The organism is Paraglaciecola arctica BSs20135, from assembly GCF_000314995.1.
GTDB classification, from domain to species: Bacteria; Pseudomonadota; Gammaproteobacteria; order Enterobacterales; family Alteromonadaceae; genus Paraglaciecola; species Paraglaciecola arctica.
Genome location: NZ_BAEO01000065.1, coordinates 57,672 through 173,014, shown reverse-complemented (window position 1 = coordinate 173,014; position 115,343 = coordinate 57,672). Strand labels below are relative to the sequence as shown.

Annotated in this window: 108 protein-coding genes and 1 pseudogene (2 of these 109 cut by a window edge); 59 read left to right on the top strand and 50 right to left on the bottom strand. The window is 39.7% G+C overall.

Annotated elements, in window-relative coordinates; translation table 11 throughout:
- Positions 1 to 434: the 3' portion of a M56 family metallopeptidase gene (locus tag GARC_RS23280; RefSeq protein WP_007625189.1), read on the top strand. 1,261 nt of this gene lie to the left of the window's left edge; only the last 434 of its 1,695 coding nucleotides appear in the window; its start codon lies beyond the left edge, outside the window; its stop codon occupies positions 432 to 434.
- 107 nt (positions 435 to 541) lie between these two features.
- Here GARC_RS23280 and GARC_RS23275 read toward each other — a convergent pair whose 3' ends face one another.
- Complete coding sequence (locus tag GARC_RS23275; protein WP_007625187.1) at positions 542 to 973, bottom strand: 3TM-type holin; 432 nt, start codon at positions 971 to 973, stop codon at positions 542 to 544.
- Positions 974 to 990: 17 nt separating this feature from the next.
- The gene (locus GARC_RS23270) at positions 991 to 2,367 is read right to left on the bottom strand and encodes an N-acetylmuramidase domain-containing protein (protein WP_007625186.1); all 1,377 of its coding nucleotides are present in this window, start codon (positions 2,365 to 2,367) and stop codon (positions 991 to 993) included.
- A gap of 250 nt (positions 2,368 to 2,617) precedes the next feature.
- Here GARC_RS23270 and nhaA point away from each other — a divergent pair, with 250 nt between their 5' ends.
- Positions 2,618 to 3,817 carry a Na+/H+ antiporter NhaA gene (gene nhaA, locus GARC_RS23265; RefSeq protein WP_007625185.1) on the top strand — a complete coding sequence of 400 codons (1,200 nt, stop codon included), beginning with the start codon at positions 2,618 to 2,620 and terminating at the stop codon, positions 3,815 to 3,817.
- A 56-nt stretch (positions 3,818 to 3,873) separates the two neighbouring features.
- Here the strand turns inward: nhaA and hutG are convergent, their stop codons facing one another.
- Both hutG and hutI read right to left on the bottom strand, forming a co-directional pair.
- Positions 3,874 to 4,827, bottom strand: a complete 954-nt coding sequence (gene hutG, locus GARC_RS23260) for a formimidoylglutamase (RefSeq protein WP_007625184.1) — start codon at positions 4,825 to 4,827, stop codon at positions 3,874 to 3,876.
- Positions 4,828 to 4,831: 4 nt separating this feature from the next.
- Positions 4,832 to 6,043, bottom strand: coding sequence for an imidazolonepropionase (hutI, locus tag GARC_RS23255; RefSeq protein WP_007625183.1), 1,212 nt, complete (start codon positions 6,041 to 6,043; stop codon positions 4,832 to 4,834).
- A 101-nt stretch (positions 6,044 to 6,144) separates the two neighbouring features.
- Between hutI and hutC the strand changes: the two genes are divergently transcribed.
- From hutC to hutH, 3 genes are read left to right on the top strand one after another with little or no spacing between them, the layout of a single operon-like run.
- Complete coding sequence (hutC, locus tag GARC_RS23250) at positions 6,145 to 6,876, top strand: histidine utilization repressor (protein WP_007625182.1); 732 nt, start codon at positions 6,145 to 6,147, stop codon at positions 6,874 to 6,876.
- 9 nt (positions 6,877 to 6,885) lie between these two features.
- On the top strand, positions 6,886 to 8,565 hold the full coding sequence (hutU, locus tag GARC_RS23245) for a urocanate hydratase (protein ID WP_007625180.1): 1,680 nt from the start codon (positions 6,886 to 6,888) through the stop codon (positions 8,563 to 8,565).
- On the top strand, positions 8,565 to 10,085 hold the full coding sequence (hutH, locus tag GARC_RS23240) for a histidine ammonia-lyase (protein ID WP_007625178.1): 1,521 nt from the start codon (positions 8,565 to 8,567) through the stop codon (positions 10,083 to 10,085). Before hutU ends, hutH begins: the two co-directional genes overlap by 1 nt.
- Positions 10,086 to 10,279: 194 nt before the next feature.
- Here hutH and GARC_RS23235 read toward each other — a convergent pair whose 3' ends face one another.
- Positions 10,280 to 11,872 carry a class I adenylate-forming enzyme family protein gene (locus GARC_RS23235; RefSeq protein WP_007625176.1) on the bottom strand — a complete coding sequence of 531 codons (1,593 nt, stop codon included), beginning with the start codon at positions 11,870 to 11,872 and terminating at the stop codon, positions 10,280 to 10,282.
- A gap of 559 nt (positions 11,873 to 12,431) precedes the next feature.
- On the opposite strand from GARC_RS23235, the gene GARC_RS23230 reads away from it, so the two are divergent.
- Positions 12,432 to 13,412: a transposase gene (locus tag GARC_RS23230; RefSeq protein WP_007625172.1), complete on the top strand. Its 981-nt coding sequence runs from the start codon at positions 12,432 to 12,434 to the stop codon at positions 13,410 to 13,412.
- Positions 13,413 to 13,637: 225 nt separating this feature from the next.
- On the opposite strand, the gene GARC_RS23225 is transcribed toward GARC_RS23230, so the two are convergent.
- Positions 13,638 to 14,237 carry a tyrosine-type recombinase/integrase gene (locus GARC_RS23225; protein WP_007625170.1) on the bottom strand — a complete coding sequence of 200 codons (600 nt, stop codon included), beginning with the start codon at positions 14,235 to 14,237 and terminating at the stop codon, positions 13,638 to 13,640.
- A gap of 201 nt (positions 14,238 to 14,438) precedes the next feature.
- Here GARC_RS23225 and GARC_RS23220 point away from each other — a divergent pair, with 201 nt between their 5' ends.
- From GARC_RS23220 to GARC_RS23190, 7 genes are all read left to right on the top strand, one after another.
- A complete protein-coding gene (locus tag GARC_RS23220) occupies positions 14,439 to 14,966 on the top strand; it encodes a hypothetical protein (RefSeq protein ID WP_039990380.1) in 528 nt (175 codons plus the stop codon).
- Positions 14,967 to 15,246: 280 nt separating this feature from the next.
- The gene (locus tag GARC_RS23215) at positions 15,247 to 15,606 is read left to right on the top strand and encodes a hypothetical protein (protein ID WP_039990378.1); all 360 of its coding nucleotides are present in this window, start codon (positions 15,247 to 15,249) and stop codon (positions 15,604 to 15,606) included.
- A gap of 4 nt (positions 15,607 to 15,610) precedes the next feature.
- Positions 15,611 to 16,174, top strand: a complete 564-nt coding sequence (locus GARC_RS23210) for a hypothetical protein (RefSeq protein WP_007625157.1) — start codon at positions 15,611 to 15,613, stop codon at positions 16,172 to 16,174.
- Between the two features lie 192 nt (positions 16,175 to 16,366).
- Positions 16,367 to 16,861: a helix-turn-helix transcriptional regulator gene (locus tag GARC_RS26115; RefSeq protein WP_007625155.1), complete on the top strand. Its 495-nt coding sequence runs from the start codon at positions 16,367 to 16,369 to the stop codon at positions 16,859 to 16,861.
- 88 nt (positions 16,862 to 16,949) lie between these two features.
- Positions 16,950 to 17,483 carry a GNAT family N-acetyltransferase gene (locus GARC_RS23200; RefSeq protein ID WP_081587613.1) on the top strand — a complete coding sequence of 178 codons (534 nt, stop codon included), beginning with the start codon at positions 16,950 to 16,952 and terminating at the stop codon, positions 17,481 to 17,483.
- 89 nt (positions 17,484 to 17,572) lie between these two features.
- A complete protein-coding gene (locus GARC_RS23195) occupies positions 17,573 to 18,181 on the top strand; it encodes a DUF6630 family protein (protein WP_007625150.1) in 609 nt (202 codons plus the stop codon).
- 99 nt (positions 18,182 to 18,280) lie between these two features.
- The gene (locus tag GARC_RS23190) at positions 18,281 to 18,730 is read left to right on the top strand and encodes a nuclear transport factor 2 family protein (RefSeq protein ID WP_007625142.1); all 450 of its coding nucleotides are present in this window, start codon (positions 18,281 to 18,283) and stop codon (positions 18,728 to 18,730) included.
- 57 nt (positions 18,731 to 18,787) lie between these two features.
- Here GARC_RS23190 and hslU read toward each other — a convergent pair whose 3' ends face one another.
- The 4 genes from hslU to priA form a co-directional block, all read right to left on the bottom strand.
- Positions 18,788 to 20,119 carry an HslU--HslV peptidase ATPase subunit gene (hslU, locus tag GARC_RS23185; RefSeq protein ID WP_007625140.1) on the bottom strand — a complete coding sequence of 444 codons (1,332 nt, stop codon included), beginning with the start codon at positions 20,117 to 20,119 and terminating at the stop codon, positions 18,788 to 18,790.
- A gap of 82 nt (positions 20,120 to 20,201) precedes the next feature.
- On the bottom strand, positions 20,202 to 20,726 hold the full coding sequence (gene hslV / locus GARC_RS23180) for an ATP-dependent protease subunit HslV (RefSeq protein ID WP_007625138.1): 525 nt from the start codon (positions 20,724 to 20,726) through the stop codon (positions 20,202 to 20,204).
- Between the two features lie 173 nt (positions 20,727 to 20,899).
- A complete protein-coding gene (locus GARC_RS23175; protein WP_007625136.1) occupies positions 20,900 to 21,439 on the bottom strand; it encodes an SPOR domain-containing protein in 540 nt (179 codons plus the stop codon).
- 87 nt (positions 21,440 to 21,526) lie between these two features.
- Entirely contained in the window at positions 21,527 to 23,707 is a 2,181-nt protein-coding gene (gene priA, locus GARC_RS23170) for a primosomal protein N' (protein ID WP_007625134.1), read from the bottom strand.
- A gap of 203 nt (positions 23,708 to 23,910) precedes the next feature.
- Here priA and rpmE point away from each other — a divergent pair, with 203 nt between their 5' ends.
- Together rpmE and GARC_RS23160 are read left to right on the top strand one after the other, a co-directional pair.
- On the top strand, positions 23,911 to 24,123 hold the full coding sequence (rpmE, locus tag GARC_RS23165; RefSeq protein WP_007625132.1) for a 50S ribosomal protein L31: 213 nt from the start codon (positions 23,911 to 23,913) through the stop codon (positions 24,121 to 24,123).
- 223 nt (positions 24,124 to 24,346) lie between these two features.
- Complete coding sequence (locus tag GARC_RS23160) at positions 24,347 to 26,425, top strand: EAL domain-containing protein (protein WP_007625130.1); 2,079 nt, start codon at positions 24,347 to 24,349, stop codon at positions 26,423 to 26,425.
- Here GARC_RS23160 and GARC_RS23155 read toward each other — a convergent pair.
- Positions 26,399 to 26,666, bottom strand: a pseudogene (locus tag GARC_RS23155) (hypothetical protein); the annotation flags it as partial. The gene GARC_RS23160 and the pseudogene GARC_RS23155 sit on opposite strands and share 27 nt — an antisense overlap.
- 417 nt (positions 26,667 to 27,083) lie before the next feature.
- Between GARC_RS23155 and GARC_RS23150 the strand changes: the two are divergent.
- Positions 27,084 to 28,331 carry a malic enzyme-like NAD(P)-binding protein gene (locus GARC_RS23150; protein WP_007625126.1) on the top strand — a complete coding sequence of 416 codons (1,248 nt, stop codon included), beginning with the start codon at positions 27,084 to 27,086 and terminating at the stop codon, positions 28,329 to 28,331.
- A 268-nt stretch (positions 28,332 to 28,599) separates the two neighbouring features.
- Positions 28,600 to 28,914, top strand: coding sequence for a DUF3718 domain-containing protein (locus GARC_RS23145; protein WP_007625118.1), 315 nt, complete (start codon positions 28,600 to 28,602; stop codon positions 28,912 to 28,914).
- 217 nt (positions 28,915 to 29,131) lie between these two features.
- Here GARC_RS23145 and GARC_RS23140 read toward each other — a convergent pair whose 3' ends face one another.
- Entirely contained in the window at positions 29,132 to 29,713 is a 582-nt protein-coding gene (locus GARC_RS23140) for a TetR/AcrR family transcriptional regulator (protein ID WP_007625117.1), read from the bottom strand.
- Positions 29,714 to 29,852: 139 nt separating this feature from the next.
- On the opposite strand from GARC_RS23140, the gene GARC_RS23135 reads away from it, so the two are divergent.
- Both GARC_RS23135 and GARC_RS23130 read left to right on the top strand, forming a co-directional pair.
- A complete protein-coding gene (locus tag GARC_RS23135; protein ID WP_007625116.1) occupies positions 29,853 to 31,262 on the top strand; it encodes a hypothetical protein in 1,410 nt (469 codons plus the stop codon).
- 10 nt (positions 31,263 to 31,272) lie between these two features.
- Positions 31,273 to 32,358, top strand: a complete 1,086-nt coding sequence (locus tag GARC_RS23130) for a DUF2855 family protein (RefSeq protein ID WP_007625115.1) — start codon at positions 31,273 to 31,275, stop codon at positions 32,356 to 32,358.
- A 20-nt stretch (positions 32,359 to 32,378) separates the two neighbouring features.
- On the opposite strand, the gene GARC_RS23125 is transcribed toward GARC_RS23130, so the two are convergent.
- The gene (locus GARC_RS23125; protein WP_007625113.1) at positions 32,379 to 32,999 is read right to left on the bottom strand and encodes a YigZ family protein; all 621 of its coding nucleotides are present in this window, start codon (positions 32,997 to 32,999) and stop codon (positions 32,379 to 32,381) included.
- A gap of 23 nt (positions 33,000 to 33,022) precedes the next feature.
- Positions 33,023 to 33,898, bottom strand: a complete 876-nt coding sequence (locus GARC_RS23120; RefSeq protein ID WP_007625107.1) for an EamA family transporter — start codon at positions 33,896 to 33,898, stop codon at positions 33,023 to 33,025.
- Between the two features lie 217 nt (positions 33,899 to 34,115).
- On the opposite strand from GARC_RS23120, the gene GARC_RS23115 reads away from it, so the two are divergent.
- Complete coding sequence (locus GARC_RS23115; protein WP_007625105.1) at positions 34,116 to 38,171, top strand: hypothetical protein; 4,056 nt, start codon at positions 34,116 to 34,118, stop codon at positions 38,169 to 38,171.
- 210 nt (positions 38,172 to 38,381) lie between these two features.
- Positions 38,382 to 41,366 (top strand): DUF3857 domain-containing transglutaminase family protein, encoded by a 2,985-nt coding sequence (locus tag GARC_RS23110; RefSeq protein WP_007625103.1) that lies wholly within the window; start codon positions 38,382 to 38,384, stop codon positions 41,364 to 41,366.
- Positions 41,367 to 41,413: 47 nt separating this feature from the next.
- Here the strand turns inward: GARC_RS23110 and GARC_RS23105 are convergent, their stop codons facing one another.
- Positions 41,414 to 42,097 carry an HAD family hydrolase gene (locus tag GARC_RS23105; protein WP_007625101.1) on the bottom strand — a complete coding sequence of 228 codons (684 nt, stop codon included), beginning with the start codon at positions 42,095 to 42,097 and terminating at the stop codon, positions 41,414 to 41,416.
- A gap of 390 nt (positions 42,098 to 42,487) precedes the next feature.
- Here GARC_RS23105 and GARC_RS23100 point away from each other — a divergent pair, with 390 nt between their 5' ends.
- The 5 genes from GARC_RS23100 (at position 42,488) to GARC_RS23080 (ending at position 48,051) form a co-directional block, all read left to right on the top strand.
- On the top strand, positions 42,488 to 43,432 hold the full coding sequence (locus GARC_RS23100) for a response regulator (RefSeq protein ID WP_007625099.1): 945 nt from the start codon (positions 42,488 to 42,490) through the stop codon (positions 43,430 to 43,432).
- A 293-nt stretch (positions 43,433 to 43,725) separates the two neighbouring features.
- The gene (locus GARC_RS23095) at positions 43,726 to 44,097 is read left to right on the top strand and encodes a hypothetical protein (RefSeq protein ID WP_007625095.1); all 372 of its coding nucleotides are present in this window, start codon (positions 43,726 to 43,728) and stop codon (positions 44,095 to 44,097) included.
- A gap of 99 nt (positions 44,098 to 44,196) precedes the next feature.
- Complete coding sequence (locus tag GARC_RS23090; RefSeq protein WP_007625094.1) at positions 44,197 to 46,203, top strand: TonB-dependent receptor plug domain-containing protein; 2,007 nt, start codon at positions 44,197 to 44,199, stop codon at positions 46,201 to 46,203.
- 260 nt (positions 46,204 to 46,463) lie between these two features.
- The gene (locus tag GARC_RS23085; protein WP_007625092.1) at positions 46,464 to 47,792 is read left to right on the top strand and encodes a type II toxin-antitoxin system HipA family toxin; all 1,329 of its coding nucleotides are present in this window, start codon (positions 46,464 to 46,466) and stop codon (positions 47,790 to 47,792) included.
- The gene (locus tag GARC_RS23080) at positions 47,785 to 48,051 is read left to right on the top strand and encodes a helix-turn-helix domain-containing protein (RefSeq protein WP_007625091.1); all 267 of its coding nucleotides are present in this window, start codon (positions 47,785 to 47,787) and stop codon (positions 48,049 to 48,051) included. The genes GARC_RS23085 and GARC_RS23080 overlap by 8 nt, the downstream gene beginning before the upstream one ends.
- Positions 48,052 to 48,398: 347 nt before the next feature.
- Here the strand turns inward: GARC_RS23080 and GARC_RS23075 are convergent, their stop codons facing one another.
- Positions 48,399 to 48,884: a winged helix-turn-helix transcriptional regulator gene (locus GARC_RS23075; protein ID WP_007625090.1), complete on the bottom strand. Its 486-nt coding sequence runs from the start codon at positions 48,882 to 48,884 to the stop codon at positions 48,399 to 48,401.
- A 137-nt stretch (positions 48,885 to 49,021) separates the two neighbouring features.
- Between GARC_RS23075 and GARC_RS23070 the strand changes: the two genes are divergently transcribed.
- Both GARC_RS23070 and GARC_RS23065 read left to right on the top strand, forming a co-directional pair.
- On the top strand, positions 49,022 to 50,278 hold the full coding sequence (locus tag GARC_RS23070) for a D-amino acid dehydrogenase (protein WP_007625089.1): 1,257 nt from the start codon (positions 49,022 to 49,024) through the stop codon (positions 50,276 to 50,278).
- 97 nt (positions 50,279 to 50,375) lie between these two features.
- Positions 50,376 to 50,606 carry a helix-turn-helix domain-containing protein gene (locus GARC_RS23065; protein WP_039990371.1) on the top strand — a complete coding sequence of 77 codons (231 nt, stop codon included), beginning with the start codon at positions 50,376 to 50,378 and terminating at the stop codon, positions 50,604 to 50,606.
- Between the two features lie 184 nt (positions 50,607 to 50,790).
- On the opposite strand, the gene GARC_RS23060 is transcribed toward GARC_RS23065, so the two are convergent.
- From GARC_RS23060 to GARC_RS27080, 4 genes are all read right to left on the bottom strand, one after another.
- Positions 50,791 to 51,189: a DUF6527 family protein gene (locus GARC_RS23060; protein WP_193363088.1), complete on the bottom strand. Its 399-nt coding sequence runs from the start codon at positions 51,187 to 51,189 to the stop codon at positions 50,791 to 50,793.
- Positions 51,173 to 52,354, bottom strand: coding sequence for a ThiF family adenylyltransferase (locus GARC_RS23055; protein ID WP_007625086.1), 1,182 nt, complete (start codon positions 52,352 to 52,354; stop codon positions 51,173 to 51,175). Before GARC_RS23055 ends, GARC_RS23060 begins: the two co-directional genes overlap by 17 nt.
- A complete protein-coding gene (locus GARC_RS23050) occupies positions 52,329 to 52,604 on the bottom strand; it encodes a multiubiquitin domain-containing protein (RefSeq protein ID WP_007625083.1) in 276 nt (91 codons plus the stop codon). Before GARC_RS23050 ends, GARC_RS23055 begins: the two co-directional genes overlap by 26 nt.
- A 381-nt stretch (positions 52,605 to 52,985) precedes the next feature.
- Complete coding sequence (locus GARC_RS27080; RefSeq protein ID WP_007625081.1) at positions 52,986 to 53,159, bottom strand: hypothetical protein; 174 nt, start codon at positions 53,157 to 53,159, stop codon at positions 52,986 to 52,988.
- A gap of 160 nt (positions 53,160 to 53,319) precedes the next feature.
- Here GARC_RS27080 and GARC_RS23045 point away from each other — a divergent pair, with 160 nt between their 5' ends.
- Positions 53,320 to 54,216, top strand: coding sequence for a WYL domain-containing transcriptional regulator (locus GARC_RS23045; protein WP_007625079.1), 897 nt, complete (start codon positions 53,320 to 53,322; stop codon positions 54,214 to 54,216).
- 43 nt (positions 54,217 to 54,259) lie between these two features.
- On the opposite strand, the gene GARC_RS23040 is transcribed toward GARC_RS23045, so the two are convergent.
- Positions 54,260 to 55,441, bottom strand: coding sequence for a BaiN/RdsA family NAD(P)/FAD-dependent oxidoreductase (locus tag GARC_RS23040; RefSeq protein ID WP_007625073.1), 1,182 nt, complete (start codon positions 55,439 to 55,441; stop codon positions 54,260 to 54,262).
- Between the two features lie 154 nt (positions 55,442 to 55,595).
- A complete protein-coding gene (locus GARC_RS23035; RefSeq protein WP_007625071.1) occupies positions 55,596 to 56,492 on the bottom strand; it encodes a LysR family transcriptional regulator in 897 nt (298 codons plus the stop codon).
- 131 nt (positions 56,493 to 56,623) lie between these two features.
- Here GARC_RS23035 and GARC_RS23030 point away from each other — a divergent pair, with 131 nt between their 5' ends.
- The gene (locus tag GARC_RS23030) at positions 56,624 to 57,805 is read left to right on the top strand and encodes an acyl-CoA dehydrogenase (RefSeq protein WP_007625068.1); all 1,182 of its coding nucleotides are present in this window, start codon (positions 56,624 to 56,626) and stop codon (positions 57,803 to 57,805) included.
- 586 nt (positions 57,806 to 58,391) lie between these two features.
- On the top strand, positions 58,392 to 58,898 hold the full coding sequence (locus GARC_RS23025; protein WP_226989295.1) for a cyclase family protein: 507 nt from the start codon (positions 58,392 to 58,394) through the stop codon (positions 58,896 to 58,898).
- Positions 58,899 to 58,913: 15 nt separating this feature from the next.
- On the opposite strand, the gene GARC_RS23020 is transcribed toward GARC_RS23025, so the two are convergent.
- From GARC_RS23020 to GARC_RS23005, 4 genes are read right to left on the bottom strand one after another with little or no spacing between them, the layout of a single operon-like run.
- The gene (locus GARC_RS23020) at positions 58,914 to 59,531 is read right to left on the bottom strand and encodes a response regulator transcription factor (protein WP_007625067.1); all 618 of its coding nucleotides are present in this window, start codon (positions 59,529 to 59,531) and stop codon (positions 58,914 to 58,916) included.
- Positions 59,528 to 60,685 (bottom strand): sensor histidine kinase, encoded by a 1,158-nt coding sequence (locus GARC_RS23015; protein WP_039990414.1) that lies wholly within the window; start codon positions 60,683 to 60,685, stop codon positions 59,528 to 59,530. Before GARC_RS23015 ends, GARC_RS23020 begins: the two co-directional genes overlap by 4 nt.
- 7 nt (positions 60,686 to 60,692) lie before the next feature.
- Positions 60,693 to 61,508, bottom strand: coding sequence for an ABC transporter permease (locus tag GARC_RS23010; protein WP_007625064.1), 816 nt, complete (start codon positions 61,506 to 61,508; stop codon positions 60,693 to 60,695).
- 2 nt (positions 61,509 to 61,510) lie between these two features.
- On the bottom strand, positions 61,511 to 62,434 hold the full coding sequence (locus GARC_RS23005) for an ABC transporter ATP-binding protein (protein WP_007625062.1): 924 nt from the start codon (positions 62,432 to 62,434) through the stop codon (positions 61,511 to 61,513).
- A gap of 208 nt (positions 62,435 to 62,642) precedes the next feature.
- On the opposite strand from GARC_RS23005, the gene GARC_RS23000 reads away from it, so the two are divergent.
- The 3 genes from GARC_RS23000 (at position 62,643) to GARC_RS26975 (ending at position 65,753) form a co-directional block, all read left to right on the top strand.
- Complete coding sequence (locus tag GARC_RS23000) at positions 62,643 to 63,569, top strand: alpha/beta fold hydrolase (protein ID WP_007625058.1); 927 nt, start codon at positions 62,643 to 62,645, stop codon at positions 63,567 to 63,569.
- Positions 63,566 to 64,726: an RNA polymerase sigma factor gene (locus GARC_RS22995; protein WP_007625055.1), complete on the top strand. Its 1,161-nt coding sequence runs from the start codon at positions 63,566 to 63,568 to the stop codon at positions 64,724 to 64,726. Before GARC_RS23000 ends, GARC_RS22995 begins: the two co-directional genes overlap by 4 nt.
- A gap of 199 nt (positions 64,727 to 64,925) precedes the next feature.
- Positions 64,926 to 65,753: a hypothetical protein gene (locus GARC_RS26975; protein ID WP_153811015.1), complete on the top strand. Its 828-nt coding sequence runs from the start codon at positions 64,926 to 64,928 to the stop codon at positions 65,751 to 65,753.
- Positions 65,754 to 65,862: 109 nt separating this feature from the next.
- Here GARC_RS26975 and GARC_RS22985 read toward each other — a convergent pair whose 3' ends face one another.
- From GARC_RS22985 to GARC_RS22975, 3 genes are read right to left on the bottom strand one after another with little or no spacing between them, the layout of a single operon-like run.
- The gene (locus GARC_RS22985; RefSeq protein WP_007625050.1) at positions 65,863 to 66,651 is read right to left on the bottom strand and encodes an RMD1 family protein; all 789 of its coding nucleotides are present in this window, start codon (positions 66,649 to 66,651) and stop codon (positions 65,863 to 65,865) included.
- Positions 66,652 to 66,654: 3 nt separating this feature from the next.
- Positions 66,655 to 67,809, bottom strand: a complete 1,155-nt coding sequence (locus GARC_RS22980) for a GNAT family N-acetyltransferase/peptidase C39 family protein (RefSeq protein ID WP_007625048.1) — start codon at positions 67,807 to 67,809, stop codon at positions 66,655 to 66,657.
- A gap of 2 nt (positions 67,810 to 67,811) precedes the next feature.
- Positions 67,812 to 69,257, bottom strand: coding sequence for a RimK family protein (locus GARC_RS22975; protein WP_007625047.1), 1,446 nt, complete (start codon positions 69,255 to 69,257; stop codon positions 67,812 to 67,814).
- Positions 69,258 to 69,501: 244 nt separating this feature from the next.
- On the opposite strand from GARC_RS22975, the gene GARC_RS22970 reads away from it, so the two are divergent.
- Complete coding sequence (locus GARC_RS22970; RefSeq protein WP_007625046.1) at positions 69,502 to 70,350, top strand: LysR family transcriptional regulator; 849 nt, start codon at positions 69,502 to 69,504, stop codon at positions 70,348 to 70,350.
- A gap of 22 nt (positions 70,351 to 70,372) precedes the next feature.
- On the opposite strand, the gene GARC_RS22965 is transcribed toward GARC_RS22970, so the two are convergent.
- The 4 genes from GARC_RS22965 to recG all read right to left on the bottom strand — a co-directional run bounded on the left by GARC_RS22965 (position 70,373) and on the right by recG (position 73,963).
- Positions 70,373 to 70,597 carry a hypothetical protein gene (locus GARC_RS22965; RefSeq protein ID WP_039990368.1) on the bottom strand — a complete coding sequence of 75 codons (225 nt, stop codon included), beginning with the start codon at positions 70,595 to 70,597 and terminating at the stop codon, positions 70,373 to 70,375.
- A gap of 23 nt (positions 70,598 to 70,620) precedes the next feature.
- Positions 70,621 to 70,794: a hypothetical protein gene (locus GARC_RS27075; RefSeq protein WP_007625043.1), complete on the bottom strand. Its 174-nt coding sequence runs from the start codon at positions 70,792 to 70,794 to the stop codon at positions 70,621 to 70,623.
- Between the two features lie 279 nt (positions 70,795 to 71,073).
- Complete coding sequence (locus tag GARC_RS22960; protein WP_007625042.1) at positions 71,074 to 71,895, bottom strand: class I SAM-dependent methyltransferase; 822 nt, start codon at positions 71,893 to 71,895, stop codon at positions 71,074 to 71,076.
- Positions 71,888 to 73,963, bottom strand: coding sequence for an ATP-dependent DNA helicase RecG (gene recG / locus GARC_RS22955; protein WP_007625041.1), 2,076 nt, complete (start codon positions 73,961 to 73,963; stop codon positions 71,888 to 71,890). The genes GARC_RS22960 and recG overlap by 8 nt, the downstream gene beginning before the upstream one ends.
- 213 nt (positions 73,964 to 74,176) lie before the next feature.
- Here recG and GARC_RS22950 point away from each other — a divergent pair, with 213 nt between their 5' ends.
- Positions 74,177 to 74,662, top strand: coding sequence for a nuclear transport factor 2 family protein (locus GARC_RS22950; RefSeq protein ID WP_007625038.1), 486 nt, complete (start codon positions 74,177 to 74,179; stop codon positions 74,660 to 74,662).
- Between the two features lie 63 nt (positions 74,663 to 74,725).
- On the opposite strand, the gene GARC_RS22945 is transcribed toward GARC_RS22950, so the two are convergent.
- From GARC_RS22945 to gmk, 6 genes are all read right to left on the bottom strand, one after another.
- Complete coding sequence (locus GARC_RS22945; RefSeq protein WP_007625037.1) at positions 74,726 to 75,364, bottom strand: peroxiredoxin-like family protein; 639 nt, start codon at positions 75,362 to 75,364, stop codon at positions 74,726 to 74,728.
- A gap of 125 nt (positions 75,365 to 75,489) precedes the next feature.
- Complete coding sequence (gene trmH / locus GARC_RS22940) at positions 75,490 to 76,182, bottom strand: tRNA (guanosine(18)-2'-O)-methyltransferase TrmH (protein ID WP_039990407.1); 693 nt, start codon at positions 76,180 to 76,182, stop codon at positions 75,490 to 75,492.
- Positions 76,183 to 76,230: 48 nt separating this feature from the next.
- Positions 76,231 to 76,617: a RidA family protein gene (locus tag GARC_RS22935; protein ID WP_007625032.1), complete on the bottom strand. Its 387-nt coding sequence runs from the start codon at positions 76,615 to 76,617 to the stop codon at positions 76,231 to 76,233.
- A 55-nt stretch (positions 76,618 to 76,672) separates the two neighbouring features.
- Positions 76,673 to 78,787, bottom strand: coding sequence for a bifunctional GTP diphosphokinase/guanosine-3',5'-bis pyrophosphate 3'-pyrophosphohydrolase (spoT, locus tag GARC_RS22930; RefSeq protein WP_007625031.1), 2,115 nt, complete (start codon positions 78,785 to 78,787; stop codon positions 76,673 to 76,675).
- Between the two features lie 107 nt (positions 78,788 to 78,894).
- Positions 78,895 to 79,167 (bottom strand): DNA-directed RNA polymerase subunit omega, encoded by a 273-nt coding sequence (rpoZ, locus tag GARC_RS22925; protein WP_007625029.1) that lies wholly within the window; start codon positions 79,165 to 79,167, stop codon positions 78,895 to 78,897.
- 93 nt (positions 79,168 to 79,260) lie between these two features.
- On the bottom strand, positions 79,261 to 79,905 hold the full coding sequence (gene gmk, locus GARC_RS22920) for a guanylate kinase (protein WP_007625028.1): 645 nt from the start codon (positions 79,903 to 79,905) through the stop codon (positions 79,261 to 79,263).
- A 146-nt stretch (positions 79,906 to 80,051) separates the two neighbouring features.
- Here gmk and cyaY point away from each other — a divergent pair, with 146 nt between their 5' ends.
- The 12 genes from cyaY to GARC_RS22860 all read left to right on the top strand — a co-directional run bounded on the left by cyaY (position 80,052) and on the right by GARC_RS22860 (position 90,200).
- Entirely contained in the window at positions 80,052 to 80,369 is a 318-nt protein-coding gene (cyaY, locus tag GARC_RS22915; RefSeq protein WP_007625026.1) for an iron donor protein CyaY, read from the top strand.
- A 27-nt stretch (positions 80,370 to 80,396) separates the two neighbouring features.
- Positions 80,397 to 81,068: an alpha/beta hydrolase gene (locus GARC_RS22910; RefSeq protein ID WP_007625024.1), complete on the top strand. Its 672-nt coding sequence runs from the start codon at positions 80,397 to 80,399 to the stop codon at positions 81,066 to 81,068.
- A 98-nt stretch (positions 81,069 to 81,166) separates the two neighbouring features.
- Positions 81,167 to 81,637 (top strand): YHS domain-containing (seleno)protein, encoded by a 471-nt coding sequence (locus GARC_RS22905; protein ID WP_007625022.1) that lies wholly within the window; start codon positions 81,167 to 81,169, stop codon positions 81,635 to 81,637.
- 101 nt (positions 81,638 to 81,738) lie between these two features.
- On the top strand, positions 81,739 to 82,137 hold the full coding sequence (locus GARC_RS22900; RefSeq protein ID WP_081587611.1) for a DUF2914 domain-containing protein: 399 nt from the start codon (positions 81,739 to 81,741) through the stop codon (positions 82,135 to 82,137).
- A 256-nt stretch (positions 82,138 to 82,393) separates the two neighbouring features.
- The gene (locus tag GARC_RS22895; RefSeq protein WP_153811014.1) at positions 82,394 to 83,068 is read left to right on the top strand and encodes a type 2 periplasmic-binding domain-containing protein; all 675 of its coding nucleotides are present in this window, start codon (positions 82,394 to 82,396) and stop codon (positions 83,066 to 83,068) included.
- Positions 83,065 to 83,535: a GNAT family N-acetyltransferase gene (locus tag GARC_RS22890; protein WP_007625015.1), complete on the top strand. Its 471-nt coding sequence runs from the start codon at positions 83,065 to 83,067 to the stop codon at positions 83,533 to 83,535. Before GARC_RS22895 ends, GARC_RS22890 begins: the two co-directional genes overlap by 4 nt.
- A 66-nt stretch (positions 83,536 to 83,601) precedes the next feature.
- The gene (gene hemC, locus GARC_RS22885) at positions 83,602 to 84,531 is read left to right on the top strand and encodes a hydroxymethylbilane synthase (RefSeq protein ID WP_007625014.1); all 930 of its coding nucleotides are present in this window, start codon (positions 83,602 to 83,604) and stop codon (positions 84,529 to 84,531) included.
- Positions 84,532 to 84,534: 3 nt separating this feature from the next.
- A complete protein-coding gene (locus GARC_RS22880) occupies positions 84,535 to 85,290 on the top strand; it encodes a uroporphyrinogen-III synthase (RefSeq protein WP_007625013.1) in 756 nt (251 codons plus the stop codon).
- Entirely contained in the window at positions 85,291 to 86,595 is a 1,305-nt protein-coding gene (locus GARC_RS22875) for a uroporphyrinogen-III C-methyltransferase (protein WP_007625009.1), read from the top strand. It begins immediately after the preceding gene.
- A 2-nt stretch (positions 86,596 to 86,597) separates the two neighbouring features.
- Complete coding sequence (locus GARC_RS22870) at positions 86,598 to 87,770, top strand: heme biosynthesis HemY N-terminal domain-containing protein (RefSeq protein ID WP_007625006.1); 1,173 nt, start codon at positions 86,598 to 86,600, stop codon at positions 87,768 to 87,770.
- 64 nt (positions 87,771 to 87,834) lie between these two features.
- Positions 87,835 to 88,866: an MBL fold metallo-hydrolase gene (locus tag GARC_RS22865; protein WP_007625004.1), complete on the top strand. Its 1,032-nt coding sequence runs from the start codon at positions 87,835 to 87,837 to the stop codon at positions 88,864 to 88,866.
- A gap of 152 nt (positions 88,867 to 89,018) precedes the next feature.
- The gene (locus GARC_RS22860; RefSeq protein ID WP_007625002.1) at positions 89,019 to 90,200 is read left to right on the top strand and encodes a LysM peptidoglycan-binding domain-containing protein; all 1,182 of its coding nucleotides are present in this window, start codon (positions 89,019 to 89,021) and stop codon (positions 90,198 to 90,200) included.
- On the opposite strand, the gene GARC_RS22855 is transcribed toward GARC_RS22860, so the two are convergent.
- Genes GARC_RS22855 through GARC_RS22845 form a run of 3 tightly spaced genes read right to left on the bottom strand, consistent with a single transcriptional unit; the run spans position 90,187 to position 94,444 of the window.
- The gene (locus tag GARC_RS22855) at positions 90,187 to 91,113 is read right to left on the bottom strand and encodes a tetratricopeptide repeat protein (protein WP_039990363.1); all 927 of its coding nucleotides are present in this window, start codon (positions 91,111 to 91,113) and stop codon (positions 90,187 to 90,189) included. The two genes, GARC_RS22860 and GARC_RS22855, sit on opposite strands and share 14 nt — an antisense overlap.
- On the bottom strand, positions 91,110 to 92,090 hold the full coding sequence (locus tag GARC_RS22850) for a polysaccharide deacetylase family protein (protein WP_007624999.1): 981 nt from the start codon (positions 92,088 to 92,090) through the stop codon (positions 91,110 to 91,112). Before GARC_RS22850 ends, GARC_RS22855 begins: the two co-directional genes overlap by 4 nt.
- Positions 92,087 to 94,444, bottom strand: a complete 2,358-nt coding sequence (locus GARC_RS22845; protein ID WP_161603944.1) for a serine/threonine-protein kinase — start codon at positions 94,442 to 94,444, stop codon at positions 92,087 to 92,089. The genes GARC_RS22850 and GARC_RS22845 overlap by 4 nt, the downstream gene beginning before the upstream one ends.
- Before the next feature lie 229 nt (positions 94,445 to 94,673).
- Here GARC_RS22845 and GARC_RS22840 point away from each other — a divergent pair, with 229 nt between their 5' ends.
- Positions 94,674 to 95,471: a PP2C family protein-serine/threonine phosphatase gene (locus GARC_RS22840; RefSeq protein WP_007624997.1), complete on the top strand. Its 798-nt coding sequence runs from the start codon at positions 94,674 to 94,676 to the stop codon at positions 95,469 to 95,471.
- Between the two features lie 25 nt (positions 95,472 to 95,496).
- Here the strand turns inward: GARC_RS22840 and tagF are convergent, their stop codons facing one another.
- The 8 genes from tagF to GARC_RS22800 form a co-directional block, all read right to left on the bottom strand.
- Entirely contained in the window at positions 95,497 to 96,183 is a 687-nt protein-coding gene (gene tagF, locus GARC_RS26110; protein ID WP_007624995.1) for a type VI secretion system-associated protein TagF, read from the bottom strand.
- Between the two features lie 9 nt (positions 96,184 to 96,192).
- Positions 96,193 to 99,630 carry a type VI secretion system membrane subunit TssM gene (gene tssM, locus GARC_RS22830; RefSeq protein ID WP_007624991.1) on the bottom strand — a complete coding sequence of 1,146 codons (3,438 nt, stop codon included), beginning with the start codon at positions 99,628 to 99,630 and terminating at the stop codon, positions 96,193 to 96,195.
- Positions 99,630 to 100,940, bottom strand: coding sequence for a type IVB secretion system protein IcmH/DotU (icmH, locus tag GARC_RS22825; RefSeq protein ID WP_007624988.1), 1,311 nt, complete (start codon positions 100,938 to 100,940; stop codon positions 99,630 to 99,632). The genes tssM and icmH overlap by 1 nt, the downstream gene beginning before the upstream one ends.
- Positions 100,941 to 100,942: 2 nt before the next feature.
- The gene (tssK, locus tag GARC_RS22820; protein WP_007624987.1) at positions 100,943 to 102,274 is read right to left on the bottom strand and encodes a type VI secretion system baseplate subunit TssK; all 1,332 of its coding nucleotides are present in this window, start codon (positions 102,272 to 102,274) and stop codon (positions 100,943 to 100,945) included.
- Between the two features lie 35 nt (positions 102,275 to 102,309).
- Complete coding sequence (gene tssJ / locus GARC_RS22815) at positions 102,310 to 102,780, bottom strand: type VI secretion system lipoprotein TssJ (RefSeq protein ID WP_007624986.1); 471 nt, start codon at positions 102,778 to 102,780, stop codon at positions 102,310 to 102,312.
- A complete protein-coding gene (gene tagH / locus GARC_RS22810; protein WP_007624985.1) occupies positions 102,774 to 104,348 on the bottom strand; it encodes a type VI secretion system-associated FHA domain protein TagH in 1,575 nt (524 codons plus the stop codon). The genes tssJ and tagH overlap by 7 nt, the downstream gene beginning before the upstream one ends.
- A 154-nt stretch (positions 104,349 to 104,502) precedes the next feature.
- Positions 104,503 to 104,892: a DUF4280 domain-containing protein gene (locus tag GARC_RS22805; protein ID WP_007624983.1), complete on the bottom strand. Its 390-nt coding sequence runs from the start codon at positions 104,890 to 104,892 to the stop codon at positions 104,503 to 104,505.
- Between the two features lie 69 nt (positions 104,893 to 104,961).
- Positions 104,962 to 106,977 carry a type VI secretion system Vgr family protein gene (locus GARC_RS22800; protein WP_007624981.1) on the bottom strand — a complete coding sequence of 672 codons (2,016 nt, stop codon included), beginning with the start codon at positions 106,975 to 106,977 and terminating at the stop codon, positions 104,962 to 104,964.
- Positions 106,978 to 107,389: 412 nt separating this feature from the next.
- On the opposite strand from GARC_RS22800, the gene GARC_RS22795 reads away from it, so the two are divergent.
- The 10 genes from GARC_RS22795 to tssH all read left to right on the top strand — a co-directional run.
- Complete coding sequence (locus GARC_RS22795) at positions 107,390 to 107,602, top strand: hypothetical protein (protein WP_007624980.1); 213 nt, start codon at positions 107,390 to 107,392, stop codon at positions 107,600 to 107,602.
- 14 nt (positions 107,603 to 107,616) lie between these two features.
- Positions 107,617 to 108,447, top strand: a complete 831-nt coding sequence (locus tag GARC_RS22790; protein ID WP_007624979.1) for a type VI secretion system protein TssA — start codon at positions 107,617 to 107,619, stop codon at positions 108,445 to 108,447.
- A gap of 92 nt (positions 108,448 to 108,539) precedes the next feature.
- The gene (tssB, locus tag GARC_RS22785) at positions 108,540 to 109,046 is read left to right on the top strand and encodes a type VI secretion system contractile sheath small subunit (protein ID WP_007624978.1); all 507 of its coding nucleotides are present in this window, start codon (positions 108,540 to 108,542) and stop codon (positions 109,044 to 109,046) included.
- A gap of 3 nt (positions 109,047 to 109,049) precedes the next feature.
- The gene (gene tssC, locus GARC_RS22780) at positions 109,050 to 110,543 is read left to right on the top strand and encodes a type VI secretion system contractile sheath large subunit (protein ID WP_007624977.1); all 1,494 of its coding nucleotides are present in this window, start codon (positions 109,050 to 109,052) and stop codon (positions 110,541 to 110,543) included.
- Positions 110,544 to 110,587: 44 nt separating this feature from the next.
- On the top strand, positions 110,588 to 111,070 hold the full coding sequence (locus GARC_RS22775) for an Hcp family type VI secretion system effector (RefSeq protein WP_007624967.1): 483 nt from the start codon (positions 110,588 to 110,590) through the stop codon (positions 111,068 to 111,070).
- 81 nt (positions 111,071 to 111,151) lie between these two features.
- Complete coding sequence (locus tag GARC_RS22770; protein WP_007624966.1) at positions 111,152 to 111,940, top strand: type VI secretion system accessory protein TagJ; 789 nt, start codon at positions 111,152 to 111,154, stop codon at positions 111,938 to 111,940.
- Positions 111,940 to 112,440, top strand: a complete 501-nt coding sequence (tssE, locus tag GARC_RS22765) for a type VI secretion system baseplate subunit TssE (protein WP_007624965.1) — start codon at positions 111,940 to 111,942, stop codon at positions 112,438 to 112,440. Before GARC_RS22770 ends, tssE begins: the two co-directional genes overlap by 1 nt.
- Positions 112,441 to 112,446: 6 nt before the next feature.
- Positions 112,447 to 114,318 carry a type VI secretion system baseplate subunit TssF gene (gene tssF / locus GARC_RS22760; RefSeq protein WP_007624964.1) on the top strand — a complete coding sequence of 624 codons (1,872 nt, stop codon included), beginning with the start codon at positions 112,447 to 112,449 and terminating at the stop codon, positions 114,316 to 114,318.
- Complete coding sequence (gene tssG, locus GARC_RS22755) at positions 114,282 to 115,298, top strand: type VI secretion system baseplate subunit TssG (RefSeq protein ID WP_007624963.1); 1,017 nt, start codon at positions 114,282 to 114,284, stop codon at positions 115,296 to 115,298. Before tssF ends, tssG begins: the two co-directional genes overlap by 37 nt.
- Positions 115,299 to 115,325: 27 nt before the next feature.
- Positions 115,326 to 115,343, top strand: the beginning of a protein-coding gene (tssH, locus tag GARC_RS22750; RefSeq protein WP_007624962.1) for a type VI secretion system ATPase TssH. 2,715 nt of this gene lie beyond the right edge of the window; only the first 18 of its 2,733 coding nucleotides appear in the window; its start codon is at positions 115,326 to 115,328; its stop codon lies off the right edge, out of view.

The following is a 115,343-nucleotide window of genomic DNA, read 5'->3' as shown; positions in this document are numbered from 1 at the left end:
TCCCAGATTCCTACGACGTTTTATTTCCAGAGACGCCTATTGAGAAAGCCTTATTTCTTAAACATCATGTAGCAACGGCTTATATCAAAATGGGTCAACCAGAAAAGGCACTCGATTTAATGGCTGATGTTATTCAACGTCAACCAAAACCTAAGTCAGGGTCGTTAAGCTTGATTGCTCAAGCTAATTTAGCTGCCGCTAATTATAATGAAGTGATTGCCGTAGCAGAACAAATCACTGAAAGTTCTGGAAATGAACGAGTAAAAATTTATGCTCTTAATCTTAAACGTTCAGCCTATTTAGCTATGAATAAAGAAGATAAAGCGAATGAAATGAATAATATATTAAAAGACACATATTCAGTCGAAGGAAGTGAGCCCAAGCTCATGGGATTTGCCTCTCCGCTACTTCCATATCTGACTGCAGTAAATTAAAGGATTGGTTATTTACGCTACCAAGCCCTTGTTATTTTTTAATGGAAGCGACTATTGTGATCTAGTTGTAGTAGCTATGTTTTGTAAAAGCCTATTTATGGCTAGGGTTAACCCCTAGCCATATCGTCGCCTTTTGTATCAGCTGGTCGAGCTTTTAAATACTGTTGAGTCATTTTTTCCGCAGAACGACCCGCTACATAACCACCCAAACCAATTTGTAATAGAGTCCATGCGTCACCTGCCAGCGGACTAGGTAACCAACCAAAGCTATCAAACACTACTAAAACTAAAAAAGTTAACATAGTGATAGGCCTCCAGTTGCGCTGCATCCATGACTGGCCTGTTGCTTCGGCGGTGATTATGGCGGTTTTACCCTCCAGTAGTTTGCTTTCGTAATCAATGACTTTGGCTAATAACTCGTTTTCTACCGCTTTGATTTGTGCCTGAAGTTTAAGTTTTTCTTCGTCGCTGGTGTGTATCTCATCGATTAACTTTACGGCTGGTTCAAAGATGTTACTGATAAAAGAAAAAACGTTCATATCCCCTCCTAGGAATTTTAGTGTTCTGAGTTAGGCATCATCTTTTTAAATGCCCCATAGTGTTTTTGTATTTTGTCGCCATATACTTTTTTCTGACCTTTACCGTTGTACATGCCAGCAAAATCTTCAAAAGCGAGATCTTTTAGGTACTGCAACATTCTCGGTGAGAAAAAATCGAAAAGGCCGTTAACTTGACCCTGAATACTGTCAGCAAAGGCATCAAACATTTCCACTACAGATTGGTAACCAATACGCTCAAAATGAAACCCCATAATTTGAGGGGCACCCATGCTGATAGATAACATTGCCGCGTTTTCATCTAACTGACGAGCAAATTCAAATATTTGCCATTCGTTTAATTGACGACCATGAAATGATAGCCATTCGCCACTGGGTTCCCTTCGCCATTCATGGCCTTGCCATACTTTGTTATTACTGTATCTAAAATGTTGGCGAAATTGTTGTGGGTTGTGTTTGCCCCAAAATTTCCAAAATTTGTGGTTTTCGAAACGAATGATCATACGGTCACTGTTGTTTTGTTCAAAACCTTTACCTGAGCTTTCTACGCAGAGCACAGCTAAAGCACAGGCCACATCAAGCTGCTTTTTATCGCTTAATTCAGTTAATAATGCGCCCCATCTGTTCCATGTTGCTGCGGCATTGCGTTGTTCATTGGTGCCGGTAACAGTTAAAATTGTAGTGGGGGTGAGACGGGATAATTCTTGACCCAATTCTACTATCGGAATACCGATGTCATCTTGATGATCTGCTAAAGCGATAGGGTCTAATTGTTCGTTGTTGGTCTTGGTTGGATCTATTGGTTTTAAATATTGACTGGCGACATAACCTCTATTGCCATTGAAACGAATTTGACTCCAACTTTGTTGTCTTCCTTCAACCCAAATTTTGCCATCAAAGTTAAGTTGACCAAATAAGCTGGCGTTAGAGTAGGGGGCTGAGCGAACATTCAAGAGGTCGGTGCTGACCTTGGCATAATATCCCTTTGATACGTAAACCAAATCGACATACTTTGCGGCAACATAAGCAGTCTCACCATTAAATTCTATTTCTAACCAGTCATTTAGAAAGGCTAGGGTTTTAATGGAGGCGCCACGACTGATTGTTGCTAAGTGTTTGGCGCTAGATGATGGGGCTTGGCGCACATTCAATCTGTTGATGTTTACTGTGCCAGTGAGTCTGGCCAAGTCGTTAACTGGTTTGAGGTAGTGGGCTGATACAAAGCCAAAGGTATCGTTGTAGTTAAGTTGTATCCAATTATCAAAAGGTCCATCACCCTTAACCACCATTCCCTCAGTGAGTTGCCCTAGAATGGCTCCACTGGAAGTGGGCATACTACGTACGTTGAGTAACGAAGTTGAAACAGCGCCTAACATTGACCTATTCCAAATAGATAGGGAGTAGAAAATGTGTCCAGCATGTCAGTTATCCTTTGACCAATGAATATTCTATTTATGTTTTTAAGAATTAGCAGATAATCTTAAAAATGCCATTAATATCACGTAGTATTGCTTGGTATTATCTATAAATAGTTTTGAACTCAAATACGGTTTCTAACGTATTAAAACTCAAGTTAATTTTCTACTTCATTCATTACTAGCGGCCACGTTAGTAAAAGGACCATCAATGCAAGAAAACCCTAGCGTCATCCAAAAGTTCTTTCAGCACGAAGCTGCGAGTGGATTTATTTTAGTTTTCGCCGCGGTGCTCGCCATGATCATGGCAAACAGCCCACTTAATAATTTTTATAATGGTTTGTTGGAAATCCCAGTCAGTGTGCGTTTTGGCGCCTTTGAAATCGCCAAACCCCTTATTTTATGGGTCAACGATGGCCTTATGGCTATCTTTTTCTTTTTAGTTGGCCTAGAGATAAAACGTGAAATTTTAGGTGGTAACTTATCTTCACCTTCGCAAATCACCTTGCCAGCAATAGCTGCTGTTGCTGGGATTGTTTTTCCCGCGTTAATTTATGTTTGGTTTAATGCTGATGATCCTGTGGCAATTAAAGGTTGGGCTATCCCTTCTGCCACAGATATTGCTTTTGCTGTTGGCGTATTTACGATTTTTGGTAAGTCATTACCTCTGAGTTTGAAATTATTTTTGCTCAGCGTCGCCATATTCGATGATATTGGTGCCATTGTTATTATTGCCTTGTTTTACTCGCAAGATTTGTCAACCACATCTTTGATTGTAGCGGTATCTGGATTGGTGGTGTTATTCGCTTTAAACAGATTTAAAGTGCGTACTCAAGCGGCTTATATTTTAGTTGGAGTGGTAGTTTGGGCTGCGGTGTTGAAGTCTGGGGTACATGCTACGTTAGCCGGTTTTGCTTTAGCTTGGTTTATTCCAATGACGGTCAAGAATGAAGATGGCCACCCTATGCTTGAGCATATGGAACATCAGTTACATCCATGGGTCGGTTTTTTTGTACTACCTATATTTGCTTTTGCCAATGCTGGTGTTTCATTTCTCGGTGCCAGCTTAGACAATATATTCAATCCTATTACTTTGGGTATAGCGGCGGGATTGTTTATAGGGAAACAGGTGGGTATTTTCGGAATATGTTGGTTAACCGTCAAATCTGGTTTAGCTAAATTACCAGAACATGCTACTTGGCCTCAGCTATATGGTGTGACCTTGTTGTGCGGCATTGGTTTTACTATGAGTCTGTTTATTGGTTCGTTAGCCTTTGAAGATCAACCACTTGAATACCAGGTTAGTGTAAAAGTGGGAGTCTTATTAGGTTCGCTACTGTCTGCCTTTATTGGCGCTTTTATATTAGCGAAAGTAGGTAACCAAGGTAATAAATCCACTCCATCGCCTTAGAGTTTTATCTCTGATAAAGAAAGTTTAAATAGCCAACAATTTTTGTTGGCTATTTGTTATAACTTGCTAAATTTGCCGCCAACTACTTCGTAAATCAGCCTAGCTGCCAGCTTCGCTGTTCTGTTGTCAATATCATAGTTGGGATTCATTTCTGCAATATCTGCTAATCGCCAGTTATAGTGAAAAGCCGCTTGTGACTGAGCTATCCAGCGCAGCATTTGAATGACAAATTCTACTGAAATACCCAAAGCACTAGGCGCACTGACGCCAGGCGCAACATTAGCCGCAAATGCATCAAGACAAACAGTGACATAAAGCTCATCGACCTGTTTTAACATCGGCTCAAGCAGTTGTTTCGCAGCGTTAGTATTGCAATCAATATCCAGTAAGTATCGAGTGTTGGTTTGCTTGGCATAATTAAATAATGCTGTGGTATTTGACGATTCGGCGACACCCAAGCAGGCATAATGAAACGGTTGACTGTTTGTTTTGCAAAATTCAGCAATTTGTCTAAAGGGCGTGCCTGAACTGGTTTTTTGAGCAGGATTACGCAGATCAAAATGGGCATCAAAATTAACAATGCCAATTTTTTTGTTTGAGCCAGATCTAAGATGCAGAACTAAGCCTTGGTAACTGCCCCAAGCAATTTCGTGTCCGCCGCCTAAGCCGATTACAAATGAATGTTCATCCAGGTTTTTGGCTATTTGCTGGGTATATTGATGTTGGGAATCACTCAAAGATGTTGCAGCTACAATATTGCCAGCATCGAATAAATCACAATCTGCATGCCAAGCTAAGTTCGCCAAAGCATTACGGATAACATTTGGACCTTGATCTGCTCCAATTCTGCCTTTATTGGCGGCCACACCTAAATCACATTCAAAACCGAGCAGGGCGCAACTATTGATTTGTTGTCGGGTATCTATTATCTGATGCCAGCGTAATCCATTTTGACCGTCTTCGGTATCTTCACGGCCTTGCCAGTGATAGCTTTTATTTAGTTTCACCATGTTATTAACAGCCCTTTCCAGCAAACCACTTAGATTCTGGTCTATGTTGATTAATGCCATACACTAGCTCTGCGGGATGTTCGATATCCCATAAACATAAGTCAGCATCTAAGCCTTCTTTAATTTGCCCTTTGTTAGTGAGTCCCAATGCTTTTGCTGCATGAGCGGTGACTCCATAAAGCACTTCTTCTGGGGTCAAACCAAACAACACGCTCGCCATATTCATTATGGTTAAGATGGATGCTATAGGTGAGCTGCCGGGATTTAAATCTGTGGCTATCGCAATAGGAACACCATTGGCTCTTAATTCAGCTACAGGTGGTTTTTGGGTTTCACTAAGGTAATAAAATGCGCCGGGTAATAACACTGCAACAGTACCTGAGTGTTTTATTGCGGGGATATCTTTAGGATCTAAATATTCAATATGATCCACCGAAAGCGCACCAAACTCAGCTGCCAATTTGGCACCTTTCAAGTCAGAGAGTTGCTCAACATGGGCCTTCACATTTAATTCGTGAGTTTTAGCTGCTGCAAAAATCTTGCGACATTGTGCCGGTGAGAACCCTATGCTTTCACAAAATACATCGACACAATTTGCTAATTTTTGTTTAGCCACAACAGGTATCACTTGCTCGCAAATAAATTGTACATAATCATCTGGGTTAGAGCGGTATTCTTTAGGAACAGTGTGTGCACCCAAGTAAGTGGTTACTATATTCACAGGCAAATGCTCAGCAATTTGTTGGGCAACCTTGAGCATTTTTACTTCGGTATGCATATCCAAACCATAACCCGACTTCACTTCAATGCAGGTTACTCCTTCTTCAGCTAATCTCGCGGCGCGCTTAATTGCACTAGTTAGCAGTGTTTGTTCAGATGCTTCTCTAGTGGCATGCACCGTACCTAAAATGCCGCCACCTTGTAGGGCTATTTGTGTGTAGCTTTTGCCTTGCAAACGTTGTTCGAACTCATTGGCTCGGTTGCCGCCATAAACCAAGTGAGTGTGACAATCGATAAAGCCAGGTAATAACCATTTGTTTTCGCCATCGAATCTTTGTTTGCACTGATAAGAACCTTGAGAAACATCGAATATGGCCAGAACCTTGCCATTTTTTACGGCAACAGAAGACTGAGAGAGTAAGCCGTAAGCTTTGCCATTTTTTTGCATTGAAGCAATACGCACATTGTCTATTACCACATCACACTGCTCAGTCATGACTTATCTCTTTCGGTTTAGTTTCAAATGAGTTTACTTGTACAAACTTGTATATACAAGTTTGTTGCTATAGATTATATGCCAAGGTAGTGGAGTGGTTGATGATGATTAAAAAATCCTCGGTGCAAGCCAGATTTGTACAAATTAAGTCTGCATTATTAGACAAAATAGAACGTGGAGAAATGTCTCCAGGAGACAAAGTTCAGTCAGAAAATCAATTGGCCGAAAGCTTTGGTGTGAGTCGTATGACGGCCCGCCGTGCTTTGACTGAATTGGTGACTGAAGGAATTTTGGCGCGCTCTCAAGGCGTAGGCACCTTTGTTTCTGATAGCAGGCCCATGAGTTCGATTCTAAAAATTCGCAGTATTGACGACGAGATCATCAAAAGAGGACATCGTTATTCAAACAAAGTGTTAGCTGTGGAAACAGAACTAGCGTCAGAACAACAAAGTGCTTGGTTAGGAGTTGCGACGAATAGTTTGGTCTTTCACACTAAGATTGTGCATATGGAAAACGGACTCGCAATTCAGTTTGAAGACCGATTAGTTAATCCTGCTTTAGCGCCGCAATATATTGAACAAGACTTCACCCAGACTACCGCCAATCATTATTTGAGCAGGATAGCGCCTCTCACTGAGGCAGATCATTCTGTTGAAGCCATTTTGCCCGATCAAGAATTGGCTCTTTTATTGGACATTCATATTGCCCAACCCTGTTTGAAGATCAGTCGTCGCACTTATTCAAGCAAAGGCGTTGTCAGTTATGCCCGTTTATATCATCCAGGCAACCGCTATCGAATAGGCGGACACCTTGATTTTCATCCCGCACAATAGGAAATTATTATGAATCGTAATGATCCCAACCGAACTATCCGCGCACCAAGAGGCAACCAAATCAACACTAAGAGCTGGCAGACAGAAGCACCTCTTAGGATGTTAATGAATAACCTTGATCCAGAAGTAGCTGAACATCCACAGAGTTTAGTGGTTTACGGTGGCATTGGTCGGGCCGCTAGAGACTGGCCAAGTTACGATAAAATTGTTGAAGTACTCAAACGACTGAATAACGATGAAACATTGCTTATACAAAGTGGTAAACCTGTAGGTGTGTTTCCTACACACGAAAATGCACCACGGGTGATTATTGCTAATTCAAACTTAGTGCCACACTGGGCAACCTGGGAGCATTTTAATGAATTAGATAAAAAGGGTCTGATGATGTATGGGCAGATGACAGCCGGCTCTTGGATATACATTGGTTCACAAGGAATAGTGCAGGGCACTTATGAAACCTTCGTGAGTGTGGCAAAACAACATTTTAATGGTGAAGCCAAAGGTCGTTGGATATTAACTGGTGGTTTAGGCGGCATGGGTGGCGCGCAACCCCTAGCGGCCACTATGGCTGGTTTTTCCATGTTGGCTATTGAGGTCGACGAAAGCCGCATCGATTTTCGGATCAAAACAGGCTATTTAGACAAAAAAGCCCAGAATTTAGATCATGCTATTGAATTGTTAAACCAAGCTAAACTGGCGGGAGAGGCGGTTTCTATTGGTTTACTAGCGAATGCTGCAGACGTTTTCCCTGAATTGGTAACGCGCAATATCACCCCAGATGTTGTAACTGACCAAACCAGCGCTCACGATCCGTTAAACGGTTACTTACCTAAAGGCTGGAGTTTAGAGCAGGCTGTCAGCAAACGTTTATCTGATGAGTCTGCTGTGATAAAAGCGGCCAAACAATCCATGGCTGTGCAGGTTAAAGCCATGTTAGACCTGCAATCCAAAGGTGCGGTCACTCTGGATTACGGCAACAACATTCGGCAAATGGCCTTAGAAGAAGGGGTGAAAAACGCCTTTGACTTCCCAGGGTTTGTACCGGCTTACATCAGACCATTATTTTGCCAAGGCATAGGGCCATTCCGTTGGGTGGCGTTATCTGGCGATCCTGAAGATATTTATAAAACCGACGCAAAAGTGAAAGAGTTGATCCCCGATAATCCACACCTGCATCACTGGTTGGATATGGCCAAAGAGCGAATTCAATTTCAGGGTTTACCTGCACGTATTTGTTGGGTTGGTTTAGGTGAAAGGAAAAAGCTGGGTTTGGCCTTTAACGAAATGGTCAGAACAGGTGAACTTTCCGCACCAATAGTCATTGGTCGAGATCACCTAGACTCAGGCTCAGTAGCTTCACCCAACCGTGAAACTGAAGACATGTTAGATGGCTCAGATGCCGTATCAGATTGGCCGCTACTCAATGCGTTGCTTAACACCGCAGGTGGAGCAACTTGGGTGAGCCTGCACCATGGAGGTGGAGTCGGCATGGGATTCAGTCAACATTCTGGAGTGGTGATTTTGTGCGATGGCACTGAAGACGCCGACAAACGTATAGCTAGAGTCTTACATAACGACCCAGCCACAGGTGTTATGCGTCATGCTGACGCAGGCTATGAAAAAGCTAAAGAATGTGCCAGAAAGAACAATTTAGACTTGCCCATGTTAGATGTAGAAGGAAATAAATAATGGAACATATTGTCATTCAACCGGGCCAACTCACCCTATCGCAATTAAGAGATGTGCAGCGTAAACATATCCCTATTTCTTTATCACCAGATGCCCACGACGCTATTCATGCAGCTGAAAAGGTGGTGTTGGGTGTGATTGCAGAAAATCGTACAGTGTATGGTATTAACACCGGTTTTGGCCTGTTAGCCAATACCAAAATTGATGTGTCAGAACTTGAGCTTTTGCAACGCAGCATAGTTTTGTCACATGCCGCAGGCATTGGCAATTTTATGTCTGAAGATGTGGTGCGTTTGTTGTTGCTACTTAAAATAAACTCTCTGTCCCGTGGCTATTCAGGCATTCGTCTGCAAGTTATTGAAGCCCTGATTACTTTGTACAACAAAGAAATATACCCTGCTATTCCAGAAAAAGGCTCAGTAGGTGCTTCCGGCGATTTGGCGCCACTGGCGCATATGAGTGTAGTGCTCTTGGGAGAAGGCGAAGTTATCTATCAAGGCAGCCGAATTTCAGCTGAACACGCCTTAAAAATAGCCGGATTAGAGAAAATTGCATTAGCGCCGAAAGAAGGATTAGCCTTACTTAATGGTACCCAAGCTTCTACTGCGTTTTCCTTAAAAGGACTATTTTGTGCCGAAAACGCATTAAATTGCAGTATCGCCATAGGATCATTAAGTGTCGAGGCCGCACTTGGATCCCGGGTACCCTTTGATGAACGTATCCACGAAGTGCGTGGCCATCAAGCACAAACTGATGTGGCAGCGGCTTATCGCTCTTTATTAAAAGAATCGGCGATAGGGCACTCCCACGATGGCTGTGCAAAAGTGCAAGATCCCTACTCATTACGTTGCCAACCTCAAGTTATGGGCGCTTGTTTGCAACAAATGCGTTTTGCCGCTCAGACCCTAGTAGTTGAAGCGAATGGCGTATCAGACAATCCATTAGTGTTTGCCGATAGTGGCGATATTCTGTCTGGTGGTAATTTTCACGCCGAAATCGTGGCTATGACTTCAGACATGTTAGCTATAGCCCTATCTGAAATCGGAGCCTTGTCTGAAAGACGTATGGCCTTATTGATTGACTCGCACCTAAGTGGTTTACCGCCATTTTTAGTGGATAACGGCGGAGTGAATTCAGGCTTTATGATCGCACAGGTCACCAGCGCAGCCCTTGCCAGTGAAAACAAAACCCTTGCTCACCCTGCATCGATAGATTCATTACCCACTTCTGCGAATCAAGAAGACCATGTCTCTATGGCCACCTTTGCTGGTAGACGTTTATGGGATATTTTTGACAATGTAGCGGGAATCTTAGCCATCGAATGGCTCGCGGCTAGCCAAGGCTTAGACTTTAGAGCACCACTTGAAACCAGCGACAAACTCAAATCAGTGAAGGCCTTGTTACGCACAAAAGTGCCTTTTTACGACAAAGACAGATACTTTTCACCTGACATAGAAAATGCCAAAAAATTGATAGTGAATCGCAGCTTGTTAGATATAGTTGATATTGAATTACTCTAATATGTTGCAAGTCTACGCCTGAGGATGTTAAAAATCTGGGTATTAATATTCAGATTGAAGAGACGATCAAGGAAGGAGTATTTTTAGTCGCTAATATTACTATCAGCCACTACCGGTGGACATGCATCGGTAATGGCTAAATTTTTTATCTTTTCTGATTACGAACTTCGTAACCATTCAATTTTAAGCCGCCTCTATTTGGTGACATATTCATCTCTTAATTCTTTTTTCTTGATTTTGCCAATGGTACTTCTTGGTAAAGTGCTTCTAAATTCTACGCCTGAAATCCGTTGTGTTTTACCAAGTCGGTTATTAACCCAATCTGTAATGTCTTTTTCGGTATGGGTTGCGCCTTCTTTCAATACAACTAAAGCAAGTGGCGTTTCCCCCCAACTTTCACTGGGAATACCAATAACTGCAACATCTGAAATCCCACTATGTTGAACCAGTTCGGCTTCGATATCCGCAGCATAAATATTAAACCCACCAGAAATGATCATATCCTTTTTCCGATCCAGTAGGAAAAGGAACCCATCTTCATCAAAACGGCCAATATCTCCGCTTTTAAAGTAGGTTTTGCCCTCAGAGCAAGTCCAAAGCATGTCATTGGTTAAATCTGGGCGGTTATAATAGCCGCTCATCATCGCACTGGAACGGCCGACAATTTCTCCGATTTCTCCTTGGGGGAGTTCAGCTCCCTGTTCATCGATGATCCGCAGATCGACGCCCTCACTCACACGGCCTACAGACGCTAATTTATCAGGAAAATCAGTTACAGATAAAACTGTACCGATGCCGCCTTCGGTCAGGCCATAGACTTCAATAAGTTTGCCTGGCCACTTATCTATAGCCTGCTGTTTTATCCCTTCTCGTAAGGGGGCACTGGTGGAAACTTTAATCTGAAAACTACTCAAGTCGTACTTGTGGAAATTTTTATGATCCAAGATACGTTGATATTGAACTGGCACCAACATTGTGTGAGTAACTTTCTCCGCTTCAGCCAGTTTTAAAAACTCTTCCGTAGCAAATTTTGGCATCAAAACAATCCGGCCACCAAGGGCAAGGGTTGGTAACAAGACAACCAGGGTCGTATTGGAATAAAGTGCTGTAGAACTCAGCGTGACAGATTTTGATGAAACACCTAGTGCTTCAAACCCCACCACATGCTGATTTCGCATGGAGTGACTTTGTTCGATCCCCTTGGGAACGCCGGTTGTGCCAGAACTATAAATAAGGTTAAACGGGTCTTCTGGAAGAATATCGACACTCATCGCAGACTCAGATTCCGAGGATACTAGTGGCTCATATGGGGTCCACGCCTTGTCTGAAAAATCTAGAGCAACATAACCATCTGCTGGCACTGCATCGAGCTTTCCAATAAATGGCTCAATATAATGTTTGTTATCCTCGGATACGAAAACCATTTTAGAGCCACTATCACGGATCATGTCTTTTAACTGCTCACTAGATGCCATGCCAGATAAGGGTACAATACATACACCGGCTTGCAGTCCACCTAAAAATATCTCAATATATTCAATACTACTTTTAGCAAGAACCGCAATTTTACTACCCCGTCCAAGACCACGACCTGCCAACATGTTTGATACTTGATTAATACGTGGCATAAAGCCCTTCCATTGACGGGTTTCTCCATCTACGGTTAGTACGTTTAATTCTGGGAAGTTCTTCGCAACATTTCTAATCCGTTCGGGGAAAGAGATAAAATCATCCTTGTAGATGATCTCCTCCAAAAAATTAGATTTAAGGGCCGGCATTTCGCTCATATGATTATTCCATTTTTATTATCTATTGAAGAGCGTTGTGCTCATTAACTTCTTCACGACAGGATTCCTCTACCGCATTAACAATACAATATCTTATTCCCAGTGCTTTTTTAAGCATTGCAATCATCATATTTGTTTCTTTTTATCCTGAGTCCAGATAATAAAATACGTACCCAAAAGTGAGAAGTATTTATGCTTAAATATGGGATGAGACCTATCAGGGATTTACCAAGTATTTACCAAGCTACCAAGTATTTACCAAGCAGTATTTACCAAGCCACCAGTATTTACCAAGCAAGTATTTACCAAGCCACCCAAGTATTTACCAAGCCACCCATAACAATTTGACTAAATATGAAGACAAGCTAGGCTTTAGTTAGGAAATAAATCAAAGGATTGATGTCATGCCCCAGCCTCGTAGCAGTCAAATTTGTTTATCAGATACCCCTTATTACCATTGCGATTTACCAAGCCGATTTACCAAGCCACCCATAACAATTTGACTAAATATAAAGACAAGCTAGGCTTTGAATAGGAAATAAATCAAAGGATTGATGTCATGCCCCAGCCACGTAGTAGTCAAATTTGTTTATCGGATACCCCCTATTACCATTGTGTTTCCCGCTGTGTACGGCGTTCTTTTTTGTGCGGTGTGGATAGTTATTCAGGTCAAAGTTATGAACATCGCCGTGAGTGGGTTGAACAACGCCTGTTGTTTTTATCATCTGTGTTTTCAATTGATATATGTGCTTATGCGGTGATGAGTAATCACGTGCATGTGGTGTTACACGTAGATGTGCAACAAGTGATGGCTTGGACAGATAGTGAAGTGGTTGAGCGCTGGCACCGTCTACATAAAGGCACATTGCTCACGCAAATGTTTGTCAGAGGAGACACGTTAAGCCAAGGTGAAAAGCTAACCTTAGATGACACCATAATCGAGTATCGCAAGCGCTTACATGATATTAGCTGGTTGATGCGTAATCTGAATGAATACATTGCCCGAGAAGCCAACAAAGAGGATGAATGTACGGGTAGATTCTGGGAAGGACGATTTAAGTCACAAGCCTTATTAGATGAAGCAGCATTACTGTCCTGTATGGCCTATGTTGACCTTAACCCTATTCGAACCAAGATAGCGGATACCCCTGAAACGTCAGAGCACACCAGTATTAAAAAACGCTTAGAATCAATAAAAGCCCCCATCACAACACCTTCACTGATGTCTTTTGTCGGCAACCCCAGACAAGATATGCCAAAAGGCATCGCTTTCTCACTCAAAGACTACTGTGAGTTAGTGGACATAACAGGCAGAATAATCAGAGATGACAAAGCAGGGCATATAGACCATCAACAACAACCCATCTTACAAAGGTTAGGCCTATCAGACGAACAATGGCTCACGCTCACCACAGAGTTTGAAAAACATTTTTGTTATGCAGCAGGCGCAGAACAAATGATGAACCAGTTCAAAGCGCACACAGGTCATCAACGCATTCGAGGAATGGGTAAAGCAAAAAAATTGCTACGCTGCGCATAACATCAAGAGACCAGTCAAAATATTACCGATAAGGCACAGTTGTGCCCACCACCTCGCTAAATGTCTATTATTCCCGCCAAATAGGCTGAAACTAACTCTCAGCCTCCATACCTCAATCAATCCAAGTCATTTTCACGCTCAAAATCGATATTGAATATTTGGTTAGTCTCAAAATCTAATTATGGGTGGCTAGGTAAATAGCTTTTGGTTAGTCTCAAAATCTAATTATGGGTGGCTAGGTAAATAGCTAGGTAAATAGCTATGCACCAACCAATAACGTCTAAGCGCCAACAAGGTTACTTGTGGCAACGGCACAAACCGGTCCTTTTTACTTTTAGTGAAACGTAAATGCACCCGCATCAGATGGCTGTCGATATCGGCCACGGTCAAATTTAGAGACTCGCTCAATCGCAAACCTAAACTGTAAGTCACCCAATAATAGGTTTGATAACGCAATTTTCGAGTGCGACTGATAATGGCCGCCACTTCATCTAGCGACAACACATCCTGCAATGGCTGCACCACAGGTGGCTTAACAATGGGTATCCAATCCCAAGGTTTATTCAAGACATGACGATAGAAAAACTGAATGGCATTGCGAGCAATTTTAACCGCGCTCCATGATTTGGTTTGCACCAGAGACAGAAAGTAAACCTTAAGCTCACCAGCGGTTAATGTGTCAGGGCAGGTATCAAAAAACACCGAGATTTGTCGCAAATAGCGGCTATACATATCAACAGTTTTGGGACTTTTACCTTGCAAGGCGAGTTCATTTAGATATGCTTGGTATACTTGATTAAAACGGGTTTGGTCGTTGATGTTCATTACAATACTCCTTAAGACACCTCCAACATCGAAGGGTATAAGTAGTACAGACGATCTTTACCTCTGCCGCTTAGCGGCTTCGTTCAACAAACCAATTCAGCGGGACACTAACACTTAGGCTCCCGTTACATCGTACTGTATTTTAGCCTAAGTGTGATGCAGGCTTGGGGCGTTAGCTACTTCAATCAACATGGATATGATATGAAAAAGTTTATACTGTTTACGTTTATATTGTTAATTTCAAAATCTGCTATTGCTTGCAACGATGAGCAAGTTTTCGATGGGATAGTAAAATCATTCGAGAGTGCAATCATTAACAAAGACAAAAGTAAATTCTTGAGTTTATTTATAGATGGCTCAGTGTCTTGGGTTGGTGTACACACAACAAATGATTTTGAAAACGAATTAAAGTGGGCTAATTCAAAAGAAGGACAAGAGTTAAAACGTCAAATTGGAGATAAATTTCGTGAGCCAGCCAAATATAGACACAGCACACCTGAAATATTTATAGATTCAATTGTAGATAATGCTAAAAAACAGCGAGAAGAAATTTCAAATATAAAAATTGTTTGTGATAGCGATGTAGCTGCAATATATTTTGATTACACCTTCTACGATGGCGACAGGAAAAGTCATTCTGGAAAAGAGAACTGGCAACTTGTAAATACGAGTAATGGCTGGAAAATCAATGCAGTTAATTTTTCAATATTTAAAAGCAAGAAAAAGTAGCTAATAATAACTTCATATTTAGAAAAGTTAGCGTCTGATTCGATGGGACTTACTCCTTATCCTAAGAAAAACCTAGAAGTTGTAAATCTACTTTTAGAAACAAAAGCATAGAAAAAAATTATCCCAAAACACACTGATAAAATTGAAAAAATCACATGAACAAGGCAAAGTGGTTTTTTTTAATAAACTAAGTGGGATATTGAAAATACTGGTTCAAAACGCCTTTTTCTGTAGGCTGCGTTTTTATTAAAAATTAATAAACAAACAGGGAGATATATTGATGTATAAAATCACAATCACAAGAATGGCTAAAGAAGGTATTTTGACATTTAGCGCACCTGGGAAGACTATTAACACTAAATGTTATTGGAATTTAACTAAAAAAATTCCAGCTGGGACATACTTAAAATGCTCTGCTACAACAATGGCCAGAAAGAAGAACTCCAAAGGTACAGCTCGAGAAGCAATATTTTTGCCTAATGTAGCTGGTTTTTCTGAAATATTTATACATATGGGTAAAGCGCCATTTGAAAAATGGTCAGATGGTTGCGTTGTTATAGAGGAAGATAAATTAATTGAGATTTATAACGCAATAACACCTAAAAACGGACATAACGTTACAGTTGTGATTAATGGTTAAGTTTATGAAATACACGATCATTATATGGCTAGTCTTATTAAGTGCATGTTCTAATTTAAAGGCTTCAGAAGTAAATGATGATGAGTACCTTATTCTTCTATCTAGTCTTTTAAATGTAAACGAGGAAGTATTTACCTATATTGATGAAGAAGGAAAAAGGCAGCCTGATGCACTTAAAAAATTCAAAGAACTAGAGCGAATTTATATTAAAAATATTGACCCTGACCTTGCTAATAAAAAATTTAGTGATAAACGTTTAAAAATCATTATGTTTTATTCTTTTTATTCCTTTGTGAATAAGTCCGCGGCATTTCAGGAATATTTAGCAGCAGATTTAATGCCCATCTATATCAACAACTCCGATTCTTTTTTAAAAATACTGAATGAATTACCTTTCTTAATTCAATCAAATTGCAATAGATTAAATGCATACTTTGGTTTTGAAGGAAAAAATATCGGCAAGCAATCTAACTTTCTCAAACAAAACACCAACTTATTTAAAAACTATTTAATACCAGAACAATATGAATTATGCCTTAGTAATTTTAATAAAACGCCTAACAATTAAAATTCATATGGAAACAATAAAATTGGCCCTCCATTTTACTGAATTACAAACGCTGTCAATTTGGTTGTTCCGGTAATTTGGACGTTGGCCACAGCTGGCACAGTTCTGTCGTATACCTGGCATATATATGTCGTATCAAAAAAGGCAATACCTCTTCATATTATGTGAACATTTATGAAGAGGGTTTGAATAATGGAAATGGAACTAAACAAAGAAGCTTTAAAAACACAAAGAGATAGCCGAGCTTGGAGTCAGACACAGTTAGCTGAAGTTTCAGGATTAAGCTTGAGAACTATTCAACGAGTTGAAAAAACGGGGGTAGCATCACAAGAATCGGCAAAATCTTTAGCCGCAGTTTATGAGTGTGCCATTACTGACTTGGTCATCCAAAAAGATCCTCCACTGCTGGAGTCTAAGTTTTCTTTTAGAAAAATGAGTTCAAAAGCCAAGATTATTCATGTTTTTGTAGCATTACCCGTTCTTACTGTTGCCTTATATCTTTATTGGACTGGGCATAGTTCTACCGCTTGGGTGAGCATGCTTCGAGATGCAATTTTTAGCAGTTCTATATCAGAAGATAGGCTAGATAAAATTAGCTTTTTGATATTGGTTTTGGTTGTGGGTTTACCCTCTTTAATTCCTGGAACAATTTATGATTTGGTAAATAAACAAGGTGCATTTGAATAAGAGTTAGGCAAAAAAAAATTATGGGAGGGACACACAAATATTGTGCTTCCCATTTTTAAGCATGGGCCCTATTTTTACACTGGAGTAAATCAACATTATAAAAAACATACAGTCAGAACGTATCGAATTAATATCGTCGTCAGCTGCACATATTCGTATCGAACTTGAAACACCGCTACTACTTGCTGAAAAGTTAAATGCATCAGTTTCTAGTAATTGGCCGTCAGGTGAATATGATAGAGATGCAATGGAGTTTTTTCTTTCTTGTTTTGAAAGTGGCGGTGAATTAGCTCAAGGATGGTATGGATGGTATGCAATAAATATCGATCCAGTTTCAGGAGAAAGGTCTCTAGTTGGTTCGGGTGGTTATTTCGGCCCGCCAGATGTTAATGGGGTAGTTGAGATCGGTTATTCTGTGTTACCAGAATGGCAACGCCGTGGTTATGCAACTGAAATAGTTAATGCATTAGTTACTCACGCATCTTCATTTGAAAATACAAATAGTATAATTGCTCATACATCACCAAGAAATGACGCGTCTAAAAGGGTGTTGATTTCTAGTGGTTTTAGGGAAGTTGGAATTAGTGAAGATAATTTACGTTTCGAACATACTGGTTTGTAGCATTTCTTTGTTTGCCTATTAAATGCGGCAATTATAGAGACTGTTATGGTAAATATCGTAGGCGGCGTTTAGCAAGAAAGGATAATCCAATGAAGTTGTTTATTACAATATTTTTGGTTTTTTTATTGGGATGTACGAAAGAGGTAGATCCATCTTTTGTAGATACCCCTCATTATCTGTTAGCAAAACACCTATCTAACAACGATGAAAATGTGATTAGTGATGTGGAACTCTTTTTGCGCAGTAAATCAAAATATCAGAAAAAATATCGGGAAAACCTCGAGTATCACGGATATGAAGAACCTTTCGCTGACGGCTTTGATTTTACATTTGTTCTGGTTGAGACGCTCAAATTGAATAATAAAGCTGTTGTTGTCGATTGGAGAGCTGACCCTATGCAAACCCTCGAGTCGATTAATACTATGTCAAACCAAGCCCTTTCAGGGTGCAATCAATTCGAAGTGCTTAAGCAACGTTATCAGCACAGCGAATTCAACATTTCCCATTTTTTAGAAACTGACACCTCAGAACCTTCTATTCTTACATGCTCTAAAAATATAGGGTCAAAACTTATCGCAATAGACAATGGAACAGATTCATGGATACTTATTTTAATAAAAAGTAAAGATGTTGCAAATGTCAGTGACTATGCAAAACAATCAGACGTTAATTTGTACTTGAACAAAATCGATGGGTAAAATTTGTCTAAATTCGTAGAAAACAGCGCGCTTGGTGCAAAACCTTAGACGAATCGCGGCTATTCACTAGTTTAATTAATCCATAAAAATGAGAATAATATGAACATACATTTCCGCATTATCTTTTTATTGTCTTTGTTTCTTATATTTTCTATTTCAGCTCAGGCAAAGCCTACAGAAGATTTAGTTAAGGCGTTTATTTCTGCTTCTGAAAAAACACGGCAACCTGATATGAAAAAGGTAGATTTAGAAAGTTACCTAGCTTTTATGTCAGACGAGGTGATTGATTATCATGCTGCATATGGAAGAACCTTTACAGGTAAAGAGCATTTCAGAAAAGGCATAGTTAAAAAAGCCGCGTCTATGATTTCTATGTCTGAAAATATTGAAAGTATAGTTTTAGGGTCAGATACTGCTGTGGTAGTAGTAAATGAAGACTCTAAATATCATAAAAATGGGGCGATTAAACACTTTAAAGGACGCACCATTTTAGTTTTGGAATTCAACGAGCAAGGTTTAATTAGTCAAATGCGTAGGTATTTGGATTAACGTAAAAACAAAAAAAACCGCTAGAATTAGCGGTTTTTAAATATTATCGAGAATTGATTAAAGAATAAATCGACTCAAATCTTCGTCTTCTACCAACTTTTCTAAATGGTCGTTAACGTATTGGGCATCGACAATTAATGACTCGCCACTTTTTTCTGAGGCATCGTAAGATATCTCTTCCATCAATTTTTCCATCACAGTATGCAAACGTCTGGCTCCGATGTTTTCGGTGCGTTCGTTAACTTGCCATGCGGCTTGAGCGATACGTTCAATGCCTTCTTCAGTGAAAGATACATCAACACCTTCGGTTTTGAGTAAAGCCACATACTGTTCGGTTAGTGAAGCGTTGGGTTCAGTCAAAATGCGTACAAAATCGTGGGCAGTTAGTGCCGACAATTCTACACGTATAGGTAAACGGCCTTGTAGCTCTGGAATTAAATCAGAAGGTTTACACATTTGAAATGCACCAGAGGCGATAAACAAGATGTGATCGGTTTTCACTGTGCCATGTTTAGTGGATACAGTTGAGCCTTCAACTAAAGGTAACAAGTCACGTTGTACGCCTTCACGGGACACATCGCCACCGCTGGTAGAGCCTTCACGCTTACAAATTTTGTCAATTTCATCGATAAATACTATGCCGTTTTGTTCAAGTGACTCTATGGCGGTTTGTTTTAAGTCTTCTTGATTGACCAATTTACTGGCTTCTTCTTCAATCAATAATTTAAAAGCTTCTTTAACTTTAAGTTTTTTCTTTTTTTTCTGACTGCCAGATAAATTTTGGAACATACCTTGAAGTTGGTTGGTCATCTCTTCCATGCCAGGAGGTGCCATGATCTCTACACCAACTTGTGGCGCAGCAACATCCAACTCAATTTCTTTATCGTCTAATTGCCCTTCACGCAGTTTTTTACGGAAAATTTGTCGGGTGCCTTTATCCTGATGCTCTTCTTTTTCACCAAAATTAGTTTCTGGTGGTGGTAATAATGCATCCAAAATACGTTCTTCTGCTGCTTCTTCAGCGCGGAACCTTACTTTGCTGGTGGCTTGTTCTTTGGTCATTTTCACTGCGATGTCGGCCAAGTCACGAATAATAGTTTCGACTTCTTTGCCCACATAACCTACTTCGGTAAATTTGGTGGCTTCGACTTTAATAAAGGGCGCATTGGCTAATTTAGCAAGACGTCGAGCAATCTCGGTTTTGCCCACACCTGTTGGGCCAATCATCAATATATTTTTAGGTGTGACTTCTTGACGCAGCTCCAAATTAAGCTGCATTCGGCGCCAGCGATTTCGTAGCGCAATAGACACCGCACGTTTGGCATCTTGTTGACCGATAATATGGCAGTCCAATTCATGGACGATTTCTCTTGGGGTCATGTCTGACATAAATAAAACCTTCTAATCTGGGTAATCGACCGGCGATAAAATTAAACCGCGCCAGTCAGGAAAAGTGACTTAGCCGTTATGTTTAATAATCAATGGTTTCAATTGTTTGGCTATGATTGGTAAATACGCAAATATTGCCCGCTATGGTCAAACTTTTTTCGGCAATTTCTTTGGCCGACAATTCAGTATTTTCTAGCAAAGCCATAGCGGCGGATTGCGCAAAGTTACCGCCAGACCCAATGGCAATTAAGTCATTTTCTGGCTGTACTACGTCACCGTTGCCGGTAATGATGAATGAGGCCGTTTCGTCAGCAACAGCCAATAAGGCTTCAAGCTTGCGAAGTGCACGGTCGCTTCGCCAGTCTTTGGCTAGTTCAACGGCAGCACGAGTTAAGTTGCCTTGATGCATTTCAAGCTTTGACTCAAAACGTTCAAACAAAGTAAACGCATCGGCTGTGCCGCCAGCAAAACCAGCTAACACTTGGTTGTTATAGAGGCGGCGGACTTTTTTGGCGTTGCCTTTCATTACAGTATTGCCAAGTGAAACTTGACCATCTCCAGCAATTACTACTTGATTATTGCGGCGTACAGATACAATTGTAGTCACGAAAATTCCTTCAATGTCCGACGACAACCCAAGGTGTTGATATTGAGGTTGTCAGGGCTAAGAGTGGGCGAATGTCCTCGATATTAAGAGGACATTGCCAGATGCAGTAGATGTGGGGAGTATTCTATTTTTTTCAAGCCACTAGTATAGTAGCTCGTGACCCAATTGCTTAGTTACAGGTTCCAGTTCCAAATCTTACAGCCATTAATTTTTGCTCGTTGTAATGTGTGGCGGTCTTTCTCGGCTACACGCTTGCTGTCGTAAGGACCAAGAATGACTCGATACCATTTTCCTGAGGTGCCTTGACTTGGTTTCACTTGTGCTTCTAAACCTTGAAAGGCAATCTTTGCTTTAAGTTCTTGAGCCTGTCCATCGGTTCTAAACGAGCCGCACTGTATTAGGCGGCGTACTGTTGGTTGGTCTTGCTCTTTATGTTCAATTTTGACAGTGTATTCTGGCAAACTTTTAATAAATTCCCATTCTTCTTCTGGGATCTCAGGCAGGGTGTCTTCCGCGCTTTTGACTTGCTCTGTGGTTGTGTCTTCGTTAGAGGTTTTTTCAGGTGCAGTACCCTTGATACTCCACAAAAAATAGCTAAAGCCTACTACCAAAATAAGAGTGATGATTATCCGTAACCAAGGCAGTGATGGTTTAGGGGGAGGTGGAGCTGGTTTTTTACTGCGGCCACGAGCCACATAATCTTTGTGTGCCATGTTATAAAAAGTACTGCGTAGAAATAAGGGGAACGATCTTACCTATGATCACAGGATCCTCAATCAGAATCTTCATTATTCTTACTTTTACGTAAAATCCTGTGGATCAATATCTAACGACCAGCGAATTTTGTTGGCTAAATTTAGCGTCTCAATCTGTTTGATCTGTTGCCCTATGGCTTTTTGTAAGGCACTGCGCTGCGGGCTTTGTAACAACAATTGCATTCGAAATTGGCCTTGACGTTTTTCCATTAAGGCGGGAATAGGACCGACACAATCTAGATTGTCCAGATGACTAAATAGCTGCGCAATTTGTTGTAAAAAGTCAAAAGCGTCGCGGGCACTCAATGCTTGTGCTTTAAATAGCGCTTGAAAAGTAAAAGGTGGCAAATTGGCTTGTTGCCTTTCCAACAAAGCATATTGTGCAAAATGGCTATAGCCGTTATTGATTAAGTCTTGCAATAAAGGATGACCTGGATCGTGGGTTTGTAGCCACATTTCACCAGGTTTTTCTGCACGCCCGGCACGCCCTGCCAGTTGTGTGATGAGCTGGGCTAAATGTTCAGCTGCCCGGTAGTCTGCGCTAAAAAGCGCACCATCAACATCAAGAATAAGCACCAATGTAACATTGGGGAAATGATGACCTTTAGATAAAATCTGAGTGCCAATTAAGATTTGATGCTCGTTGTTGTTGATACTATTGAGCATGTTATCTAGTTTGTTTTTTCCTCTGGCGCTGTCACTGTCGATGCGAATACTGCTGTATTGTGGAAAATAGTCGGCTAGTCCTTGCTCTAATTGTTCTGTGCCAACACCCATAGAGGTCAACTCATTGGATTGGCACTGTTGGCAACTTTTAGGGATCGACTTGGCACTACCACAATGATGGCACTGTAATTTATACAACTGTTTGTGCACAGTAAAAGGTTTGTCACAGCGCTTACAGTGCTCTACAAAACCGCACTGATGGCATACGAGAGCCGGTGCATAACCTCTGCGGTTGATAAACAGCATCACCTGACTACCTTGCTGCAAATGTTGTCCGATACGCTCTAACATGCCTTGGGCCACACCAAATTTTAATGGTTGCTGACGAATGTCAAAAACATGTTGTGTCGCAAGTGACGCATTGCCAGCACGCTGATGTAACTTGAGGTGTTGATATTTACCGGTTAAGGCATTGTTTAGCGTTTCTAGGGCAGGGGTGGCAGAACCTAACACCAGTGGAATATTTTCCTCACGGGCGCGCATAACGGCTAAGTCACGGGCGTGATAACGTAAACCGTCTTGTTGTTTATATGAAGAATCATGTTCTTCATCCACAATCAGTAAGCCGGGTTTTAGCATGGGGGTAAAAATGGCCGAGCGGGTACCGATAATAATGCCTAATTGCGCATTGGCACTTTGTTGCCAAACTTGAAGACGCTCATTGTTATTCAGCCCAGAGTGTAAGATGCCTACATCAATACCGAAGCGATATTTAAATCTATGTACAGTTTGTGGTGTTAGGCCAATTTCGGGCACTAAAATTAATACCTGTTTACCTTGTTTTAGCACTTGTTCTATCGCTTGTAGATATACCTCTGTTTTACCGCTGCCAGTAATACCGTCTAATAAAAAGCAGCCATATTGGTCGAGTTTAGCTTCAATACAACTTATGGCTATGGCTTGCTCAACATTGGCGGTAGGTTTGTCTTGGATCAACAAGTCTTGTTGCCATGTGGATTTTTTAGAAGGCGCTTTTTCAATAGGCTCAATCAAAGTTTTTTCAGTAAGAGCCTTAATGGCAGCCGTTCCAAAGTCTGCCTTGGCTTTAGACTTAACTAAATCGTGCTTTTGTAAGGCTTCCAACAAAGCACGTTGTTTAGGGGCACGAGACAAACTGCTTAAGTCTGCCGATCGACCACTATCACTTACTGTCCAATATTCGATGGGCTTTGCTTGGCTCGATTCTCCTTTGCGCAGGGCCACAGGCATAGCTGTTTGCACCACATCGCCTATAGGGTGTTTGTAATACTGAGCTAACCAACTACATAGTTTAATTAATACTGGGTCGAATATGGGGGCGTCATCTAATACTGCTTCAATAGATTTAAGCTTGCTGATGTCCCATTCTGATGTTTCAGTTGTTCCCCAAACAACGCCTATCAATTTGCGAGGTCCAAAAGATACACGGACCCGCACACCCGCAGCTAATTCATTGCCTTGGTATAGATAATCGAATAGCTGACGTTTGGGAATAGGTAGTGCGACACGTAGTATTGTCATTAAATTGTAAGTGTATCCAGTCAGTAGAAGGTCAATAAATTAGTCTTTGCGGTGATAAAAGCAACAAAAGCCTTGATCGCCCAAGCCCGTTACATTAATATGCGCGCCACTTTGCGGCAAGCCACAAAGCTTTTTTAATTTAATTTTCGTATGGTGTTCAACTTCGGGTTGAATAGCGATACGGCCTGACGAAGAGGTAACCCATGAAACAAGATATCCATCCTGATTATCAAGAAATGACTGCAAACTGTTCTTGCGGAAATGTAATCAAAGTACGTTCTACTTTGAAAAAAGACATCAACTTAGACGTATGTTCGTCTTGCCACCCTTTCTATACGGGCAAGCAACGTAACGTTGATACTGGTGGTCGTGTTGATAAATTCAACAAACGTTTTGCTGGTCTTAAGAAAAGCTAAAATTGTTTGTAGTCTACCAAGACATCGAAAAGGCGCTTATTTAGCGCCTTTTTTGTATCTTTAAGTCGCATTAATTCTTTATTTTAATGGTCTCGACCTATTTGATGTATTTGCGGATAGGTGCAAATTTATTTAAATATCCCTTGCATCTACTACTAAAGTTGTAGTGCAACTAGTATAAGTCTTGGTTTTTACTCAATATATTTGTGGTAAAATTATTATTATGCTCTTCAAAACCATAAAAAATACTACTACTACTCTAACTGTCCTAGCGATTTGTTTAGTATGTACAGCTGTGCTTGTTTTTGCCATCCAAGAGCATGAAAAACTGTATCTTGAGTCGGTAAAAAGTGATCTGAACGGATTGTCAGATAATATGGCAAATGACCTCGTGCCATTACTCGCCTCAGAGCCAGATACATTTGAAATTTCGACGCTACTGTTAAGGTTAGAAAGGTACGACAACGTAAAGTTTGCTGTGGTATTTGATACACAATGGCAGCAACAAGATGTTTATTTTGGTGATGCATTTGATACAACTAATTCAGGTCCTAACATTCAAGTTAATGACCTCAAAATACTCCCTTGGGGTGTACAAGTAGAAGAAGATGAGCTGATGGCTCTCAAACTCATAGGTGATACACGGTTACCCGTAGGTTATCTTTTGATTGTACTTGATTCATTAGAGCCTTTAACCAAAAGTAAACTGAGTCTTCTAAAGCAGGTTTTACCTCTCACATTATTAGTCGTTCTGTTGGTCATTGGTATCTCCTTTTTTGTACAGCAAAGGCTATTTATGCCTCTTAGTCTTCTATCTAATTTGGCAAAAAATATCCGCAAAACTAATGATTATTCGTTACGTATTGATATTCAAGGCAAACAAGAAGTGGCTGAACTTAGCCAAGATATCAATCAAATGATGGATACCATTAATAAAGAAACCCAAAAAAATAAGCAATATACAGAGCAGTTAAAAGAGCAGCAAAAAACCATGGAACGCTTGGCTAACTTTGACTCATTAACGGGTTTACCGAATAGACAGTTTTTTATGGAAACTCTGCGGATTGAGTTAGCCAAAGCAAAGCGCGGTGAACATAATTTAGTACTTATGTATTTTGATTTAGATGGATTTAAAGGGGTGAATGACTCTTTGGGTCATGAAACCGGAGATCAGTTACTGATTAAAGTGTGTGAGCGCGCTAAAAGCATTTTACGTGAGGGAGATATTATCTCACGGTTAGGTGGCGATGAGTTTCTTATTTTGCTGCATAACGAACCCAACGACTATATGTTACTTGAAATTGCGGAACGTTTAGTCGTTGGATTAAGCGCCCCATTTGATATCAATACATGGGAAGTACAGGTCGGTGTCAGTATTGGTATCGCTAAAGCCAGCGACTCCAACTTTAATTTAAGTGAATTTGTAAGTAACGCTGATATCGCCATGTATCGTTCAAAAACCGCTGGGCGAAGCACTCACACTGTTTTTATTCCTGAAATGATGGAAGACAATAAACGCAAACTACTTATCGCTAATTCAATTGCATCTGCTATTAAAAATGATGAATTTGTCGTTTATTACCAAGGAAAAGTGTCGCCTAATGAAACAACTGTAGGTTATGAAGCCTTGTTGAGGTGGAGTAGTGACTCCCTTGGTTTTGTGTCGCCAGCTGAATTTATTCCTATAGCAGAACAAAGTGGTAAAATTCTACCTATAACTAAATGGGTGTTAGAAAGAGTTTGCAAGGATTTTAAGCAATTATGTAGTTTGAATGACTCTGAAGTGACTATTTCTGTCAATCTATCTGCTTACGATATTAAAAATCTGCAATTAGTCAATTATATTAAAAATCTCTTCAAGAAATATAGCGTTGAGCCGCGGTTAATAGAATTTGAAGTCACTGAGTCTGCTTATTTAGAAAACCTAGATATGGCCAATGAATTCTTAACTCAACTCAGAGATATTGGATCGTCTGTGGCCCTTGATGATTTTGGTACTGGGTATTCCTCATTAGGTTACTTAACCCAAATTAACCTTAACACTCTGAAAATAGATAAGCAGTTTGTAGACAACCTAAACGTGTCTGAACGTAGTACCTTGATTACCAAAACTATTATTGAGATGGCTAAACAATTGAAGTTACAGATATGTGCTGAAGGAGTTGAAACTCGCGAACAAGCAGCGTTTTTGATCGAAAGCGGCTGTCATCAATTACAAGGTTTTTTGTTTGCAAAACCAACAAGTTTAGAGCTGTTATTGAAAGAAAAAGAGCAGTTAGTTGATTTGGAAAAGAATGCTTAAGCCGTCAGGTATTTCTATATCGGCTGGTAAGTCAGCAATAGTACCTGGGTGGTTTAGTAAATACTGAATTAACCAATGTTTCATTGGTTAATTCAGTGGGTGGCTTTTTACGTCCTGAGAAGCGCATTTGTGCCCAACAAGATTGGATCCTAGATTCTGTTAGCCCAACCATTTTAGTATTAAACAACACTCTGGTTTGGCTCTCTGGCGGTAAAGCGATGGCTCTAAGATCATAAGACAAATAAGTGGCGTCATTTTCGTCGATATAGCCTAATACCACACGAGCAAAACCCGAAAACTGCAGTGAATCCTGAGTTTCGGCAGAAACATAGGAAATACCAGCCAATAGTACAAAGCAACTGCTAAATAATGACGAACTGCTTATTGTGGATTATTTGTTTAACATTAAGCATGCAAAGAAGTTTTAAACAGCTCCTTTTAAAAATCATATACATAAATATATTAAATATAAATTTTAATTATATTGGCTATATTAAATTAGCGGTCTGATCTGATATGTTCGGCGGTCAATGCTGTGTTACCTTCCTACATACAATCTAGTTTAACACATACTTGGTAGATGCTAATTAATGCAAACACTAATAATAGGTTCAAACTTGCCCTCAACACTCATTTTATTTTAAAGGCCGACAACACCATGTCTGATTTTCGCCAAAAAGCACTCGATTACCATTCCAAACCTGTACCCGGCAAAATCAGTATTGAGCTTACTAAGCCTGCCGAAACTGTTACTGACTTAGCTTTGGCATACAGCCCAGGCGTGGCTGAACCAGTACGAGAGATTGCAGCCGACCCCGATGCAGCTTATAAATACACTGGTAAAGGTAATTTAGTCGCGGTTATTTCGAACGGCACGGCCATTTTAGGGCTAGGTAACTTAGGACCACTTGCATCTAAACCAGTGATGGAAGGCAAGGCATTATTATTTAAACGCTTTGCTAATATCGATTCTATCGATATAGAAGTAAAACATACTACAACTGCAGAATTTATTAATACTGTTGCCAGTATTGCAGATACCTTCGGTGGTATTAATTTGGAAGATATCAAAGCCCCTGAATGTTTTGAAATTGAGCAAGAGTTAATTAAGCGTTGCTCCATACCTGTTTTTCATGATGACCAACATGGTACTGCTATAGTGACTGCCGCAGGTATGTTGAATGCCTTAGAGATCCAAGGCAAAAACATTAGTGATGCAACTATAGTGTGTTTAGGCGCTGGTGCTGCAGCCACAGCTTGTATGGAGTTGTTGGTTAAATGTGGTGCTAAACGCGAACGTATTTACATGCTTGATAGAAAAGGGGTTATTCATACTCGTCGTGAAGATCTCACCAGTCATAAAAAGTTATTTGCTAATAACACTGATAAGCGAACGTTAGAAGATGCCTTGGACTGCGCAGATGTATTTGTTGGGGTATCCGGACCAAATTTATTGCCACCAGAAGCTCTAAAATTAATGGCGCCTAATCCGGTGGTTTTTGCTTGCTCTAATCCTGATCCAGAAATAAAACCAGAGTTAGCTCACCAAGTTCGGGATGACCTAATTATGGCAACTGGGCGATCCGATTATCCTAACCAAGTGAATAACGTACTGTGTTTCCCGTTTATTTTCCGTGGCGCCTTAGATGTACGTGCCTCACAAATTAACGATGAAATGAAAATTGCTGCTGTCGATGCTATTCGTAGTATCGCAAAAGAGCCAGTATCTAAAGAGGTATTAGCTGCAAGCAACATTGATAGCCTTAGTTTTGGTAAAGACTACATTATTCCTAAACCCATGGATCCTCGACTTTTAAAACGTGTGGCACGGGCAGTGGCCCAAGCAGCGATTGATTCTGGAGTGGCTTCCATTAATGAGTTACCTCTAGGTTATATGCAGGAGTAAATTTAGAATAAGATGGGAAACTAATGCTTTCTATAACAAGCTTTTATTTAGTTAACTTGAACTCAAAATAGGTAAATGTAACAAAACCTTGCAAAATCCGACGGAATACAGATGATAAGCGCTGACTTATCTCTGTATTTATCTGTTTGAACGCTTCATCTCATTTCACCGTAATTAACCACTTTAGCTCCTTCAATATCAACAATTATCCCTACTCTATATGTGTACTCGGAATTAAACACAACTAACAAACATAGAGAGATATATCATGAAAAAAATACTTATTAGCACTATCATAAGCGCAGGCATTCTTTTAGCTGGTAACGCACAAGCAAGTAATATTGACTCTTCAGTTGAAGAAAAACTAGTCAAAGTATGTGAAGCAATAAAAAGCGATAAGGTCATTAAGGTCAATATGGCTGTACGTGATAGCGGCATTGGTATGAAACAAATTGCTAACGGCTTAGTTTGTAATGGTTATGACCCAGTTAGTTTTGCCTTGATCAACAATGCGGAAAAAACGGCAAAATTTATGGCTAAAAGAAGTAATGATAATCATCAGGAATTAATGGCTAATTTGTAGGCCATTAATATGCAAACAGAAAAGAGAGTGAGTTAAGCGCTATAGTTAAATCCGCTTTTCTCACTATTCACTTCCACCCATAAAATCTAACAGCTCTTCTACCATTACAAAATTTAAGTAACTTGCTCTCTGTTTAAGTAACTTGCTCTCTGTTTAAGTAATTGAACCCAAATTCAGGTATCACTAAAAATGACTGCAGTACTTGTTTGGGAATGTATTAAGCGTGTTTCGCAATAATGGCATCAATATGTGTCGATAAAGCGTTTAACGCCAAAGTGTTCCATTCTTCAGGGCTGATTAGAGTGGATATGGCGTGATGTTTTAAACTGACATAACCATGTACAAAAGCCCAAATTTCTAACGCTATATGTTGTTTTTTAGCTAGCGACGTATCCTCTGGAAGAATAAGTGAGCTAACATCTATTAACATTTTAAAGGCTTTTTCCGAAACGGCACGGGCCTCTTCAGAAGGAGAATAACCGGCATCACTTTCACCAAATATAAGTCGGTAATGAGCCTCATATTTGTCAGCTACCTCTAGATAACCTTTAACCCCTTGTAAAATTGTCTCTCGTGGTCCTTTTGCTGACTTAAGTATATCCATAGCGGAAAATACCTTCTCAAAGCCCTCAATATAAAGTTCGTCTAAGATCCCCTGTTTGCCTTTAAAGTGGCTGTATATGCCAATTGTAGAGACTCCAGCACGTTTAGATATGGCTCTAACACTGAGTGCAGAGGTGCCGCCTTCGAGGAATAATTCAGATGCTGCTTTTAAAATCGTGCTCTTTGCGTCGCTCATAATGATGATTATTTAACCAATAAATAGAAATAAATTGTTGACCAGCATAACGGCGTTATGATTAACTATAACACTGTTATGTGCAATGTGATTTTTATCCTACTGCACAATACTCACTAACCTAAGCAGGATAAAAACAATGGCCACATTCACACATGAAACAGACTATTTAATCGTTGGTAGCGGTGCAGTAGGCATGGCATTTGCCGATATTTTATTAACCGACAGTGACGCTAAAATCATTATTGTCGACCGTTTCCATAAACCCGGTGGTCATTGGAATGTGGCTTACCCTTTTGTCACATTACATCAACCGTCTTCTTTTTACGGAGTCAGCTCTCGTGAGTTGAGTAAAGGTTGTATTGACAAAGTCGGACTCAACAAAGGGTTAAATGAATTAGCTTCTGGTGCCGAGGTGAGTGCTTATTTTGATGATGTGATGCGCGAGCAGTTTTTACCAACAGGGCGAGTGAAGTACTTTCCAATGTGTGATTACAAAGGTGATGGAAAGTTTGTTTCGTCACTCACAGGTGAAACCCATCAAGTCATAGTGAACAAAAAAACCGTAGATGCTACCTACTTGAATACCAATGTGCCTTCTACCCATACTCCAAGTTTCACTATTGCCCCTGAAATCCAATTTATGCCGCTGAATGATTTACCTAAAGTCACTCAGCCCCCTGCTGGTTATGTAGTGATCGGTGGCGGTAAAACCGGTATTGATGCCGTTTTATGGTTGCTTGAAAAGAATGTAAACCCTGATGATATTCAATGGATTATGCCTCGCGATGCATGGCTAATTGATCGTAAAAATACTCAACCTACAGAAGAGTTTTTTGTTGATTCTATTGGTGCACAAGCCTCGCAAATGGAAGCTATTGCCAATTCTGACTCGATCGAAGATATGTTCGACCGATTAGAACAAGCAGGTGTATTTCTGAGGATTGATACTTATGTTCAGCCAGAAATGTTTCATGGTGCAACTGTTAGCCAAATGGAGTTAGCAGAACTACGTAAAGTGAAAAATATCGTGCGAAAGGGCAGAGTCACTAGTATTGAGAACAATCAAATTATATTAGAAAAGGGCACTATCCCAACTAGCACAGAATATCTACATATTGACTGTTCAGCCAGCGCATTAACTAACTTGGCCATTAAACCTATCTTTGCAGACAATGTAATCACGCCACAAACAGTCCGTTCATATCAACCTGTTTTTAGCGCTGCTTTTATTGCCCATATCGAATTAGCCTATCCAGAAGAAGCTAAGAATAAAATCTGTAATGTGGTGCCTTTACCTAATACTTTAATGGACTGGCTTCGTTTAACTGCGGCTTTTATGATGAATCAATATATTTGGTCACAAGATGAGGATTTACGTAAATGGCTATTAGCAAATAGACTCGATGGGTTTAGCCAACTGATGCGCAGTGTCAAAGAGGACGACACTGAAAAACAAGCCATAGTGCAACGTTTACGAGCTAATGCGCAACCGGCTATTGAAAAGCTTCAACAATATTTGGCCCAAGCACAAGCCAAGGCGAATTAAGGAATATATAATGAGTGAATTTCAAATACGTAAAGATAATCTGACCCATCGAATCGTCGACACTGACTTATCTGAGAGTGATATAAGTGCAGGTGAAGTGTTAGTTAAAATTGACCGTTTTGCCTTTACCGCTAACAACATTACTTATGCGGTGGTAGGTGACCAATTTGGGTACTGGCAATTTTTTCCGCCCACAGGTAACGATGTAAAGGGGTGGGGCATCTTACCAGTATGGGGTTTTGCTGACGTGGTAGCCTCTAATGCTGAAGATGTGCCAGTAGGTGAACGACTATTTGGTTATTTTCCGCCAGCCACCTACCTTAAAATGACACCTACTGCTGTCAGTAAGTTACGCTGGATTGATGGTGCTGAGCATCGCTCACCTTTGCCTTCAGGCTATAATGCTTATCGTAGAGTAATGGCAGAGCCTAATTACAATAAGGCTATGGATGATTTCAGGATGTTGTTGTTTCCACTGCATATTACGTCTTATTGTTTGTATGACAACTTACAAGACAATAACTGGTTTGGCGCCGAACAAGTAGTGATTATCAGTGCCTCAAGTAAAACTAGTATTGGTTTAGGATATGCATTGGCGGATGATCAAAGCGCCCCTAAAAGCATTGCCATGACATCTAGTCGTAACCTAGAAATGGTCAACAATTTAAACATATACGACAGCACAGTGACCTATGACAATCTAACAGAAATCGATGCATCTAAAGCTACTGTGATAGTGGATATGTCTGGTAATGGTGATGTGTTAGGTCGACTGCATAAACACCTTGGTGACAATATGAAGTTTTGCTCCAATGTAGGTTTTACCCATTGGGAAGATGGCGGCATGGGGCCTGACTTTATTGAGCAGCGTAGTGAAATGTTTTTTGCACCTAGCCATATTCAAAAGCGCATTAAAGATTGGGGGCCAGAAGTATTTGAGCAAAAGACCACTGCATTTATGCAATCAACTATCAGCAGAAGTGCGAGTTGGTTGAAGTTGACTCAGCTCAATGGCCTGAATGGTTTAGCCGAAGTTTATCAAGATGTGTGTGAAGGTAAAGTTAACCCTGAAGCCGGATTAGTCGTAGTAATGTGATGGTTTGGCTAGCGCATAATTCAATCTTCGTCTGCTAGGAAAATCTCAGCGTTACCTGAGGTGATATTTGTGAGTTCGGTTTTAAATATGCTCAGTTCGCTACTCGCTATTGCAATGCTAAGGGTAACTTTCTGGGCGTAATTTGCATCAATACTCTCAACATCATAACGTTCTAACAATCGAGATATACTGCCATCATGGGTGTAGTCATAGCTGAATTGTAGGCTTGTTCGTTCCACTTTAAGCGTAAATGGTAAATCTGCTAGCACCATCGACACTGCATCAGAATAGGCCCGTTGTAATCCGCCAGTGCCCAGCTTAGTGCCACCAAAATAGCGTACAACTGCTACTACTATATCTCCATAACCACTATATTCGAGTACTTTTAACATAGGCATGCCAGCCGTTCCGCTGGGTTCGCCGTCATCACTCATTGAGCGAATCGTTGTATTTGGTGCGCCGGCAATATAAGCCCAACATACATGGCTAGCCTGTGGGTGTTGCTCGCGCAGCATGCGAATGAAATCTTCAGCTACTTGACGATCAGCAGCAGGTGCTGCAAAGGTTAAAAATTTACTGCGTTTAATTTCTAACTCTATTTGATGTACCTTTGCAGGCACTTTATAACTTGCTGTACTCATTTGGCTTTTGTCATTATTCTAGATTATGCCCACATCACTAAAATAGCCGCCGCTGCGATAAGCAGTAGACCAATAATTTCATGTTGTTTGACCTTGTTCTTAAGCCAAAATGTCGCAATCAATATGGTAAACAATACCTCTATTTGACCTAAGGTTTTGACATAGGCCACATGTTGTAACGCCATAGCACTAAACCAGCAAATGGAGCCGAAACAACTGGTTGCGCTAGTTGCAAAGGTCATCTTGGCGTTGATTTTAAGCGATGTAAAAGTACTTCTGTCTTTTATTGCGATATAACTCGCTAGTAAAGTCGTTTGAATACATAACACCCAAAGCAACACCCAAGCAGCACTGTGGGGGAAAGGTACATTTAGTAGGTGACTCGCTTCTCTTACGTATAAAGAAGTGAGAGCAAAACAAGTGCCACAGGCTAAACCTATGATCACTGTTTTAAAGCTTAATTGACCTTTTCTACCGCCACCTGACAAAACAAATATTGCCGCAGCACCAATCAAAATACCTACCCAGCCAAATAAATTTAATTGACTACCAAAAAATAAAGTACCTAACACGCCAGCCACTAATGCTTCACTTTTGGCAAGCCCCGCGCCTATAGCGAAGTTCTTTTGTTTAAATAAAATGACCATCAATGCAGTCGCAAAAATTTGCATCACAGAGGCAAGTAAAACATAGGAGATAAATTGAGAAGAAAACTCAGGAATAGCTTGGTTTGAAAAAGTGTAAAGTAACACTAGGTATATCAGAGCAATAGGTGGTGCAAATAAAAAGCGCGATAAGGTCACACCAGAAGTGCTCATATGTGCACTTAATTTACTCTGCAAAGCGTTACGAAACGTTTGCATCACTACAGCACCCAGCGTAAAGAAAACCCAGCTCACATAAATTCCTTATTAGTCTAAATGGTGATCTTACCTTATAAAGGGATCAAATCATTATCACCTGATTACATAACTAGTATTTTCGGTGTATATCAAAAGCCATTTATTTGCTAAAAGTGTTTCATTTGTTCATAGATGGTGGAATGACTTGGTTAAAAAGTTTGATTTGCCTTATGATCTAAAGGCAAACTATGAAAAAGCACACAAGGAAACATCCGTGGCCAAAAATAACCCTCTCCGTAATTTGTTAATCATTTTTCTTCTTACTACATTCTCATCTTTTGCGGAGGAGTCTGTTCCCGAACAATTAAAAAGTTGGCAGGCATGGGTGTTACAAGGTAATGAAAACTTAAGTTGTCCTTTTATCAATCAAGCTGACTATGGCAACTTGAACAATCACATCTGCGCGTGGCCGAGTGTTTTGGACATAAAAGTGGATCAGCAAGGAGCTGAGTTTCAACAGTCATGGGAAGTACTTAGTAAAAGTGTGATCCCTTTGTTGGGAAATAGTAAATATTGGCCTTTTGAAATAAAAGTAAATGGAAAAAACACACCTATTCTGAGTCAAAATAATCAACCATTTATCGAATTAGAAAAAGGGTCATTCGTAGTTGAGGGGAAGCTGAATTGGCAACAAATGCCGTCAAGTATTTCACTTCCTAGGCAAATTGCGCTAGTCAATATGTCTATTAATGGCCAGACGATTAACTTTCCAAAAATTAATAACAGCGAGTTATGGTTTCAGGAATCAGAACAAGGACAGGCTGAGCAAGAGACTATTAGTGTTCGGGTAGTAAGAAAAATCAGTGATGGCCCTTACATAAAACTTAAGACTATTATCTCGGTTGATGTCTCAGGAAAAATGCGCGAAGTCGCTCTTGGCCGTGTACTGCCTAAAGATTTTGAACTGGTAGGTATTCAAAGTGAAACGTCAGCATTTTTAGATGCAGAAGGCGTGTTACATGCGAAGTTAAAATCAGGTAGATGGGAAATTATAGTTAATGCATACTCACTTCCAACTAATTTAGAATGGTTACGTCCAGCTCTATCTCATCATTGGCCGAAAGAAGAAGTGTGGGCATTCGAGACTAACGAAAAGTTACGCTTTGGCAAGCTCAGTGGTGCCAGTGTGATTGATAGTGGCCAAGTCGACATGCCAGAAGCTTGGTACAATTATCCTGCCTATTTATTAACTGAAAATGACTCACTTAGTTACGACATTCAGCACAGAGGCAAGCCCTTACATCTTGAGAATCAACTCACATTAAATCGCACCTTATGGGTTTCTTTTGATAATGCTGTGTTTTCTTTTAAAGACAAAGTAACTGGTAGCATGGTCGAAGATTGGCGTTTAAGTATGCCTGCTCCTTTCACACTTGAGTCCGCAGAAGACCAAGATGGTACAGTACTCATTACTAGCATATCGGAAGGCGAAAGAGGTTTAGAAAACCGTTATTCTCAAGTGAATGTAAATGCCAGCGGCATTGTTAATGCATCATCGACACTGCCTGTTGCAGGTTGGGAGAGTGACTTTGAAAGGGTATCCATCACATTAAATTTACCACCAGGTAATAAACTTTTTGCCGTTTTTGGTGCAGATAGGGTCTCGGATAGCTGGTGGAGTAGGTGGTCAATATGGGCAAGTTTTATTGTGTTATTGGCGTCACTGGCTGCTTATCGTTTATCTGGTTTAGTATCGGGAATATTGACCGCATTAACGTTATTAGCCGTTTATCAAGAAAATAGCGCACCGGTAATTGCCATGCTCAATCTATTGGTCGCTATTGCTGTGAGAAAACATCAACCATTCGAAAAACTTAAGGCTATTGCAAAAATGTATTGGGGGGCAAGTGCGGCGCTGGTAGTAGGTTCAATTTTGTTCTTTAGTGCCACACAGCTGCGTACTGTGATCCATCCTCAGTTGGAAACTGGTAACAGCAATACCTATATTCAAGGTGGCGTGGAGAGTTTTGCGGCGAATAGCAATATTGAAATGCATTCACCAGAGCCAATTCGAAAACAACGACTGTCCAAAGAAGTAGCTGATGTCGAAATGGTTACAGTGAGTGGAAAAAGAGTTAGGCAAGCAGATGCCTTTATGGAGCGTTACCAGTCCGATGCGTTGCTACAAGCAGGCTCGGGCATGCCAGACTGGAGCTGGAATCAATATTCTCTTACTTGGAACAGCCCGGTGGCACAAGGCCAAACATTTGAGTTGATTATTTTATCTAAAACCATTTATAAAATTTTGAAATTAGTTGGTATTGCCTTGATGTTGCTTTGGTTATTGTTTTTGTTAAAAGACTCGTTAAAACCAACTATTGAAAAATTCAAACATAAATCAACAGCCGCGCTGTTAGTGACACTTTTTCTATTGCCAATCTATACACCAACGGCAGAAGCAAATAGTTTCCCCAGCCAAGTTATGCTGGAAGAATTAAAAGCAAGATTACTTGCAGCACCAGATTGTGCCCCTGAATGCGCATCAGTCAATTCGTTGAACGTATCTGCCGATAGCAAGGTGTTAACCCTTAAACTGACCATTCATGCAAATAGCCAAAGCGCGGTTGCCTTGCCTCGGTCAGAATTTTGGCAAGGGCAATCATTTATTTTAAACAATAAACCTTTGTTAAGTGTCTACCGCCAAGATAATTGGTTATATGTGCCTGTTTCTAAGGGAGTTTCAACTTTAGTGATCACTGGACGTTTAATCCCAGTTGATAACTTTCAGCTTAGATTTAAAGATCAACCTAAACGAATCAATGTTGAGGGTACTGAAAATTGGGAAATTGTCGGGACTCAAGCCAATGTTTTGACTGGCAATACGTTGGAGTTTTTGGCTAAAGCAAATACCAGTCAAGAAGATTCCCCTGCTTCTACGCGTTTTAAACAACAACCTTTTGTAAAAGTCACTAGGATGTTGACCATTGATAAAATGTGGACAGTTAAAACTACGGTCGAGCGTATAGCGCCGACTTTGGGGTCATTAAACTTACAGATCCCAACACTGTCTGGTGAACATGTTATCAGCGATGAAATAGCGGTTGAAAACAATCAAGTTGCTGTGACTATTTCGGCTGGTGAAAGCCAATTTAATTGGACTTCAACCTTAGACCGCCATAATGCTATGCAACTTGTGGCACCTAACAACAAACGTTTTATCGAACAGTGGCAAATTGTTATCAGTCCTTCTTGGCATTTAAGCTTAGATGGATTGCCAATGATTATGGAGCAACAGAATGCCTTGGATTACTTCAGTTATTCATTTTATCCTCATGCTGGCGAATCCTTAAACCTTGCCATTTCTCGTCCCGATGCAGTGAAAGGAGAGGCTTTAGCCATAGACAGTGTTAATCTTAAAATTGACCAAGGTACGCGTACTTCTAAGCTTGAGTTGGCCTTTAATTATCGCAGTACTCGTGGTGGTGAACATGTAATTGATTTACCAATAAACTACCAACTAAAAGAAGTGAAAACCGATGGAAGTCTAGTCAATCTGCAACCTGAGTCCGGTAAGCTCGCCATTCCCATTTCGCCTGGCACGCACAATATACAAATAACTATGCGTGCTAATATTGATGATTTATTGGTGTTTTCGCCGCCCCAAATCAATCTAAATGCGCCATCTAGTAATATCACTACCCAAGTCAATGTGAGTAACCAGCGTTGGATCTTATGGGCTAAAGGACCACTTTTAGGCCCCGCGATACTCTACTGGGGCGAATTGTTAGCTTTTATCCTAATCGCTTTGTTGGTCGCTCGGGTGAAGTTTTCACCTCTGAATACAGTGCAATGGTTAATACTTGGCTTAGGACTAAGTTTAAATAATTGGGGCGTTTTGGTGTTAATAGCGCTTTGGTTTGCCTCAATTACAGCTAGCAAATATAGACCCAAAGACACTACGCAAATAATGTTTAATTTATCGCAGTTGTTTTTATATGCTTTTTCAGCTGTGGCGATATTGTCATTAATTTCTGTTGTGCCGATAAGTTTACTTAGCAATCCCAGTATGGGTATTGAAGGGTATCAATCTTATGGCAATACGCTTACGTGGTTTGCCGATAAAGCGGATGGCCAGTTACCTAGTGTGACTATTTTGAGTATCTCAGTTTGGTTCTATAAAGCCATCATGTTGGTCTGGGTGATTTGGTTGAGTACTTCAATATTGAGTTGGATTAAATGGGCATGGAAAACCATAGGTCTTCAGGGGTATTGGCAGGCCTCACATGTCAATAAAATCCAAGGAAAAAAAACTGAGACTTCGCAACAATAATATTGACTGAGTTGAGTCAAAAAATGCGCATCAGCTAAGTATATGTAATTATTTAGTTGATGATTCTTGCCGTGCATAGTTACGACATATATCTTAATACAAGCATAAATAACTAATGATATGATTATTAGATCCGGGCTAAATAGACCTGCGTCTTAAGCTTATTCAAGCTTGGTTATTAAACAGTATTTTAAATAAAGGGATTTGAGTTTGTCTTTAAGTTTGCATTATCGTTTTAATTTACTCGTTATTTTTTGTTTTTTATCAATATTTTACCAAAAAGCTGGTGTAGCAGAAAATGCTCAGGATATAAATCTAGAGCCTGCTCCAACTTGGGTTATTTACTATGATGTTGGCGCAATTGATGATATCCCCACCGATGAAGTAAGTAATGGTTTGCACTACCACATGGTAGACAATCAAATACAGGTGACAAAAACGGGTGAGAGAACTGCGTATACCAGATATGTAGAAACCATAGTTAATCAAAGCGGTCTAGAAAGCTCTTCGCAACTTAATTTTAATTTTGACCCGTCATATCAAAGGTTTGCGTTAAATTCACTTTTTATTCTTCGAGATGGGCAACGTTTAGATAGATTACAAAGTGCTAAAAAGTCGTTATTGAATACAGAGTCAGAACTTAAAAAACAGATTTACAATGGCTCTTTGACTTTAAACGTTTTGATGTCAGATCTTCAGGTTGGCGATACCTTAGATTATAGTTACACCCGATATGGTGCGAATCCAGTATATCGTAATAGCTTTTCCTACGGACGAAATATCAATTGGAGTGTTCCTCTTAATATCCAACATTTGAGAGTATTGTGGGGAAAATCTAAGCCTCTTTTTGTCACGCCAATTAATGCGACCCCTACAATTAATAAAAATGAACTGGGCGAGTTTACCGAATACCAAATCACCCAATTAAAACCACAGATGGTCGTGACTCCCTCGCAATTGCCAGCATGGTATGACGCCTATAGTTCGATTTATTTCAGTGAAAGTGAAAACTGGAGTGACGTTGTTAATTGGGCGAAACCTTTATATCAATTTGCCATCCATAGCAGTGTAAAAAAAGTGGCTGATGATATACAAAGTCAGTACCCAGACCAGTCGGCACAGATTGTAGCTGCGTTAAAATACGTGCAGGAGAATATTCGATATGTTGGTTTGGAAATGGGAGCGAACTCTCATGTGCCCACTGCACCAGAAGAAACCCTAAAGCTAAAATACGGCGATTGTAAGGATAAAGTCAGTTTACTTATCGCTATTTTAGCAGCGCTTGATATCCAAGCATTTCCTGCTTTGGTCGATACTGAATATACAAAATTGCTAAAAGACAGACCGCCAGCAGCCAACCTATTTAATCACGTCATTGTGAGCCTAAATTATCAAGGTAAACAAATATGGTTAGATCCAACCCTGATCAATCAAACCGGCAGTTTGAGTAATCTATATCAGCCAGATTACGGTTATGCATTAGTTCTGAAATCTTCAGAAGATAAGCTGACATCTATGGCTGGACCATCTGACGGTTCATATACGCATATCACCGAAAATTATTTCATCCCTAAAAAACATGAACAGAAAGTGAAATTGTCAGTTGCGACACAGTATTCCGGAGAAAAGTTACTAAACACCCTAGGTCGTCTTGAAAGAGATGGGAAAAAGAAAGTCGCAGATAACTACGAAATATACTATCAAAAAGCTTTCCCTTCACTGGTTTCAGTTGGAGAAATGACAGTCAGTGTTGATGACAAAGAAGGCACTGTTTCGATAAATGAACAATACGAAATAGAGCACTACTGGAGAACAGGTGACGAACACTATGAGGCCGATTATTACCCCACTGAGGTACGTGATGCGGTATTTAAACCTGAACAAATTATAAGAACTGCGCCTCTGGCATTAGCGTTTCCTAATAATATTAATAACCACTTTGAAGTAACCTTTGAATCAGACGGCTGGGATTTTGATGATGAAGAGTTTGTTGAAGACAACCCTTTCTTTTCATTTCACAAAACCATCTCTTTTAAAGCCAACACTCTGAAACTTGAGTTTGATTATCGTGCCAAGGTAGATCATGTTGCTGCCGAGCAATTAGACGATTACCTTGCCGCTAGAGATAGACTAATAGATGAAGCGTACTTTGGCTTACTCAAGTACATAAAAAGTGAAGTGAGTGACAATCAGGCCACAGTTGAAGATGAAAAATTGTTCTCGGCACTACAGATAATCATTGTGATTTATGCGCTCGGATTGTTGTTTATCATAATGAGTTGGGTATCAGAATCTAGAAAACGCCCCGAATTTGCGGACAGTCATTTTTACCCTATGTCTGGGCTTAAATTCTTGATACTCGGTGTTGGCACTATGGGGTTGTATGATATCTACTGGACATATCGAAATTGGCATGCGGTTAAATCAAAAAACAATACTGATATTATGCCAATAGCACGAGGGATATTTTCACCCATTTGGTTCTATCCATTATTTTCTGTTTTAAGAAAAGACAGCATAGAACGTTTTGCTAAGAACAAAGTTATGTTTCCTTTGATTGCCATCATTTTTGCTGTCGCCTATTTGACTATCACCTTTGCCTCTAGTTATTCAGAGCACCTGCTTGTCAGTGTTTTAGGACTACTCACACCCTTGTTATTTATGCCTTTTGTACTCTACATTAATTCGATCAATAACAAGTCTGACGGTGCCTACAAGTACAATTCACAATGGAAATTAAGACAAGTTGTTGCACTTATATTATGTGTACCTTTAGTTGCTTATACCTTAGCTCTCGAAACACCATTTTTACCTGGAGACTCGGTGAGAACTGAATCTCAGTTGTTAGATGGTGATTTAAAGTTTTTGTATCGCAAACAAGTTTTACCGGCGAATGAAACTATTCAATACTTTTACAGTGATGCGTTTTTAAGTATTAGAGACGATGGAAATGGTTTTACCAATCAGCGAGTCTTTTCGTATTGGTTGGATGAGCACGAAGGGTTTCAATTGGAAGTGGCTAGTTATGACCAAATAAAAAACATCGAAGTGGAGTATGGCGTAGACGATAGCAATACTGTCATTACGATCAAGAGAAGAGACAGTTCTGACTTTATGTTATTTGTTTCGACCATAGATGGCGGCGATAAGTTGTTTTTTAATATGTTGAATAAGCTTTGGAAAAAAAATAAGTAAATTTTGGGGTCATAGAGTCAAGCATCATCTATGTTGAAAAAATGAAGTTAGTTGAGTATTGCATAGGCTTCATCAAAACTAGCTAATGTATGATGGCAACGAGTTAATAACCTAGGATCTAACTCTACTAAGTCGGGTATGGCAATGGTTTGGCATCCTGCCGCCAATGAGGCTTGGATACCAACGTTTGAGTCTTCAAATACCAGCACCCGATTGGGTGACACCGACAGTTTTTGGCAGGCTAATAAATAACAATCTGGTGCGGGTTTTGGGTTAGTAATGTCATCAAAAGTCACCAATACATCAAGGGCTTGCATGTAATCAGTTTGCTGGAAACTTTCAACAGCCGAATCATAACCTGAAGATGTCACCACACCCACCGGTACTTTGTTCTCAAGAATGTAACTAAAGAAACGCTCAAAGCCTTTTTTGATTGGCAGTCCCTGACGTTTCTGGTCACTAATGTATCGACGGATCTCCAGAATAAAATCATTCATGGGGAAGTCTAAGCCAAAATCTCGATGAGCCATTTGGTTACATTCGTGAGTGGGGATCCCAATAAATCTTTTAAACATATCCGTTGTAAAATGCACATCAAAGGCTTTGGCGGTCGCCAGCCAAGCATCACAACATACTTGTTCACTATCAAAAATAGTGCCGTCTTTATCGAATAAAATGGCGTCAAACTTTGTAAAAGGCATTAATTTAATGCGTGAAAATAACGAAGACACTACAGGCTCATAGCATGGGTATATCGAAATCTAAAAACGCTCCTCTGATTTAATAACAACGAAGACTAATCTCCCCCAATTTAGTAGGCACTCAGTTTGTCAATGAATACAACTATCCCCACATTCTAACACTTTAAAGTGCTTGATTAATTCAAGAAGTTTAATGATTTTTGGTGTTCATGCTCAGCAGCAATTACCATCAAGGTAATAATACTAGGGGATAGATTTCTAGTCGCCAATCAGCATATTTACATCTACTCACTCGCTCGAAATTAGAGCCTAGCCATTCTTCAAATCGAAAACTTGGGCGTGTTTAGCCTATAAATATGTTTGCAAAGTCCACTTAGCTTTAGTAGTTTGCCACTCTAATAAAAATAAAGGATCCCCACTATGTCTGTTGAAAATATATACAAAGTTGTTTTATACCCTTTCATTAACGAATCCATCGCTAGTCTTAAAGCTATGACTAATCTAACTGGCACGGCTGGTGAACCTTTTATGGATAAGGTTGAAGATTTCCGGTTTAAAGGGTATGCCGTTTGTTCAGATGTAACTGGGAATTTGGATGGTGTGATCATGATGCATCACTATCCTGAAACTGCAATTTCTATTGGTAATGCTGTTTGCCAAAGCATGTTTGATGAAAAATATGACTGTACTGAAATCACCGAAGACTTGAGCAATGCTTTAGCCGAGTGGGGCAATACTATAGTCGGGCGTTCAACCGATTTGCATAGCCGTTATAATTTAGATTATGGGTTTTCTAGTCCTTATTTCGTCAATGATATGAGTGACATGGACAAATATTTAGTCGGCGTCAAAGAAATTGTCACTGTGCCTATTACAGTTGAAGGTGCTGGACGTTATTATTTTAATTTGTTGGTGCGCTCAGTGGATTATCAAGTGAGCGAAGTCAAACGCGATGAAAGTACTGGCATAAAAAACAGTCATACTAAGCCGCTGCCACTTGATGCCACTGTTTTAGTTGTCGACGACAGCGCACTTATTCGTAAAGCTCTTAAACGTATGTTAGCTAAACTAGGTTACAACAATTTACTGGAAGCAGATGATGGCCGCAGCGGCCTTGAAATTGTGAAAACCGGTGTTGCAGATTTTATGTTTATGGATGTGGTGATGGAAGACATGAATGGTGACGAGGCCCTAAGTGAAATACGTAAAGCCGGTTCAGATATTCCTGTTGTAATGCTTTCCTCAGTGACAGATCAAACCTTAGTGAAAAAATGTGAAGGACTAGGAATATCTGGGTTTATTTTTAAACCTATTCAGGCAAGTAATGGCGCGGATATTATTAGCCACTATTTAAAAATCGCATAATTATTCCACTTTTGTAAAGCAGGCCGAGCACAGAAAGCTCGGCCTGCTTTTATACTTCTCGAAACATGCCCTTAAATTAGATTTTATCATTACCCCAAGAAAACTTTGTGATGTGTTAACGCTCAAATGGTTTGGTGGAAACTTAGCTTGCAAGCGGCAATTAAGGTTAAATTTGAGGAGCAATATGTTGATTAAAATGTTCGATACTCAAAATATAAAAAACACTCTCATTGATATTCACATCTGAGGCATAAACCCCTAAACTACGCCACCTAATGAATGTAGAGGTGTAAATGTTTAAAGCTGTTTCAAAAGTGATCATAGTTGCGCTAATCTTTGTTGCTTTTATTGGGCAAACATTGGCGTTGAGTATTGCTACGCCTTGTGACACCTCAGTAGACGCGCAACATTCTAGTGTGAGTGAACGAATAGAGCATAAAGATCCAGCTTCAATTGATACCGAATTATCAGCACAGTGCTGTGACGTTGATTGTTGTGATCTTGATTGTATTTGTATTGCCAATACCTGTTCCTCTATTGTTTATGTACCGGCCTTTTTAGGCTTAACAAGCGCCTTCGTTTTAACCACTGTTATATTCAGACATCCCTCTGAGCAGCCTAACTCTTTCGCCTCTTTGCTGTATCGCCCTCCTATTTTTGCTTAATAACAACTGAGTGTGCGCCTAATAGCTCACAACTAATATTTTCCAAATTAAACAGCACTATTGTGCTCAATTATTAGCAAAGTTCCCCCAGAGGTAGCAATGTACAAAACGTCTTTAATAACAGCAGTTGTAATACTGTTAATTCCCACATTTTGCTTTGCAGATAACAATAATCAAGAGCAAGAACAACATGAAGAACAGGAACACCATGAGGAGCATGAGCATGACGAAACAAAAATTGAAACCATTCAAGTTCGGGCTTCACGTTTAGGGCGTATTGTCACTAAATCCGCAACGCGAACTGAAATAATCAATGGCGAAGAAATTCAAGAAAAAGCACTGATGCGCCCAGGTAATATTTCTATGTTAGTGGCTGAAACCGGTGGCGTTAGAGTGCAAACCACTTCACCAGCGTTAGGCAGTGCTAACATTAGGTTACAAGGGCTCTACGGACGTTATACACAACTGTTGAGTGATGGTTTACCTTTATACGGTGGTCAAACTGCGTCGATTGGGCTGTTACAAATTCCACCTACCGACCTTGCAAATGTGGAAATAATTAAGGGTTCTGCATCTTCTTTATATGGTGGCTCAGCACTTGGCGGAGTGATTAACCTCATCTCCCGCACGCCTACTGACGAATTCGAAGGAGAAGTGTTAGTTAATCTTACTTCCAAAGACGGTCAAGATATTACCTCTTATTTTGCATCACCTTTAACCAATGATTTAAGTGCTTCAGTTACAGCAGGCGTGCATCACCAAGCAAAACAGGATTTGGATAATGATGGTTGGCTCGATATGGCGGGTTATCAAAGGGGCAGTGTACGTCCACGTTTTTATTGGAACAACAACGATGGCGCCAATTTATACGTTACTGTAGGTGCAATGTCAGAACAAAGAAATGGCGGTACCTTAGGCACGGCTGTGCTACCTGATGGCAATGGCTTTGCGATAACTCAAGACACAAAAAGAAGTGATATTGGCTTTATATTCGATCAAGCATTGGGTGAGGACATGAACGTCAATGTGCGTGGCGCGGCAACGGATCAAGATCACCAGCATCAATTTGCTAGCCTGTTTGAAAATGATAGCCACCAAAGTTACTTAATCGAATCGAGTGTATCTGGGTATTCTGATAAAACCGCATGGCTAGTAGGGGCTGCGCTGCAAAATGAGCGTTTTGACTCTGATACTTTTTCAGAATTTAATTACTCGTACAAGGTGCCCGGGGTATTTTCGCAACTAGATTATGATGCAAGTGATGATATTTCTATGTCTTTTAGTGCCCGTACCGATTGGCATAGTGAGTACGGCACCCAAGTCAGCCCTCGTATTTCTTTGTTGTATAGTCCAGAAAACTGGACCATAAGAGGCGCATATGGACAGGGATATTTTGCGCCCAGCCCATTTATTGAAGACATTGACGAAGTTGGCTTATCTCGCCTTGCGCCACTAGAAGATCTTCAAGAAGAGCGCGCATCCACCGCCTCATTAGATGTGAGTTATGCAATAGGAAGCTTAGAAACCAGCATGACATTGTTTGCATCAAATATTGATAATGTCACGGAGTTAGACCTAATAGATGGCGCCGATGAGTTTTCCGAAAAACAAGTGCGTATCGTTAATGCCATTGGCGAAAGTGAAATTCGTGGCGCTGAATTATTATTACGTTATAAGTGGCAAGATATTAAATTTACAGGTAGTTACTTATACACAGACGCCACTAAAGAAGCAGAGTTGGGGGTTGGGCGTAAGCCTTTAGCCCTGACTCCAGAACACTCAGCCGGACTTGTAATTATGTGGGAAGAACATGGTAGCCATTTGCTTGGTTTTGAAGCTTATTATACCGGTACTCAAGAGTTAGAAAATAATCCCTACAGAAATCGTAGTGACGCCTATTGGCACTTAGGTCTATTAGGTCAAATTACCATAGGAAAAATCAGTTATTTTGTGAACGCCGAAAATTTGCTAAATGTGCGCCAAACTGAAAATGAGTCACTGCTGCTTATACAACAAGCACCCAGCGGCAGATGGACAACAGATATTTGGTCGCGAAATGATGGTTTTACTGTTAACGCAGGACTGCGTTTTCAATTTGGCGATTAAATCAATAGTGCCAGGGCCGTTGATTTTCACCGGCTTTGATCTCACTGTATTTCTCTCACAGATTTGTTTATTTTTTCATTCAGGTTTTAATTTTTGTCTGGTTAAAACGGTAATAAATTACCGAAATAAAACGAATAAGCAGTTAAAATAGGTAACAAACTACCGATAATGTGATTGTTATCTTATTTAAACGGTAATAGACTACCGACTAGATAAGATTAATAACGTTGACGATTAACAGAGTTATAAGTGAGACGGCAATGGCACTCAGTATACAACTTTTTGTAAACGGGCAATGGCACGATGCAGCGAACATCGAATTTTCAAGTTCAGCACTAAATGGCACCGTCACTCTGACTTATAATAATGAGTTTATTATGGCGGTACCTTCCTTTGGGCAGCGAGACCAATGGGCCTGTACCTTAAATGCTGAAGTCAGTCTCGTTCCTACAGATTACCCACATTGGCCTGCTTTATTAGATGACATTTTACCTGCTGGTAAATCGCGCCAGTGGTGGCTGGATTATCTCGATCTAGCTCGGCAATCGGAGTTTCAACAAAACATTGGTTTACTGACCCATGCTTGTATTGCACCTATTGGTCACTTGCGAGTTAAACAAGCGTTTGAAAGCCGACCACAGCAAAATGATATGCGCTTTCCAATCGAGCAGGCTATTACCATGCAATACGATTTTCTCGAATATACCAACCAACAAGGTGCGGCGATAGGTGGTGCTACTGGAGCTGGTGGTGTCGCTCCCAAATTGTTATTAATGGTAGAAGATGAACAGGTTTATATTGATGCTGACTTTGCTGGAAAACCATTAGCGGCGACGCCTTATTTAGTTAAATTTGCCCGTAACAATAAAAGTAAACGTGACAATAACGTTTTAAGAGCCGAAGGCATTTATTATCGTGTTCTTGCCGAATTGTTAGCTGATACAAGCTTACAAACTATCGATGTTGAAGAGCTGCGAATAGAAGAATATCAAGGCCAAGTCAGTTTATGGTTACCGCGCTTTGATGTGGTCAGTGAAAATGACCTAGCAAAACGTATTGGCCTAGAAAGTGTTTATTCCATTATTGAAGCAGGGCCAGGCAGCGCACAAGAGCATTTTGATGTGATCGACCGTTTATGGCAGCGATTAAAGTTGGTAAGCAAAATGTCACCGGCAGATTTTGTCAAAGAGTATGTAGCCAGAGACTTACTGAATATTGTGTTTGGGAATTCCGACAACCATGGCAGAAACACTGCATTTTTAAAGTTAGACAACGATGTTCGTTTCGCGCCAATTTATGACTTTGCGCCTATGAAAGCCGACCCTGAAATGGTGACTCGTTTATTTAAATGGGGTAGAGATTGTGAAACAGGAGGGGAGGTAAACTTTGCACAAGTCGCTCAGTATTTAGGCGAATACTGTCCACCGGAAGAAATGATGGCTTTTTTAAACAACTTGGCTAATAAATTAATTAATGTTCCCAAATACCTAGAGGAACAAGGATGTCCTGAAGAAATTTTAGATTTCCCAGCCATTGGTTTTAACTTCATAGAACAAAAATTACAGCGTATGGGGGTAATCAATGCATAACCTTACAGTGGAAGAACGCAAAACTTTATTGGGCGACATTAATCATAACTTATTAACGGGCTGCTTGACGCTGGGGCAAGCTGCTCGCAGGATACGTACCGAGTTATATCAAATGTCACAAACTCAGTATGCCGCGTTTATAGGCCTATCTGCAAAGACCCTTCGAGATATCGAAAAAGGTAACACCGATCCTAAATTATCGGTATTAAGTAAAGTATTTCGACCCGCTGGAATGAATATTATTGCTCAAGCGAAGTGATATATGGCAATGAAATGAGGATACTTCTGATCCTATTACTAGGTGGTTTAGCAGGGTAAAGCCGAATTTTGAGAGGCCCATCTTTGTCGTTAATTTTATGATTCAGGGGTTAATTTTGTCCTAACCCAATTAATTCCTTATTTTAATAAAAATGCATATAAAAGTTATGTTTTGTTCTGGGTTTGGTATTAATTTGTGCGTTCGTATAAATTAAGTGCCAAACAGACTAGTGAAAATACAGTTCAAGGCTGTTTAGATGTTCTAGAAACAATAATTAACGTGGATGCCCTGTTAATTCTGTTGTTGATTTTCTCGATATCTATACATGATCCAACACTGATAATGTTTTAGCCATATTTTAGTGGTATATCCAAACTTTCTTTAACTTCTTCCATTACGATATAGCTTTTAGAATTGGTCACGCCTGGTAATGTTAGTAGCATGTCGCCAAGCAGTTCGCGGTATTCTGACATGCCTTTTATCCGTGCTTTTACCAGATAGTCACCGTCTCCCGAGATCAGATGGCATTCCAATATATAGGGTAATTGGCGTATGGCGGTGTTGAAGCGTTTGAATGAATCAGGGGATTGGTGTGATAAAGAAATTTCAACAAATACCAGTAAATTGAAGCCCAATAATTCAGGATTAAGTCGAGCGTGATAACCCTCAATATACCCCTCTTTTTCTAAGCGTTTTACTCTTTCAATGCAGGGGGTAGAACTAAGCCCAACTTTATCAGCCAAATCAACGTAGCTGATCCGCCCATCTTTTTGTAGCATGCTTAAAATTCGTATATCGAGTTTGTCTAAGGGGCGTTTTCGTATATCAGTCATTTTAGGTTACTCCACTAAATAAATTAACTTAATTAGGTTTTTAAACTTTATATTGAAAATATTCAATGCTTTTCTCTGGTTAAAAGCACATAAACTAGGCTATTGATTTAATCGTATTTAACTGTTTGTAGGTCAATATGGAAGTATTAATACTGGGCGGTGGCGTGTTAGGTGTAACGAGTGCTTGGTATCTCGCCAAAGAAGGCCATACGGTCACAGTGGTGGATCGCCTCGAAAATGTGGCACTGGAAACCAGTTATGCCAATGCGGGAATGTTGTCATTTGATTACTCCACACCTTGGGCTGCGCCGGGAGTGCCACTCAAAGCAATCAAGTGGATGATGCAGGATATTTCACCGCTGTATTTCAGTTTAAAAGAGTTTGACACTAAAACCGTTAACTTTCTTACCAAGATGATGGCTCAGTGCACTCAATCCGCCTTTGATATTAATAAAGAGCGAATGTTACGAGTTGCTCGCTACAGCGGTGAATGCTTTAAAGCTCTGCGTAAAGAACTAAGTATTCATTACGATGGTCGCGCCAGTGGCACCTTGGAAATTTTTCGCAGTGAAAAAGAAATGCAAGGCGCAAAAAGCGATATTGCTGTTTTACAAAAATGTAATGTGCCCCACCAATTAGTCGATGTGGACGGCTGTATAAAACACGAACCCTCCTTAGCTAAAGTGCGCGATAAAATCGTTGGTGGTCTACATTTACCCGGCGACGAAACCGGTGACTGTTTTAAATTCACCAATGCCTTGGCCGATGAATGTAAAAAACTTGGAGTGACATTCAAGATGAGTACGACCATTGATTCTCTGGAAACTCACAATAATAAAATAACCAGTGTAAATACTTCTGCAGGTAAACTCACTGCCGATCAATATCTGGTTTGTTTAGGCAGCTATGCTCCCACTATTTTAGGCAAGATCGGGGTCAGTGTTCCGATATACCCAATGAAAGGTTACTCATTGACTATGCCGATAATCGATGAAAGCAAAGCCCCAGTTTCAACAGTGATGGATCAGAAGTATAAGGTCGCTATTACTCGTTTTGACGACCGTATTCGTGTTGGTGGTATTGCTGAAATTGCTAGCTACAATAAAGACTTACAAGTCAAACGCCGCGATGCTATCGAGTTTAGTGTACGGGATTTATTTCCTGGAGCAGGTGATGTCGAAAAGTCTGAATTTTGGACTGGATTACGCCCTATGACACCCGATAGCGTGCCCATTTTGGGTGGTACTAAATATACTAATTTGCTGTTGAATACTGGCCACGGTACGCTTGGGTGGACCATGTCTCTTGGCTCTTCAAAATTCGTGGCCGACATGATTAGTGGTCGAAAACCTGACATTGATCCAGACGGCTTAGCACTCGACCGCTATCGATAGGAAATCCTCTTTATAGCGGTTTACCAAGTAATGACAAATATTTAGGTGCGGGCTGGTATAAAGAGAACCCCCTCAATTTGGCTTCCCAGCTTTCACTATGGCCGACATTAATCATAACTTATTAACCGGCGGTCTCATCCAGGGGCAAGCCGATCGTCGGATACGTACTGAGTTGTATCTAATGTCACAAACTCAGTATGCTGTGTTTATCGACCTATCTGCAAAAACTCTTTGGGATATCGAAAAAGGTAACACCGACCCAATATTATCGGTATTAAGTAAAGTATTTCGACCCGCTGGAATGAATATTATTGCTCAAGCAGAGTAATATAAGGCAACAATAGGATGATAGGGCAAAAGCATCTGCTTTACCGATTGGAAGTTTAGGTTGCTTCGTAATTAATTAACATGGATGTCCTGTTAATTATGCGGTTCGCTAAAGAGCACTCTACAAGCGCCTCTATTAAAAAATATGGCTCAACGAGATCCATTCACGTCGAACCATTTAGCTTCTATATATGATTGAAAAAAGCTTTCACTTTTGAATAAGCCAGGGTCCAGAGGTTATCTCTTTCTGGTTCTTTAAAGTGAGCTGCTTTACGCGCTGCATCAATTGATTTGCCAGCAATGATTTGCTCTTTTTTCCAAGAAGCACACCACTTAGTCTCATTATTACGAATGAAATAATGCGATTGGCATTTGAAACTCCAATTGCCAATGGAAGGGTGAAGTGAAACAGTTGCACCATCAAAAATTAGCTTCCAGTCAGTAGGTGTTAATGGTGTAACAACTTCCTCACCACAACCGCAGCAACATTTATGAACGGCTGTACCATACTCAACAGAGACGTACAGCATTCCTTGTTGAACGTCTTCTGGTATGAACTCAACAAATTTATGCTGCATCATCATTTTCATCACCGAGCAACATATTTACATCTAGCGTATAGGTAGTGTTGTGTTCGTGGATATGGTCATGGTAGAAACCAGACCATTTTTTCCATTTGATCACAGCATGAGATGCATTAAATGCATTGAGCTCCGCTATCTGTATATTTGAAGAGTAATCGTCATTTACACCATCATCCATCGAAACTAGCTTTTCAAGATGATCTGCTTTATCAGATGTACATAAAGTTGTTCGCAAAATACCGTTCAGTTTGTCATCGACTAATTGAATACCTAAACCTACATCAATAAACGGTATAGCTTTTGATTTCAAATAGTTAAATATCGCCTTTTTAGATGAGCCATTATCTACACTAACAAAAACAAAGTGCATATCATCGAACAAGACAAGGTTGTTTTCATCAATAAAGGTGTCATGAGCAAAAATACCTCTTCGCATTTGACCATACTTACTTTTGTAAAACTCTACCTTGGATTTGCATTGTTTTAGCTCTTCCAACGATACCGCACCAGGTGATCGAAACGCATTGTGTTGGCAATACTCATCTCCATCAAAAAGATGTATTTCTTTGACCGGTGTTTTGGCTACTAAATCTAGAATATAAGCGCCTGTCCCTCCCAATCCGATGATTCCAATTTTCTGATTCATCATTTTAGCGGAGACAGCAGATATGCCAGCGCGACTTGAGTTTGTATCTACATATTTAAATACTTCACTGTCATTCGCCGCCTCAACTGGCCTGAAAGTTTTGGCCGTAACTGAGTGGTCAATTGCTTTTGCCGGATTCGATATGATGGCAATGTATTGAGTAAATTTATGCCAATAGTCATCATATCCGTTAGGTGGTTTGTTCGAAAATGACCTATCTACATGTATACCATTAGCTAACAGTTTCGATTCTTCTGTGTGCTTAATTTGCTGAATCTCAGCACCGTCGAGGTTACATGGCTGCTCGCCTGAAAAGTACATCACGTGACATGATGGCTTGCAGGCTACATTGCCATTTAAAGTTAAGTTTGACACTAATGTGCCAAACTTAACTTCCTTCTGATTGTTCACATAAGGGACATTGCTTATCAATGCATGCCCATTGCGAATTTCAAGTTCATAACCTTCATTCTGTATACGTTTCAAGTCAGGACTAAGATTTATCAGTTGCTGTGACATTAAAAATCACCCCCGATTTAATCCGTACTTCATCTCCCAGTACTAAAGAGCCTTCACGCTTATCGGCTCCTTTCATGAAGGTCATAGTATAGATTCGACTCCCATTATCGATGAATTCATCAAATGCGAGTTTGACTACATCAACGAAAGATAGAAACTTTTCAGTTACAGTTTTGGAACGACCATTTACGATGATCTGAAACTCTTTGTCACGCCCGTGACCACAATGGTTGGAATTGTCATTAGTCATTACTAATTGCCTTTAATTAAAAATTTAATAAAGGGTGCCAATTAAAGGGAGGCACCGTTTCCCATTACAGTTACTTACTCACGAAGACATCGAGCGCCAATGAGAGCAAACTTGCTCCCAACGCCCAAAGCGGAATCGTGGGTAGGTAGTCACATGTACCGATTTAGGGTTATTCATGTGTAATCCTCCAATTTAAGTTGGGGGAGGAAACTCATCTTGTAATGTGAAACGACAAAAGCTATGCTTTTACAACATCGTACAGAATGATGTAACGGCATGACTTCGAGGCGCGAATCCTCCAACGTACTGCCTGAAATAAGTATCTGGTAAATACTTTATTTCACGTTTCACAAAAAATAGGCAATGGGTTTAATCCATTGCCTATTTTTCTTTTCTAACTCCCTTAAATGGAGTTTTTTCTGACGTTTTAACATCCATAAACTGTCCTGTGTCAGCATCTCTTTTTACCCAATGCCCACTTGGTGTTTGAGTTTGAGATCTATCTCTGACCGCTCCATGCCGTCTGTTGTCTCCTGATTTACCATTTGTAGCCATATTTTTCTCCTAAATATCATAATTTGAATACAACCCATTTATGGGATCGTAAAGCACCTTACATGATACTTTTGATCATGTCAATGAGAAATAGTGATCTCGGTGTTTTATGTTTTGATTTCATGTGCTAATCTTGAGTGAAGAGGAATGGAGGGGCGTCATGTCTGAAATAGAATTACAATCAAAGTCTCACTCGGTTAAAGAAAGGCTTCGTTTTATCGAATTAATGCTTTTGTTCAGAGGGTGGGTTGTGAGAAGGGATATTGTCGATAAGTTCGAGACGAGTATGCCTGCTGCAACTAGAGATCTTAAGGCTTACAGCGATTTAGCGCCAGGGAATATGTATTTGGATAATAGCACAAAGAGGTGGGTTCTAAGTTTAGTAAATTTTACCCCTCTATTTCAAATAGAAAAAGGGGAGGCGCTGGCAATATTAAGAAATACTACATTTTCGAAAAATATTGGTATTTCTCATACAGATGGAGTGCTGGGAGTTCCTCGCATTTCTGCACCGTCTATTGATGTATTAACCCACTTGACGAGAGCTGTAGCAAATAAGGAAGCTGTTAATATTGAATACTGTGCAGCTTCTAGGGGAGTAGAAACTACTGTAATTGTGCCTCATTCCTTTGTGGATAATGGAATTAGATGGCATATACGTTCTTATGACAAAAATAGGGACAGGTTTTGGGATTTTGTAATAGGCAGAATTAAAGATGTAAAACCAAATAAGAACAAGGTTCTTAATAAGGAGACTATAGAATCGGATCATCAATGGAATCGTATGGTGCGATTGGAGCTTGTTGCGCATCCAAGTTTAGATAATTTAATCAATAAAAAAGCAATAGAATGTGAGTATGGTATGGAAAATGGAATATTAATTCTTCAAGTGAGAGCCGCAGTAGCAGGTTACTGGTTAAGAATGTGGAATGTGGATTCATCACATGATCATAGTCTTGACGGCAAGGAATACCAGCTTTGTCTTGCTAACCCAGAAACGCTTTATGATGTTGACAATGCTCTACTTGCACCTGGTTATTCAGTAGCTAAGACTTGAGCTATATACAGTTAAAAGAGACAAATTTAATTTTGTCTCTTTTCTAGACATTTTGCCCAGCCACCCAACCACTACTCCAAGCCCATTGGAAATTAAACCCTCCCAACCAACCCGTCACATCAACCACTTCACCAATAAAATAAAGCCCCTCAACATCTTTCGCCATCATGGTTTTGGAAGAGAGTTGGTCCGTATCTACTCCGCCTAATGTCACTTCTGCAGTGCGATAACCTTCGGTGCCGTTGGGTTTGAGTTGCCATTGGTGGAAGGCTTGGGCCGCTTGTTCTAGTTGTTTGCCTTGGTATTGTTTTAGGGGTTTATTTTCAATGCCTAAATACGGCAGCGCGGCTTGCACATAACGTTTGGGGTAATGATTAGCCAGCGCAGTACTGAGTTGCACATCAGGCTGGTTTTGTAGTGTTTTTTGTAAATCTGCGAATAAGTCACCATTCGGGAATAAGTCAAATTCGACGGCTTGCCCTGGCTCCCAGAATGAGGATATTTGTAATACTGCGGGGCCACTTAGACCTCTATGGGTAAACAGGATATTTTCGTTAAAGCTGGTGTTGTTGCAACTGGCGCTGGCATCGAGTGAAATGCCGCTTAATTCGGACAAAACGTTTTTGTCTTGTTCATGTAGGGTGAAAGGTACTAGTCCGGCGCGGGTGGGTTTAACACTTAAGCCAAATTGTTCTGCGACTTTGTAACCAAAAGGGCTAGCGCCGAGTTTTGGCATCGACAGCCCACCTGTGGCTATTACCAAGGACTCACATTGATATTGGCCTTTTGCGGTGTTGAGTGTGTAACCAGATTCAGTTTTTTCAATAGACAAAATTTCGCACTGATTGGTTACAGTAACATCTGCTTTTTTGCACTCTTCTAGCAGCATATTAAGGATGTCTTTGGCGCTATCGTCACAGAATAATTGGCCCAAGGTTTTTTCATGGTAAGCAATGCCGTATTCGGCTACTAATCCAATAAAATCCCATTGGGTATAACGGCTTAGCGCTGATTTACAGAAATGTGGATTATCAGAAAGGAAGTTTTCGTGGCTAGCGTACATATTAGTGAAGTTACAGCGTCCGCCCCCTGACATCAGGATTTTACCGCCTAAACGTTTAGCGTGATCGAGTACAACTACGTTACGGCCGCGTTTTCCCGCCTGAGCAGCACAAAACAAACCAGCGGCGCCGGCACCTAATACAATGACATCTACTATTTTCAATTTATCGCTCTTTTGTGACCACGCTTATTTGCAGCGCTGAATTATAGGGTATAAACAGATCCTTAATAAGTGTTGTTGTGTTGGATTTGTAAGTTTGTCGCAAACCCAGCAAACAAATCCTTGTATCAGAATAGGTTAAAGCAGTTTTAACGCACTACTTCTCAATCCCTTCATTTGCAGGCTCAACGGTTGAACTTAAATAGGTCATGAACACTTTGCTGGCACGAGAAAGGTAATGATTTTTTTTCCAAGCCAAACTCAGTTTAAATTCAATTTTGGGCTCAAAGGGTACAAATGTCATCTGCTGTTCGTTTTGTAAAATACGTGATAAACAAGTCGTAATACCCACTTCATTGCGAACTAATGACTTTTGCAACTCAATAAGATTGGTTTCCATACGAACATCTAGTGGCAGTTGATGTTTTTTTGAATATTGACTGACTACCTCGCGTAAAAAATAACCTTCATGGAATAACACTAGTGGCTGCTGACAAAATTGTGCCAGTGAGAGGGTTTTTTCAGCGGCTAGGGAATGTGAGCTGGGCATGCCAGCCACAACTTCTTCATTAATAAGTTTTGTGTACCTTAATTGTGGATCTTCTAAATCACCACGCACTAAGGCTAAGTCCAGTTCGCTATTAAGTAACTTTTTCTCAAGGGCTGCTGTGCCTTGGTCAACTAAATGTATTTTTATTTTTGGATATTTTTGCTTAAATTCTGTCAATATTTTGGGGAAGTAATAAGAACCCATCATCGCAGGAACACCAAAACGGATAGTGCCTCGTTCTAGATCTTTTAGTTCCTCTAGCTCCAATTCAATTTGTTTAGCTTGGCTTAATAAATGGGTGGCCAGTTTGTGTAAAACTTCACCCTCAGCAGTTAATAATGAATTTTTGTCTGCACGATTAATTAATTTTAGCCCCACTTCATGTTCTAGCTTTTGAATAGCAACGGTTAATGCCGGTTGAGCTATGCCTACTGCCTGCGCTGCTCGAGTAAAGTTACCCAGCTCGGCCAAATGACAAAAATATTCAAGTCGCTTCAAATTCATTTCATTACAACCAATAATAAAAAGTTATTAAAAATATAAAAACTATATATTATGTTTATTTCACTTTTAAGCATAGAGTAATCCGATAAATTAGACTATTACCTATACAAGTATATAAACGGAGTCACCTTATGAGCCAAAAACTAACCCCCTATAACTGGCAAGATCCGATGTTTCTTGATAATCAATTAAGCGAAGAAGAGCGCATGATCCGCGATACTGCTTATGATTATTGCCAACAAAAACTGTTGCCCCGTGTGCTTGAAGCCAATAGGCACGAACATTTTGATCGCGAAATCATGACAGAGTTAGGTGAGTTAGGGTTATTAGGTGCTACTTTGCCGACTCAATATGGTGGCAGTGAAGTTAATTATGTGAGTTATGGCTTAGTAGCTCGTGAAGTAGAGCGTGTCGACAGTGGTTATCGCAGCGCCATGAGTGTGCAATCGTCTCTGGTGATGCATCCTATTTATTCTTACGGCACTGAAGCACAACGTATGAAGTACTTACCTAAACTGGCTTCTGGAGAATGGGTAGGGTGTTTTGGTTTGACTGAGCCTAACTCAGGCAGCGATCCTGCATCTATGACTACTCACGCCAAAAAAGTCGATGGTGGTTATAGTGTAACGGGCAATAAAATGTGGATCACTAATTCACCCATAGCTGATGTGTTTGTGGTTTGGGCAAAACTCGAAGGGAAAATTCGTGGTTTTGTACTTGAAAAAGGAATGCAGGGTTTATCTGCTCCCAAAATTGAAGGTAAGTTTTCTTTACGTGCTTCAATCACTGGCGAAATAGTGATGGATAATGTGTTTGTACCAGAAGAAAACATGTTTCCTGATATTAAAGGACTAGCTGGGCCTTTTGGTTGTTTAAACAAAGCCCGTTACGGCATTGCTTGGGGGTCGTTAGGGGCTGCAGAGTTTTGTTTTAATGCTGCGAGAACTTACACCTTAGATCGTGAACAATTTGGTCGCCCTTTGGCTGCTAATCAGTTAATTCAAAAGAAACTAGCTGATATGCAAACCGAGATAACACTTGGTCTGCAGGGGTGCTTACAGATGGGGCGATTAATGGATGCCGACCAATGTCCTGTAGAATTGATTTCTATGATGAAACGTAATAACTGTGGCAAGTCACTTGATATTGCCCGCGTTGCCCGTGATATGCATGGTGGCAATGGTATTAGTGATGAATTTGGGGTAATTCGTCATGTGATGAACCTTGAAGCTGTGAATACTTACGAAGGCACCCATGATGTGCATGCCTTAATTTTAGGCCGTGCCATTACCGATATTCAGGCCTTCTATTAAACACTAGTGCATAACGCTATTGTAACTATGTTGATTGAAGCCGCTTAATTGCGGCTTTTTTTTCCACTGGGCGGCGCAACACAAAAACTTTCTACCACAGAGGGCACAGAGCGCTGCGCTGCACAGAGGAAAAGAATGTTAAGACAAGCACAATTGCATTCTTAGCATCGGCTTTCCGGTGAAGCCACAAATAGCTTTTTTTCTCTGTGCTCTTTGTACATCTCTGTGGTTCAAAATTTCTTATTCTTGGGTTTTTAAAGTTTATACCGCCACAGAGGGCTGCGCAGAGAGAAGGAATTAAGATGAATTGGTATAAAAACCAAACAATATTGACGTCAGTTAATAAGGTATTAATCAGTCAGTCATAAGAGTTAATCTGCAAATTCTAATTGAATTTGTAAGCACACCACCTATGACACAAAACCAACCAAAAAAGTCTAAATTGATTGACCTTAGCCACCGTATCTTTGATGGTTTAATCACGTATAAAGGTCTGCCAGCACCTATTATCTTTGACTACCTAAGCCGAGAATAATCACAGAAAATATATGGTGATGACTACCAAGTACAAATTGGAAAAATTGAGATGGTCACAAACACTGGGACTTATCTTGATTCCCCGTTTCACTTTGATGCAAAAGGTAATGATTTAGAAGACTTGTCTTTAGATATGTTAGCCGACTTACCTGCAGTATTGGTAGATGCGAGCGATCAAATAGAAGTTGGAGTGGCGTTTTTTCGTGATCTAGATGTGGCGGGTAAAGCCGTTTTGGTGAAAACCAATTGGAGTCAACATTGGAACACCGAACAGTATTTTGAAAACCACCCCCATTTAACCGAAGAAGCTGCGTTATTTCTGGTTGAACAAGGTGCAAAATTAGTCGGTATCGACTCTCACAACATTGATAACACCAATGGCAAATTACGCCCAGTGCACAAACACTTATTGGGAAATAACGTGTTGATTTGTGAACATATGAGCAACCTTGATCAGTTGCCTTTGTCTGGCGTCCGTTTTTTTGCTGTGCCTCCTAAAATTACTGGGGTGGGAACGTTTCCAGTGCGCGCTTTTGCGCAGGTAATCGAAGATTAATGGTTTTTAACTCAGTTACAGCCAGCCATTTTGATGGGCGATTCTCGCTGCTTCTATTCTGTTTTTAGCGTTTAATTTACTGGAAGCTGAAGATAGATAATTACGCACAGTGCCAGTGGATAAAAACAGTTTCTTGGCAATGTCTTCAGTGGACAGCCCGTCTTTGGCCAGGCGCAAGGCGTGGCGCTCTTTGTCAGACAGTGGATCTTTTTCCATCCATGACTCAACCATTAATTCTGGCGCAATGGCGGTTCCGCCTTGATGTACTTTTTGAATGGCGTCGATTAAATCTTGTGAGGGTGAGTCTTTTAATAAATAACCTTTTACCCCTGAATCCATGGCGCGACGTAAGTACCCACTTCTGGCGAATGTCGTGAGTATTATTGTTTTACAGGGGACTTTTGACTCAAACAGTTGTTTCGCGAGCTCTAACCCAGTCATATCTGGCATTTCAATATCGGTGAGTACAATATCGACTCGTTCACTTTCCCCGGATTGAATGTAGTCAAAGGCCTGTTTGCCATTGGCGCAACTTTGCACCACATGTAAGTTATCTTCTAAGTCTAAAATAGTCGCCAGTGCATTGAGCAACATGGTTTGGTCTTCAGCCAAAAGAATGTTGATTTTGTTCATAGTGATGGATCTCTAGTTGTCATAGGCAAGCTAATTTCACTTAATGTACCGCTATATTCGCCACCAGTTTTGATGTTTACAAAACCTTTGAGTTTTTGAATACGCTCTTCAATGCCTTTAATGCCAAACCCTTTGTGTAGTGCATTCTCAAAACCTTGCCCGTCATCTTGCATGGCTAATACGATCTTGCCATCTTCATGTTTGATAATGACTGTAACTTGGGTGGCTTTGGCGTGTTTAATAATGTTGGTTACCAACTCACGTAGCACTATGGCCAACTCTTTATTGCTGGCTGAATCCAGTCCGATTTGTTGTTCATCGATATTTTCAAACTGATATTGGAATTGGATATCGACGCTGCCAAATACGTTTTTGGCATTGCCAAGTTCACTGAGTAAATCACTGGTGCGATAGCCCGATACCACTTCGCGCACTTGGCTAAGCGCATCGCGAGAAATTTCTTCGAGCTGTTTAATTTCGGTGCGGGCTTTTTCGAGATCTGTGTCTTGCCCCTTATCCATGAGTCGCCCTGCAAGATCGGCCTTTAAGGTAATCACTGAGAATGTATGCCCAATTAAATCATGGAGATCACGGGCAATACGTTCTCTTTCAGCTACTTGGGCTAATCGCTGGGTTTCTTTGCGGGATAAAATTAACTCTTGTTTGTTTTGATGTAAGGCATATTGATAGATATTTAAACCCCCTACAATCAAGGTAAATATCAGAGCGGGCATATAAAAATAGGATTCAAAATCAAAGATCCAACTAATGGCTGTTATCCAAAGCAATAAACCAATTAATACCGCAACGGCATATTTAAGCGGTTTTAATCTACTGCAAAAAGCACCTGCATAGATAAACAAGGTGCAAGCCGTTGCGGTAACAAAAGCCGTCAGAGTAGCTATCAACAATATGGTTACTATATGATAAATAACATCTTGGCTTTTAACCCAATAGGCATGGAAATACAGACCCAAAAATGCCATTGTTGCTAAGAGGGTCCAAACCAAATCCATTGGTTCTTGATGAAAAATAATGACAGGTACAAAAAATAGCGGCAGGTAAATTAGCCATACGTAAGGTGAAAATTGTTCGTTTAGGTTTCTAGGTAATAACCAAGAATCAATTTTTCGAAAAATATTCAAGAAGCTCATTCCCTTTTTATCTAACACTTTTTTTATTAAACGCCACAATGGCCAATACAAAAAATATGACTGTGGATAACGCCAATATAGCTAAATGTTTAGCTACTGATCCACCTGAATCTAGTGCTACTACTTTTAATGCCAGTTGTGACAAATGATAAGGTGGCAGAAATTCGGCAAAAGACTGTAAAAAGTCTGGCAACATACTGATAGGTATCCACAAGCCTGATAAAAATGACATGGGTAAGTAAACTAAATTAACTACCGCAGGTGCACTTTCGGCTTTTAGCAATAGCCCAAGTGTTAAGCCTAACAAACAAAAGGGTAAGCCACCAAACACTAGGATGGTTGATAATGTTAGCACTTGCGATAAAGATAAACTCACATCAGTAAAGATAAAGGCGACTAAACCCAAGCTCATTAACACCATCACTGAAAACGCCATAGAGACTAACAAGCGACTGACAATATGTGCAGCTCCTGGCATAGGGGAAGCATCTTTAATATCCAGCCAACCTTGTCCGCGCTCTATTGCTAGACCTGCGCCAAAGGAAAACAAAGCAGGGCCAATTATACCAAAAGTACCGTATGAGCATAATAGGTAGGTGGCAGCTTGAGGATCATGTTGATTCATCAAAACCCCAAAAAACATGTAAAACAAAGCCGGAAATAAAATTGCGGGTAAAGCAAAAGAAGGATTTCGGATACTCTTTAGCCACTCAAACTTACTTTCTAAACGGTAAATGTTCAGGGTTTGCATAATGTTCATGGTTAGGGAGTTGTTCATGGTCTGAGAGGTCTTCATAGTTTGAGCAAGTTTGATATCAAACATTATTATTCTCCTCCCGAGTTATTTAACTGTAAAAATGCTTCTTCAAGGCCAGCGCTTGAAACCGATAAATTCTGTAAGTTTGGATTGGCAGATAACAAAGGCGGTAAGGTTTGATTGACGTTTTCTGTTTGTAATTGAATAAATTTGCCACTTTTTTTTACGTTTATGACTGCTGGTAGTTGCTCGAATTCCTGTAACTTTTTATCACTACTAAAACGAATTATTGTGTGACTAATACTGGCTTTGATGTCGTCACTACTGCCTTGCCTAATGATGGCCCCTTGTTTCAACAGTACAATGTTGTCGGCAAGGTTGTCTGCTTCTTCTAAATAATGAGTGGTTAACACTATGCCTGTACCCGCTGCTCTTAAATCTCGAATGCCTTGCCATAAGCCTTGTCTGGCTTCTACGTCCATGCCGACACTTGGTTCATCCAAAAATAATAATTTGGGGTTACCACAAATGCTTAAAGCAAACAGAAGTCGTTGTTTTTCACCACCAGATAACTTTTTGGAATAGCGATTTTGCATATGCTGCAAGCCTGCATAGTTAATGACTTTTTGATAATCCATTGGGTGGGGGTAATAACTTTGAAATAGCTGAATATGTTCTTTTATTTTTAAGGTTTCGGGTAAATTAGCGACTTGTAACATCGCGCCCGATTGACGTTTAGCTTGCAATGACCCAGGCCTTACGCCAAATACACTCACATCACCCTGATCAGCATTTAGGCGCCCCAGAAAAATATTAATCAAGGTGGTTTTTCCGGCGCCATTGGCTCCAAGTATGGCAAATACCTGTCCCGACTTAATCTCTAAATCGATATTATCCAATGCCTTTTTACCCGCAAAGGATTTCGTCAATCCATATGCAGAGGCAATCACGCTGGGGTGAATATTCTGTTCACAAGTGTTTTCAAGTTGCATGTTGTTTTCTCGTTTAGAGGTTTTAAACCGTAAACAAACTATGAACTAAATAAACTGAGTGGGTTATAGACAGATATCACTAATAGATGATGACATTTGTCATCTTGGTATTTATGACAAATTATCTAAAAAGACTTGTCACACTTTTTTGACTCACAGTGCCTTAGCTATGTAGCACCAATAAATTAAGCTAAAGAGGCAGGTTATTATGTTAGAAAAAATCAAATCACATCCTTTATGTTCAGTGTTACCCGTTGTTGTTTTCATCGGCAGTATTGTTTTTCAATTGGCCGTTAACGGGGTGTTTGCTGCAGAAAATTTATCTTCAAACAAGCAGTTTGTCACTCAAGTATCCGGTTCAGGCAAGCCAGTAATCTTAATACCTGGGTTAATGTCTGATGGCAGCGTATGGCAGCAGTTAGCCAACTCCTTATCAAAAACTTACCAAGTGCATATTATCAGTATCGCCGGCTTTGCTAGTACTGCAGCTATTGAAAATCCTTCACTTACAGCGGCTAAACAGCAGCTCTTAACCTATATTGACACGCACAAATTGCAGAAACCTGCGGTGATTGGCCATAGTTTGGGGGGCTTTATGAGTTTTTGGTTAGCTTCTAGTGCTCCGACAAAAATTGGCGCGATTGTTTCCGTGGATGGTTTACCTTTTATCGGGCCGATATTTACTCGTAGCAATTCATCAACTGTAGAGAGTTTGTCTGGGCAGGCATTACAGATAAAAAATATGTATAGCAATATGTCGCAACAAAAACTCATTGACCAATCTAGTTATGGTTTATCAATACAAGCCAGCAGTGTTGAGTCCAAGGCAAAAGTGATGAACATGATACAAAGCTCAGATCCAAAAACGGTTGGTCAAGCGATCTATACTTTAATGAGTCATGATTTAAGACAAGACATTGCTATGATCACATCACCTGTTTTATTGTTGGGTGCATCGGGGGGATTTGACACAGATGAACAAAAGTCAGCTATGCAAAGATTGTATGCACAACAATTACAGGCGTTGCCCAAGGCTCAGTTACTGATGAATATTCATTCTCGCCATTTTATTATGTACGACGACCCTAAGTGGCTTGAGGATCAAGTGAAAACCTTCTTAGGTGCAAACCTATGAATACCATAACTAACCCGACATTAAGCCTTCAAGAACAATATTTATTCGATGATGTTGAACTAGCACAAGGCGGCGACCAGCAAGCGTTTGGGCGTTTAATTAATCAAACCCGCAATTTGGTTTCAAGCATTGCTTTGTCTATTGTCAAAGATTTAGATAATAGCGAAGACGTGGCACAACAAGTCTACATTGGCGCGTGGCAAAATATGTCTGAGCTGAAAAGTACCAGCAGCTTTTTACCTTGGTTAAGACAAATGACCCGTTATAAAGCGCTGAACTTTTTGCGTGATAATAAAACCCGTCAAAAAGTCGCTGGTGAAGAAGCAGACTTAATTCTGGCGCAATTTTGTGATCCAAAACTAGATATTGAAAACAACCTAGAGCGCGAACAATCTACAATCATTTTGCAGGACTTTATCAGCCAGCTACCCAGCGAATCTCGTGAAATAGTACTGTTGTATTACCGCGAAGAACAATCCAGTAAACAGGTAGCGCATTTATTGGAGCAAAGTGAAACCAATATTCGCAAGAAATTATCCCGGGTTAGGCAATTATTGCATCAGCAAATATTACGTAAACATGGCAGATTGTTGTTAAGTACGGCGCCTGCTTTGGGATTCAGCAGCTTAGTGTTAGGAGCCATTACCACCAGTACCCCAGTGGCCGCCGCGGCAATGAGTTCAGCGGCGGCAAGCAGCAAATCGGGAGTGTCACATAAACTTGGTTTGTTGTTGGGTGGTTCGATGCTAGGTGCGCTATTTGGCGTACTCGCGGTGCGCATCAGCACCTCTCATTTATTGAAAAAAGTATCTAATGAAGAGGTTAAAGCAAAAATACTGAACTACCGAAAAATGGCCACTATTTGGATCGTTTTTAGTGGACTGATGTTACTCGCAAGTTACGAATTAACCAGTGGCTGGTGGGCTCCAGTGTCAGCCTATTTATTGTTTGTTATCGTCCTTTTTTATCTAGTCACGAGTTTGCGTAGCGCAGTAACCAATGAGATTTGCCAATCTGAATCTACCACTACCAAGCAAAGAAACATGCGGTTGCGCTTAGATATTTGTTATTGGTGTGGCTTAGTCTTGGGATTTGGCGGCGGTTTTGTGGGTATGATAAGCGGACTAATAAATAGTGGAAGGTTGCTACTTAATTAGAAATGAAAATCAGCTTCAGAGTTCGAGCGTTAGTTGTGCAAAAAAATAGCAGGACGGTTGTTTATTGGTCAACAACCAAAGGCAACTAATCACTTGTCTGCTACAATGTTCTACTAAAATCCTCATTAAATAGGGAGAGGCCTTAGTGACATTTATCAAAATAAAAAGTATCAGCGCATGGCGGTTAGGATTGACCATCTTGTTAACAATATTCTTTTTTAGTGGCTATATCACTCAAGCATCAGCAACCTTGCCGCTAAAAACACAAAGCAATTCAAATACATCAAGTGAACAGTTATGGGAAGGTGGATCTGCAGGATACATAGCGCAAGGTGATCCAACGAATGATGATGTCGCATTCCTTATTTATTTGGGCCATGTGCAAGCAGCCATCGGAAGAGCCAACCACTATGACAAAGAAGAAGGGATGAGCAATCCGTTTACCTCTAGAATATTGTCAGAGTATGCAGTAATCGATCCTTTTGTAAGCGGTAAATCAAGTTCTAGCTTGTCGTTACAACCATTATTATCAAAGGTAGCTGCGCCTGAAACCTTCACTACTATCATGGATAGAACTCCATCAAAACGTATGCAACGCAATGCAATTCATACCCAGATGAAAACCTTGATTTTGGGTGTAGATGCGATAGTAACCGAACGCTTTCCATCTATTCAGACGTCTGCGCTGACGATGTCTGCACTGTTTCGTGAAGCTGGTGAATTGTTAAGAACAGGTTTGTCAATTAATGGAAAAATTTTAGACATCGCCCAATATCGAGACGCTATACAACTTATGGAAGCTTCATTACGTCTGCGGGTAAACAAGGTCATCTCATGTGATCGCAGCCGGGAAGCGATAAAACAATTGAAGGGCAATGGTCCGTTAGGGGATTTATTAGACCGACTGATTATAGTTTCGAAGTCGGGCACTGTTAACGGCAATGCAGGAGATGTATTCGAAGCTGCCCAGAAACTAGAGCAACTTGGTGCTAACTTGCCAAGTGATGACGCTCAAATTTGTCAGTAACAAAAATATCTTTTTACGTCTTGTCTAGTTTCAAATACTAATTTATAAGGACAGTTCTCAATTTTTTTTCAGCCCAAGGTTGCCATTTTATCAGTGGCAACCTTGCGGATTAATGCACAAAAAACAACACGATCTCTACCGCAATTAGAATAATAATGATCCATTCCAAAAATGATGAGTGTTTATGATTTTGTTCTGCTGCGAGCATTTCATGTAATTCATTGATGGTCGACAACTTCATGGTCAACAGTTCTACTCTTGGCTTTAAGTCTAAGTAGCGGCTGACGGTTAAATATTTTTGTTCTTGCTCGGGATATTCCCAAAAAAATTCTGGAGTATCGAGTAAGTTAAAGTGCAACAAAATATCACTTTTAGTACTAAACAAGGCACCACGTAACATTGACAGTTTTTTACGACTTAAGGGGATTTTGCCAGTATCTGCCAGAGTTTGTGACAGATAGGCATTGTCTTTGATGGTACGTTCGGCAAGCACTTCAAAACGACCTAACTTAGCAGATTGTGCCAGCGCGTGACTCACTGACAATAAGGTCATGGTTTTACAATCGGGTATAATAATGTGGTCGTCGATCATCGACAATGTGGCATTTTCTGATACTTCAAACACATAGTGCTCACGATCTTTTTGTATGTTGAGTTGGATTACATACTGGTTGATCATCTCAGCAAGTTGCGACTTTTTAGTGTCACTTATGCCCCACGATATGATAACCCCATAATCAAAAACAAAGACCTGACCTTTAGGCGTGCTAATGCTCAATGCATCGCGAAAACGTTTTACAAAATATGTCTGGCCAATTTTTTCACTTAGGCCATCCAGCTGAATATTATCGCCTAACAACGACACATCTACTTCATTAGTCGCAAAATTAATAGTCATTTACTACTCCTTAAAGTTGGCTTTGGAAATCACCAAAGCTGTGCACAATTTTGTTTTTCCGTAACTAGACAACTTAATAAAGTCATCTAAAGCGACGGGAATATGTTGGCAGTCGAATCCTGCTGCATGTTGTTCTGGGACACTGGGATCATGCAGATACAGGCATTCTTCGTCTATCGCGGTAATCGCCACCCAATGAGGTACTTTGTAACCATCCATTTGATAAGTGCTAATTAAACTCAATACCTTGCTACCGCTTTCAAGAGCATCCTTTAAGGCGTTTAAATCGAAGTCTGCATAAAGGACGGGAATGTTTTGTTGTTGTGCCCTTGACTCAAATTGTTGTTCAATCACCTCGACCGTGTGTTTTTTAACTGGCTGGCGTACACCTGAGGTGAATAACGGTAAAGGTTGATTGATGTATACTTTAACCTTGAATCCTCTTTTTTCAGCGGCTAAGGCTAAACCCAGCGGATGGCAGCCACCATGGCCAGCCATCATAAAAATGGTGGTTGCTTCGCGCCACAGGTCAAACTCTAAGGGTTGCTCCATTACTGTTTGCTCTGACAAGCTAGCCATAGCCATCATTAAGGCTGCGGGTCCGCAGGTAAAGTCAGTGGTTTGTGCATACCAAGGATAAGAAGGCAGTTGGTTATGCTTGGCGGCTTGACGAATTGGCTTTTGCATTCTAAATGCATCACCATTATTTTCGTAGTAGTGAGCATAATCACCAAATATTTTGTATCCCATTGATTCATATAAACCAATGGCACGTTTATTGGTTTTTTCTACTTCTAGCCTTAAGAATAATTTACCAGCCGCGACCGTTTGGGTTTCTAGGGCCAGCATCAATTGACGCCCTATTCCCTTGCCTTCGATGTTTTTATCAATCGCAATTGAATACAGCCGCGCCAAACGCGTGCCTTTGCGCATTATGACTAAACCATAACCTATGATTTGGTCGTCCTGCTGAACCACCATAAACACGCGATGTTTGGCCTTAATCCAATATGAAAAACTTCGTTTACTCAGTCTATCAGTGGCAAAACAGCGTTGCTCTAAGGCAACTAACGCACTCAAATCTGCTACTTGGGTATCCCTAATAGTGAAAGTTTGCGAGTTAAGCAATGGCACATGAACCTCCATGGTTTTTTCCATGTTTAGCGGCCTCTTTGCTCAAGGCGGTTAGCAAACTCTTGCATAATCTGCATGTATAACTCGTATCCCAAGTAGCGATCTTCGACACCTTGTTCGATGCTAGGGTTGTCATTCACTTCTATCACGTACACTTTTTCATTAATTTGTTTTAAGTCCACTCCATACAGACTATTACCGATAAACGAACAAGCTTTAACCGCGGTCTCCAATACTTGACGAGGTACTTCAAAGGTGGCCATGGTTTCAAAATCACCAGAGGAAAAACGTTTTGCCCCATGGTTATAAATCTGCCAGTGATTTCTAGCCATATGATATCGACAAGCGTAAATAGCACGACCATTTAGAACGCCAATTCGCCAGTCATATTCGGTGTATAAATATTCTTGTACCAAGATGATCGCCGATTCCGCTAGTATCGAACTCAATTTTTGCTCTAGGGCAATACGATCAGCAACCTTAAACACACCTTTAGAAAACGAGCTTTCTGGCAGTTTTAAAACCATAGGGTAGCTGAAATCTTGTTCTAGTTGCTCAAGAGTGGCCACTGTAGCATCAGACACAAATTGTGTTTTAGGCGAGGGCACTGAATTGTAACTAAAGGCATCGTGCAAAAAGACTTTGTTGCAGCACCGCAAGATTGATGTGGCGTCGTCTATTACCACCAATCCTTCTTTTTCAGCTTGTCTTGCAAGTTGATAGGTATGATGGCGAATAGCGGTTGTTTCACGAATAAAGAGCGCGTCGTAGCGATTCAGTAAGCCGATTTGATCAACAGTCACCAGTTCAGCATTAATACCAAATTTGTTTGCAGCCTTAACAAAGTGTTTCAAGGCTTTTTGATCACTCGGGGGCGTTTCTTCCTCATGATTAACCAGTATCGCCATATCCCAGCGAAAACGCTTACGATTATTGTTGCTGCGCCATACATTATTGGTGAAGTTGTCCAACCTTTGTTGCAAACTTGTATGTTGTTCTGCGTTTAAGTCTGCAAGAGCAACTAAGCTAACAGTCGCAAGCAATTTTTTATCTTGCCAATGTAGTAGTAACTTTAAAATAGGCGCTGGATATTGTGCAAAAACATATTGCGCAATTTTGTTAATGTTCTCGTCGTTATGCCAACCAAAATAAACTAACACGTCACTAGACTTATCCTTTGCATACATCCGCGAAACATTAGGGGGTATAACCACCACTAAGCCTTCTGGTTGGCAGGTTAAGTCGTTAATTGTGCTTACACTGGGCAGCACTTGATGCTGCCGCGCTTCAGCCAGCAGTGAACAATAGTAGCCCTGACTCAAATATTGAGTCGAGTCGCATAAGTTAATCAATCTAGTGGTGACGTTTCCCTTTTTCGGAAACTCTGACAAATATTGATTAAAATTAACAATCATTGCGTTGCTGCTATCGATACTGTGACTATCGTTTAAGACAATGAGGTTTTTACGCATGTTATTCATCCAAGCACATTTATGTGAAAGCCGCGTAGTGCGACGAAATTTGGCGGATCCTACGTCTTTTACTGAGTTTGTGAATACATTCCTTGACTAAATCTTTTAATCGTCAAGAACAAATTAATTGTGGCTAATATCATCACTCGATAGCAGAATACTGGTGACCATTTTTTAGGTTTGTTGTTGTATCCCTAGAACTATCTTGGGATCAAAACTTATCTTTACTATTATGTGATTTTTTATGGATATTCGATTTTTAGTGACCTTTATGGAAGTGGCGCAAACCAGACATTTTGGTAAAGCGGCAGAAAACTTGTATTTAACTCCGTCAGCAGTCAGTGCCCGTATCAAGCAGCTTGAAGAATACTTTAACTCGGCGCTTTTTGTGCGCAATAGAAATAGTTTGCAACTCACGGCCGCAGGTGAAAAGTTACTGCCTTTCGCTACCTCGCTTTCCGAAACGCTCGAACAGGCCCGTGCTGCAATGAATGAAGAAAGTATTCAATATTTGAGTATTGCCAGCACCGCTAATGCATGGGATATGTACTTAAAGCAAAATCTAGATGAGGTAAAAGGTCACTTAGACGATGTATCTATAAGAGCAGAAATATGTAGTCATGAACAGCTTAGCCGAATGATACACGAGCACATCATAGACTTGGCTTTGACCACAGTGCCTTTTAAATCTGACGATGTGGAAATACTCGAACTAAGTGAATCAATGTTATCGCTTTATTGCTCATTAGAGTTAGCAGAGCAACCACTTGGGCATTTGAGTATTTCACTGGACTGGGGGCGAAAAACCAACGAAGCAATAGAAAAAATCTATCCAGAAATAAAAAAGGCTGGGATGCGCACTGGTTCGCTACAAGTTGCTTTGAATTATTTGTCTACTAACAAAAGTGCCATAATTCTACCTGAACCAATTGCACAACCTTTGGTTAATAAAAGTGAGCTGGTTATGCTTGATTCGTTAGCTCCGCTATCAGTTAAGTGTTATTTGATTTATTTGAAACAAACAAAAAACGCAAGGATAGGTCAATTTATTGATGTGTTTACACAGATGGTGAAAAACAAACAAGGGCGCTGATGCGCCCTTGTTTTCAGATGTTTTATACCAGTTTTGTTAGGGGTTGGTAGCCTTCCGAATCTAGCTCTTCGTTGACACAATCCAGCAAAAATACCTTCAACTCTTTGCCATCAGTACCATCTTCTTGCGCTAATTCTGTGCAATATTGCGTGAGTTCGGCAACCAGTTCTTTGTCTGCTACTGGGCGCTCATCAGCAAAAACCGATGTTGTTAATAATAAACCTAGTGTTAACAATACTTTTTTCATCATAATCTCAATATATTAATTGTTTAATGTAAGTCGGCGAATTGGCGTCGTCTTTCATCGGCTCTTCGTTGTGATATTTTTTTGCCTTTTTTAGCATCAAACTCTAGTTCATCGCTATATTCAGCATTAAATCTATGCTTCGCAGCACCATTGATCTTATCGTTATCGTCTTTTTTTGAATGAAAATTTTTACTCATTACCCTGTCCAAAAGATGGTTATAAAAAAGTTGTACTAATTTGCACTAGTTGCATTGATCGCACTACTTTCACTAATTGCACTATTCGCAGGGTTATTATTAGGCTAATTCCCGAAATTAGAAAACGAAATAATTTGCTCTTAAAGAGCAAAAAAGATTGATGTAAGTACCAGGAGGGTTATCACTCAATCTATTAGGAGTCAGAAAAAACAGCAGGCTTGATTTCTTCTTGCTAAAGCTGTTTATTCTGGCGATATAAGACGGTCGGATTGGGTCGTATTACTTTAGATTTTGAATCAGATAAACATCGAAACGATTGGCTTTACCTAACATTTCAATTTGTGGTTTTTTGCCGGCTAAAAACGGTGCGCCAGTTGGGCGTTTTACTACTACGCGTTTTTTCGCGAGCGTTAACGCTGGTTCAAGCAATAAATCTGCATCTTCGTCAGGGCCAAGTAATTGTTGAAATAAACGCATTTCTTTTTTGACGGCCGCGCTCTTTTTACGATGAGGGAACATAGGATCAAGATACACCACATCGGGTCGCGTTAAAGGGGGCTGGATACTTTGCCAATTGCTCAATAAATCTTTGGCGACACCATGTAATAGCTGCATGCGAGTAGGCAGCCAATTGGCTAATGTTAGATCAACCGCTGCTCTATCTAGACCATCTTGCAGTAACGCAGCAACAACAGGAGATCGCTCTATCATATTAACCACACAACCTAAGCTGGCGAGCACAAAGGCGTCTCTGCCCAATCCAGCGGTGGCATCTAATACCTGTAAACTATCTTGACCTTTTAAACCAATGGCTCTGGCAATGGCTTCTTTTTTACCGCCGCCATGTAAACGTCTAAACGTGAGAGCGTCAGATGCAAAATCTACTTTTACTGCACCCACTTTTGGCTCGTCTAATTGACTTAGTTCTAAGTGAGAACTTTGCTGTACTAAGGCTAAACCTGAATCGATAGCTTCACTATAAGTTAGCCCCCATTTTGCGGCAGTTTGTTGCGCAAGTATTATCAATTCAGGCGCAGCGCCTTGGGATACAGTGACGGCAATATTCTGGATAACGGGACTATTTATTATGAGATCATGCATGACCAAACTGCTCTTTGTTGCCTAACCAACGATTCACTATGGCTTGAGCGTTTGACGGATACTGCTCCCATAAATGGTTAGCAATATTTTGTACTTGGGGGATTAATGCAGCATCACGAATGAGATCAGCGATTTTTAAATCAGCTAAACCTGTTTGTTTAGTGCCTAACAATTCGCCGGGGCCGCGAATTTCTAAATCTTGCTGGGCGATATAAAAACCATCGTTAGATTCTCTTAACACTGCTAGACGTTTGTTAGCTGTTTTAGACAACGGACTTTGGTACATCAAAACGCAATGGCTTTCTACCGAGCCACGACCCACACGCCCCCGTAGTTGGTGCAATTGGGCAAGCCCTAAACGTTCTGGGTTTTCAATAATCATCAGGCTGGCGTTGGGTACATCAACTCCCACTTCAATCACAGTCGTTGCTACCAACAAGTCCAAAAGGCCCGCTTTAAAGTCTGCCATAATTTGTTGTTTTTCATCTGATTTAAGTCTGCCATGTACTAGGCCCACTTTAAGTTCTGGCAGTGCAGTGCGTAATAAAATAGTGGTGTCTTCAGCGGCTTGGCTTTGTAAAAATTCAGATTCATCTATCAAGGTACATACCCAATACGTTTGTCTGCCTTGCTCAACGCTGACGTTTCGCACACGGGTAATCACTTCATCACGGCGAGTATCGGGCAGAACTACAGTTTTCACTGGTGTTCTACCTGGCGGTAATTCATCAATCACAGACGTATCTAAATCAGCATAGGCGGTCATAGCTAAAGTCCGCGGAATAGGCGTAGCCGTCATAATTAACTGGTGGGGAAATGCCCCCTGAGATTCGCCTTTTTCACGCAAAGCTAAACGTTGGTGTACTCCAAAGCGATGCTGTTCATCCACTATCACCAAAGCAAGAGAGGAAAACGTGACAGCTTCCTGAAAAATAGCGTGAGTGCCTACCAACATTTTAACTTCGTTATTGGCTAATTGCGCTAACACCTTTTCTCTGACTTTACCTTTTAACTTACCGGCTAACCAACCCACTTCAATGCCAAGTGGTTCAAACCACTGCCGAAAATTATTGGCATGTTGCTCGGCTAATAATTCTGTGGGTGCCATAAGTCCAACTTGATAACCCGCGCCAATAGCAGACAATGCCGCCATTGCTGCCACTAGGGTTTTACCTGATCCTACATCGCCTTGTACTAAACGCATCATAGGGCTGTTTTGCTGCATATCATCCTGAATATCGGCTACCACACGTTGCTGAGCGCCAGTGGGTTTAAAGGGTAAGTTTTTTAAAAATTGATTAAGCAAATCAGTACTAGGTTTGATGGGGAAGGTAGCTTGTTTGTTACTTTGTTGGCGGACTTTTAACACACTTAGATGATGCGCCAGCAATTCTTCCATAACTAAACGTTGCTGAGCTGGGTGTTTTCCTTCCTCAAATAACGACAAGGTGACATTGGGTGGCGGTCGGTGCACTAAATGCAAGGCTTCGACTAAGCTAATTTGCTGCTGATATAGGCCTTCTGGCAAGAGTTCAGCTAATCCTCCTTTGTTTAAAAGTTTTAGCCCTTGTTCTGTTAAATTGCGCAAGGTGATTTGTTTAATACCCTCAGTCGCGGGATAAACAGGTGTGAGGGATTCCTGTATAGTATCGGGATGTTCTAAGCTAATACTCTTGTATTCGGGATGCATGATCTCAAGACCATATTTGCCCGCTCTGACTTCACCAAAACAACGAATGGTGGTACCTACTTCTAGATTGTTTTTTTGTGCTGCCGAGAAATGAAAAAATCGTAAATTCACAGTGCCGGTTCCATCACTGAGTTTTACAACTAACATACGCTTGCGCCCAAATTGGATATCGCAAGACATCACCTCGCCTTGAATACTGGTATGCAGGTGGGGTTGTAAATCTGCGATTGCATAAATGCGAGTGCGATCTTCGTATCTATGAGGTAAGTGAAACAACAAGTCTTGTACAGAAACAATGCCTAACTTTGCAAGTTTTTCAGCGGCTTTGGCGCCCACACCTTTTAGCTCAGTAACTGGCAACTGGGCTAGGCCTTGCATAATACTCTGCTAATTTTTGTATTTTGGTTTTTTAGGCTATTTGCACCAATAGATGTGGCTCGTTGCCAATAGATATTCACAGAGTTTTCCACGTCGATAATTTAATTGCCCCTATAATCGAAGAATTGCTCAGCCGAATCAAGTAATTGCTGTTGTATTGGCATCTAAACTGCGCAAAGCTTGTAAGCGGTATTAATATTTTGGAATATAAAAATGTTACAACGCTATATATGTCTCATTTTCGCATTGCTTGTTCAATTGTCCGTTCAAGCAAGCAAGCAAGCAAGCGAAACGCAAACCCAAATATCATTGACATTAGATGACTTTCATCAGGCAGCAAGTGATGCTAACCAACAACAATACTTTGATTTACTCTCGGACAAAGCGGTTTTTATTGGTACAGATGCCACCGAACGTTGGGATAAAAACACTTTTAAAGCCTTTGCTAAACCGTATTTTGATAAAGGACAAGGTTGGACCTATATACCACGAAATCGTCATGTAACTCTTTCTGCATCAGGTCAAGTCGCCTGGTTTGATGAATTGCTTGATAGTCAAAGTTATGGTGAATGCCGAGGAACAGGGGTGTTGGAGTTAACTGAAAATGGTTGGAAGATCAGCCAATATCACTTAACTATCCCGCTACCAAATGGATTAGCTAAAGATGTGGTTAAACAAATACAACAACAGCAACACTAAGTCATTCATAAATAGTGAGCAGCGCAGCAAAGGTATCTGCGCTGTGGCTAGCTGATTAGTATCTTACAGCGATAACTTAGCAGCCTGATAAAGTAATTCAGGAGAGATACGTATCCTAATATCTGGATTCACGTAACTAAACACAACTTTACCATCGGTATTTAAAATAAAAACAGCTGGGGCGGGTAACACCGCTTTGCCGGTAGTTTTATCGCTGGTTAGATTGATATCTTTTTTTGACTTGTATGCAGTGCGCTTTTCGTCTGTAACATAATAGCCAATACCAAAACCACTAATAGCCTCTAAGTCAGGGTCTGCCAATAATTGAACACTAAATTTAGTTTGCAGTTTTTGTTGTTGTAATTGAGCAGGTGTTTCGGGTGAAATCGCTAAGATTTGATAACCTAACTTATCAAGTCGGTCTTCAATCTCTTTTAAACCAGCTAACTGGTTATTACAATATGGGCACCAACCACCGCGATAAAAAATCAACACTGTGGGTTTTTGCATAGTTAAGGCTTTTAGACTGACCGGATCACCATCAACCGTTTTCAATTTACTATTGGGTGCGGTTTGACTAATTAATAGTGGTGTGACATTTTCAGCTGAATCTGCAATTTGAGTTCGATCTAAAGCGTGGGATGTATTTGCAAATAATCCTAGGTTTAGGATCACTAGGAGCAATAATAACGGCTGTTTCATAAGTTTCTCAATTTAGTGATAGATCAAGTTGTGTAGACCCAGCTACAGCTAATATGTTTTCATGTTAGCTTCAATAAAAATCTTTGCAAGATAATATAAATTGGCTTGTGATTAGGTATAGAAAGCTAAATTTGTAGAGGTTTTGAATGCTGCATTTGTAACCACCAACTTTCATCTGCCTCAATATGCCCAAATTCATTAATATGTGGATAAGCCAATTCTTGGCGATCACATAACTCTCTTAGCCTAGGAAAACCACCTTCAAATAACATTTTTTGACAGGCTTGTTCTGTTAACTGCTGAGTATTATACATGCCCGCTAGTTGCCTTTGCCGTTGAGCTTCATACAAAATAAGCGCCGCAGCCACTGATACATTGAGTGATTGCACCATACCTACCATGGGAATAATAATGTCTTGGCTGGCTAGTGCTACTGCTTCGTCTGTTGCGCCATACTTTTCTTGGCCGAGAATAATGGCAGTTGGTTGGGTGTAGTCAATTTCACGAAAATCCACTGCATTATCAGATAAGTTTGTGACTAGCACTTGCATGTTTTGTGCTTTTAAATGACTTACCGCGTTTTCAATACATGAATGTTCTTTGGTATACACCCAGTTTTCGCTACCCATAGCGGTACTTTTGCGGATTTCAGGTTTGTTGTCCCAAACTGCATGCACTTCATAGACACCGACAGCATCACAGCTGCGCACAATGGCAGAGACATTGTGCGGCTTATCTAGCTGTTCTAAACACAAGGTTAAGCTAGGTTGACGTAGACTCAAAAAATGCCTAATTCGAGCATAACGTTCTGGTGACATATAGGTTTCTGCAGGCATAGTAGGCTCTATCTAAATCCTGAGTAATATTTATTCAGGTAACTCCATCACGCCGTCGATTTCAATTTGCACACCTTTAGGTAAGGCGCTTACTTGTACCGCCGCTCTAGCAGGATAAGGTTGTTTAAAATACTGACTCATGATTTCATTTACAGTGGCAAAATTAGATAAGTCGGTTAGGAATATATTTACTTTTGCAAGATGATTGGTTGAGCCGCCAGCCGCTTCACATACAGCCTGCACATTTTTGAATACTTGATTAGCTTGTTCTGTAAAATCTTCAGATATAACCTGCATAGTTTCTGGAACCAAGGGGATCTGGCCAGAAAGATAGACTGTAGTACCGCTTTTAATCGCTTGGCTATAAGTGCCAATAGCTTGCGGAGCCTTATCGGTATGGATAACGGAATTAGACATATTAGTGACCTTATTTATTGTGGGTTTAATTATTGGGTGAATGAATTAGGGAAACCTAATTCTGTTTGGCTTGACTATGCCTAGATACGCGCTGTACTTCTGGCATGGTACGGATCCTACGCATGACATTGGCTAGTTGCAGACGGTTTTTAATCGTCAGCTCAATATCAATATAATAAACGTTACTTTCTTTTTCTTCGGTTTGTAATCCAACAATGTTTGAACCACAACGAGCTACTGTATTGGTTAGGGTAGCTAAAGTACCTTGATGGTTAATTAATTCTATTCTTAATGCCGCGTGGAAATCACCTGATACATCCTCTCCCCATTGCATCACTAATACTCGATGAGGTTCTTCTTTACTTAATTTGCGGATATTACTACAACCATTTTGGTGAATAGTCATGCCTTTTCCTGGGCTCAATATCGCAACAATTTCATCATTAGGTATAGGGTGGCAACATCTAGCGTACGACACTAATAGCCCTTCGGTACCACGAATAGCCACTTTATTTTGCTTATCGGTTAGCTTAGTGTTTTCACCCAATAGTCGTCGAGCGACTATTGCGCTAAGTTCATTTCCTAAGCCAATGTCTGCCAGTAATTCGGCAAAGCTATCATGTTTGGTTTCGAGCACAACACGATCAATATCTGCTTGAGGTAGTTTATCGAGTTTTACTTTGCCTAATGCGTGCCTAAGTAATCTATTACCCATTACTTCTGCTTCTTCAGATCGTTGGGTTTTCAAATAATGGCGGATCCGAGATCTCGCTTTGGCGCTGACTACAAAGTTTAACCAGTTAGCATTGGGCTTTGCTCTTGGAGAGGTGATAATTTCTACTGTTTGCCCATTTTCCAAGGGTTTACTCAATGAAAACGTACGTCGCTCCACTTTTACGCCTACGCAGGAGTTACCTACATCAGTATGTACAGCATAAGCAAAATCCACTGCTGTTGCGCCAAGAGGCAACTCAATGATGCGGCCATCTGGCGTGAATACATAAATCTCGTCTGGGAATAGATCGGTTTTAACGTTTTCTATAAATTCAAAAGAAGAACTGGCACTTTGCTGCAACTCAATCAAAGACTGCATCCATTTTCGGGCACGAACTTGGGCAGTGGTATCGTTACTGTCTTTGTTATCTTTATAAACCCAATGAGCCGCCACACCTTTGTCGGCCATATGATCCATGTCCTGGGTACGAATTTGAATTTCTACAGGGATCCCGTGTGGACCAATCAGCGATGTGTGCAATGATTGATAGCCATTGGTTCGTGGTATCGCTATATAATCTTTAAAGCGGCTCTCGATGGGCTTGTATAAGCCATGCATGGCACCTAATGCCCGATAACAGTGATCTACCGAGTCTACAACTACTCTAAAAGCATAAATATCCATGACTTCATTGAACATCAGCTCTTTGTTTTTCATTTTGCTATAGATTGAATAAAGGTGCTTTTCACGACCAGATACAACTGCGTTTATTGCAACGGCTTTGAGACGGGTTTCTACTTCTTTACGAGTATTTTCTATGATTTCTTTACGATTTCCTCGGGCTTGTTTAACCGCCGATTTTAGGGCTCTATACCGCATAGGATACATAGCTTGAAAGCCTAAATCTTCTAACTCATTTTTTATATCGTGGATCCCTAGCCGATGAGCTATAGGAGAGTATATTTCTAAGGTTTCGCGGGCGATACGTCGACGTTTATCTGGTCGTAAAGAACCTAAAGTACGCATATTGTGGGTGCGATCAGCTAATTTGATCAGAATGACACGGATATCTTGGACCATGGCCATCATCATTTTTCTAAAATTTTCTGCTTGGGCTTCTTGGGTGCTACTGAAGTGAATTTTTTCTAATTTACTTACCCCTTCAACAAGTTCGCCTACAGTTTCGCCAAACTGTTTGCTTAAGCCTTCCTTATCGTGGTGTGTGTCTTCTATAACATCATGTAATAAAGCCGCCATCAGGGTTTCATGATCAAGGTGCATGTCGGCCAAAATACCGGCAACTGCGACTGGGTGAGTAATGTATGGATCACCACTTGAACGCATTTGTCCACTGTGAGCATCTCTGGCTACAATAAAGGCTCGCTGAGTTTCCGCAACCTTGTCGGGCGGTAAATAGGCTTCAAGCTTCTGTTTTAAACCCTCAAAAAGATACACTCTAAACGCTTATACAATGATTAATATTAATTAAGAATACGGGGAATTTGGCTGGAAGCCAACGGCTAAACATCAGATTGATGCAAAGCCGTTAAAAATAGCAGGATTTATTGCTCTTGCAGAATGTTAGCAACAGAAGTAAATTCAGCTTGATCTTGTGCTTCTTGATCACGAATATTTTCTGCATCTAACGTATCAGCAGTCACTAAACCTAGCTCAATTTCTCGTAAAGCAATTACGGTAGGCTTATCTGTGCCCCGTTCTACTAAGGGTTCTTTTCCTTCAATAGCAATTTGGCGAGCACGACGAGCAGCCACTAAAACCAAATCAAATCGGTTGCCAATTTTATTTACAGCATCTTCAACTGTTACGCGGGCCATGGTGATCTCCGTCGGTGGTAATATGAAAAAAAGGTCGCATAGTGTACTGGCTAATGCGGAATTTTAAAAGCTAATTGATCAAACAAGTCTCAATTATGATCCCAATAAATTATCAAACAACTGCTGGTGACGAATAATCTGCTTTTCTTTGCGCAAACGGCGAGTGGTCACTATCGCATCTAGCTCAGATAATGCGGCGGCAAAGTCATCATTGACCACTATAAAATCGAATTCGTGATAATGGGAAATTTCAGAGACTGCCTTAGTCATACGTTGCTCAATAATCTCAGCAGAGTCCTGACCTCGCTCTGTTAAACGCCTTTTGAGTTCTTCTTTTGAAGGTGGAGCAACAAAAATGGTCGCAGTATCAGGGATTTGAGCTTTGACCTGCCGAGCACCTTGCCAATCGATATCTAGGAACACATCAATTCCCTGTCGCAGAGTCTGTTCTATGACTATCTTAGAAGTGCCATAATAATTACCAAAAACTTCTGCATGTTCAAAAAAGGCTCCTTGCTCAATCAAGGATTCAAATTCTGTGTGATCGACAAAATGGTAATGTACACCGTCGACTTCACCAGGTCGTGGTGCTCGCGTTGTATGTGATACAGACACCTGCATGGCATTGTTATGCTCATCTGTAGACGGGTGTTTTTCTAATAAAGCTTTGATTAAGCTAGATTTTCCGGCTCCAGATGGTGCAGCTAAAATAAATAAATTTCCGAGTGTTTGAGGCATTTTTTTGTCTTTTAATGATTAATTTATTGTGTCGTAATTGATTAGCAATGTTAGCATATTCCTATTGTACGCAACATGCCTCAGTAGACCAATGACAAAACAGTCGTTGAATTCCGCTATTAAAAAATAAAACGGGTGAAAGCAACATGAATGATAGCCAATATCATCAAATGACCGATGACTTGTTAATCGACATTGAAGAAATGCTCGACCAGTGTGAAGTCGATATCGATTATGAGTCAGCCAGTAGTATATTAACTATGATTTTTCTAAATGGCACCAAAATCATAATCAATAAACAACCGCCATTGCAGCAGTTATGGGTAGCCACTAAGTTTAATGGCCATCATTTTAACTTCCAAGACGAGCAATGGATCGATGAACGAACGGGTGTCGAATTTTGGTCGTTTCTCGATAGCGCGGTGTCTAAACAAGCTGAACAAGCTATTACACTTAAAAAATAATTTACTTAATCCAATGAGATATTGTCCATGAGCGAACAAGGTTTACCTTATGTTGAAGTCAATCCTAAAAGTAAGGCAAAAGCCACAGTCATATGGCTACATGGCTTAGGGGATTCTGGTAACGGTTTTGCACCTATTGTCCCTGATCTAAAATTACCTGATGAACTTGGTATTCGTTTTGTTTTCCCCCATGCACCTACACGACCTGTGACTATCAACAATGACATGTTAATGCGTGCTTGGTACGACATTACCAGTTTAGATTTTAATAACAGAGCAGACAGCCAAGGGGTAAAAGAGTCATCTGCCTTAGTGGCCAATTTAATTGAAAAAGAAATTGCCCAAGGTATTCCGGCTAATAAAATTGTCTTGGCGGGATTTTCTCAAGGAGGGGTGATTGCCTTGAACTTAGGCACTCGCTACGATAAATCCTTGGCCGGTATTATGTTTATGTCTAGCTATATGAGTGAGCCTGAAAAACTCAGTGCTGAAGCGCACCCAGCAAATAAAAACACCCCCATTTTTATGGCCCATGGTACTCATGACGATGTGGTACCTATCTTTATGGGTAATGCCGCTTTCAAAGTGTTAGAAAGTAACGGTTACCAAGCTAGTTGGCATGAGTACGCCATGCAACATAACGTGTGTATGCAGCAGTTAAACGATATTTCGAATTGGTTACAGCAGAAATTAGGATAAAACGACTTTTTGTTATCTGTGATAGAAACGTGATGAAATAATAATTACTTTTATCCGGTTTACTCCGACAATATTACTATTTTAAAACGGAAAATTTAATGAATAAGATTGTGAAATACCTAAGTGTTGTTGTATTTACACTATTTACTATGCCAGCTTTTGCCATTGATGATGCGGTGAGTACAGGTTTTTTCAATGATACCGCGATTGAAGGCTACGATACTGTAGCTTATTTTACTCAAGGCAAGCCCGTAGAAGGTGACAAAAAATTTCAATTTTTATGGCGTGATGCTAATTGGCGTTTTGCTAGCCAAGATAATCTGGATCTTTTCAAACAAAATCCTGAAATGTATGCAGCACAATACGGTGGTTATTGCGCCTGGGCAATGGGCGAAGGAAAAACTGCAGGGATTGATCCAGCGGTATGGCATATCGAAAATGGGAAATTGTATTTAAATTACAATGATGATGTTCAAAAGAAATGGTTTGAATCACTAGATGCAGACATTATTTCTGCAGATAAAAATTATCCTAAAATTACTGATGTAAGCAAATACCTAAATAACTAATTGTAGTTTTTATGATCAAAAGCCCGTTAGTTCGGGCTTTTTTTTGTCTTTAAAAAAGGGCAAAGTAAGTGTCTAGGAACTTAAATTCACTATTGGAAAACATGATGACAAAACTTACTTTATTGCTGATTATTCTATCATTGGGCGTATTTAGTCAATTTGTCACAGCACAAGTTACGCGCAGTCAACTCACCAGTAGCATTGAAAGTAGAGAACCCACCGATAATCTTGAAGGTTTAGTGCAAGGTCAATACGACGAAATGAAGCGAGTTTATTTTTTTACGCAAGTCGCAGGACTAACGAATCAACAAATTATTCACAGGTGGTTGTATGAAGGAGATGAAAAGGCAGTGGTAGCTTTAAATATTGGCGGTGATAACTGGCGCACCTACTCAAGTAAAAGTGTACCAAGTTATTGGCAAGGTAAATGGCAAGTGCAGGTATGGCAAGGTGACCTAATGTTAATCAGCCATCATTTTGAAGTGAGTTATTCCGAATAACTAGTTTATTAGAAAAGAGCAAATCATTTCCTAGTTTGTATTATGTTTGCTCGATCGGTTACTGAGATAAATATAAGTATTTGTTCAATCTAACCTTAGTGTGTCTATAATCAAAATTGTAATGATATAATTAGAGTCGGTTGATTTGGTGTTTAATCTTAGTAACAACAAAAAAGTTATTTTGCCTTACATATACTTTTTTGCTTTTTGCCTAAGTCTTGGCAAAGTAGCCCAAGCTGACAGCTTTGTGGTTGGTGTGGAGGATTTAAATTATTATCCTTATTTTGATTTTCCTGCTGATAATTCCAGCTTTACCAGAGCCCTACTCGATCAGTTTGCTAAAGATAACGGACACCAAATAACTTACCGCATTTTACCAATAAAACAATTTCCCAAATGGTTGTATGAAGAAAATATAGACTTTAAGTTTCCTGACAATGAAAGGTGGCAGGAAATAAATAATATTCATCATTTAACAATATTTTATAGCGATGAAGTTGTGGAGATGACGGCGGGGACTTTGGTACTGGCCAAAAATAACAATAAAGATGCCGCGTCTATTAAGACTATTGGTACTGTCGCTGGTTTTCATCCGACTCTTTGGCTGGACAAAATTGCACAAGGTCAGGTGATACTTTTTGAAGATGCAAGTCCAACCATATTGGTCCAATATTTGATCAATGGCCTTATTGACGGTTTAGTTATTAATCTTGCAGTGGCAAATAATGAATTAGAAAAATTGCATAAAAATGAAAAAATTGTGTTCAGTAATCAGATTGAACAGGAGATTTATTCATACAAACTATCAACTGTGAAGTATCCAGAAATTCTAAAACAATTTAACCAATGGCAAGTGAAACGACAAAAATACATTGAGGAGCTAAAAGCTGAATTTGGTATTTCTGCCGTTGAGCCAAAGGCGGTTGAATGACTGCAGCTATTATCCGTTTCGCAAAACCTGAAGAGGCATCAGTGATCAGTGAGTTAGCGCTGCGATCTAAGGGGTATTGGGGTTATGACCCTGCTTTTCTAGCGAGTTGCAAAGAGGAGTTAACTTACAATGAAAGTCAGCTATCATCACAAACATACTGCGTTAAAGTGGCGGAATTAAATGAGCATACTATTACTGGCTTTTTCGCACTCAACTTTTTAGAAAGTGAACATCCAGAACTTGAAGCCCTGTTTATTGATCCAAACTTTGTTGGTCAAGGTTGGGGGAAGTTTTTGCTTAGTGAAGCCATAACTGTAGCAAAAACATACAAGGCAAAAAGTATAAAACTACAAAGTGATCCATTTGCAGAGAATTTTTATCTGGCAAATGGTGCCGTCAAAGTTGCTGAAACAGAATCTCACAGTATTCCGGGGCGTTTTTTACCTTTACTGGAAATTTGTCTCTAGCCAAGTACTCACATTCCTTATGTTTCTGATAACATACGCGATGTAATTTTTTGTTCAGGAAGTTTCATGTCAACACGCATTATCCGTATCGCAACGCGCAAAAGTGCTTTAGCGTTATGGCAAGCCGAATACGTTAAAGCTGCGTTACTTAACGCCCATAACCATTTACAAGTAGAGCTTGTGCCTATGAGTACTCAGGGCGACAAAATCCTCGATACTCCTTTAGCTAAAATTGGCGGCAAAGGTTTATTTATCAAAGAACTTGAAGTGGCTATGACGGAAGGGCGAGCCGACATCGCGGTACATTCTATGAAAGACGTGCCTGTCGCTTTTCCCGATGGATTTGGTCTACATGCCATTTGTGAAAGAGAAAACCCTTTTGATGCTTTTGTGTCTAATCACTTCAACTCATTAGATGAATTACCACTAAATGCTGTGGTAGGCACATCTAGTTTGAGACGTCAGTGTCAGTTACGCAAAGTCAGGCCCGACTTGGTGATCAAGGATTTACGGGGAAATGTAAATACTCGCTTAGGTAAGTTAGATGCTGGTGAATATGACGCCATAGTGTTAGCAGCGGCAGGATTGATCCGATTGGGGATGCAGCCACGTATTCGATCAGAACTCTCGGCTGAATTATCACTACCCGCTGTAGGACAGGGCGCGGTAGGTATTGAATGTCGCAATGATGATGTGGACTTAATTGCGTTGTTAGCGCCTTTGAATCACCTTGAAACCTCTATTCGGGTAAGCGCAGAGCGAGCCATGAATGCTAAGTTAAATGGAGGCTGCCAAGTACCTATTGGTAGTTTTGCCGAGTTAGATGGCCAATACATTACGTTACGTGGTTTGGTGGGGTCGGTAGATGGTAAGGTTATGTTGTATGCCAAACATAGCGATAGCTTAGAAAATGCTCAACAACTGGGCGAGCATATCGCAGAATTGTTACTTGCCCAAGGGGCAGGGGAGATCCTAAGTGCGTTACAAGCCAGTTAGTCAGTGAAATTTTTACTTCTTAGGCCTCAAGCAAAATGCCGAGCTAGCGCGCAAGCATTTAAATTCGCGAACTTACCTGCAGTGGCTTGTGGCTTAATTGATACTGTTTTGGATGATGATGCCATTAGACAGCTTCCGGCAAAAATAGCCGATTTGCATAACAGTACTGTAAAAAATATTTATGTCATAGTGACTAGTACTATGGCTGCCCAGCAGTGTGTGTTGATGAAAAATCAATGGCCCGAAAATCTGTGTTTTTATGCAGTTGGAGCCACTACCGGGGATATTTTACAGCAGGCAGGCCTAGTAGTTACTGTTCCCAAAGAAGCTAGAACCGAAGGTTTGTTAGCACTTCATGATCTTAATAATGTTAGCAACCAAGTTATTGTTATAATGAAAGGTTTTGGTGGTAGAGAATTGCTCTACGACACTTTGGTCTCCCGTGGCGCTAAAGTAGAAGAGTGGGAAGTGTATAAACGAGTCAAGCTTGATGTTCCCGTTTCAACACAAGACTGGCGTACGACACAAATTCGTTGCATTATTGCCACAAGTGGTGAGGTTATTCATGCTGCTTTTGATTATTTTGAAGCGAGTTGGCTTAAAAGGTTAAACTGGATAGTGGTTAGCCAACGAACAGCAGATATTGCATCTAAACTGGGTGCCACCCAGATAGACATAAGCCGTGATGCCAGTGATCAGGCCCTTATTCAATGCGCACAACAGTTTGATATTCGCGCAAGACATTCTTCGGAGCATTAAATGGCAGATAATCAGGACAAGTTAACCCCGTCAGATGAAGAAAAACTGGCAGAGTTAGAAAAACAAGTAGCGAAAGAAAAGACTGTTATTCCCGTAGCAAAGAAAGAGCAAGCCGCGGAAAACACAAATAAAAAAGTAGAAAAACAGCCTACAAAACTTGCCGACTCCTCAGCTAAACCAAGCAGCTATAAAAGCACTGCGTCTTCGGGCTCAGGTAATACATCTGCTAAACCCAAAGGGAAAACTGGGGTATTGTGGTTTTTCACTGTCATTAATTTATTATTACTGGCCGCCATCATTGCTGCAGGATACTGGGCATGGTTGCAATGGCAAGTACAAAATCAGCAACAAATTGACTTCTTTGCCACCCAGAAAACTAGTATGCAGCAACAGCGGAATAGTTTGGATAAGCAACAAAGTGATATAGCTCAATCCATTGCCTCTAACGAATTGGCAAAAGGTGATTTACAACAACAAAACCAAGCCATACAGTCCGATATGCAGAGCTTGATTGAACAGCTTCAACAAACCAGTGCACAAGTGCAAACCAATCAAGCTAGTTTAGTCGAAATTTCGGGTCGCAGACCTGCAGATTGGTTATTAGCTGAAGCTGATTATTTAATACGTATAGCAGGGCGCAAACTTTGGTTAGAACATGATGTCAAAACAGCCATCATGATGTTGCAGTCAGCTGATAGCCGAATTCAAGATTTAGACGATCCTAGTCTGTTACCTTTGCGTGCTAGTTTGGCAGAGGATATACAAGCTCTACGGCAAGTTAATCAAATTTCAACTAGCTCTATCGCATTGGCTTTAGGGGCTATGCTAAAGCAAGTAGATAATTTACCCTTAGCTTTCTTTAAAAAGCCTGAAGGTGAAGCGGTTGATGAGTCTGTCACAGGATCTATCGACGATTGGCGCTCAAATTTGGCGCGTAACTGGCAAAAATTCACCAAGAATTTTTTTAGTTACAACAAGGTCACGACAGAAATAAAACCTTTTATGTCTGAGCAACAACAATGGTTATCTAAAGAGCAGCTCAAGTTTGCCTTGATGCAAGCGCAAGCTGCTGCACTACAAGAAAACTCAGCACTTTATCAACAGTCGTTACAAACCGCATTTGGTTTATTAATTGAGTCTTTCGATACTGAAAAAGACATGGTAGTCCAGTTCACTGACAGCCTAAGTAACTTGCAAATGACTGACTTTGAACGCAGCTACCCTGAACAGTTTAATGTTGCGCCGCTACTACAAGACGTAATTGAACAACGTTTAAATAGCCGTTTTGTGAACGGAAATAACTAACCATGAGACAGCTAATTAGAATATTTCTTGTCTTGGTTATCTTACTGATTACAGTGGTTATCGCTGCGATGATTTTTGACGACAGTGGTTATGTGATGGTCGAATTTAACGGCTGGGTAGTAGAGATGAATGTCTGGTCTCTTAGCTTATCCTTGATTGCTATTTTTGTCGGCTTTATGTTTATCAACTTATTGGTTAAAGCCACCATAGCAGCCGCTTCTGGATCGAAAAACTGGTTAGGCAATTGGGGCAGTCGTAAAAAGCAAAATGCCTTCACCAGCGGTCTAATCGCTTTGGCCGAAACAAACTATCTGCTTGCCAGAGAAAATTTTCTTAAAATTGAAAATGAAGACTTCGATGGGATAAATCTTTTGGCGGCAGCCGAAGCTGAAGTTCAACTGGGACAACCACAGCAAGCCAAAAGTTATTGGCGTATGGCGACAACCTTTGAAAAATCAGCCATGGCCGCTAATTTATGTTTAATTCGTGATGCCTTGCAGCATCAGCAAGCAAATGATGCGCTTACACTGATCCAAGGGCTAAGCGAAAAGCAGCAAGGACAAGCGCCAGTATTAAAACTCTGGGCCCAAGCACTAGGGCAAGCTGGTAAATGGCAAGAATTACAAGAAAAGCTAAAAGGCTGGAAGAAAGCATTAGGTGATGACTATGAACCATTGATGCATCAGGCTTCAAAAGGAAATTTTGCCGAAATTGCCAGTAAAGAAGGAGCCAGTCAACTTAAACAGAATTGGCAGTCGTTACCAAGAGCCACGCGCAAAGACCCAGCGCAACAGGCTGCTTATATCCAACAACTAATTGACCAGGGCATGTTTGCCGATGCAGAGCATGCCTTGGTGGAATACCAAAAATCGGATCCCCATCCACTACTGATACCTTTGTTCAAACTCATTAAACTACCCAATCCTGTAGCAGCAATTAAAAAACTAGAAGCTTGGCTGAAGCAAGACGATTTGAATGTCGATTTGTTATCAGCATTAGGCCATGTTGCTTATAATGCCAATGATAAAGTGTTGGCTGAAAAAGCGCTCAGTAAGGCTATTAAATTGGGTAATCGCCAAGAGGACTTAATTCTAATGGCTAGCATTAAAGAATCACAAAATGATCAAACTCAAGCACTACAACTGTATAAACAAAGTATGCTGCCCCGAGGTTAAATACCGCAGCGGGGACTGGTAGGTTCATCGGCAGTCACTTTAAAACGAATCGAATAAATAGAATATGCAAATTAAAATTGTCTTAGCTATAAAAATATTCTGCATTCAGGCTTTGACGCTTCTTTTTAGCTGCCAAGTATCAGCCGAAAAGTTAGCATCTCCAATACCAAACTCGGCTTTCGAATTGGTGGTATTAGGAGAAGCTGGTGGTATTCAAGACGGTAATCTAAGTGCTTTTTTATTAAGGGCATTATCAGAACCTAATTATATTGCCCTTGATGCAGGTACCTTGGTCAATGGTATCAACCTTGCTTTATCTAACAATGCCTTTAAAGAATTACCAGTCAAAATAGATAATACTTTATCGCCAGCAGGTAATATTTTACACCATCACATCAAAGGTTATTTGATCAGCCATGGGCACCTCGATCACGTCGCAGGTTTATTGATTGCCTCGCCTGACGACAACAATAAACCCATTTATGCCCTTAAGTCAGTTAACCAAATTATCAGTGATAGTTACTTCAACTGGCAAGCTTGGCCAAATTTCACCAATAGAGGAATATCGCCTCGTTTAAATAAATACCAAATAATAGACTTAGTACCTCAGCAAGCTATAAACTTGAAAGGAACTCAACTAACGGTTAGTGCATTTAGTCTAAGCCACTCTATTGAGTCGACAGCTTTTGTGATTGAATACCAAAATAACATCTTCGTTTATTTTGGTGACACTGGCCCAGACGAAGTCGAGAAGGAGGGAAAGCTTGCTACTGTTTGGCAATATCTAGCCAAACAAATGCAAACTAAAAAACTTCGGGGGATTGTGATAGAAGTATCATTTAATAATCAACAAGCTGATGAACTCCTATTTGGCCACCTTACTCCAAAATGGTTAATGTCAGAACTGAGCTATTTTTATTCTTTAGTAGAAAAAAAACAAAAAATTGAAGATATGCAAGTTATCATCAGTCATATTAAATACAGCCTAAAAAGTGGTCTTGATCCTAGAGATATAATTCAAAACGAATTGCAACTAGAAAACACCCTAGGTTTTAATTTTAAGCTTGCCAAACAGGGACAACGAATTATATTGTAGTGCGCATAACCATAATATTTTCAATATGTTACAAAAAACTAGAAAAATTTCAGATGGAAAGACATGCTACACTATTGCAATTGTATTAAACTGCTTCGTACCGAGAAACGTAGAGGCTGTACGAACGTTTCTTTTATTTTCAGGGGTTATAAATGATTAGTTATATGGGTAATAAATTAAAATTATCAGCTACCTTTTTAGTAGCTGGATTAATTTTGTCAGGATGTGGTGCAAGTGGAGGCAGTTCCGCTGGTAAGGATACAACACCTGAAGTAAATAAAACAAATGACACTCTGAATAAACAAAGCTACGTTGCTGAGGTCGGTTTGACTCCACGGCAGCGTTTTAGCAAGGCTTTGGAAAAGCTTGAAAATGGTGAAGAGGGACAAGCCTTAGCTGAATTAAATGCTTATTTGATTTCAGTACCTAATAGTAATAGTGCAAGAAATTTAATTGCACAAATATCAACTGAATCTAGCCAATATTTTCCCGCAGAGAATTTCATAGTTAATTTAAAATCTGGTGCTAGCCTCTCTACACTAGCAAAAAAGTATTTGGGGTCAGCATTAAAATTTTATGCTCTAGCGAAATACAATAATATTACCAACCCTAGCCGCGTTAACATCGGACAAGAAATTAAAATACCTTTAACGCAGCTTGCAATATCTCAACGTGATAAAGATAACGCTTTGGAACTCGAAGCTCCAAGTCTAGAAAATGAAGAGACAGATTTAGTTATGGCAGAGGAAGCCGATTCTGTTGATGCAGTTGAGGATATGGAAGAACCAATTGAACCACTGTTAACAGAAGTTATCCCTATTGCTCCGGTTGAAACCGCTGAGTCTGCCTTCAGTGATCTCCAAGAATTAATTGAGGAGCAGGATTATGCAGCAGCTATCGAAAAAGTAGCAATACTGAGAAACTTTGGTCAATTCAATAAGGAAAGTAGAGAATTGGCAATAGCAACATATACCGGAAGGGCACAAGAAATTGCTGAAACGGATAATATTCTAGCCGCAAATTATTATACAAAAGCAGGGCAGTTAAATCTGCAAAAAGAGGCATCATTTGCCGCTTTTGAAAACTTTAAAATGGCGACCGATCTAGATGATCAAAATGACCAATCGATGGAAGAAATGCTCGTTTTGCAGAAAGAAATTGCTGACAAATATCATAGAGAAGCTTCATCAGCATTTCGACGTCAAGAGCTGGATCTAGCCATTCAAAAATGGGATATGGTTTTAAAAGTTAATCCAGACCATTCAAGTGCAAAACTATATAGAGCACAAGCGTTAGAGCTAAAAGAAAAACTATATAATATTAATCAGAATTAGCGTCAAGTTTTTTAATTTTCATCAAGTTATGTCTGATTTTGACGGCTCGCTGCATTAGTTGGCGAGTCTTAATGTTGTTAGGTTGATACTTTAGAGAGAGCTCATAGTATTTTATCGCCTCATCTAAATCGGTATTAAATATCTTGTTTGCTAATTTTAAATACCTAGTTGCAATTAATCCTGATAGTTCATCTGTTTTCTTTTGCACGCTAGGTAAACTCTTATCTTTAAGAGCTGCAACCCTTAACGCTTGTTGGTAGTATTCTATAGCTTCCTTGAGACTATTTTGCTTTTGCTGATTCTCGCCTAATTTGGTATAGGCTAATATACGATAATCGTTTGGTTGTGAGTGTGTTGGATAGGAACTTTCGAATTGATCAGCTAGCTGTAATAATCCATTATATTTTTTATCATGTATAAACTGCTCTCCTTGCTCAAGATACTTGGTAAGTTGGATAGAAATATTAGCCTCTTGTTGTGACTCAACAAAATATTTCTTAATGTTTGCCGTTTTTGAACTGGCTTCTTCAATGGCAAATTTCCATTCAAACTTTCTCAACCCTTCCATAGCAATTTTATTATTAGGGTCTAAAGCTAATATCTTTAAATACACCTTTTGCTCTGACTTTTTGTTACCTTCAGCCCTCGCTTTGTCTAATTTAACGTGTAGCTTAATAATACGATCCGACACCAAATTTTCGAGTCGAATAATGTGATTGTTTATAATTTCATCACTAGAGTAAGCTATCTGTAAAATTTTCCATTGTGTTAAAGCTTCTGCATAACGCTGTTGGTTTTCCAATGAAATAGCAATTGGACTGCGCTGTTCGAAGAATGCTCGGTTATCGACTAAATTTGTGCTGCAAGAACAACAAAAAATTAGCGTGGTAACACAGATTATTCGTTTTATCATTTGAGTGCCACAGTACTAAAAACATCTAAGCTTTTTTTGAAAGTATTAAGACTATCCCCGCCATATATCATGGTTCTATGCAGCAAAAATGGGGCTGAAAATGAAGCGTTACTGCCTTTATGAACTGTGACAGCCAGTTCATAATCGTTTTGTTCGAGCAGTTCAATAATTTCTAAACTGCTATTCCCATATGGATAAGCAAAATGATTAATCGTTTGTTTAGTTCTACTAGACAAGATCTTTTCTGCTCCTTCGACTTCAATTTTTAGCCGAGTTAAATAGTCCTTATCGGACTCACCAAGTGGCAATGGAGACAAGCTGTCATGTGATTTTGAGTGGGATTGTATGTCGACCAAAGGCGTTTTACTTAGAAATTTTACATCCTTCCATTTTAGCGCTGGACCCGCACCTATAAAGTCAGGATAAACGAACATAGTAGAAGGGAAATCGTACTTCTCTAGAATCGGATAAGCTACTTCAAGATAACTTTTATAACCATCATCTATAGTTATCACCACAGATTTAATAGGTAGTTCTTTTTTACCATTTATAAAACTGCCTAAATCACTTAGTCTAAGTACTTGATAATCATTTGAAGCAAGATAATCCATTTGACGTTCAAACTCGTCACGAGTCACAACCATCTTATTCTTGCTTTTACTGTCATTGGTAAATTGGTGATAACAAAGAACGGGGATCCGCTGATAGCCGTCAACAAAAACACCAGAGTGGTTAATGGCCCTCTTGGGAACAGCAATATAACTCCCTGATACCATAGAGGTATCGGGATTATATCTTTGTAGAATTTCTGAGTATCGTTTACTACCTAAAAACTCTTCGGATAATGAGCTAAAAGTGTCATTACCGTCTGTTTGTAAAACAATAAAATCATCATTGCTTGCAATCACTTGGCGTTGCGTTGATGAACAACCTACCAAAAATAAAACAGGCAAGATTAGCAAAGAAAAACACTTCAAATTTTTGTATCCTCTTCTGCCTTTGTATTAGTCACAGTATCTTTTGGTTGGCTTACTTTTTTGCTATTTTCATCTTCAGCTTCTACCGTAGCTTTTACTACTGGCTTTTTACGAGGCTTACGTTTAACAACTGGCTTCTTCGCAGCAGGGGGCTTTGAAACATCTTTAGCATTCTCGGGTTGGCCGTCTGTTTTTGGCTGAACCTGAGAATCTACAGTGTTAGAAGTCTCATTTTTATCATCACTAACACTAGGTACCTTTTTAATATTAATTTGGCTAGTGGCAATAATAGTTTTATCTGGATTGACTTCTAAATCAGGCTCTATAGAAGTTTCAACTTCAGAAAGTTTAGGCTGCTTTTCTTTCACCTTATTCTTTTTAGTGACTTGGCTAGGTTTAATGTCGAGGCCAATTTGACTGGTAGAAATGATTGTTTTATCAGTACTCTCATCTAACTCAGCATCACTTGCAGGACTCTGTTGAGACACCGCTAGTTTATTCTCACTTTTATCCTGATCTTGGTCAGTGTCTTGGTTAGGGTCAATATTGAGGTCAATTTGGCTAGTAGAAATAACAGTTTGATCGGGATTTACGTCTAACTTTGATTCGACACTAGAATTAAGCTCATTTTCTATAGGAAAATCAGATCCTGTATCTTGCGGGCTTTTTTCCTTAAGATCCGTTTCTTCAGGTTCTGTAGCAACTTCATTTAGTTGCGCCTCAGCTGCGTTAGTTTTATCAATTCCTGTTTGAGCTAGCTCATCAGCAACTTCCGTATACCTGTCCTGAATAGCGGCAGCCATGTTATTAAAACCATCAAAAACTTCGCCAATCTCATCATTACGATTAAGGGATATTCGGGTGTCTAAATTACCAGAGGCAAAACCTTTCAATGACTCATTTAAAACTTTAAATGGTCGCGAAATCAAACCACCAAAAATAAACATAACAACAGCTACAGAGGAGGTAGTTATTAGGGCTAAGATAAACATTAGCCAACCTGTGATACTTTTAACCTCATCTAATCCATCTTGAGATAAGCCTAAAATTATCTGACCAACCTCAGTGCTTTGAAACAGAATAGGGGTTTTGATGTTAAATATATTTCTGCCATCAGCTGTCTCTGAACTCGTAGTATGCACATCTTCAGTTTCACTGATCAGTTGAGCATTTTCATTTGGCTGATACATTTTGCCTACCAAGTTATTATCAGTCGCTCCACGAACAAGTCCTGCTCTGTCTGTCACTATTAAGTATGAAAATGTATCTCTACTAGCGGCATCATTAATAAAGGTCTCTAAGGATATCCAATCTTCACTGAGTATAGGTATCGCGGTTTCAGTAGAAATAAACTTTGCAAAAGAAGCGCCAGAGTCCACGGCCTGTTTAGTCATAGCTGAAGACTGCATATTAAATACAATGTTTATACTTATAAATGAGACTAGGGCAACAATTGCCCCAACTGATAGTGTCCATCGTATTTTTAAAGGAATGTATTTGTGCTTTTTCTGCTCGACTTGTTGGTCGTTCAAGGTACTTAATTCTTTACCTAATGCTTCAGCCAATTTACTACCAGTTTGAAACCTTTTATCGGGAGATTTTTGTAGTAGTTTTTGGATAATTTGACGCACCCCAGCAGGTATCTCTGGGCACAAGTTTTTTAGTGGTTCAGGTTGCTTTTGGGCAATTTGTATCATTAATGTGGCCATATTGCCGGCATTAAATGCTTTGTTTCCGCTGAGCATTTCGTACATTATTGTGCCCACGGAAAAAAGATCTGAGCGGCCATCTACTGCATCACCCAAAGCTTGCTCTGGTGACATGTAACGCGGCGTGCCTAGCACAGAACCAATTTGGGTTTTTTGCGCTTCTTCGCCTTCACTCATTCTAGCGATGCCAAAGTCTGCAACCTTAATCGATTCGCCATCTGGCATTACAATAATGTTGTCAGGTTTTATGTCACGATGAACAATCCCAGATTTATGTGCATAATCTAAAGCTTTAGCCAATTGTAAGGCAATAATAAGAGTCTGTTTAAGGGAAAGTGTTTTTTTATCCTTAAGCACTTCTCCTAAATCGCTCCCTTCCAAGAGTTCCATCATGATATAGGGAGACTTTTCTAATTTACCCACATCAAAAACGGTCACAATACCAGAATGAGAAAGTGCACCAGCAGCCTTTGCTTCACGTAAAAACCTAGATAGATACTCCTCATCAACACAATGGTCTTCTTTGAGTACTTTAAATGCAACCGAGCGATTAATTTCGGGATCATATGCGCGATAGACCTTAGCCATTGCGCCTTCACCTATCATTTCCTTAATCTCATAACGCCCGATCGTCTTGTTTAACATATCTTCGCCCATCAATCGCCCTTAGTTTTTTGAGATTTAATGCAAGAATGGCTTCAATATTTAAGAGAATTCGTGCAGTATTTGAACTTCAGTCTACCTAGAATAATACCAGCAATCAAAGACATTTATATTTATACTGACTCGAAGAAAAGTATTAAAACGATAGGGCGACTGACCTATCTTAAAATTGTATTATGTTTATAAATCGGCCGCACTGGAATAAAGAATTATGCTTGAATGTACATGGAAATCGGTAGCGAAAACAGATATTGGTACTATACGAAAAGTAAATGAAGACGGTTTTTTAGACTGCCCGCAAGTGGGAATGTGGTGTGTTGCCGATGGGATGGGAGGCCATGCCAAAGGTGATGTAGCAAGTAAAATGATAGTGGATGGTTTGCAGAATATTGCAAATTCGAATTCCTATCCTTTGGGTACTCAGCAAATCAAAGATGTATTGCAGCAAGTCAATAGCCGTCTAGTTTCTATGGCTAGTGAGAAACAAGCCGTCATTGGAAGTACGGTAGTTGTACTTGTTTTTGACCATCAATTTGCTCACTGTATTTGGGCAGGGGATAGCCGAATTTATCGGGTTCGCAATAATAAACTCACCCGACTTACACAAGATCATAGCCAAGTAGAGGAATTGGTCCAGAAAGGACTTCTAACCCCTGAAGAAGCTGAACGTCACCCAAATGCCAATGTCATTACTCGAGCCGTTGGAGCTAGTGATGAGTTAGATTTAGATGTGGTAAGTGATGTTAGACTGGATGGGGATAAGTACTGTTTATGTAGTGACGGCCTTAACAAAGTGATTGATGATGTCGAGATTGAGCAACTGTTACTTAATACACCATTAGATTCTATTGCGCCTTTATTAATTACAACTTCGTTAGAACGTAAAGCTCGAGATAATGTCACTGTTATAGTAGTTGATAATCAACCGTCTTTAGAAATATTAGATGGGAACAATACTATTCCGCCAAACACTTTAAATTTAGATGATACATTGCCTTTAAGTCGCTGAAATAAGGCCGTAATAACGATATTTCTTAGTTTTCATCAGCAACTAAAAATGAATAATAGTTGTCTATTGGCGGCATTCCAGAAAAATAACGTATCTGGGGATTAGTGCCCTCTGTATTGCCCATCGACCAAATAGACATATTGGCATTTTGCTCCTTTAGCAAAATTTGTAAAAAAGACTCATTGCCAAGTGTAAAATCAAGAGAATCAATCTCAGTAATACAAGCTAGCTCCATGACTGAACTCACCGCTTTTATATCTGCACTTTGACACTTTGATTCTTGCAAGCTTTGATAAATTTCATTCAGAACGTTTGTTATTTCATCGAGATCAGGCTTTATATTTTCCAATAAACTTAACGCAAAGTCTTCTCCTACTTCATGTATCAGATCAATTTTCCGAGCGACTATAAAAGGATTAACTTCAGATTCTGCTTGGCATACAACAGTAAAAGGGTAGCATCGACCCGCTTTATCTACGCTTGGCATTATAAAGCCGGCCACTGGTGTTTGACTTAGCGTTTCTTGGCTAATAACAAAACGCCAAATTGGGCTATTAAAGTATTTGTTTCTCCATGAATCACCTAATTGTTCACGAGATGAACTCAGGGACTTTAATACCCAATTATCCCAATATTTTACAAACTCGGGACATACGTTACGCTGAACAAAATCACCATAACCAGGTAGCTTTCCAAAAAATCCAATTTTCATTATATATCGCTAAAATTCGTTGAGACATTTGAAGTTAGACAACTGCGATATTATCAAAGGATTAACTCTGCCGTTTCCAGTAATTTCATATATCGCTTCAAAATCATTTTTTGTAAATGTCACTTCTACCTTATTTTCATTTATCTGTTTGCGTTTAGCCTCTTCAATCAGTCTAAATAACGCAAATAAGCCGTTTTTGCTTTCAACTACTTCACTGCCATCACGACGCTGAAAAGAAAATTGACTACTTGAACCAAAGTCTTGTGGTGGCCATACAATATTAGTACTTGTAGGACGGCCAAATTGATAACTCAAATTTTGACCATGAATTGACATTTTGAACTTTGATAGTCGAGAATCTAAATAAATTGGCTTAAAGGCCAAGGTAAGTTGAGGATTATCGCCATCGTTAACAAATAAACTATCGCGTATTTTGTTTACTTGTTCAAAAAATGGCAAAACATCATTGTTAAAACCATAGGTTCTCGCAACGTTTTCGTTCCATTGATATGGATAAGAATTACTCCTGATTAAAGGTCGTATATGTTTAGAGAAAAACTGATAAATGCTACCTGATGACCCGAATAATTGAGATAAATCTCTTAGACCTGCATCTGTTTTAGATGACCGTACAAAAGGGTATTTAAATTGAATAGTATCGGTACATTTATCCAGAACACTTTGTTGCCAAAGCTTTGCAATTTTAAGTCTTTGAGTTTGGTCGCGCATTGCCTTTATATTTCGTGCCATTTGCTCTCCCCAGCGATTCAATGGTGCTGGTTGGCTATATGCAAAGGCTTGTAAAGGTTTAAGTAGATTGTCGTTTACGCTAACGTTCTCATTTCTTAAATCAAAGTTTAGCGATACTGAAATATCAGAAACTATGGTTGTCATTTTTTGCAATACAATGGTTTTTTGTTCTTCGCTTAAGAGCTCATGTAACTGACTAAACTGCGAAGTAATTAAATATTCAGGGGTGTCAGTACTACGTAAGTTGTTTAACCTGTTGGCTTTACTCATTGCTCTGTCAGCTGTTGCAGACAAATTTGCTAATTTTGAATCAGAGTTTATTTCTACTAGTGTTGTTGCTTGAGATACAGATTCAAGTAACTGAAATAGAGGCGAGTTTAGTCCGCCCGCTAGTTTCAATGCCGAATCTAATGCAGCCATATTAGAGGTTTGTTTGACAGAAACTGATTGCAATAATTCTTGCCAATTATTCACGTAGTCTCGTGCATAAGATTTTTCAAGTTTTGATGATAATGCACCTTTATTGATCACATTACCCTCACCTAAAATCCATGTTTCGGTTTCTAATTGGTTTAAATAGTCTTTAATTTCTTTACCCAACACTTGGGCAAATATCTCAGGTGTAAAAAAATTTGAAATCGTTTGTATGTCGTCTTTAGTGGTTGTTAGTAATGTACGCCAGTCTGAACCAGCTAATTGCGCCATTGACAACATACTTTCTGACTTGTTCATGTAGGCTATTTTAAATTGTTCATAATAGATATCTGAAACAGCTTGCGATTGCAAAATGCGTCTGGATCTCTCTACCAAAGAATTATCCACACTATCAAGTGACATATTATTTTTGATTAAGTTGTTGGCGTGAGCGAAAACCTGGACAAACTCTGTGTCGGTAAAAAAGGAGTGATTGTTAAGGTTTTTGTGTAACCAATACCTCAAAAAATCACGGTCTCTTCTATCTGCGTTTGCAAGCATTAAATAGGCCTTTAATGCTTGATATTTTTCACTTATATCGTCAGTGCTACTAAGCTGAAGCTCTACTTGTTTTTTAATATATGGCAAAAGGACTGAAGACAATAGTCTATTATAACTAGCCGTAAGCGCATTTTCTAATGAGTTTGACTGTGCTAAGCCCAAGCCTGAAAATTGAGATTCACTTTGTTCAACAACTGCTGCTATGTTATCGGCAAAGTCATTTAGTGCGGGGATATAACTTCTTAAGTCAGCACCACTGGAAACTGAAGTCTCGTACTCTTTACTCCACTTATCTACTGATGACTCACTTAACTCAACATAACGTGAATTGTTGCCAAAGCTAATAAAAAAGCCGATAACAATTAGTAAGGTAAACACAGCAGATGCGGCCATGGTTATGCGTTTAATCAAATTTTTTCGTTTGTCATGACCTACTAATACACCAAATTGATCAGATTCTGGGAAAATAACCTGTTGTAGTAGCTCCTTTATAAAATAGCTACGCTGGTCGTTATTCCATAGCGCTTTTGCTTTATTTTTTAATCCAAAGGCTGAAGACACTTTAGCGATAATACGGTCAATAGGCGCACCACTTTGTGTGCCGCTGGTGAAATATACACCCCTGATTATGCCTGTTGTTAAGCCATCATCAAGTTTGGCTAAATTACCCAATATATTATCAAGTGTCGGTTTTAAAGAAGAAAACTGATCACTAAAACTGTAAATAAGTGACTTACGATTAGGATCTCTTTCCAGTGAGATCCGCTGCCACTGGCGTCGAGTGACAGACTGGGTTAATTCCCTAAACTCTTGTGAAAAATGGCTTAGGATATCGCCTTCTATACTATCCTTTTTATCAAAAGTAATACCAAATGCTTGTTCTCTTTCCTTGTGTGAAAAGGTTTCATAAAACTGGCTAAAGCCCGCAAGCATGTCAGATTTAGTAATAATGATGTAGACAGGAAATCTGGTTTTAAAAAAGTCATTCACTTCTGCAATTCGTTGTTTCATTTGCATAATGTGCTGACTCATTTCATATTCATTCATTGTCATCAAGTCAGACATACTAAAACTTACCAACAAACCACTAATAGGTTTACGACGATATTTTTTAATTAAACCTAAAAAGTTATTCCATCCAGTCTGATCGGCTTTTTGATGACTATCTTGTGAGCTATACCTGCCAGCTGTGTCTAGCAAGACTGCTTCTTGGGTTATCCACCAATCGCAGTTTTTTGTCCCCCCAACACCTTGTACAGCTTGATTTCCTAGTTCATTAAAAAGTGGAAACTGTAAACCAGAATTAGACAGTAAAGTTGTTTTACCACTTCCAGGAGAACCAATTATCATGTACCAAGGAATGTCAGTAAGAGTGTTCTGGCCCCCTTTTTTGTTTTTTAGCATACTAAAGGCTTGGTCAAACTTAACCTTTAACTCTGCTGATTCAGAGTTAATAACGTCATTTAGTCCATCTTCTTCGGTGATGTCTTTAACCAAATTTTGTTGTTTTTTCATCTGTCGGTGGTATTTAACAAACTGCACAATTAGATAAATAAACAACACTATTAGGATAACGAAAATCCGAGTACTTAGAGCGGCCAACGGATAGAATTCTGCAAAAGCAAAGTAAGGCCCAGCAAATAAAATAAATAACGAAAAAAGTAAAAAGAAGACGATAGGAAAAAACCATCTGCTAGAAGTGATTGTTTTTATTTTTTCCATTATATGAGCTCATCCTTCAAAATCAGGGTCAATTCTACACGTCTGTTAATACTTCGATTGTAATCACTATCGTCGCTAACTAGTGGTTGTGTATCAGCAACCCCTCTAGTCATGGTATTGGATAATTGTTGGTTACTTTTTGTTAGCCAATTAGCAATGGCTTCCGCTCTTTTACGAGATATAACCCAATTTGAATCTGGTTTACCTGTAGAGTCGGTATGCCCCACAACCAGAACACGATCTGCATAATCTTTTATTGCATTAACTAAGATATTCACATCTGGCAGCGAATCTTCATTAATAATGCTACTACCCGACTTAAACAAACTAGTGCTAATAAATCGTATAATAAGCTGATCGTTTCTTACATCAACAGATACAATTTTGTCATCTATATAGGTTCTCAATACGCTCTTTAATGAAGTGGCAACAGTATTTATATCAATTCGGTTCGCTTGTCGATTTGCTGGTTGGGGGACTGACTGTTCCCAACCAATAGATTCTATTTTCTGATATAACGGCTCTATTTTTGCTTTCAAACTGGATAAAAATGCAATATATACAGCGATTAAAATGAATCCAAGAATTAAGAAAAATACCGGGAGTGGAAACTGCTTAACGAAACCTGTTTTGGTATCTCCCACACCTTGCCAAGCGGGAGATAAATCACGACTAATAGGGCGAATTTGTTCTATTGGTGTATACAATCTTTGACTTATTTCTAGTAGTTCGGATTCACCTTGTTTTGAAAGCCGATATTTACCACCGAATCCTGATGATAAACAGACATAACATAACTCAATCAGGTCAATATTGCGTTGTGGCTGTTCGAGTAGTTTGTTCACTATAAGAAAAAACTTTTCCCCACCGGATGTTTCTTTGTGATATTTACTCAGTAAGGTTTGATTGCTCCAAACACTGTCCGATCCCCAAGGAGTCGATAGTACTAGCTCATCGAGTAAACAACATATGAGATAACGTGCTGTAAGGCTAACTTCTTTACTTAAATTAAATTGACTAAGTTGCTGGTCAAACTTTGTAATTAAGGCTTCGATGTCTCTGCGCAGCTGTTCAATACTATTACTTGGCTCTAATGAACGAATATGGCTTGCCAAAATTATCAAGTCGCTGGCACAAGATAAAATTATATTTTCGCCATCAAATTGTGCAGAAGCATTCAAATTAACTTGATCTGGTGCACGAGCGGGCTGAGTTAACTCAGGTGATGAAGGTCGGAATGTTTGGGTGTTTGCTGACTTCCGTCGTCCTCCTGGATTCGGAATAATCATAGTCCTATCTTCGTCTTGCATTATTAATTGCTCCTGATGGCCCAAAGTTCAATTTTTAAATTTGGAAACTTGGTCCCTACATGTAATGCGATCCCACCAGACTCAGCTAGAGCAGTCCAATATTCTCCATTCTGAATTAATTCATAATAGATAAAATTGCGTTGATAAGGAATTTCTCGCGGTGCTACCGCTAGACTATTAAGCTGGATACCAGGTAATTGCACATTGACCAATTCTTTGATTTGTTCAATAGCCCCAATTTTGACTTGAGCCTGAAAATACTTACGAAGTTCTTCGGTTGATAGATCTGCGGTCACGGCAAGTATAAAGGAAGCAGAAGTAAATAATGTTTTGTCTGCAATCACGCCAACACTGATACCGTATTGTTTTTCTTGTAATGGAATATTGAGTGAGTTTTGTTCTAGGACAACACTGAATACTTGTCTCAGCTCTTCAATAAGAGACTTAAAAACCTCAGTTAGATTGTTGTGTTGGTAGATGGGTAACTCAGGCACCATCTTATCTGCTTTAATAAAAGTACTCATATCACCAATTAGGCCAATAAAGTTCTCATATAATTCATAAGGGCTGAGGCTTTCTGCTTGATCTAAATTGATTAAAATAGGTGAGTGTCGATTAAGAGTTTGCAACATCAAAAAATCTGTAACTTCAGTGGTTGTAGCTTTTCCTGCTACAGACACCCGTGACGCTAGTGCACTTATACGATGTTTAACCAGTTTGACTAACTCACTTAAAAAGCTAGAGATGTACGCACTATTCTTAATGTTGAGGCTTGGAGAAATAAAACTTTGTTTTAAACTAACGTTATTACTGGCACTCACATCTTCAATAAAGGCAATTGGTATGCAACTAAACTCATTGTTGTCATCTTTGTCTGTACGTAAACAAAAACTTAGACCTGATACTTCCACTATTTGTTGTGTTGACGATATACCAGATATATCTCTCACTTCATGTTCTGCTATAGAGTATCGGCTATGAATTGCACTATCTCGGGATGTTTCAGTATTTCCATTTCGCCTAATTGGAACAGCTAAAAAGATGGTGGTATTTAATAAGTCTTCATTTATATCGATTGCCATTGGTAAAGTATCAATACTCGGGAAGTTAAAATAACTGCCATCTGGCAATATGCCTTCAGCGGCATTGATACAAAACTTACCATTTTTTAAATGAGACTTATCAATTTCGATCGATGATATTCCCCAAAAATGAGGACGGCATAAGGAACTGTTATATCTTAACTGAGATTCATGATATCTGGATTGTTGCTGAAAATGATGGGGCTGAAGCATCATCCCTTCCGACCAAATTACCTTCTTTTCCCATGCCATATACACTGATCCTTTATTTGTTTTCTATATTATTATTAGATTTCAACTACTCGTACAGATAACTTGTCAATCTTAAATTCGATTCCAGAGTTTCTCCAAAAACTGCCTTCTGGCACCGCTTTTATAGTGCGCCAAGTCACCATGTCGGTACTACGATAACCTACCACTACACCAATATATTTAGCATTTTCAGATATTTTAAGTTCAACTTCTTTTCGAGTATTAGGGTCAATTAAATATTCGTCTAAGTTGATATATTCGGTACCAAGTGCATTGTGGTTACTTTCAAAAAGTGCATCGTAGCTTGCATTTTCAAAATTGATTTTATTTGTTAATTGATATATCCGCACAATAACAGATGAAGGACGACCCTCTATGTCAGGGTTGATATCTGCAGACGCAGTTATGAAGTAATTGAAGTCTACAGTGTTTTCAGTGTTACTCGAACAGGATACGAGTAGAAAACATAAATATAAAATGCCGATTTTTGATAGATGCCTTAACATGCTTTTTCCTTTTTATTTTCGTTCTTATAACGATTAATATGTGATTGATATGAATCTGAGAAATAGGTGCCTAGTACTTCATTAAGATTCTCTTTTACACGTTTTGCCAGCAAGGGCTGTTTTTCTTTATAAATTTTCCAACATTGTGAATTCGAATTTAATCCTTTAAACATTTGAGATTTTTTATTTACTTCCTTTTCAATATCCTCAGGAGCCAATTGCCCTAAGACCCCATCTAATGTGCCTTGTAACCCCGACATAAATGCCATCTGATGTAATTGAATATCTTCCATGGCTTCATCATACGAATTCTCCACAGACATATACCCCTTTTTCTTCTTAACCAGAAGCATTTCAAGAGTATCAACAGGATCAATTGAAAACTTTATCGGGTTATTAGATTTAGGTTGAATAAGTGTCGCTGACATTCGGGATTCTTGTTTAAAGGCTGTTCTACTGGCTAAAAGTGACATTAAGCCCTGAGTAGTAGATAACAATATAGTCGCGATATCTTCAGCAAAAACTTCTTGATTGATTGTTGCTTTAAATTCTTTTGAGAGCCCTAGCTTTTCATATAAAGTTGTAAAGAAATCATCGTTAGTTGTATTTGAAATTTCTTCGTTCGTTACTTTTTTATTAATATTATCTGAAGTTTGCGGATTCGTTTGTTGAGGTTGAAGTTGAGGTTTTACTACAGGCTCTTCATCAATTATTGCTGGATTGTTCTCAGGCAATAATTCGCGAGCGCTTTGGTGTATTGCAGCTGCCGGAATATTGTTTTGTTGATGTGTCTCAATATGTTCTTCAGTTGCAACATGAGTCTCAGGTGTATTTATTTCAATAGGCGATTCAAGGTTACCAGTGGTAGATATTGAATCAAACATCTCCCAATCATCTGGTATAAGGATCTCGTCAGATTTTACATTTGTATTAATATCGTGGCTTTCAAAACTAGCACTTTGAGGTGTAGTAGGCTGCGGATTTATATTAAATGGATTGGATTGCTCATTAAAGTCTGTAAATTCATTTGCTGCTGGAGACTTAATAGGAGTAGACAAAATTTCTCCTAATCCAAGTCCACTATCTTGTTCAACATCTTTGAACAAGTCTGATGTGTCTGGTATTTTTTGAGGCGTTTGTGGTTCTTGCATCGGTTCTGGAGTTGAGTCCCCGCCCATTATTAAACTAAACAAGTCTCCATCATCGTGCTGTGTTTGAAATGGATTTGCATTTGCATCTTCGACATCGAGCTTAATATCTTCAACTTTAACAACATGTTTTCCAATGATAAGTGTATCAGTAGCCTGAAATATATGTTCATTGCCTCGGCCTAACGGTTCCCGTGCATTATTGATAATAACGCCATTACTACTTACATCGGTCAAAATGAATTGTTGATTTCTAAAGGTGATAACCAAGTGTTTTTTCGAAACGAATCGATCACTATCTATTAAAGTCCAATCACAATCTTCAGATCGCCCAATGGAACCGCCGAGATGTGAAAAACTAACGTTATCGTTTTGACCAGTTTCGCTGCCGGATACAATTTTTAGTTTCAAATATGGCATAGCTAGAAACTAATCCCCCTTGTCATTTTAAATATAAACATAAAGTCAATTCCACATTAAATATCGCACTTATTTTCTGATGATAGCAATAAAAGTTCCATTAGGTAATAAGCACTTCGGACAGAAAATAAACTTATTTTCACTAATAGTAATGCTATGGCACCATCACTTTTGTACACCCTGGATTAGTAATTGAAATTACCCCCGCAAAAGCACACATACACTTACTGGAATTATTTAAGGCCGGAAAATTTGCAATCATTACAGTAGCAGAACCTGGCGTCCATGGACCTGGTGTTACAGGTGTGCAAGGCATGGGAGTTAACACACCCAAAGCAGCCGCTGTAGCCGCAGCAACTGCTGGATTTGCAGGTGACTTACACATACCAAATGGCAGGATATTAACAAAAGGTTTGTGATCCATAATGTTAGCTGCTGGTTTACTTTCAGCGATGGTTTTATTTTGAGGGAGCACCACTAATGAGCTAGGCGCCACTCCCATAGTGCACATTAAACTGGCCCCCATGTTTACTTGTATAGCCATGTTTATCCTCCACTTTATCTGTCAGTTGAGTATGTATTTCAAGAGCTAGTCAATCTAGCCATATTTATTTTAATTGATTTTGACCATGCTACCTTTGATAGTGGCAATTCCACCGGCTTCAAAGTTACCCATAGCTCCGGCTTTAATTTTAGTATTGGCACCCGATTTAACATCGATATTCGTTTTTGCATCTAGTTTGATATCGCCTGTGGTTTCTATCGCTATTCCGGCCGAACTAATCGCAATTGTCGACTTACCGACTTTTAATGTGATGTTATCACTTGCCTCTATACAAATATTGGTGCCTTTAATATAGCTGTCATCTGTCACCTGCATTGAATGGTTGGCTTTAAATACCTCTGCCACATCCCCTGTTACTGTCAATGATAGAGATGCTTGGACCTTTTTAGCTTCTTTTCCAACCACTTCGAGATGTCTATCTTTACCAATTTTTTCAACGTGATCGGCTTTGACTTCTTCGCTTCGGTTATTCTCTACTAACTCAACTTGATCATTTTTAACTATCAAATGACGGTCATTTCCGATGGTTTCAAAACAGTCATTTTTAATATTGATATCTTGATTTTTTTCGCCATGGACAAAAATTTGTTCTTCGCCTTTTTTATCTTCCAGACGAATTTCATTAAAGCCACCGCCACCTTTACTCGAACGGGACTTAACTCCAGACATGGTTGCATTTGCAGGCAATTCGTATGGAGGCATAGTGCTGCCGTTATACACACTGCCAATTACAATAGGGTTATCTGGGTCGCCATGGATAAAATCGATTAAAACTTCTTGCCCAATACGAGGAATTTGTATCGCTCCCCAGTTTTTGCCTGCCCAAGTTTGAGATACTCTTATCCAACAGGAACTTTTTTCATCGGCTTTAGCATATCTATCCCAATGAAATAGGACTTTTATGCGACCGTATTTGTCGGTCCATATTTCTTCACCACTTTTTCCTACCACTATTGCAGTTTGCGGTCCGGTAATTTTAGGTTTAATGGCAAGACACTGAGGTCGGTAAACAACTTTTGCCGGAATAACGGTAAAAGTGGAAGTGAAAAGCTCCTCCGTTTCACCTTTAGTATTAGAGAAATATTCTTCGGATTTTAAGACGCACAAAAATTTCACTACTAAATAATTGTCATTTTGATCGTCACGGTGATGATCAATCAGTTTAAATTGACTGCCCGCATATAGAGTTCTAGCGTTACCCTCACAATATTTTTGATCGTAATGAACATTTTCTTTTTCCATTAATATTTTGGTGTAACTTTTTCCCTTCGCCTGTTCGGTGTATTTTCCTGGATAGTTAAACTTTTGTAGAGAAGATAAAGAGCCTGTTTTAGGATCGGCAGTAACTGAGCTTAGATTTTTTGAAGGGGTGGTGAAATCAAAATCTCCTAAGCTAACTCCTCCAGTGCGAATTTTTCTGTAGTTTTCCCACTTAACAATTCCCTCTACATCAACTAAATTTTCGCTTTCTTCTTTTTCATAAAATGGGATCTCGCCAACATTGGGCTGCACCGAACTGTCATCGGCCAACACCATAGAGTGTTTACCATTGGTGTGTGTGAAATAATAATAAATTCCCTCCTGTTCCATGATCCTGGACACAAAATTGAAATCACTTTCATTGTATTGAACCACGTATTCTTGGGGGGAATAGCTACCTGTTAGTTGGTCCTCATAGTCTGAAAAACCAAGATCTTCGAATACCGCTTTAATGATTTCAGGATAGGTTTTTTCCTGAAAAATCCGACAATTTTCACTCAATGTCAAAAGCCAAAACCAAGGTTTAATGACCGCGCCGAAACAGGCCGTTCTGGCGATGTTTTCTTTTTGGAAAAACTCGGTAACAATGCCGTTAAAAAAACGACTTTCGTTCTCTGTTTCTAAACGAATAGTGACATTTTCACCCAGAATATCGTCTAAGGATATTTCTTCATCATCACTGACTAGTTCAACCTCAATGGAAAAAGGTCTGCCAAGTTCTTCAATAATTTCTGCTTTGCGCAGCAATAATTTGCCATCACCTAAGGATGTTGCAATAGCTAATAAACTCTGTGTTCCTGACATGTCGTTTCCTGTAAGTTGGCGCCAATATGATGGTCTTTTTTACGCTAATTGAATACCTTGATTGTGATGAAAGTATCTCTTAATCAATAGCAATACTGAACTCTGAATATTTGCTGTGTTTTAACTCATGCATGCTTAACGTCTTAGGCTACTAAGTAAAGCTTAAATGTATATATTTTTGCGCACAGAATATGAATAACCAGAATATACAGCATAGTCAAACTATAATGTGCCTTCACGATAAAGATTGATTAATCTTACACATATTTTTGCAAAATATGTAAGTAGTAGGACAAGTGTATAATTTTTAGAGCGGGAAAATTTAAGAGCGGGAAAATTTATCTTTGCAATCATCTTCATTTGTATTAGATTTGTGTGAGAAATAATCAAGAAAGTCTAAGGAAAGTGCTAGATGGATTACGATCAAGATATTATCGCTGACATTTCGGGTGAGTCTGTGTGTGGAGTTAATCTTGACGACGATTCCGGATTTCAAAATTTTTTTTTCGAATCCCAAGGTATTGCAGAACGTTTTGATGGAAATTCAACAATTCCTGCAGAACCTCCCGAGTGGCGAACAGTAAAAAAACAAGCACTCGAGTACATGAAAAAACTCGAGACTTAAAATTAATCTGTATATTGGCCCAATCTGCTTTAAATACCGAAGGCATAGTCAAGTTTGAACAATGCTTAAACGGTTTATCCCAATTAGTAAAAACTAAATGGCAGGATGTTTATCCAGAATTAGATGAAGATGATGGAGACCCCTTAGAACGAATATCTGCACTAGGCCATTTATCAGACAAAAGTTTTGTATTAAATACTATTAGAACATTACCGCTGGCAACTTCTAAAATCCTTGGGAATGTTTCCTTACAGTTGATTGATAAAGCAGTAAATCCATCAGATGCCAATAAAGAAGACACTCCAGAAATAGAAATATCGCAAATTATAGGGATATTTAAAGAAGCTAAAGTTGAAGAAACAACTGCTTTGTTTCAAGTAATTAACCAGTGTATTGCCCACCTTAAGGAAATAAATCAAACATTCATTGAACAGGCAGGTAATGAGTACAATGTTGATTTTGATATTCTAATTGCAGAATTTAATAGTGTTTCCAACGCGTTAAAAAAGTATGGCAACCTCCAAGTTGAAGTGATAACCACTACAGACGAAAGTACTGATAGTGAGCTTTCAGATAATCAACAAATCGAGGGGGCAGCACCCTCAGGCGGCAGTACAAATTTCAATAGTGCCGAAATGAAATTGACTTCGCGTCAAGACGTTGAACGGTGTTTCGATTTAATACTCACTTATTATCAAGAATTTGAGCCATCTAGCCCAGTACCCATACTAATTAGTCGGGCAAATAAATTGGTTAATTTAGATTTTCTGGATATAGTTAAAGATATTTTCCCCGATGCATTAGCTCAGGTTAAGACACTGGGTGGAATTTCAGATTCAGATTAAAACGAAGATAAAAATTCATGTAGTAGTTCCTATTAAATAAAGCCCAGATAAGAATATTTATAAATTAATTAATAATATTAAGGAGAATTAACGTGGCTAGTGGTCAAAAATTTATCGGTCGTAACAGAGCACCGAGAGTTCAAATCGATTATGACGTAGAGCTTTATGGTGCTGAGAAAAAAGTTCAAATTCCTTTTGTTATGGGTGTTATGGCTGATTTGAGTGGTAATCCAGCAGAACCTTTAGCACCCATTTCTGAACGAAAAATTTTAGAGATTGATGTTGATAATTTCGATGACCGTCTAAAAGCGTCAAAACCCAGGGTTCAGTTATCAGTTCCAAACACATTAACTGGAGAAGGTAATCTTTCAGTGGAATTGAACTTTGAAAGTATGGATGATTTTACTCCTGCATCAATTGCAAAAAACACTGATGGTCTTAAGCAATTGCTTGAAGCTAGAAATCAACTTTCTAACCTAGTGACATACATGGATGGTAAGGAAGGTGCCGAGCAACTGATCGCCAAAGCACTGACGGATCCAACTTTATTAGCAACGCTAAGTGCTGCACCTAAACAAGAAGAAAGTGGGGAGGAATAACAAGTGGCTGAACAAGAAACAACGCAAGCAGAACAAACCGCATGGGAAGATCTCGATCAAGATAGTTTTGCATCATTGTTGCAAAAAGAGTTTAAACCAAAATCTGATCATGCAAAATCTGAAGTAGAAAAAGCGGTAAATACGCTTGCTGGTTACGCACTGCAAGATGCGAATATCATATCCGAAGACACTGTTCATTCAATCGAGGCCATTATTGCTGAGATTGATAAGAAACTGTCTGAGCAAGTCAATTTAATTTTACATCATGAAGACTATCAGCAGTTAGAAGGCTCATGGCGTGGATTACATTATTTAGTTAATAATACCGAAACTGACGAAACCCTAAAAGTACGTGTTTTTAATATTTCTAAAAAAGAACTGGGTAAAAACCTCAAAAAATTTGCGGGAACAGCTTGGGATCAAAGCCCGGTTTTCAAAAAGTTTTATGAAGAAGAATATGGACAATTTGGTGGTGAACCCTTTGGTGCCATAGTGGGTGACTATTATTTTGACAACAGTCCTGCTGACGTCAATTTACTTACCAATATGTCTAAAATATGCGCTGCATCTCATTCACCTTTCATCACTGCTGCTGCTCCAGGCTTATTACAATTAGATAGTTGGGATCAATTAAGCAACCCTCGTGATTTAACTAAAGTTTTCTCGACGCCTGATTTTGCTTCTTTCAGATCGTTACGTGAAACCGAAGATGCCAAATATATTTCCCTAACAATGCCTAGAGTATTGTCTCGATTACCTTATGGTGATAAAACTGACCCTGTTGAAGCTTTTGACTTTGAAGAAGATGTAAGTGGTCCAGACTCATCTAAATATGCTTGGACTAATGCGGCTTATTCAATGGCGGTAAATATCAATCGCTCATTTAAAGAATATGGTTGGTGCTCGCGGATCCGTGGTATTGAATCAGGCGGGGATGTGCAGGGATTGCCTGTGCATACGTTCCCAAGTGATGATGGCGGCGTGGACATGAAATGTCCTACTGAAGTGGCGATTAGTGATAGACGTGAGGCAGAACTATCTGCTTGTGGATTAATGCCACTGATACATCGTAAAAATAGTGATATGGCTGCCTTTATTGGTGCCCAATCGTTACAAAAACCGGCTGAATATGATGATCCAGATGCCACTGCAAATGCAGCATTAGCGGCTCGTCTACCCTATTTATTTGCATCATGCCGATTTGCTCATTATTTAAAATGTATTGTGCGAGATAAAGTAGGTTCATTTAAAGGTCGTGATGAAATGAACAAATGGTTGCAAGGTTGGGTTAACAATTATGTTGACGGAGATCCAACCAATTCATCCGAAGCAACAAAAGCGCGGAAACCGCTGGCAGGAGCAGAAGTAGTTGTTGATGAGGTTGAAGGAAACCCTGGTTACTATAGTGCCAAATTTTTCCTTAGACCACATTACCAGTTAGAAGGGCTAACCGCATCATTACGTTTGGTGTCTAAGTTACCTTCAGAAAAGCAGTAATTAAAATTTAAGATACTTAATAGTAAAATCAAAGGAGAGTTATTATGGCTGTTGACCAGTTTTTAAAATTAGATGGTATAAACGGTGAAGCACAAGATAAAGAAAAGAAAGATGAAATTGATATTTTGGCCTGGAGTTGGGGCATGTCACAAAATGGCACGACTCATATGGGTTCAGGAAGTGGCGCTGGTAAAGTAAATGTTCAAGATATTACCTTTACTAAATATGTTGATTTGGCATCCACTGTATTGATGCAAAAATGTACTTTAGGTGACCATATTAAAGAAGGTACGTTAACCGTTCGTAAGGCCGGTGGCTCACAACTGGAATATATTGTCATTACGATGAAAGATATTATCGTCTCTTCTGTTTCTACAGGTGGATCAGGCGGAGAAGACAGGCTTACTGAAAATGTATCTTTGAATTTTGGTGAATACAAGATTGTTTATACTGAACAAACACCAGATGGTGGTAAAGGTAAACAACCAGAGTTTGCTTATGACATTGCTAAGAATGCTGTAGTGTAATCTTAGATTTATAGAGTCTTAGTTGGCTACTCATTATTTTGAGTAGCCAAATTTCCGCAAGAAACCATAAGAAGACCAACCATGAATGCAGAAAGCCTATTGAAATCTGGAGACTTAGCTTCGTGCAAAATCCAGTTATTCAATGAGATAAAAAAAGATCCAAGTAATTTGCAACTACGCATTTTTTTGTTTCAATTATCGTGCATTAATCGTGACTGGCAACGTGCGGTAACACAGTTAGACGTGCTAAAAGATTTATCAGATTCAACTTTGGCAATGGTGAGCACCTATAAGCAATTGATTGAGTGTGAATTTAGAAGGGAAAAAGTGCTTTCGGGAGATATTCAACCTATTTGTTTTGGAGAGCCTTCAAGCTGGTTGGCAAGTTATGTAGAGGCTTATAAACAATATTGTTTAAATGATATTAAGCAGGCCAATGAATTACTTCAAAACGGTGCTGAACTTGCCCCCGCTATTTCAGGCACGATCGATGATGAGCCATTTGAATGGCTAAGTGATGGAGATGTGAGGTTTGGCCCAGCGATAGAAGTCATGCTAAACGGCGGATATTATTGGTTACCGTTAGAATATATTTCTGAGATTAATTTTGAACCTGTTGATGACCTTCGTGACTTGGTGTGGCGTCCTGCCAATTTGACGTTAAAAAATAAAGGTCAACTCGTGGTATTTATGCCAGTACGTTATCCCATTACGGCACAAACAACTGATGCTCAATTGCTTGCAAGAACATGCGATTGGCAAGAGCCGCTAGAACATTTTTATGTGGGCAGTGGACAGCGAGTATTTATCACCGACAAAGCTGAATATCCGATACTCAATATCAAATCAATTAAACTTCACCACGACTAATGCCTGAACTTTCCCAAAAAGAGCGATTGCAGCTCTCTTTACTTGATCGCCTATCAGATGATGAACCAGAGAAAACCAGCGAAACAAGAGAAAAGCGGGTTATTTCTGTATCGCGATTAAAGGAGTTGGTGCAAAGAGATTTGGCTTGGCTTTTGAATAGTGTAGCGGCATCGGCAAATATGGATTTAACTGGTTATCCAGAAGTAGAAAAATCCACTTTAAATTTCGGCATTATCGATTTGTCTGGTTACGCCAGTATGATATTTAATCCTAAACATATTGAAAGAGAATTGATAAAAAGTATTAAAAATTATGAACCACGTATTATTCCGAAGACCTTAAAAATTAAAATTTCGGTAGCGCAAAAAGAAATGAGTGGTAATACCCTGTCCTTCGAAATTTCAGGGGATCTTTGGGCTCAGCCCTTGCCTTTACAACTGTTTTTAAAAACTGAAGTCGATATAGAAAACGGTAGCGTAACGCTCAATAACTGGAACTAATATAAAATGGAAGCCAAATTCTTAGAGTTTTACAATCAAGAATTAAAATTCATAAGAGAAACCGGCGCTGAGTTTGCTAAAGAATACCCAAAAATTGCCGGGCGTTTAGGTCTTGAAGGTTTTGATTGTTCGGATCCTTATGTTGAGCGTTTGCTCGAGGGTTTTGCTTTCCTTTCTGCTCGTATTCACTTAAAACTGGACGCATCATTTCCTAAATTTACTCAGCATCTAACTGAGCAACTTTTTCCTACTTTCTTACAGCCTTCTCCTTCGATGTTGATTGCTCAATTTAGTCCAGATTTTGAAGAAGGTAGTTTAGCCCAAGGTGTGACTATTCCTCGGCAAACAGCTTTGCATAGCCTGCTCAGCAAAGGTGAACAAACATCTTGCGAATACAGGACATCTCATGAGGTCACTTTGTGGCCAATAAAGCTAACTAAAGCAGAGTATATTAATGCTCAGGAATTAACCTCATATATTACGAAAACATCGTTAAATTATACCCCTAAAAGTGGCGTAATGATTACATTGGAAGCTGCTCCAGGTATGAAGTTTTCTGAAATGTCATTAGACTCTTTGATGCTGCATATACGCGGCACTGAGTCATTCCCACTGTACTTATTTGAAGCTCTATATAAAGGGTATCAAGGGTGTTTATACAAAAGCAGTGGCAATATCTGGCGAACTCAGCAAGCCCCAACTAAAGTGACGCCACACGGCTACGAGAAGGAAGACGCACTGTTACCTTATTGTAATCGTCAATTTGACGGTTTTCGTTTGCTCAAAGAATATTTTTCTTTTGCTAAACGTTACTTGTTTTTGTCTTTAGATAATCTACAAGCAACAGTTAAACAATGTAATGAAGAAAAACTGCAACTATTGTTGTTGCTTGATCACAACGACGTACGTTTAGAAAATTTAGTGTCGGTAGATAATTTTTCACTACATTGTACTCCAGCAATAAATCTATTTCCCAAACGAGCAGAACGAATCAATGTCTCGCGGTTAACCAATGATTTTCATGTTGTGCCAGATAAATTGAGACCACTGGATTTTGAAGTCTGTTCTATTAATAACATTAAGGGATTTACTTCAGGAATTGAACCAACAACGGAATTTCTACCTCTGTATGGTGCTGATGAAAGTCAGGATAAAAAGCGTAGTGCATTTTATACGTTAAGTAGAAACACTCGAAACCTTAATGTGAACCAAAGAAAGTTCGGGCACAGATCAAGTTATATTGGTACAGAGGTATACATATCACTAGTTGATCCAAAAAATGCTCCTGTTGCTGATAATTTACGCCAACTATCGGTTGACACATTATGCTGTAACCGAGATTTGCCATTGATGATGCCTTTGGGGAAAAGTAAGACAGATTTTACTATTGAAACAGGAGCACCTTGCGAATCGGTTCGATGTGTTGGAGAGCCAACCCGACCGAGCTCTCCTTTAAGCGAGGGAAACGTGGCTTGGGATCTTATTCATCAATTATCCATTAATTTTCTAGGTATTAATGACAACGACTCTACCTCGGCACTTACCAAGCTTAAAACTTTGCTTGGTTTAATGATGAATAAAAAAGACCATTCGCAGGTAAAACAAATAGATGGAATTATTGGTTTAAAAACACGTCAAATTACAAGCCGTTTACCTTTCGCAGGACCTATCTGTTTTGGTCGTGGTGTTGCAATCGAGATCACTGTTGATGAATTGGCCTATGAGGGAAATAGCACCTTTATGTTAGGTATGGTGCTTGACCAATTTTTCGCTCAATATGTGAGTATTAATTCTTTTACGCAGCTTGTCCTTAACTCATCTGATCGCGGGGAAATATATCGATGGCCAATTCGAATCGGCTTGCGAAGCTCTATTTAGACGAGTTATCAAAGGATCCTGAGGAACTTTATCAACAAGGTTTTGCCCCCTTATTGAGATACTTGGATGCCAATGCGCCACTTTCCAGTCGCATTGGTTATTCAGTTTCACCTAAGCAAGATTGCGTACGATTTGGGCAAACAGCCTTATTGCATTTTCATTCGTCTGCTTTTACAAATGTCAGATTCGAACCTAAGTCAGGTGACTACAAGCTTAAAAATAGTTATTGGGGCATGCTTGGGATAAATGGACCTTTGCCAAGTCATTTAACTGAATATGCAATTGAAAGAAACTACCGCCTCAAAGATAAAACTTTTACCGAATTTTTAGATGTCTTTAATCATAGGTTTATCTCACTGTTCTATCGAGCTTGGGCTGATGCAGAACCTACAGTCAGCCATGACAGACAAGAGCATGATACCTTCAAAAAAAGGCTCAATGCTTTCTCTGGTGAAGCCAATGTCTATCAAGACACTTTTAACCAAAACCGCAATGTTCACCAGTACTTATCCGGCTTATTTAGCCACAAAAATCGTAGTAGTAATGTATTAAGCCAGTTGTTGTCTGAGTATTTGCAGCTTGAAGTATCAATTGAAGAGTTTCAGGGGCAGTGGTATCAACTAGAACAAAATGAACAAACTCAATTAGGTAAAAATAACGCTTCATTGGGTGTCGATAGCATATGCGGTAAGCGCACTTTTCAACGTAATTTTAATTTTGCGATCAATATTGGCCCGGTAGAATATTCTGAATACATAAGGTTGTTAAATAATAATCAACGGTTAGAAAGTATTGTCGAACTGACCCAAAAATCAGTTGGCCAAGAATACGAGTTTTCAATTAATATTTTATTGAAAGCGCATCAAACACAACCGTGTCAATTAGGCTCTGCAAAACTCGGTATTAATTCATGGTGTCAAGATAAGTCTAGCCACTTAGCGCAGCACGACCCCATTTTAGTCTATAAGAAAGCATGTTAATCACCACTAAATAAGGGAGTAAACACAATGGCTGAAATTAGTCGC

What these genes read in the sequence shown, in the direction of transcription:
- GARC_RS23275 (WP_007625187.1), bottom strand. Translation starts at nt 973, where the DNA reads ATGAACGTTTTTTCTTTTATCAGTAACATCTTTGAACCAGCCGTAAAG.
- GARC_RS23270 (WP_007625186.1), bottom strand. Translation starts at nt 2,367, where the DNA reads ATGTTAGGCGCTGTTTCAACTTCGTTACTCAACGTACGTAGTATGCCC.
- nhaA (WP_007625185.1), top strand. Translation starts at nt 2,618, where the DNA reads ATGCAAGAAAACCCTAGCGTCATCCAAAAGTTCTTTCAGCACGAAGCT.
- hutG (WP_007625184.1), bottom strand. Translation starts at nt 4,827, where the DNA reads ATGGTGAAACTAAATAAAAGCTATCACTGGCAAGGCCGTGAAGATACC.
- hutI (WP_007625183.1), bottom strand. Translation starts at nt 6,043, where the DNA reads ATGACTGAGCAGTGTGATGTGGTAATAGACAATGTGCGTATTGCTTCA.
- hutC (WP_007625182.1), top strand. Translation starts at nt 6,145, where the DNA reads ATGATGATTAAAAAATCCTCGGTGCAAGCCAGATTTGTACAAATTAAG.
- hutU (WP_007625180.1), top strand. Translation starts at nt 6,886, where the DNA reads ATGAATCGTAATGATCCCAACCGAACTATCCGCGCACCAAGAGGCAAC.
- hutH (WP_007625178.1), top strand. Translation starts at nt 8,565, where the DNA reads ATGGAACATATTGTCATTCAACCGGGCCAACTCACCCTATCGCAATTA.
- GARC_RS23235 (WP_007625176.1), bottom strand. Translation starts at nt 11,872, where the DNA reads ATGAGCGAAATGCCGGCCCTTAAATCTAATTTTTTGGAGGAGATCATC.
- GARC_RS23230 (WP_007625172.1), top strand. Translation starts at nt 12,432, where the DNA reads ATGCCCCAGCCACGTAGTAGTCAAATTTGTTTATCGGATACCCCCTAT.
- GARC_RS23225 (WP_007625170.1), bottom strand. Translation starts at nt 14,237, where the DNA reads ATGAACATCAACGACCAAACCCGTTTTAATCAAGTATACCAAGCATAT.
- GARC_RS23220 (WP_039990380.1), top strand. Translation starts at nt 14,439, where the DNA reads ATGAAAAAGTTTATACTGTTTACGTTTATATTGTTAATTTCAAAATCT.
- GARC_RS23215 (WP_039990378.1), top strand. Translation starts at nt 15,247, where the DNA reads ATGTATAAAATCACAATCACAAGAATGGCTAAAGAAGGTATTTTGACA.
- GARC_RS23210 (WP_007625157.1), top strand. Translation starts at nt 15,611, where the DNA reads ATGAAATACACGATCATTATATGGCTAGTCTTATTAAGTGCATGTTCT.
- GARC_RS26115 (WP_007625155.1), top strand. Translation starts at nt 16,367, where the DNA reads ATGGAAATGGAACTAAACAAAGAAGCTTTAAAAACACAAAGAGATAGC.
- GARC_RS23195 (WP_007625150.1), top strand. Translation starts at nt 17,573, where the DNA reads ATGAAGTTGTTTATTACAATATTTTTGGTTTTTTTATTGGGATGTACG.
- GARC_RS23190 (WP_007625142.1), top strand. Translation starts at nt 18,281, where the DNA reads ATGAACATACATTTCCGCATTATCTTTTTATTGTCTTTGTTTCTTATA.
- hslU (WP_007625140.1), bottom strand. Translation starts at nt 20,119, where the DNA reads ATGTCAGACATGACCCCAAGAGAAATCGTCCATGAATTGGACTGCCAT.
- GARC_RS23175 (WP_007625136.1), bottom strand. Translation starts at nt 21,439, where the DNA reads ATGGCACACAAAGATTATGTGGCTCGTGGCCGCAGTAAAAAACCAGCT.
- priA (WP_007625134.1), bottom strand. Translation starts at nt 23,707, where the DNA reads ATGACAATACTACGTGTCGCACTACCTATTCCCAAACGTCAGCTATTC.
- rpmE (WP_007625132.1), top strand. Translation starts at nt 23,911, where the DNA reads ATGAAACAAGATATCCATCCTGATTATCAAGAAATGACTGCAAACTGT.
- GARC_RS23160 (WP_007625130.1), top strand. Translation starts at nt 24,347, where the DNA reads ATGCTCTTCAAAACCATAAAAAATACTACTACTACTCTAACTGTCCTA.
- GARC_RS23150 (WP_007625126.1), top strand. Translation starts at nt 27,084, where the DNA reads ATGTCTGATTTTCGCCAAAAAGCACTCGATTACCATTCCAAACCTGTA.
- GARC_RS23145 (WP_007625118.1), top strand. Translation starts at nt 28,600, where the DNA reads ATGAAAAAAATACTTATTAGCACTATCATAAGCGCAGGCATTCTTTTA.
- GARC_RS23140 (WP_007625117.1), bottom strand. Translation starts at nt 29,713, where the DNA reads ATGAGCGACGCAAAGAGCACGATTTTAAAAGCAGCATCTGAATTATTC.
- GARC_RS23135 (WP_007625116.1), top strand. Translation starts at nt 29,853, where the DNA reads ATGGCCACATTCACACATGAAACAGACTATTTAATCGTTGGTAGCGGT.
- GARC_RS23130 (WP_007625115.1), top strand. Translation starts at nt 31,273, where the DNA reads ATGAGTGAATTTCAAATACGTAAAGATAATCTGACCCATCGAATCGTC.
- GARC_RS23125 (WP_007625113.1), bottom strand. Translation starts at nt 32,999, where the DNA reads ATGAGTACAGCAAGTTATAAAGTGCCTGCAAAGGTACATCAAATAGAG.
- GARC_RS23100 (WP_007625099.1), top strand. Translation starts at nt 42,488, where the DNA reads ATGTCTGTTGAAAATATATACAAAGTTGTTTTATACCCTTTCATTAAC.
- GARC_RS23095 (WP_007625095.1), top strand. Translation starts at nt 43,726, where the DNA reads ATGTTTAAAGCTGTTTCAAAAGTGATCATAGTTGCGCTAATCTTTGTT.
- GARC_RS23090 (WP_007625094.1), top strand. Translation starts at nt 44,197, where the DNA reads ATGTACAAAACGTCTTTAATAACAGCAGTTGTAATACTGTTAATTCCC.
- GARC_RS23085 (WP_007625092.1), top strand. Translation starts at nt 46,464, where the DNA reads ATGGCACTCAGTATACAACTTTTTGTAAACGGGCAATGGCACGATGCA.
- GARC_RS23080 (WP_007625091.1), top strand. Translation starts at nt 47,785, where the DNA reads ATGCATAACCTTACAGTGGAAGAACGCAAAACTTTATTGGGCGACATT.
- GARC_RS23075 (WP_007625090.1), bottom strand. Translation starts at nt 48,884, where the DNA reads ATGACTGATATACGAAAACGCCCCTTAGACAAACTCGATATACGAATT.
- GARC_RS23070 (WP_007625089.1), top strand. Translation starts at nt 49,022, where the DNA reads ATGGAAGTATTAATACTGGGCGGTGGCGTGTTAGGTGTAACGAGTGCT.
- GARC_RS23065 (WP_039990371.1), top strand. Translation starts at nt 50,376, where the DNA reads ATGGCCGACATTAATCATAACTTATTAACCGGCGGTCTCATCCAGGGG.
- GARC_RS23060 (WP_193363088.1), bottom strand. Translation starts at nt 51,189, where the DNA reads ATGATGATGCAGCATAAATTTGTTGAGTTCATACCAGAAGACGTTCAA.
- GARC_RS23055 (WP_007625086.1), bottom strand. Translation starts at nt 52,354, where the DNA reads ATGTCACAGCAACTGATAAATCTTAGTCCTGACTTGAAACGTATACAG.
- GARC_RS23050 (WP_007625083.1), bottom strand. Translation starts at nt 52,604, where the DNA reads ATGACTAATGACAATTCCAACCATTGTGGTCACGGGCGTGACAAAGAG.
- GARC_RS27080 (WP_007625081.1), bottom strand. Translation starts at nt 53,159, where the DNA reads ATGGCTACAAATGGTAAATCAGGAGACAACAGACGGCATGGAGCGGTC.
- GARC_RS23045 (WP_007625079.1), top strand. Translation starts at nt 53,320, where the DNA reads ATGTCTGAAATAGAATTACAATCAAAGTCTCACTCGGTTAAAGAAAGG.
- GARC_RS23035 (WP_007625071.1), bottom strand. Translation starts at nt 56,492, where the DNA reads ATGAATTTGAAGCGACTTGAATATTTTTGTCATTTGGCCGAGCTGGGT.
- GARC_RS23030 (WP_007625068.1), top strand. Translation starts at nt 56,624, where the DNA reads ATGAGCCAAAAACTAACCCCCTATAACTGGCAAGATCCGATGTTTCTT.
- GARC_RS23025 (WP_226989295.1), top strand. Translation starts at nt 58,392, where the DNA reads ATGGTCACAAACACTGGGACTTATCTTGATTCCCCGTTTCACTTTGAT.
- GARC_RS23020 (WP_007625067.1), bottom strand. Translation starts at nt 59,531, where the DNA reads ATGAACAAAATCAACATTCTTTTGGCTGAAGACCAAACCATGTTGCTC.
- GARC_RS23015 (WP_039990414.1), bottom strand. Translation starts at nt 60,685, where the DNA reads ATGAGCTTCTTGAATATTTTTCGAAAAATTGATTCTTGGTTATTACCT.
- GARC_RS23010 (WP_007625064.1), bottom strand. Translation starts at nt 61,508, where the DNA reads ATGTTTGATATCAAACTTGCTCAAACTATGAAGACCTCTCAGACCATG.
- GARC_RS23005 (WP_007625062.1), bottom strand. Translation starts at nt 62,434, where the DNA reads ATGCAACTTGAAAACACTTGTGAACAGAATATTCACCCCAGCGTGATT.
- GARC_RS23000 (WP_007625058.1), top strand. Translation starts at nt 62,643, where the DNA reads ATGTTAGAAAAAATCAAATCACATCCTTTATGTTCAGTGTTACCCGTT.
- GARC_RS22995 (WP_007625055.1), top strand. Translation starts at nt 63,566, where the DNA reads ATGAATACCATAACTAACCCGACATTAAGCCTTCAAGAACAATATTTA.
- GARC_RS22985 (WP_007625050.1), bottom strand. Translation starts at nt 66,651, where the DNA reads ATGACTATTAATTTTGCGACTAATGAAGTAGATGTGTCGTTGTTAGGC.
- GARC_RS22980 (WP_007625048.1), bottom strand. Translation starts at nt 67,809, where the DNA reads ATGGAAAAAACCATGGAGGTTCATGTGCCATTGCTTAACTCGCAAACT.
- GARC_RS22975 (WP_007625047.1), bottom strand. Translation starts at nt 69,257, where the DNA reads ATGCGTAAAAACCTCATTGTCTTAAACGATAGTCACAGTATCGATAGC.
- GARC_RS22970 (WP_007625046.1), top strand. Translation starts at nt 69,502, where the DNA reads ATGGATATTCGATTTTTAGTGACCTTTATGGAAGTGGCGCAAACCAGA.
- GARC_RS22965 (WP_039990368.1), bottom strand. Translation starts at nt 70,597, where the DNA reads ATGAAAAAAGTATTGTTAACACTAGGTTTATTATTAACAACATCGGTT.
- GARC_RS27075 (WP_007625043.1), bottom strand. Translation starts at nt 70,794, where the DNA reads ATGAGTAAAAATTTTCATTCAAAAAAAGACGATAACGATAAGATCAAT.
- GARC_RS22960 (WP_007625042.1), bottom strand. Translation starts at nt 71,895, where the DNA reads ATGCATGATCTCATAATAAATAGTCCCGTTATCCAGAATATTGCCGTC.
- recG (WP_007625041.1), bottom strand. Translation starts at nt 73,963, where the DNA reads ATGCAAGGCCTAGCCCAGTTGCCAGTTACTGAGCTAAAAGGTGTGGGC.
- GARC_RS22950 (WP_007625038.1), top strand. Translation starts at nt 74,177, where the DNA reads ATGTTACAACGCTATATATGTCTCATTTTCGCATTGCTTGTTCAATTG.
- GARC_RS22945 (WP_007625037.1), bottom strand. Translation starts at nt 75,364, where the DNA reads ATGAAACAGCCGTTATTATTGCTCCTAGTGATCCTAAACCTAGGATTA.
- trmH (WP_039990407.1), bottom strand. Translation starts at nt 76,182, where the DNA reads ATGTCACCAGAACGTTATGCTCGAATTAGGCATTTTTTGAGTCTACGT.
- GARC_RS22935 (WP_007625032.1), bottom strand. Translation starts at nt 76,617, where the DNA reads ATGTCTAATTCCGTTATCCATACCGATAAGGCTCCGCAAGCTATTGGC.
- rpoZ (WP_007625029.1), bottom strand. Translation starts at nt 79,167, where the DNA reads ATGGCCCGCGTAACAGTTGAAGATGCTGTAAATAAAATTGGCAACCGA.
- gmk (WP_007625028.1), bottom strand. Translation starts at nt 79,905, where the DNA reads ATGCCTCAAACACTCGGAAATTTATTTATTTTAGCTGCACCATCTGGA.
- cyaY (WP_007625026.1), top strand. Translation starts at nt 80,052, where the DNA reads ATGAATGATAGCCAATATCATCAAATGACCGATGACTTGTTAATCGAC.
- GARC_RS22910 (WP_007625024.1), top strand. Translation starts at nt 80,397, where the DNA reads ATGAGCGAACAAGGTTTACCTTATGTTGAAGTCAATCCTAAAAGTAAG.
- GARC_RS22905 (WP_007625022.1), top strand. Translation starts at nt 81,167, where the DNA reads ATGAATAAGATTGTGAAATACCTAAGTGTTGTTGTATTTACACTATTT.
- GARC_RS22900 (WP_081587611.1), top strand. Translation starts at nt 81,739, where the DNA reads ATGATGACAAAACTTACTTTATTGCTGATTATTCTATCATTGGGCGTA.
- GARC_RS22890 (WP_007625015.1), top strand. Translation starts at nt 83,065, where the DNA reads ATGACTGCAGCTATTATCCGTTTCGCAAAACCTGAAGAGGCATCAGTG.
- hemC (WP_007625014.1), top strand. Translation starts at nt 83,602, where the DNA reads ATGTCAACACGCATTATCCGTATCGCAACGCGCAAAAGTGCTTTAGCG.
- GARC_RS22875 (WP_007625009.1), top strand. Translation starts at nt 85,291, where the DNA reads ATGGCAGATAATCAGGACAAGTTAACCCCGTCAGATGAAGAAAAACTG.
- GARC_RS22870 (WP_007625006.1), top strand. Translation starts at nt 86,598, where the DNA reads ATGAGACAGCTAATTAGAATATTTCTTGTCTTGGTTATCTTACTGATT.
- GARC_RS22865 (WP_007625004.1), top strand. Translation starts at nt 87,835, where the DNA reads ATGCAAATTAAAATTGTCTTAGCTATAAAAATATTCTGCATTCAGGCT.
- GARC_RS22860 (WP_007625002.1), top strand. Translation starts at nt 89,019, where the DNA reads ATGATTAGTTATATGGGTAATAAATTAAAATTATCAGCTACCTTTTTA.
- GARC_RS22855 (WP_039990363.1), bottom strand. Translation starts at nt 91,113, where the DNA reads ATGATAAAACGAATAATCTGTGTTACCACGCTAATTTTTTGTTGTTCT.
- GARC_RS22845 (WP_161603944.1), bottom strand. Translation starts at nt 94,444, where the DNA reads ATGTTAAACAAGACGATCGGGCGTTATGAGATTAAGGAAATGATAGGT.
- GARC_RS22840 (WP_007624997.1), top strand. Translation starts at nt 94,674, where the DNA reads ATGCTTGAATGTACATGGAAATCGGTAGCGAAAACAGATATTGGTACT.
- tagF (WP_007624995.1), bottom strand. Translation starts at nt 96,183, where the DNA reads ATGAAAATTGGATTTTTTGGAAAGCTACCTGGTTATGGTGATTTTGTT.
- tssM (WP_007624991.1), bottom strand. Translation starts at nt 99,630, where the DNA reads ATGGAAAAAATAAAAACAATCACTTCTAGCAGATGGTTTTTTCCTATC.
- icmH (WP_007624988.1), bottom strand. Translation starts at nt 100,940, where the DNA reads ATGCAAGACGAAGATAGGACTATGATTATTCCGAATCCAGGAGGACGA.
- tssK (WP_007624987.1), bottom strand. Translation starts at nt 102,274, where the DNA reads ATGGCATGGGAAAAGAAGGTAATTTGGTCGGAAGGGATGATGCTTCAG.
- tssJ (WP_007624986.1), bottom strand. Translation starts at nt 102,780, where the DNA reads ATGTTAAGGCATCTATCAAAAATCGGCATTTTATATTTATGTTTTCTA.
- tagH (WP_007624985.1), bottom strand. Translation starts at nt 104,348, where the DNA reads ATGCCATATTTGAAACTAAAAATTGTATCCGGCAGCGAAACTGGTCAA.
- GARC_RS22805 (WP_007624983.1), bottom strand. Translation starts at nt 104,892, where the DNA reads ATGGCTATACAAGTAAACATGGGGGCCAGTTTAATGTGCACTATGGGA.
- GARC_RS22800 (WP_007624981.1), bottom strand. Translation starts at nt 106,977, where the DNA reads ATGTCAGGAACACAGAGTTTATTAGCTATTGCAACATCCTTAGGTGAT.
- GARC_RS22795 (WP_007624980.1), top strand. Translation starts at nt 107,390, where the DNA reads ATGGATTACGATCAAGATATTATCGCTGACATTTCGGGTGAGTCTGTG.
- GARC_RS22775 (WP_007624967.1), top strand. Translation starts at nt 110,588, where the DNA reads ATGGCTGTTGACCAGTTTTTAAAATTAGATGGTATAAACGGTGAAGCA.
- GARC_RS22770 (WP_007624966.1), top strand. Translation starts at nt 111,152, where the DNA reads ATGAATGCAGAAAGCCTATTGAAATCTGGAGACTTAGCTTCGTGCAAA.
- tssE (WP_007624965.1), top strand. Translation starts at nt 111,940, where the DNA reads ATGCCTGAACTTTCCCAAAAAGAGCGATTGCAGCTCTCTTTACTTGAT.
- tssF (WP_007624964.1), top strand. Translation starts at nt 112,447, where the DNA reads ATGGAAGCCAAATTCTTAGAGTTTTACAATCAAGAATTAAAATTCATA.
- tssG (WP_007624963.1), top strand. Translation starts at nt 114,282, where the DNA reads ATGGCCAATTCGAATCGGCTTGCGAAGCTCTATTTAGACGAGTTATCA.